Source organism: Streptomyces doebereineriae, from assembly GCF_031845645.1.
GTDB classification, from domain to species: Bacteria; Actinomycetota; Actinomycetes; order Streptomycetales; family Streptomycetaceae; genus Streptomyces; species Streptomyces canus.
This window is the reverse complement of the sequence record NZ_JAVREZ010000021.1, coordinates 1-115343: the sequence shown is the minus strand read 5'-3', so window position 1 is coordinate 115343 and position 115343 is coordinate 1. Positions and strand designations below refer to the sequence as shown.

At 70.5% G+C, this 115343-nt stretch carries 90 protein-coding genes and 1 pseudogene (1 of these 91 running past the window's edge); 57 read left to right on the top strand and 34 right to left on the bottom strand.

The genetic code is table 11. The annotated features are described in order from the left end of the window. Positions 1-828, top strand: partial view of a tRNA pseudouridine(38-40) synthase TruA gene (gene truA, locus RNB18_RS41280; RefSeq protein WP_311719265.1) — the 3' portion only. Its footprint begins 30 nt before the window's first position; only the last 828 of its 858 coding nucleotides appear in the window; the start codon falls outside the window, past its left edge; its stop codon occupies positions 826-828. Between the two features lie 30 nt (positions 829-858). Here truA and RNB18_RS41275 read toward each other — a convergent pair whose 3' ends face one another. After that, entirely contained in the window at positions 859-2067 is a 1209-nt protein-coding gene (locus tag RNB18_RS41275; protein WP_311719264.1) for a right-handed parallel beta-helix repeat-containing protein, read from the bottom strand. A 172-nt stretch (positions 2068-2239) separates the two neighbouring features. Beyond that, positions 2240-3130, bottom strand: coding sequence for a hypothetical protein (locus RNB18_RS41270; RefSeq protein ID WP_311719263.1), 891 nt, complete (start codon positions 3128-3130; stop codon positions 2240-2242). Between the two features lie 339 nt (positions 3131-3469). Here RNB18_RS41270 and rplM point away from each other — a divergent pair, with 339 nt between their 5' ends. From rplM to glmM, 3 genes are all read left to right on the top strand, one after another. Then, positions 3470-3913 carry a 50S ribosomal protein L13 gene (rplM, locus tag RNB18_RS41265; protein ID WP_057607896.1) on the top strand — a complete coding sequence of 148 codons (444 nt, stop codon included), beginning with the start codon at positions 3470-3472 and terminating at the stop codon, positions 3911-3913. A 42-nt stretch (positions 3914-3955) separates the two neighbouring features. Next, positions 3956-4483: a 30S ribosomal protein S9 gene (gene rpsI / locus RNB18_RS41260; RefSeq protein WP_311719261.1), complete on the top strand. Its 528-nt coding sequence runs from the start codon at positions 3956-3958 to the stop codon at positions 4481-4483. A 193-nt stretch (positions 4484-4676) separates the two neighbouring features. Next, positions 4677-6035, top strand: coding sequence for a phosphoglucosamine mutase (gene glmM / locus RNB18_RS41255; protein WP_311719260.1), 1359 nt, complete (start codon positions 4677-4679; stop codon positions 6033-6035). Between the two features lie 21 nt (positions 6036-6056). Here glmM and RNB18_RS41250 read toward each other — a convergent pair whose 3' ends face one another. The 5 genes from RNB18_RS41250 to RNB18_RS41230 all read right to left on the bottom strand — a co-directional run bounded on the left by RNB18_RS41250 (position 6057) and on the right by RNB18_RS41230 (position 14351). Beyond that, positions 6057-6977, bottom strand: coding sequence for a DUF389 domain-containing protein (locus tag RNB18_RS41250; protein ID WP_311719259.1), 921 nt, complete (start codon positions 6975-6977; stop codon positions 6057-6059). Between the two features lie 41 nt (positions 6978-7018). Further along, complete coding sequence (gene coaA / locus RNB18_RS41245; protein WP_167368201.1) at positions 7019-7987, bottom strand: type I pantothenate kinase; 969 nt, start codon at positions 7985-7987, stop codon at positions 7019-7021. Between the two features lie 100 nt (positions 7988-8087). Then, positions 8088-9035 (bottom strand): CbrC family protein, encoded by a 948-nt coding sequence (locus tag RNB18_RS41240; protein WP_311719258.1) that lies wholly within the window; start codon positions 9033-9035, stop codon positions 8088-8090. A gap of 115 nt (positions 9036-9150) precedes the next feature. Beyond that, positions 9151-9546 carry a CPCC family cysteine-rich protein gene (locus RNB18_RS41235; RefSeq protein WP_311719257.1) on the bottom strand — a complete coding sequence of 132 codons (396 nt, stop codon included), beginning with the start codon at positions 9544-9546 and terminating at the stop codon, positions 9151-9153. Continuing rightward, entirely contained in the window at positions 9540-14351 is a 4812-nt protein-coding gene (locus tag RNB18_RS41230; protein ID WP_311719256.1) for a ricin-type beta-trefoil lectin domain protein, read from the bottom strand. The genes RNB18_RS41235 and RNB18_RS41230 overlap by 7 nt, the downstream gene beginning before the upstream one ends. Before the next feature lie 435 nt (positions 14352-14786). Here RNB18_RS41230 and glmS point away from each other — a divergent pair, with 435 nt between their 5' ends. After that, positions 14787-16634 (top strand): glutamine--fructose-6-phosphate transaminase (isomerizing), encoded by a 1848-nt coding sequence (gene glmS / locus RNB18_RS41225; protein ID WP_311719255.1) that lies wholly within the window; start codon positions 14787-14789, stop codon positions 16632-16634. On the opposite strand, the gene RNB18_RS41220 is transcribed toward glmS, so the two are convergent. The 4 genes from RNB18_RS41220 to RNB18_RS41205 form a co-directional block, all read right to left on the bottom strand. After that, positions 16621-18399: a M16 family metallopeptidase gene (locus tag RNB18_RS41220; protein WP_311719253.1), complete on the bottom strand. Its 1779-nt coding sequence runs from the start codon at positions 18397-18399 to the stop codon at positions 16621-16623. The two genes, glmS and RNB18_RS41220, sit on opposite strands and share 14 nt — an antisense overlap. 14 nt (positions 18400-18413) lie before the next feature. Next, positions 18414-19367, bottom strand: a complete 954-nt coding sequence (locus RNB18_RS41215) for a hypothetical protein (protein ID WP_311719252.1) — start codon at positions 19365-19367, stop codon at positions 18414-18416. Positions 19368-19433: 66 nt separating this feature from the next. Beyond that, on the bottom strand, positions 19434-19622 hold the full coding sequence (locus RNB18_RS41210) for a DUF397 domain-containing protein (RefSeq protein ID WP_311719250.1): 189 nt from the start codon (positions 19620-19622) through the stop codon (positions 19434-19436). Positions 19623-19630: 8 nt separating this feature from the next. Further along, positions 19631-20467 (bottom strand): helix-turn-helix domain-containing protein, encoded by an 837-nt coding sequence (locus RNB18_RS41205; RefSeq protein ID WP_311719249.1) that lies wholly within the window; start codon positions 20465-20467, stop codon positions 19631-19633. Positions 20468-20642: 175 nt separating this feature from the next. Here RNB18_RS41205 and RNB18_RS41200 point away from each other — a divergent pair, with 175 nt between their 5' ends. Continuing rightward, positions 20643-21044 carry an ATP-binding protein gene (locus RNB18_RS41200; RefSeq protein ID WP_311719248.1) on the top strand — a complete coding sequence of 134 codons (402 nt, stop codon included), beginning with the start codon at positions 20643-20645 and terminating at the stop codon, positions 21042-21044. A gap of 9 nt (positions 21045-21053) precedes the next feature. Here the strand turns inward: RNB18_RS41200 and RNB18_RS41195 are convergent, their stop codons facing one another. The 3 genes from RNB18_RS41195 to RNB18_RS41185 all read right to left on the bottom strand — a co-directional run bounded on the left by RNB18_RS41195 (position 21054) and on the right by RNB18_RS41185 (position 33058). Next, complete coding sequence (locus tag RNB18_RS41195; RefSeq protein ID WP_311719247.1) at positions 21054-21677, bottom strand: histidine phosphatase family protein; 624 nt, start codon at positions 21675-21677, stop codon at positions 21054-21056. Positions 21678-21790: 113 nt separating this feature from the next. After that, the gene (locus RNB18_RS41190) at positions 21791-22336 is read right to left on the bottom strand and encodes an SMI1/KNR4 family protein (protein WP_311719246.1); all 546 of its coding nucleotides are present in this window, start codon (positions 22334-22336) and stop codon (positions 21791-21793) included. 84 nt (positions 22337-22420) lie between these two features. Further along, positions 22421-33058: a LamG-like jellyroll fold domain-containing protein gene (locus RNB18_RS41185; RefSeq protein WP_394817760.1), complete on the bottom strand. Its 10638-nt coding sequence runs from the start codon at positions 33056-33058 to the stop codon at positions 22421-22423. A gap of 322 nt (positions 33059-33380) precedes the next feature. Between RNB18_RS41185 and RNB18_RS41180 the strand changes: the two genes are divergently transcribed. The 11 genes from RNB18_RS41180 to RNB18_RS41130 all read left to right on the top strand — a co-directional run bounded on the left by RNB18_RS41180 (position 33381) and on the right by RNB18_RS41130 (position 41608). Continuing rightward, complete coding sequence (locus tag RNB18_RS41180) at positions 33381-33752, top strand: holo-ACP synthase (RefSeq protein ID WP_311719244.1); 372 nt, start codon at positions 33381-33383, stop codon at positions 33750-33752. Positions 33753-33863: 111 nt separating this feature from the next. Then, a complete protein-coding gene (locus tag RNB18_RS41175; RefSeq protein ID WP_311719243.1) occupies positions 33864-35000 on the top strand; it encodes an RHS repeat-associated core domain-containing protein in 1137 nt (378 codons plus the stop codon). Between the two features lie 16 nt (positions 35001-35016). Further along, on the top strand, positions 35017-35235 hold the full coding sequence (locus RNB18_RS41170; RefSeq protein ID WP_311719242.1) for a hypothetical protein: 219 nt from the start codon (positions 35017-35019) through the stop codon (positions 35233-35235). A 361-nt stretch (positions 35236-35596) separates the two neighbouring features. Continuing rightward, positions 35597-35731, top strand: coding sequence for a hypothetical protein (locus RNB18_RS41165; RefSeq protein WP_311719241.1), 135 nt, complete (start codon positions 35597-35599; stop codon positions 35729-35731). A gap of 40 nt (positions 35732-35771) precedes the next feature. Next, entirely contained in the window at positions 35772-35921 is a 150-nt protein-coding gene (locus tag RNB18_RS41160) for a hypothetical protein (protein WP_311719240.1), read from the top strand. A 129-nt stretch (positions 35922-36050) separates the two neighbouring features. Continuing rightward, a complete protein-coding gene (locus tag RNB18_RS41155; RefSeq protein ID WP_311719239.1) occupies positions 36051-37484 on the top strand; it encodes an NAD(P)H-hydrate dehydratase in 1434 nt (477 codons plus the stop codon). A 130-nt stretch (positions 37485-37614) separates the two neighbouring features. Next, the gene (locus RNB18_RS41150) at positions 37615-38235 is read left to right on the top strand and encodes a M23 family metallopeptidase (protein WP_311719238.1); all 621 of its coding nucleotides are present in this window, start codon (positions 37615-37617) and stop codon (positions 38233-38235) included. A gap of 76 nt (positions 38236-38311) precedes the next feature. Beyond that, positions 38312-39481 (top strand): alanine racemase, encoded by a 1170-nt coding sequence (gene alr, locus RNB18_RS41145; protein ID WP_311719237.1) that lies wholly within the window; start codon positions 38312-38314, stop codon positions 39479-39481. A 72-nt stretch (positions 39482-39553) separates the two neighbouring features. Then, a complete protein-coding gene (locus tag RNB18_RS41140; RefSeq protein ID WP_311719236.1) occupies positions 39554-40804 on the top strand; it encodes an alpha/beta fold hydrolase in 1251 nt (416 codons plus the stop codon). After that, complete coding sequence (tsaE, locus tag RNB18_RS41135) at positions 40779-41282, top strand: tRNA (adenosine(37)-N6)-threonylcarbamoyltransferase complex ATPase subunit type 1 TsaE (protein WP_311719235.1); 504 nt, start codon at positions 40779-40781, stop codon at positions 41280-41282. Before RNB18_RS41140 ends, tsaE begins: the two co-directional genes overlap by 26 nt. Positions 41283-41437: 155 nt before the next feature. Next, positions 41438-41608, top strand: a complete 171-nt coding sequence (locus RNB18_RS41130; protein WP_311719234.1) for a hypothetical protein — start codon at positions 41438-41440, stop codon at positions 41606-41608. Between the two features lie 6 nt (positions 41609-41614). Here the strand turns inward: RNB18_RS41130 and RNB18_RS41125 are convergent, their stop codons facing one another. Then, entirely contained in the window at positions 41615-42178 is a 564-nt protein-coding gene (locus RNB18_RS41125) for a hypothetical protein (RefSeq protein WP_311719233.1), read from the bottom strand. A gap of 179 nt (positions 42179-42357) precedes the next feature. On the opposite strand from RNB18_RS41125, the gene tsaB reads away from it, so the two are divergent. Genes tsaB through RNB18_RS41105 form a run of 4 tightly spaced genes read left to right on the top strand, consistent with a single transcriptional unit; the run spans position 42358 to position 44897 of the window. Beyond that, complete coding sequence (gene tsaB, locus RNB18_RS41120; protein WP_311719232.1) at positions 42358-43014, top strand: tRNA (adenosine(37)-N6)-threonylcarbamoyltransferase complex dimerization subunit type 1 TsaB; 657 nt, start codon at positions 42358-42360, stop codon at positions 43012-43014. Beyond that, positions 43011-43565: a ribosomal protein S18-alanine N-acetyltransferase gene (rimI, locus tag RNB18_RS41115; RefSeq protein WP_311719231.1), complete on the top strand. Its 555-nt coding sequence runs from the start codon at positions 43011-43013 to the stop codon at positions 43563-43565. The genes tsaB and rimI overlap by 4 nt, the downstream gene beginning before the upstream one ends. Then, complete coding sequence (tsaD, locus tag RNB18_RS41110; RefSeq protein ID WP_311719230.1) at positions 43558-44643, top strand: tRNA (adenosine(37)-N6)-threonylcarbamoyltransferase complex transferase subunit TsaD; 1086 nt, start codon at positions 43558-43560, stop codon at positions 44641-44643. Before rimI ends, tsaD begins: the two co-directional genes overlap by 8 nt. Next, on the top strand, positions 44640-44897 hold the full coding sequence (locus RNB18_RS41105) for a hypothetical protein (protein WP_311719229.1): 258 nt from the start codon (positions 44640-44642) through the stop codon (positions 44895-44897). The genes tsaD and RNB18_RS41105 overlap by 4 nt, the downstream gene beginning before the upstream one ends. Before the next feature lie 2 nt (positions 44898-44899). Here the strand turns inward: RNB18_RS41105 and RNB18_RS41100 are convergent, their stop codons facing one another. Next, complete coding sequence (locus RNB18_RS41100; RefSeq protein ID WP_311719227.1) at positions 44900-47212, bottom strand: beta-xylosidase/alpha-l-arabinosidase; 2313 nt, start codon at positions 47210-47212, stop codon at positions 44900-44902. Between the two features lie 120 nt (positions 47213-47332). On the opposite strand from RNB18_RS41100, the gene RNB18_RS41095 reads away from it, so the two are divergent. The 5 genes from RNB18_RS41095 to RNB18_RS41075 all read left to right on the top strand — a co-directional run bounded on the left by RNB18_RS41095 (position 47333) and on the right by RNB18_RS41075 (position 52761). Beyond that, positions 47333-48403, top strand: a complete 1071-nt coding sequence (locus tag RNB18_RS41095) for a LacI family DNA-binding transcriptional regulator (protein ID WP_266521199.1) — start codon at positions 47333-47335, stop codon at positions 48401-48403. Positions 48404-48485: 82 nt separating this feature from the next. Further along, positions 48486-49829, top strand: coding sequence for an endo-1,4-beta-xylanase (locus tag RNB18_RS41090; protein ID WP_311719226.1), 1344 nt, complete (start codon positions 48486-48488; stop codon positions 49827-49829). A 73-nt stretch (positions 49830-49902) separates the two neighbouring features. Next, the gene (locus RNB18_RS41085; protein ID WP_311719225.1) at positions 49903-50937 is read left to right on the top strand and encodes an LCP family protein; all 1035 of its coding nucleotides are present in this window, start codon (positions 49903-49905) and stop codon (positions 50935-50937) included. Positions 50938-51092: 155 nt separating this feature from the next. After that, positions 51093-51449 (top strand): YciI family protein, encoded by a 357-nt coding sequence (locus RNB18_RS41080; protein WP_057607866.1) that lies wholly within the window; start codon positions 51093-51095, stop codon positions 51447-51449. Positions 51450-51552: 103 nt separating this feature from the next. Continuing rightward, positions 51553-52761: an RNA polymerase sigma factor gene (locus tag RNB18_RS41075; RefSeq protein ID WP_311719303.1), complete on the top strand. Its 1209-nt coding sequence runs from the start codon at positions 51553-51555 to the stop codon at positions 52759-52761. Positions 52762-52782: 21 nt separating this feature from the next. Here RNB18_RS41075 and RNB18_RS41070 read toward each other — a convergent pair whose 3' ends face one another. Beyond that, complete coding sequence (locus RNB18_RS41070) at positions 52783-53958, bottom strand: class I SAM-dependent methyltransferase (RefSeq protein WP_311719224.1); 1176 nt, start codon at positions 53956-53958, stop codon at positions 52783-52785. A gap of 129 nt (positions 53959-54087) precedes the next feature. On the opposite strand from RNB18_RS41070, the gene RNB18_RS41065 reads away from it, so the two are divergent. The 4 genes from RNB18_RS41065 (at position 54088) to groL (ending at position 58061) form a co-directional block, all read left to right on the top strand. After that, on the top strand, positions 54088-54990 hold the full coding sequence (locus RNB18_RS41065; protein ID WP_311719223.1) for a polysaccharide deacetylase family protein: 903 nt from the start codon (positions 54088-54090) through the stop codon (positions 54988-54990). Then, a complete protein-coding gene (locus RNB18_RS41060) occupies positions 54987-55814 on the top strand; it encodes a polysaccharide deacetylase family protein (RefSeq protein WP_311719222.1) in 828 nt (275 codons plus the stop codon). Before RNB18_RS41065 ends, RNB18_RS41060 begins: the two co-directional genes overlap by 4 nt. Positions 55815-56014: 200 nt before the next feature. Next, complete coding sequence (groES, locus tag RNB18_RS41055; protein WP_003998759.1) at positions 56015-56323, top strand: co-chaperone GroES; 309 nt, start codon at positions 56015-56017, stop codon at positions 56321-56323. Between the two features lie 112 nt (positions 56324-56435). Further along, positions 56436-58061, top strand: a complete 1626-nt coding sequence (gene groL / locus RNB18_RS41050; RefSeq protein WP_311719221.1) for a chaperonin GroEL — start codon at positions 56436-56438, stop codon at positions 58059-58061. A gap of 80 nt (positions 58062-58141) precedes the next feature. Here the strand turns inward: groL and RNB18_RS41045 are convergent, their stop codons facing one another. The 3 genes from RNB18_RS41045 to RNB18_RS41035 all read right to left on the bottom strand — a co-directional run bounded on the left by RNB18_RS41045 (position 58142) and on the right by RNB18_RS41035 (position 60390). Next, positions 58142-58831, bottom strand: a complete 690-nt coding sequence (locus RNB18_RS41045; protein ID WP_311719220.1) for an ester cyclase — start codon at positions 58829-58831, stop codon at positions 58142-58144. 65 nt (positions 58832-58896) lie between these two features. Beyond that, positions 58897-59670, bottom strand: coding sequence for an SDR family NAD(P)-dependent oxidoreductase (locus tag RNB18_RS41040; RefSeq protein WP_311719219.1), 774 nt, complete (start codon positions 59668-59670; stop codon positions 58897-58899). Positions 59671-59721: 51 nt separating this feature from the next. After that, a complete protein-coding gene (locus RNB18_RS41035) occupies positions 59722-60390 on the bottom strand; it encodes an MOSC domain-containing protein (protein WP_311719218.1) in 669 nt (222 codons plus the stop codon). An 80-nt stretch (positions 60391-60470) separates the two neighbouring features. Here RNB18_RS41035 and RNB18_RS41030 point away from each other — a divergent pair, with 80 nt between their 5' ends. Continuing rightward, positions 60471-61367: a LysR family transcriptional regulator gene (locus RNB18_RS41030; RefSeq protein WP_311719217.1), complete on the top strand. Its 897-nt coding sequence runs from the start codon at positions 60471-60473 to the stop codon at positions 61365-61367. A gap of 52 nt (positions 61368-61419) precedes the next feature. On the opposite strand, the gene RNB18_RS41025 is transcribed toward RNB18_RS41030, so the two are convergent. After that, positions 61420-61746 carry a WhiB family transcriptional regulator gene (locus RNB18_RS41025; RefSeq protein ID WP_311719216.1) on the bottom strand — a complete coding sequence of 109 codons (327 nt, stop codon included), beginning with the start codon at positions 61744-61746 and terminating at the stop codon, positions 61420-61422. A 381-nt stretch (positions 61747-62127) separates the two neighbouring features. On the opposite strand from RNB18_RS41025, the gene RNB18_RS41020 reads away from it, so the two are divergent. From RNB18_RS41020 to RNB18_RS41005, 4 genes are all read left to right on the top strand, one after another. After that, positions 62128-62739, top strand: a complete 612-nt coding sequence (locus RNB18_RS41020) for a response regulator transcription factor (RefSeq protein ID WP_003948568.1) — start codon at positions 62128-62130, stop codon at positions 62737-62739. 311 nt (positions 62740-63050) lie between these two features. Further along, positions 63051-63638 carry a sigma-70 family RNA polymerase sigma factor gene (locus tag RNB18_RS41015; RefSeq protein WP_007384137.1) on the top strand — a complete coding sequence of 196 codons (588 nt, stop codon included), beginning with the start codon at positions 63051-63053 and terminating at the stop codon, positions 63636-63638. 149 nt (positions 63639-63787) lie between these two features. Beyond that, entirely contained in the window at positions 63788-65290 is a 1503-nt protein-coding gene (gene guaB, locus RNB18_RS41010) for an IMP dehydrogenase (RefSeq protein ID WP_266521223.1), read from the top strand. Positions 65291-65396: 106 nt separating this feature from the next. Beyond that, complete coding sequence (locus tag RNB18_RS41005; RefSeq protein ID WP_057607856.1) at positions 65397-66521, top strand: GuaB3 family IMP dehydrogenase-related protein; 1125 nt, start codon at positions 65397-65399, stop codon at positions 66519-66521. Between the two features lie 639 nt (positions 66522-67160). Here RNB18_RS41005 and RNB18_RS41000 read toward each other — a convergent pair. Then, positions 67161-68378 (bottom strand): nucleotide sugar dehydrogenase, encoded by a 1218-nt coding sequence (locus tag RNB18_RS41000; protein ID WP_311719215.1) that lies wholly within the window; start codon positions 68376-68378, stop codon positions 67161-67163. A gap of 285 nt (positions 68379-68663) precedes the next feature. Here RNB18_RS41000 and RNB18_RS40995 point away from each other — a divergent pair, with 285 nt between their 5' ends. Beyond that, on the top strand, positions 68664-70370 hold the full coding sequence (locus tag RNB18_RS40995) for a glycerol-3-phosphate dehydrogenase/oxidase (RefSeq protein ID WP_311719214.1): 1707 nt from the start codon (positions 68664-68666) through the stop codon (positions 70368-70370). Positions 70371-70502: 132 nt separating this feature from the next. Here the strand turns inward: RNB18_RS40995 and RNB18_RS40990 are convergent, their stop codons facing one another. Next, a complete protein-coding gene (locus RNB18_RS40990; protein WP_311719213.1) occupies positions 70503-71546 on the bottom strand; it encodes a serine hydrolase domain-containing protein in 1044 nt (347 codons plus the stop codon). A 352-nt stretch (positions 71547-71898) separates the two neighbouring features. Between RNB18_RS40990 and RNB18_RS40985 the strand changes: the two genes are divergently transcribed. The 10 genes and pseudogenes from RNB18_RS40985 to RNB18_RS40940 all read left to right on the top strand — a co-directional run bounded on the left by RNB18_RS40985 (position 71899) and on the right by RNB18_RS40940 (position 90406). Further along, positions 71899-73998: a serine/threonine-protein kinase gene (locus tag RNB18_RS40985; RefSeq protein WP_311719302.1), complete on the top strand. Its 2100-nt coding sequence runs from the start codon at positions 71899-71901 to the stop codon at positions 73996-73998. A gap of 174 nt (positions 73999-74172) precedes the next feature. Then, a complete protein-coding gene (locus RNB18_RS40980; protein WP_311719212.1) occupies positions 74173-76962 on the top strand; it encodes a protein kinase in 2790 nt (929 codons plus the stop codon). Between the two features lie 162 nt (positions 76963-77124). After that, on the top strand, positions 77125-78852 hold the full coding sequence (locus RNB18_RS40975; protein WP_311719301.1) for a serine/threonine-protein kinase: 1728 nt from the start codon (positions 77125-77127) through the stop codon (positions 78850-78852). Positions 78853-78910: 58 nt separating this feature from the next. Continuing rightward, the gene (locus RNB18_RS40970; protein WP_311719211.1) at positions 78911-80494 is read left to right on the top strand and encodes a serine/threonine-protein kinase; all 1584 of its coding nucleotides are present in this window, start codon (positions 78911-78913) and stop codon (positions 80492-80494) included. A gap of 75 nt (positions 80495-80569) precedes the next feature. Then, positions 80570-82141 carry a serine/threonine-protein kinase gene (locus tag RNB18_RS40965; RefSeq protein ID WP_311719210.1) on the top strand — a complete coding sequence of 524 codons (1572 nt, stop codon included), beginning with the start codon at positions 80570-80572 and terminating at the stop codon, positions 82139-82141. Positions 82142-82236: 95 nt separating this feature from the next. Further along, positions 82237-83922, top strand: a complete 1686-nt coding sequence (locus tag RNB18_RS40960) for a LamG domain-containing protein (RefSeq protein WP_311719208.1) — start codon at positions 82237-82239, stop codon at positions 83920-83922. A gap of 295 nt (positions 83923-84217) precedes the next feature. After that, positions 84218-85849 (top strand): annotated as a pseudogene (locus RNB18_RS40955) (IS200/IS605 family accessory protein TnpB-related protein). A 57-nt stretch (positions 85850-85906) separates the two neighbouring features. After that, entirely contained in the window at positions 85907-86857 is a 951-nt protein-coding gene (locus RNB18_RS40950; protein WP_311719207.1) for a serine/threonine-protein kinase, read from the top strand. Positions 86858-86985: 128 nt separating this feature from the next. Next, the gene (locus RNB18_RS40945; RefSeq protein ID WP_311719206.1) at positions 86986-88599 is read left to right on the top strand and encodes a succinic semialdehyde dehydrogenase; all 1614 of its coding nucleotides are present in this window, start codon (positions 86986-86988) and stop codon (positions 88597-88599) included. Positions 88600-88627: 28 nt separating this feature from the next. After that, positions 88628-90406: a GMC family oxidoreductase gene (locus RNB18_RS40940; RefSeq protein WP_311719205.1), complete on the top strand. Its 1779-nt coding sequence runs from the start codon at positions 88628-88630 to the stop codon at positions 90404-90406. 104 nt (positions 90407-90510) lie between these two features. On the opposite strand, the gene RNB18_RS40935 is transcribed toward RNB18_RS40940, so the two are convergent. Continuing rightward, positions 90511-91536, bottom strand: coding sequence for an LPXTG cell wall anchor domain-containing protein (locus RNB18_RS40935; protein ID WP_311719203.1), 1026 nt, complete (start codon positions 91534-91536; stop codon positions 90511-90513). Positions 91537-91714: 178 nt separating this feature from the next. On the opposite strand from RNB18_RS40935, the gene RNB18_RS40930 reads away from it, so the two are divergent. Then, entirely contained in the window at positions 91715-92857 is a 1143-nt protein-coding gene (locus RNB18_RS40930; protein WP_311719202.1) for a hypothetical protein, read from the top strand. Positions 92858-93434: 577 nt separating this feature from the next. Here RNB18_RS40930 and RNB18_RS40925 read toward each other — a convergent pair. Next, positions 93435-93689, bottom strand: coding sequence for a chorismate mutase (locus RNB18_RS40925; protein WP_311719201.1), 255 nt, complete (start codon positions 93687-93689; stop codon positions 93435-93437). Positions 93690-94005: 316 nt separating this feature from the next. Between RNB18_RS40925 and guaA the strand changes: the two genes are divergently transcribed. Beyond that, positions 94006-95583, top strand: a complete 1578-nt coding sequence (gene guaA / locus RNB18_RS40920; protein ID WP_311719200.1) for a glutamine-hydrolyzing GMP synthase — start codon at positions 94006-94008, stop codon at positions 95581-95583. Between the two features lie 3 nt (positions 95584-95586). Here guaA and RNB18_RS40915 read toward each other — a convergent pair whose 3' ends face one another. Next, positions 95587-96054, bottom strand: a complete 468-nt coding sequence (locus RNB18_RS40915) for a pyridoxamine 5'-phosphate oxidase family protein (RefSeq protein ID WP_311719199.1) — start codon at positions 96052-96054, stop codon at positions 95587-95589. Between the two features lie 140 nt (positions 96055-96194). On the opposite strand from RNB18_RS40915, the gene RNB18_RS40910 reads away from it, so the two are divergent. Continuing rightward, positions 96195-97001, top strand: coding sequence for a class II aldolase/adducin family protein (locus RNB18_RS40910; protein WP_311719198.1), 807 nt, complete (start codon positions 96195-96197; stop codon positions 96999-97001). On the opposite strand, the gene RNB18_RS40905 is transcribed toward RNB18_RS40910, so the two are convergent. Beyond that, entirely contained in the window at positions 96998-97897 is a 900-nt protein-coding gene (locus RNB18_RS40905; protein WP_311719197.1) for a DUF4429 domain-containing protein, read from the bottom strand. The genes RNB18_RS40910 and RNB18_RS40905 overlap by 4 nt on opposite strands. 218 nt (positions 97898-98115) lie before the next feature. Here RNB18_RS40905 and RNB18_RS40900 point away from each other — a divergent pair, with 218 nt between their 5' ends. Both RNB18_RS40900 and RNB18_RS40895 read left to right on the top strand, forming a co-directional pair. Beyond that, the gene (locus RNB18_RS40900) at positions 98116-99405 is read left to right on the top strand and encodes a hypothetical protein (RefSeq protein ID WP_311719196.1); all 1290 of its coding nucleotides are present in this window, start codon (positions 98116-98118) and stop codon (positions 99403-99405) included. 122 nt (positions 99406-99527) lie between these two features. Continuing rightward, the gene (locus tag RNB18_RS40895) at positions 99528-100058 is read left to right on the top strand and encodes a DoxX family protein (protein ID WP_311719195.1); all 531 of its coding nucleotides are present in this window, start codon (positions 99528-99530) and stop codon (positions 100056-100058) included. 50 nt (positions 100059-100108) lie between these two features. Here RNB18_RS40895 and RNB18_RS40890 read toward each other — a convergent pair whose 3' ends face one another. Continuing rightward, positions 100109-100366 carry a hypothetical protein gene (locus RNB18_RS40890; protein ID WP_311719194.1) on the bottom strand — a complete coding sequence of 86 codons (258 nt, stop codon included), beginning with the start codon at positions 100364-100366 and terminating at the stop codon, positions 100109-100111. After that, on the bottom strand, positions 100353-101831 hold the full coding sequence (locus RNB18_RS40885; RefSeq protein WP_311719193.1) for a PspC domain-containing protein: 1479 nt from the start codon (positions 101829-101831) through the stop codon (positions 100353-100355). The genes RNB18_RS40890 and RNB18_RS40885 overlap by 14 nt, the downstream gene beginning before the upstream one ends. Positions 101832-101974: 143 nt before the next feature. Here RNB18_RS40885 and RNB18_RS40880 point away from each other — a divergent pair, with 143 nt between their 5' ends. Together RNB18_RS40880 and RNB18_RS40875 are read left to right on the top strand one after the other, a co-directional pair. Beyond that, the gene (locus RNB18_RS40880) at positions 101975-103303 is read left to right on the top strand and encodes an ATP-binding protein (RefSeq protein WP_176742484.1); all 1329 of its coding nucleotides are present in this window, start codon (positions 101975-101977) and stop codon (positions 103301-103303) included. Further along, complete coding sequence (locus RNB18_RS40875; protein ID WP_311719192.1) at positions 103300-104022, top strand: response regulator transcription factor; 723 nt, start codon at positions 103300-103302, stop codon at positions 104020-104022. Before RNB18_RS40880 ends, RNB18_RS40875 begins: the two co-directional genes overlap by 4 nt. A 3-nt stretch (positions 104023-104025) precedes the next feature. Here the strand turns inward: RNB18_RS40875 and RNB18_RS40870 are convergent, their stop codons facing one another. Then, entirely contained in the window at positions 104026-105087 is a 1062-nt protein-coding gene (locus tag RNB18_RS40870) for a C40 family peptidase (RefSeq protein ID WP_311719191.1), read from the bottom strand. 458 nt (positions 105088-105545) lie between these two features. Between RNB18_RS40870 and RNB18_RS40865 the strand changes: the two genes are divergently transcribed. Then, positions 105546-105899, top strand: a complete 354-nt coding sequence (locus RNB18_RS40865; RefSeq protein ID WP_266521274.1) for a hypothetical protein — start codon at positions 105546-105548, stop codon at positions 105897-105899. On the opposite strand, the gene RNB18_RS40860 is transcribed toward RNB18_RS40865, so the two are convergent. Together RNB18_RS40860 and RNB18_RS40855 are read right to left on the bottom strand one after the other, a co-directional pair. Further along, positions 105877-106860, bottom strand: a complete 984-nt coding sequence (locus tag RNB18_RS40860) for a tellurite resistance/C4-dicarboxylate transporter family protein (RefSeq protein WP_311719190.1) — start codon at positions 106858-106860, stop codon at positions 105877-105879. The genes RNB18_RS40865 and RNB18_RS40860 overlap by 23 nt on opposite strands. A 101-nt stretch (positions 106861-106961) precedes the next feature. After that, positions 106962-108095 carry a C40 family peptidase gene (locus RNB18_RS40855; protein WP_311719189.1) on the bottom strand — a complete coding sequence of 378 codons (1134 nt, stop codon included), beginning with the start codon at positions 108093-108095 and terminating at the stop codon, positions 106962-106964. 390 nt (positions 108096-108485) lie between these two features. Between RNB18_RS40855 and RNB18_RS40850 the strand changes: the two genes are divergently transcribed. Then, on the top strand, positions 108486-108851 hold the full coding sequence (locus RNB18_RS40850) for a hypothetical protein (protein WP_311719188.1): 366 nt from the start codon (positions 108486-108488) through the stop codon (positions 108849-108851). Positions 108852-108914: 63 nt separating this feature from the next. Then, a complete protein-coding gene (pcrA, locus tag RNB18_RS40845; RefSeq protein WP_311719187.1) occupies positions 108915-111419 on the top strand; it encodes a DNA helicase PcrA in 2505 nt (834 codons plus the stop codon). Between the two features lie 23 nt (positions 111420-111442). On the opposite strand, the gene RNB18_RS40840 is transcribed toward pcrA, so the two are convergent. Beyond that, a complete protein-coding gene (locus tag RNB18_RS40840) occupies positions 111443-112978 on the bottom strand; it encodes a M23 family metallopeptidase (RefSeq protein WP_311719300.1) in 1536 nt (511 codons plus the stop codon). 269 nt (positions 112979-113247) lie between these two features. Continuing rightward, positions 113248-114117 carry a lipase family alpha/beta hydrolase gene (locus tag RNB18_RS40835; protein WP_311719186.1) on the bottom strand — a complete coding sequence of 290 codons (870 nt, stop codon included), beginning with the start codon at positions 114115-114117 and terminating at the stop codon, positions 113248-113250. Positions 114118-114668: 551 nt separating this feature from the next. On the opposite strand from RNB18_RS40835, the gene RNB18_RS40830 reads away from it, so the two are divergent. Next, entirely contained in the window at positions 114669-115085 is a 417-nt protein-coding gene (locus RNB18_RS40830) for a cobalamin B12-binding domain-containing protein (protein WP_311719185.1), read from the top strand. Positions 115086-115343: the final 258 nt, after the last annotated feature.

Sequence of the window (115343 nt, the reverse complement as noted above, 5' to 3'; positions counted from 1 at the left end):
CGTGTCCGCCTCGACCTCTCCTACGACGGAACCGAGTTCTCCGGATGGGCCAAGCAGGCCGGTGGACGGCGGACCGTGCAGGGTGAGATCGAGGACGCGCTGCGGACGGTGACACGGTCGAAGGACGTGACGTACGAACTGACCGTGGCCGGGCGGACCGATGCCGGGGTGCATGCGCGGGGGCAGGTGGCGCATGTGGATCTGCCCGAGGGGCTGTGGGGGGAACATCGGGAGAAGCTGCTGAAGCGGCTGGCGGGGCGGTTGGCGAAGGATGTGCGGGTGTGGTCGGTGGAGGAGGCTCCGACCGGGTTCAACGCGCGCTTCTCGGCGATCTGGCGGCGGTACGCGTATCGCGTCACCGACAACCCCGGTGGTGTCGACCCGCTGCTGCGGAGCCACGTCCTGTGGCACGACTGGCCCCTTGACGTAGAGGCCATGAACGAGGCGGCTGCCCGGCTGCTCGGGGAGCACGACTTCGCCGCCTACTGCAAGCGGCGTGAGGGCGCGACAACCATCCGCACGCTCCAGGAGCTGAGTCTGGTGCGGGATGAGGACGGGATCATCACCGCCACCGTGCGGGCCGACGCCTTCTGCCACAACATGGTGCGCTCGCTGATCGGGGCGCTGCTGTTCGTGGGGGACGGGCACCGGGGGCCGGACTGGCCGGGCAAGGTGCTGGCTGCCGGCGTACGGGACTCGGCCGTCCATGTCGTACGGCCACACGGGCTGACGCTGGAGGAGGTCGGGTATCCGGCGGACGAGTTGTTGGCGGCGCGGAACAAGGAGGCGCGGAACAGGCGGTCGTTGCCGGGGGCGGGCTGCTGCTGAACGGCTGCTCCCGGCGGGGGACCCGTACCGTCAGCCGGTACCCACGAGGGTCCCCTTCACGAACTTCGTGTTGCCGGTGCCGTCCCGCCAGGGGGACGAAACCCCTTGGAGATGGCCTGAGTTGACCACCACGTAGGCCGAGTTGTCGGCCCGTACGCCGTACTGAGGACTCGCCACTCCCGTTCCGTTGTCGTCCTTGCCCGTGAGGACGACCAGGCCGTCGGCCATGACCTTGCACTGGGAACCGGCGACGCCCAGTCCGGCGTACCCGCCGCCACCGGCGCCGTTGTTCTTGCCGTCCCGGGTGAGGTTCGTGGCGGACAGCAGGAGGACTCCGGTCGTGTCCGTCGCGTGGACGTACATGCCGTGCCAGCCGTTCCGGTCGGTGGAGCACGCGACCATCTTGATCACTCCGGGCACGGACTCGATGTCGAATCCGTGCAGCGAGGACCACTCCGCGCGGCAACTGGTGAAGGAGGAGTTGCCCGCCCCCGACATCCACCAGCCGCAGCCTCCGACCCCCAGGACGTACACGTCGTGGAAGACGGAGTCGGTGGAGTTGTTCAGCACAATGCCGTGGGAGCCGGTCCACAGGACGGAGACGCGGTCGTAGTGCAGGCAGAACGGCGCCTGGGGGCCGCCGGTGGCGTTGAAGTTGTACCAGGTGTTGATCCCGATGCCCGTGACGGCGCGGACGTGCACGTCCCGAAGCTGGAGGTGCTGGATCTGCCCGGTCGCGCGGATGCCGTCGATCTCGGCTCCGTCGCGAGGCAGGTCGGAGCCGTCGATGGACAGGGAGAAGATGCGCTGCGCGTTGGCCTGGACGGAATAGCCCCCCAGCTGCTGGTCCAGGATCTCGACGACGGCGTCTCCCGTGAACGACGGGAGGGGGCGGATGCCGACCACCGGGTTCTGGGCGCCCGGTTGAGCCTCGCCGCCGGCGTGTGAGCCCTGCAGGGTCACGTACGGGCCTATGCGCAGGGGAGCGCTCGTGCGGTACACCCCGGCCGGGAGGACGGTGACGTTCCCCGGCTGACAGGCGTCCAGCGCCGCCTGGAGCGCCGCGGTGTCGTCGGTGGTGCCGTCTCCCTTGGCGCCGTGGTCCTTGACGTTCACCCATCCCACGTCCGCGGCCACGGCGGCGGCGTCTCCGGCGGAGACCGCTGTGGCGGACAGCGCGATACCGCCCACCGCGACGGCCGATCTGAGGACGGAACGTCGGGAGTTCGAACCGGTCATGTTGTGCCCCCCTGGGCTGCTCGAAGATCGGCAGCCAGTATCCGTGCGGCCGGGAGCAGGGAGACGGCCGGCAGCCTGCCGGAAGCCGTCGTGCCGTATCCCGAGCCCGTCCTGAGCGGCTCCTGGCAGCGGACCTGAACGAACCGGAACCGGCGCGCCCAGGCGCGCCGGGTCACTCGCTCGCGGCCGTGGACGCCTGAGCCTCGCCGCGCCGGTGGATCTGGCGGAAGGTGAACTCGGCCAGGTTGTCGCCGATGCTGAAGACCGCGGTGTCCTTCTCCGTGACGTTCTTGCCGCTGGCGAAGCCGGCGATGGTGAAGTAGGCGTAGCGGCCGTAGGAGTTCGAGGTCGTGCGGCAGATCGCGGAGTTGCAGAAGGCCTTGACCGCGCCGCCGGACAGCGACTTGACGATGTCCTTCTTGGTGTTGACCTGGCTCTTCGCCTTCGCCGCCTGGGCCTGGGTGTCGAAGACGGCCACGCCGACCGTCACCGAGACACCGTCCTTGGTGTAGCTGACCCGCATGAACTGGGTGCAGCTGTTGGCCTTCAGGATCTTTCCGAGGCTGGGCTGGACCGTGTCGCCGGCGGCGCAGTTCTTCGTGTCGGCCGTCGTCCCCTTCTTGTACACGGTCGAACCCATGGTCAGCTGGGTGCCCGGGAAGAGGATCTGCGCGCCGAGCGGGGCCGTGTCCTTGGCCTTGCTGGCGATGAAGTCCCTCGGGTCCAGCGGCGGCGGGGCGCTGGTCGGCGCGAACGACGGCGTGGTCCCGGTCGCGCTCGGGATGTCGGCGGTCGCCGGCAGTGACGAGGTCGGCTTGTTCGCCTCGTCGTCGCCGTTCGCCGATACGACGGCCATCGCCACGGCGGTGCCTATCGCGACCGTGGCGACCGCGCCGCCCACGATGAAGAACAGCCGACGGCGCCTGTTGCGGATCTCGGACGCCTCGGCGAGCGCGGCCCAGTCCGGAGTCTGCTCGCCCCCGTCGCTGCCCCACGGCTGCTGCGACTGCGGTTTCCAGGGATCCCACTGGGACGGGGGTCCCCCCTGCTGCCCAAAGCTCATGGGGCGCATCTTAGACGGGGGACGGGAGGTGCTGTGGGGCCTGTGGACACTGGCCCGGGGACCTTTCCGGCAGGGGTGTACATCTCGGTCCGCGAGGTGCTGTGACGCTTGCCGCGGCGGACTCGTTTTGACCCGTCCGGGGCAGCGCGGGTAACCTTGCGGTTTGTTATGCGTATCGGCTTGGTCGTTCTCACGCGAGAGGCCCTTACGTAGGTTCCCTGGAGCAGTTACCAGTGGGCGGCATACGGGCAGCGTCCCCGGCATTGTCGTCCCCAGCTGCACGATCGCTTCAGTGATGCCATGTGTCAGCACCCATCCACTGAAGAAGAAGGCTGCGAAGTGCGTACGTACAGCCCCAAGCCCGGCGATGTGACTCGCCAGTGGCACGTCATTGACGCTCAGGACATCGTCCTGGGCCGTCTGGCTACCACCGCTGCGAACCTCCTCCGTGGCAAGCACAAGCCGACCTATGCCCCGCACATGGACATGGGCGACTTCGTCATCATCATCAACGCCGACAAGGTTCACCTGTCCGGCAACAAGAAGACCCAGAAGCTGGCGTACCGCCACTCCGGCTACCCGGGTGGTCTGCGCTCCGTCCGCTACGACGAGCTGCTGGCGAAGAACCCCGAGAAGGCCGTCGAGAAGGCCATCAAGGGCATGATCCCCAAGAACTCCCTGGGCCGTCAGATGATCAGCAAGCTGAAGGTCTACTCGGGCGACCAGCACCCGCACGCTGCCCAGCAGCCGGTGCCGTTCGAGATCACCCAGGTCGCGCAGTAGTTCCGGCCACCCCCTAAGACAGAAAAGAATCTGAGGAGCATCGTGGCCGAGACCACTGTTGAGCAGCCGGTCGAAGAGACCGAGACCGAGCTCGTCGACATCGACAGCTACACCACCGAGTCCGAGGTCCCCGTCGAGGGCGAGTACACCTCGGAGTCCATGGCGTCCCGCTTCGGCGACCCGCAGCCGGCCGCCGGCCTGGGCCGTCGCAAGAACGCCATCGCCCGCGTCCGGATCGTCCCGGGCTCCGGCAAGTGGAAGATCAACGGTCGCACCCTTGAGGACTACTTCCCCAACAAGGTGCACCAGCAGGAAGTCAACGAGCCCTTCAAGGTGCTCGAGCTCGAGGGCCGCTACGACATCATCGCCCGCATCGCGGGTGGCGGCGTCTCCGGCCAGGCCGGTGCGCTCCGTCTCGGTGTCGCCCGCGCGCTGAACGAGGCCGACGTGGACAACAACCGCGGCGCCCTCAAGAAGGCCGGCTTCCTCCGTCGCGACGACCGTGCGGTCGAGCGCAAGAAGGCCGGTCTCAAGAAGGCCCGCAAGGCTCCGCAGTACAGCAAGCGTTAATCTTCGCTGCCTGTTCTGCTTCGTACCTGCTCGTTCCTGCGAGTCAGCAGTACGTACGTTTCGCCCCGGCGGCACGCCACAGTGCCGCCGGGGCGTTCGTTTATCACAGCCGTAGGCGTATAAACGGCACAAGGCGCTCAAAGGCTCATGTGATCGGATGATCTCCGTAACTGACGCTTCCTCAGGAGGACAAGTGGGACGACTCTTCGGCACGGACGGGGTGCGCGGTGTCGCCAACGCGGATCTGACGGCCGAGATGGCGCTCGGTCTGTCGGTCGCGGCGGCGCACGTGCTGGCCGAGGCGGGTACGTTCCAGGGCCACCGGCCGACGGCGGTGGTCGGACGGGATCCGCGCGCGTCCGGGGAGTTCCTGGAGGCCGCCGTGGTCGCGGGCCTCGCGAGCGCCGGCGTGGACGTGCTGAAGGTCGGTGTGCTGCCCACGCCCGCGGTGGCGTATCTCACGGGTGTGCTCGGCGCCGACCTCGGCGTCATGCTCTCCGCCAGCCACAACGCCATGCCCGACAACGGCATCAAGTTCCTCGCGCGCGGCGGGCACAAGCTCGACGACGAGCTGGAGGAGCGCATCGAGGCCGTCTACGAGGAGCACAAGGGTGGTGAGCCCTGGGAGCGGCCGACCGGCGGCGGTGTCGGCCGGGTCCGCGAGTACACCGAGGGCTTCGACAAGTACGTGGCCCATCTGATCGCCGTACTGCCGAACCGGCTCGACGGGCTGAAGATCGTCCTCGACGAGGCGCACGGCGCTGCCGCCTGGGTGTCGCCGGAGGCGTTCTCGCGGGCCGGCGCCGAGGTGATCACCATCGGTGCCCAGCCGGACGGGCTCAACATCAACGACGGGTGCGGCTCCACGCATCTCGGACCGCTGAAGGCCGCCGTCGTCGAGCACGGGGCGAACTTCGGCATCGCGCACGACGGGGACGCGGACCGGTGCCTTGCCGTCGACCACACCGGTGAGGAAGTGGACGGCGACCAGATCATGGCCGTGCTCGCGCTCGCGATGAGGGATCGGTCGGCGCTGCGGTCCGACACCGTCGTCGCGACGGTCATGTCGAACCTGGGGTTCAAACTGGCGCTGGAGCGGGAGGGGCTCCGGCTCGTCCAGACCGCCGTGGGGGACCGGTATGTGCTCGAGGAGATGAAGGAGCACGGGTACGCACTCGGGGGTGAGCAGTCCGGGCACGTCATCATTCTGGATCACGCCACGACCGGGGACGGGACGCTGACCGGGCTGATGCTGGCGGCTCGCGTCGCGGAGAGCGGGCGGTCGCTGAAGGAGCTGGCTTCCGTGATGGAGCGGCTGCCGCAGGTGCTGATCAACGTGCCTGACGTGGACCGGTCGAAGGTGTCGACGTCCGGGGAGCTGGCGGCGGCGGTGACCGAGGCCGAGCGTGAACTCGGGGCCACCGGGCGGGTGTTGTTGCGGCCGTCGGGGACCGAGCCGCTGGTGCGGGTGATGGTAGAGGCGGCGGACATCGATCAGGCTCGGTCGGTGGCGGGGCGGTTGGCCGATGCGGTGAAGTCGGCGTTGGGGTGAGTTGTTGGTCCTCGCGCCCCTTCATGGGCGCTTTCGCCAGAGCCACTTCTGGAAGAGCAGGGTGAGGGTGCCCGCCAGGACGATGCCCAGGAGGTTCAGCAGAAGCTGTTCTGTTGAACCCCAGGCCTGCTTGTACTCGTTGTAGCTGAAGGCGACCGCGGCGTTGGCGGCTGCCGGGACTGTGGTCACCGAGATGGCCACGCCCACCAGGGCACCTGACTTGGCCGAGGTCAGGGACAGGGTGCCCGCGCAGCCGGCGAGGACGGCCACGACGAAGGAGAACCAGTCGGGGCGGTAGATGAAGTTGGTGTTGGGGCGCAGGGCGTCCAACTGCTCGGCGCTGAACAGGCTCACGGCGTCCATGAAGTAACTGAAGCCCACCGTGACGAGCATCGCCACCGCGAAGCCCACGAGGAGAGCGTTCATCGAGCGCAGTGCCAGGCGGGGATGACGCTGGACGATTGCCGTACTGAAGGCCGCCAAGGGGCCGAACTCCGGGCCCACCGCCATCGCGCCCACGATCAGGATCGCGTTGTCCAGCACCACACCGCAGGCCGCGATCATCGTGGCCAGCGTGAGGAAGGCGAGATAGGTGATGGAGAGCGTCGACTCCTCGTGCGTCGCGTCGGTCAGGTGCTCCCAGATGACCGCGTCCACGCCTTCGCCGGGTGCGTCGTCCTCGGCCTTGTCCGCGCGCTCGGAGAGTGACAGGTCGATGTTCTCGACGGCGATGGAGCCGGACTTGTCGAGGTCCAACTCCCGCAGGGCGCCGATGAGTTCGTCACCCGCCTCGCGGGCCACGTCGCACATCACGACGTCGCCGGCGGGGTTGCGGGCGGCGCCCGGCATCACGACGAGGTGCGTGGCGCCGACCGTGTTCTCGATCAGGCGGACCACGTCGTCGGTTTTCTCGGCCGGGGCGATCAGGCGCAGATGCAGCATGACGCCTTTCTAACAGGCGTACGTCAACAGGCCTACGGCCCTCAGAGCTTACGGAGGCTGAGCCTGCGCACCTTGTGGTCCTGGCCCTTGCGGATGACGAGGGTGGCGCGGCCGCGGGTGGGGGCGATGTTCTCCACCAGGTTGGGCTTGTTGATGGTGCGCCAGAGGGTGCGGGCGTAGTCGACCGCCTCCTCCTCCGAGACCTGGGTGTACTTCCTGAAGTACGAGTCGGGGTTCTGGAAGGCGGTCCGGCGGAGCTTCTTGAACCGGCTGAGGTACCAGCGCTCGATGTCCTCGGCGCTCGCGTCGACGTACACGCTGAAGTCGAAGTAGTCGGCGAGACCGACGCGGGTGCGGCCGTCCGTGCCGGGGAGGGCGGGCTGCAGGACGTTGAGGCCCTCGACGATCAGGATGTCGGGGCGGCGGACGGTGAGCCGCTGGTCCGGGACGATGTCGTATATCAGGTGGGAGTAGACGGGGGCGGTGACCTCGTCCTTGCCCGCCTTGATGTCGGCGACGAAACGGGTCAGCGCGCGGCGGTCGTACGACTCCGGGAAACCCTTGCGCGACATGAGCCCGCGGGCCTCCAACTCGCGGGTGGGGAGCAGGAAGCCGTCGGTCGTGACCAGCTCCACACGCGGGTGCTCGGGCCAGCGGGAGAGCAGGGCCTGGAGGAGGCGGGCGACGGTCGACTTGCCCACGGCGACCGATCCCGCGACCCCTATGACGAACGGGGTGCCCGACTGGGAGCCCTGTTCGCCCAGGAAGGTGTTCAGGGCGCCTCGGAGGCCGTCCGTGGCGCCGACATAGAGGTTGAGAAGCCGGGACAGCGGGAGGTAGATGTCCCGCACCTCGTCGAGGTCGATGACGTCACCGAGACCGCGCAGCTTCTCGACCTCTTCGGCGTTCAGCGGGAGCGGCGTCTTTTCGCGCAGCGCGCTCCACTCGGCGCGGGTGAGGTCGACGTAAGGAGTCGCCTCCGGCTTGTGCCGGTGGGCGCTCCGGGGCATCGGGGAGACCGGAGAGATCACAGTCCATTGTTAACGGAGTTTGAACGGGGTGGGGGGTGGGGTGGGTCACGTCAGGTCTCGGCCGCGCTTGGCGGGATGGTCATGTGAAGTCCGCGTAGGCGAGGTGGGTCGCGCAGGCCCGGCAGCGGAAGAGGTACGCGGTGGGCTGGTCGTCCTTGTCGAGCGAGCCGAGGAAGTCCTCGACCTCGTCCGGCGGCCAGGTCCACTCGGCGCATCGCCGGCGGAGGTCGTCGACGGCGTCCGGGTACCTTTCGAGTTCCTTCGCCCCGGCGAGACCGAGGAACTCGGCGCCGTCGCCGCAGTGCGTGAGCCAGGTCGGGGACTGCCACGCGACGAACCCGGGGGTGTGCCTGAGGATGGCCGTCACGACGTCTTTCGGTACGTCCCCCTCGATGGCGTCGGTGAAGGTGGCGTCGTAGCGCTCGGCGGCCTTGCCGAAGGCGATGCAGTACGGGCAGATGCCGCTGTTCGGGGCGCCGGCTGCGTGGACGGGACCGGTGTACACCCAGCCGCGTTCCTGTCCGCAGCACACGCAGGGGGCGTCGGAGGGGGTGACGGAGCCGGTGGCCACGGGGCTCGGGTGGTACGGGAACCGGGGGAGGGCCGGGCGTCGGCGGGGCTCCGGCTGCGGGGAGATCAGCAGCTGGATCGCCTGGCCGGTCAGGGCCTCGGGTGCTACGACGATCACTTCCGCGCGGAGGCTCCCCGGGAGGTGCCTCCGGTCGGCCGCTCTCGTGAGGATCACCGGGCACTCGAGCGGCAGGACGGCGGCACCGGTGCGGCGGGCGAGTTCGGCCACGTGATCGAGGATCCGGCCAGGGGAGAAGCGGTTGAACGTGAGGCCGAGGGTGCTGCCGTAGACCTCGGATTCGCCGCCGTCCTCGGCTTCGAGGTCCCAGGAGTCCGGGAGACGGGTGGTCGGCATTCCGCCTACGGTGACGGGGCCGAGGACGTCGCGTATCGCGGACTCGTCCATGGGGGTGGGGTGTCCGTCGGCGAAACGGCAGAGGTACAGGCTGTAGCTCACGTAGCTCCTTGAATGCTGCCGGCCCCGCCGAAGCCGGTGACAGCTTGGATCCGATTCTGCGACCTCGAATCCAGCGAAGGGCGGCTCCCCTGCCGGGGAGTCGCCCTCGCCGTGATCAGGCCGGGTGCCGGTCGTCGGACGCCCGCCAGTACCTCGGCCGCCACCAGTACAGAGTGGTTCTGTCCGGTGGCCAGTATCCGGATTCCGTCCGCTGGTCCGGACCGCCGTCCAGCTCCACGTCGAACGGCCTCCAGCCCGGGTCCCGCTCGTCGGACGCCAGCGGGGCGGTGGCCCGCGGGCGCCGACGCGGATCACTCACGCCGATCTCCGCGAACGAGCGCTGCGCTTCCATGAGCGAAGGCCGGTTCGGCCCGTCCGGAAGCCAGGGCGAGCGGAGCTGCCCCGGATCGTCCTCCCAGTGGCAGATGCGGCAGATCTCGTATCCGCCGGGCCCGTCGTCGAGGACGAGGTACCCGCAGCACGGACAGGGATACACGGTGCTCGCTACCACGGGATCGGGGTACCCGTCGGGACGATCGCGCCCGGCACGCGGGTCGGGTCGTTGAAGTAGTCCACGCCCCGGTCCGGCTTGAAGTAGGTGACGAGGCCCTTCTTGCTCTTCATTGCGATCTCCCCGGTCTGGGTGTCGAAATAGGTCGCCGTCTTGGTGATGGAATCGAACCTGCGCAGGATGCTGGGATCGGCCGGGTCGCAGTCGCAGGCGAGGACGGCCGCCCCTGCTTCGTACTCCCGCTCCGATTGTGCGCCGACTTCCGCGCCGTGCCAGCCGAAGTGGTCCCGAAGGCTCCCGTGGCTGGTCCAGCGTTCCCCGCAATTGTGGACCAGGACCGGTGTGGCGCCGGCTTTCACATAGAAGGTGTGGAGGTCGGCGACGGTCAGGTCCCAGACCCGCTGCGGTGCGGTCACCGCGCGGACACCGACCACGGCGTCCGCGGCACCGGTCGCCGTCCGGAGCCGGTCCTTCAGGTGCAGGTCGGAAGCCTCGACCCAGCCGCGTCCGGTCACATACAGCCGGTGTCCCGGCGTCGTGAGGATCTGTCCGCCGTCGGCGAGAGTGATCTCCAGCAGCCGGTCCGCGGGGTGCGAGTAGGTCGCGGTGACCCGGGCCGGCCGGGTGACGCCCGCGTCGGGGTCGGTGGCGAGCAGTTCGTCGCCGTAGGCGATCCGGTCGATCGGCTTGGTTGTGCCGTCGGCCAGCAGGACCGGTGTACCGGCGGGGAAGCTGTCCGTCAGGCAGTCTCTCCCCAGCTTCCTGAGCGTGGACTCGCTGATCCCGGCGACCGCGTCCGCCTCCAGACGGGCGGCCCGCAGTCCGCGCCAGGCGTTGAGGACTCCGATCCGGGTCTTCAGGGCGGCGTCGAGCGCCTTGACCGCGTCGGCGGCCACCTTGAGGATCTTGCCGTCGAACATGGAGGCGATGTCGACGGCGGCCCAGGCGCAGTCGCCCCAGCTGCCTCCGTTGCCGGTCAGCTTCTCGCCGCACCCGATGAAATCGGCCAGGAGGATGTCGACGGGGTCGATGTTCGAGTTGAAATCGACCATCGAGATGGTGTGCGTGACCGTGTCCCACTGGTCCTCGATGAGCTGGGACTTCAGGTACACCGTCTCCGAGGACGGGCATCCGGTGATGGGCAGCTCCGCCAGGGTGCACAGGTAGAAGTCCAGCCGCACGTTGAAGTGGATCTTCGCCGTGATGACGCAGTCCCCGAAGTGAACGACCGGATTGCAGTTCTTCTTCTCGAGGACCTCCGGGTCCCCGATGGGCTCGATCTTCTCGTCCCAGAACACGCTGCCGATGCCGCTGGCGGCGCCGTCCGAGATCCGCTGCGCGTTCTGCGCGCTCTCGGTCCGGTCGGCCGCCTCCTGGGCCTCCGTCGCGTACTTGTCGGCGTCCTTCGCCGCCTCCTCCGCCTCCGTCGCCGCCGCGTCCGCGCGGTCGGCCGCCGCTCGGGCGTCCTTCGCCGCCTGTTCGGCTTCCGACGCCGCGGCGCGGGCCGCTTCCGCGTCGAGGGCGGCCTGGTCGGCCGCCGCGCGGGCGGAGGTGGCGTAGCCCTCGGCGCGGCCGGCTGCCGCGTCGGCGGCTGCCGCGTCCTCGGTGGCCTGGCGGTCGTACTCGACCGTGCGGGCCAGCGACTGGCTGGCCTTGGCGGCTGCCTCCGCCGCGTCGGCCGCGTAGCCCAGGGCCTCCTTGGCGTAGCCGCGGGCGTCCCTCGCGTAGCCGGCGGCCTTGGCCGCGTGCTGGAGGGCCTCCTTGGCGTTGGCCGTCGCCTGGTCGGCGATGACCTGGGCGGCCGCTGCCTCCTCCTGCGCGTTCTTCGCGTGGGCCTCGGCCACCGCCTGCTGCTGCTCGGCGATCGTCTTGGACGCCTGCCCGCTCAGCACGACGAGCGAGGCCGCCGAGTCGGTGGTGAGGTAGGGCGAGCCCAGCTGGATCGCGTCGTTCGCCGGGGCCGCCACCTGTTCCGCGGACTTCGCCGCGTCCATGGCCGCCTGGGCGGTGACGTGGGCGAAGCCGACGGCCTTGGCAGCCGCGAGACGGGCGTTCGCGGCCTCCTTGAGGGCCTCGTTCGCGTGACCTCTGGCTTCCTTGGCGTGCGCCTCGGCCTCGTCGGCCAGCTTGACCGCCGTCTTCGCTTCCTCGGCGGCGTGCGCGGCGGCCTTGACGGCGTCGGCGACGGCCGCGGTGGCGGTGCGTACGGCGGCATCGGCCTTCAGCTTGGCGGCCTGGGCGGCGTCCGAGTCGGCGCGCGCCCGCTTGGCGGCGGCCTCGGCACGGGTGGCGGCGGCGTCCGCCTCGGCGGCGGCCTGCGTGGCGGCGTCAGCCGCCGCTCGCGCGTTCCCCGCGGCCGTCTCGGCGGCGTCCGCCTGCCTGTCCGCCTCGTCGGCGGCGGACCGGGCGGCGGTCGCCGCGTCGCCTGCGTCCAGCGAGTCGGCGTAGGCGCCCTTGGCGTCGGCCTTGGCACGGGCCGCATCGGCCTTCTGCTCGGCGTCCCACGCGTCGTCCCGCTTGGCCTTGGCGTTGTCGCGGGCCGCGACCGCGTCGTCCCGCCTGCTGTTGGCGGTCTTCTCGGCGGACTCGGCCTTGTCCTTGGCCTCGTTCGCCTTCGACGCCTCGGCCTGGGCGGTCTGCTTGTACTGGTTCGCCTCCGCCTGCTTGGCCTCGGCGGTCTCCTTCTCCTTCTTCGCCGTCGCTTCCTCGGCCTCGGCCGCGAGCCGCCGGGAGTGCGCCTCGGCGGCGGCCGCCTTGGCGTCGCCCTCGGCCTTCAGGGCCTCCGCGAGCTTGGCCTCCGCGATCTCCTTGTCCTTCTTGGCGTTGTCGCGGTGGACCTTCGCCGCGTCGGCGGCGGCCTTCGCCTGGAGCTCGGCCTTCTCGGCGGCCTGCTTGCGGAACTCCGCCTTCACCTGCGCGGCCTGGGCCAGCGCCCGCTGGGTGATGGTCGCGCTGTCCGCGGCGGCGGCACGGGTGGCGGCCTCGGCGGTCTCGCCGGCCTTCACCATCGCCGTGAGGGCAGCCACGGCACCCTTGGTGACCTGCGCCTTCTGCTGGCCGACCAGGAGGCCGCGGCCTCGCGGGGCGCCGTTGCCGTCCGCGATGGTGTACGCGGCCTGCTCGGCGGTGTCGGAGGCGGTGGCCGCCTTCTGCGCGGCGGCGAGCTGGCTCTTGACGGCGGCGAGCTTGTTCGCCGCCGCTGCCCGGGCCTTGGCGATGTTGGCCGTGGCCTTGGTGAACTGGGCCGCCGGCGGCACCGTCCCGGTGTGCCCGGACGGCTTGACCGTGACCTTCTGCGGGGTGCCGCCGGAGCAGGTCCACAGCCGGGAGTCCTGGCCGCTGTCGTACGTCGGCAGGTCCAGGCACTTGCCGGTGCCGACGTTCTTCAGCGGCGTGGCGGCGCGGACGTTGTACTCCCAGGTCTGCGCCGGGGAGCTGCTGCACGTCAGCAGCTGGATCTTCGTGCCGTTGGCCGAGTTGTTGCCGGCCACGTCGAGGCACTTGAGGGACTTGACGTTCCGCAGGTGCAGGCCCTTGTCGTCGCCCTCGACCCGCCACTGCTGTCCGGCCGAGCCGTTGCAGGTATAGATCTGGACGACCGTGCCGTTGGCCGTGCCGCCGCCCGCCGCGTCGAGGCACAGACCCGACTTGCCGGTCACCCCGACCGTCGTCGGCGCGTCACCGATCCAGCCGACCCCGCCCTCGGACCAGTAGTCCTGCCAGCGGGTGAGGCGGTCGGCGGCCCAGGACTGGCCCAGCAGGTCACCGAGTGCCTTGGAACCGGCGGCCAGGGCCGCGACGGTGTCCTTGTTTGCGGTCAGGATCTGGTTGCGCTGGGTGGCCTGGGAGGCGATCTCCTGCTGCCACTCGGCGGCCGCGGTGGCGCCGACGTTGTTCAGCACGCCGTTGGGGTCGAGCGGGTCACGCCAGGCGCAGCCCGCGAAGCGGGACTTGAGGTTCTCGACCGCGATCCGGTACTCGGCGCTGTCGGGGTTCGGGGCGGTACGGGGGAAGCCGCCGGACTCCAGGAAGATCCGGGCGTCGTCGGCGCCCGCGTTCGTCCCCGGGCCGCCGTGCATCCAGTCGAACGCGCTCCGTTCGGCGAGCGCGCGGTTCCACTCGTCGGACGGCAGGGACGGGTCCGGGTCCGAGCCGTAGAGCGGAGTCCCCAGGGCGTCGACGGCCTTGAGGGTCTTCTCGTCGGTGGCGGGCGTCGAGTCCTTGTAGAAGTCGCCGTCGTTCTGCCAGAACCGGTCGGAGATCCACTTGGTCAGGCCGGTCTGGCCGTAGAAGCTCTGCTGCCCGTCGTTGTTGGTGCCGGGTGGCCAGTGGAAGCCGGTCTCGGTGAAGCCGGCCGGGGTGGTGAGTCCCTCGACGGGCACCTTCCAGGCGTCCCGGAGGGCGTTGATGGAGTCGAGTTCCCGGGCCGAGAGATCGCGGTCCTTCTGATACGCCGTCGCCAGCGGCGTCTGCTCCCAGTGGGCCCGGTCGGCGAGCGTGTGCAGCTTGTCCTGCGGCTGGTTGAGCGCGTCCTGCGCGGTGGTGGCCATGGACGTGCCGCCCAGGCGCAGGACGTCGGTCATCAGGCACTGGTCCTGCCGGAGCTGTTCGGCGGCGGTGTCCTGGTACCAGGGATAGCTGTCACTCGCGGGGACGGCGTCCTGTCCGATGTTCTGGACGACGGGGCCCGAACCGACGGCTATGCCGGCCAGGAGCGCGGTGGCGAGGACGGGCGGGAGGAGCCGGGCGGTCGCCTTGACGACGAATCGTCCCGGCCTTGTGGATGGTCTGGGTCTCAGGCGCACGTGTGTACCCCCTGTCGGGGGGAATACCGCGGATCCGCCCGGAGGTCCGGCGTGTGCAGGCTCTGCGGCATGCCGGCGTGACCCCCGTTGCGCGGCGACGCTGTTCCCCCGGTCGCTGGCGTGAACTGAGCGCCGACGGTCTGGTCATGATCCGGTCAAGCGCGCGTCACCTTAGGCAGCTGTCGGGTGGTTTGGGCAAGGGCTTTTGGCCAGCGAACCCGCCGTGGCGCGAAGTCACCGGTGGGCTTCGAGTGGAGGTACGGAAGATGTGATTCCTCTGTTTTCAAGGGAGTTCTGTGGTGTTCCTGTGGTCAATCGGTGAGGTTGGTGGGGGTGAGGTGTGCAAAGTTGGCGCGATTCCGCCCCCGCCCCAATATCCGGAATCGGGCACGAAGTGCCGTGTTCCGACGGTCTCCGGCGCCTAGGCTGCCGCGCATGTGCGGAATCGTGGGATACGTGGGGTCGCAGCCGGCGCTCGATGTCGTGATGGCCGGACTGAAGCGACTGGAGTACCGGGGGTACGACTCGGCAGGCGTTGCCGTGCTGGCGGACGGGGGGCTGGCCGCGGCGAAGAAGGCCGGGAAGCTGATCAATCTGGAGAAGGAGCTGGTGGACCGCCCGTTGCCGACGGGGCTCACCGGTATCGGGCACACGCGGTGGGCCACGCACGGCGGGCCGACGGATGCCAACGCGCATCCTCATCTGGACAACGCGGGCCGGGTCTCCGTCGTCCACAACGGCATCATCGAGAACTTCGCCCTGCTGCGGGCCGAGTTGGAGGACCGGGGACACGAGCTGGCCTCCGAGACGGACACGGAGGTGGTCGCGCATCTGCTCGCCGAGGAGTTCTCGGTGACGGCCGACCTCGCGGAGGCGATGCGGCTGGTGTGCCGGCGGCTGGAGGGGGCGTTCACCCTGGTGGCCGTACACGCCGATGAACCGGACGTCGTCGTGGGCGCCCGCCGGAACTCGCCGCTGGTCGTCGGCGTCGGTGAGGGCGAGGCGTTTCTGGCGTCCGATGTGGCGGCCTTCATCTCCCACACCCGCTCCGCGATCGAGCTCGGCCAGGACCAGGTCGTCGAACTGCGGCGCGACGGCGTGACGGTGACGGGCTTCGACGGCCGCCCCGCCGACGTCCAGCCGTACCACATCGACTGGGACGCCTCCGCCGCGGAGAAGGGCGGCTACGACTACTTCATGCTCAAGGAGATCGCCGAGCAGCCGAAGGCGGTCGCCGACACTCTGCTCGGTCGTATCGACGCGGCCGGGTCCCTGACGCTGGACGAGGTCCGGATCTCCGCCGCCGAGCTGCGGGAGGTGGACAAGGTCGTCATCGTGGCCTGCGGTACGGCCTTCCACGCGGGGCTCATCGCCAAGTACGCCATCGAGCACTGGACCCGTATCCCCTGCGAGGTGGAGCTGGCGAGCGAGTTCCGCTACCGGGACCCGATCCTGGGCCCGCGCTCCCTCGTGATCGCGATCTCCCAGTCCGGGGAGACCATGGACACGCTCATGGCGCTACGGCACGCCCGTGAGCAGGGTTCCAAGGTGCTGGCGATCTGCAACACCAACGGGTCGACGATCCCCCGGGAGTCGGACGCGGTGCTGTACACGCACGCGGGGCCCGAGGTCGCCGTGGCGTCGACGAAGGCGTTCCTGACGCAGCTCGTGGCGTGTTACCTGGTGGCGCTGTACCTGGGGCAGGTGCGGGGGACCAAGTGGGGCGACGAGATCTCCGCCGTCGTCCGGGACCTGTCGCACATCTCCGGTGAGGTCGAGCGCGTGCTGGAGACGATGGAGCCGGTGCGGGCGCTGGCGCGGTCACTGGCCGACAAGAAGACCGTGCTGTTCCTCGGGCGGCACGTCGGGTATCCGGTCGCGCTGGAGGGCGCGCTGAAGCTCAAGGAACTCGCCTACATGCACGCCGAGGGCTTCGCGGCCGGGGAGTTGAAGCACGGGCCCATCGCGCTCATCGAGGAGGACCTGCCCGTCGTGGTCGTCGTGCCCTCGCCCCGGGGGCGGTCGGTGATCCACGACAAGATCGTGTCCAACATCCAGGAGATCCGGGCCCGGGGTGCGCGGACGATCGTGATCGCGGAGGAGGGGGACGAGGCGGTGGTGCCGTACGCCGATCACCTGATCCGGATTCCGGCCACGCCGACCCTGCTGCAGCCGCTGGTGGCGACCGTGCCGCTGCAGGTGTTCGCCTGTGAGCTGGCCACCGCCCGGGGCAACGAGGTGGACCAGCCGAGGAACCTGGCGAAGTCGGTCACTGTGGAGTAGTCGGCTGCCCGGTCCGGTACAGGTTGCGGGCGGCGCGGATCAGCCAGAACTCCAGCACGCATCCGGCGATCACGGGCAATCTGATCGAGGGTTCCTGGATTCCGTTGACCAGGAAGGTGACGAGGAGCACGGGCCACACCGTGGCCAGCGCGGCCACGAGGACGAAGCGGCCCGACACCCGCCCGGCCGCCCTCGCCCTCCGGCCTTCGGTCTGCCGGGACTCGTCCGCCGGAGTCCGCGGGGCGGGGGCCGTCCGTTCGGGCGGCTGCGGGATCTCCTCTGCCGGGCGAGCCGGAAGGGGCACGACCGCGGCGGCGGGAACAGCCTTGTCCAGTACGGCGATCCGCTCGGCCGTGACATCCCCGAACAGAGTCGGCTCCACGGCCACACGGAAGCCGTCGAGGCCGGTCAGGCCCCGGGCCCCGTCGGGGCGGGTGGTCATCGCGGCACAGCCGTCGTACCGCACGGTGACCAGGCCGCCCGGCGTCGACAGCGTCACGCCCGCCTCCCCGATGATCAGCGTGACGTCGTCGTCCTCCAGGGACGGGTGCAGGGTGCCGGAGACCCCGGACGGCGAGAATTGCGGGGCCGGGGTGAGGCCCGCCCAGTCGGCGCCCCGGGTCGGCACCTGGAGCAGCCCGCCCTCCCACGCCTCACCGGCGACCTCGCGCAGGTCGGCGACGCCGACCGCCTCGAGTTCGGCCCTGTGCTGGTCAGGAGACAGGATCGGATGGCCGATCAGCAGGCTGAGCGCGTACGACGGCAGCAGGGCCGCGCCGAGATCGGGGGCGTCGTAGCGCTTGAGCAACTTCCCGCGCGCGGAGTCCAGTTCGGCCTTTTCGATACGGCCCGCGCGCAGCCGGGCGAAGACGTCGACGAAGCCGCCGACCGCGGCGTCCTGCTTCTGCGGCAGCGCGTCGGCGTACGCGGTCAGGGTGGCGAAGCCGGCGTCGCGCGGGGAGTAGTCGGCCTCCGCCGAGTACGAGTAGCCGCCCTTCTGGCGCAGGTCCTGGAAGAGGGCGCGGCCCAGCACCTCGGCGAACACGGAGGCCGCGGTGGAGCGGCGCAGGACGGAGGTGAAGACGAGGTGGCCGTCTTCGCCGCGGAGGTAGGCGGGGGTGACGGGGAGCGCGCTGGACGGGGCCGGGGTGGGGAAACGGCGGCCCGCGGGCAGGCTGAGGTCCAGGCCGTCGGGTACGCGGTCCGCGGTGAGGAACAGTACGGCGTTGTCCCGGGTGAAGCGGGTCTCGGCCCAGTGGCGCACCTGGTCGGGCGTCAGGGTGCGGGTGCCGTGTTCCTCGTAGCTGGACAGGCCGTAGCCCTGGGCGCCGTACCGCCAGAGCGGCATCTGGGACAGGGCACCCTGCCCGCGGCTGCCCGCCTCCGTGCGCAGAATCTCCTTCTCCGTCTCCAGACGGTCCATCGGGAGGTCGCGCAGCGCCTCGCAGACGCTGTTGAGGTATGTGACGACCTCGTCCTCGTCGCCGGTGACGTGGAAGAGGGTGTACGTGCTCGCCGTGGCGCCGTTGTAGTGCAGGTCGGACAGGCCCAGGCGGTACAGGGCGAGGTGCTCCACGAGATGCGTGATGCCGGAGGTGGGCAGGGTCTCGTCGGCGTGGCCCACGCGGAAGACGAGCCCGGCGGTGATCTCGCCGGGGCGTGGGGCGAAGAGGGTGGGGATGCCGTGGACGGTGGTGTGGCGGATGATGCCGTCGAGAACGCCGAGGGCGTCGAGGGCGGTCGCGGTAGTGTCGTGCGTAGTCATGGGCGTGTCCTCCCTCAGAGCGTCGCCAGCGCGGCGGTGCGCAGCTGTGTGAACCGGGTCTTCCAGTTGGGCAGATACCGCCAGAAGGACTCGGAAGCGGTGTCGCCCAGGGCGGTGAAGTGCCGGGCGGCGTCCTCGAGATGGCCGCCGAGGGAGAAGGCCAGGGCGAAGGTGCTGTGGCTGCCGGTCCAGTACCAGTCGCGACGGTGATCGGGGTGCAGGACGGACGCGTGGGCGGCGCGGCGCAGCTCGTCGCGGACCGATAGGTTCCGCAGGTACTCCGTGGCCTCGGCGTCTCCCAGATCGGAGAAGTGCTCGATGTGGGCCTCGGCGACCAGCACGCCGGCGAGCGAGCCGTCCGGTGCGGCGTTCGCGCACTCCTGGGCGAAGCCGTGCGCGGCCTCCCACGAACCGCCCCACTGGGGGCACAGCTGCTGCAGCAGGTGCGACTGCGCGCGGAAGTGGTGCGGGTGGTGCTCCGCGAGCCGGTCGTAGCGCCGCCGGGCCTCGGACTGCCCCAGCGCCAGCCCACGGGCGGTCGCCAGCCGGGCCGTCCACGCCGGGACGTACTCCGGATGCTCCGCACACACCTCGATCAGCAGCAGCTCCGCCTTGCGCAGCCAGTCGTGGCACTGCTCGGCCCGGTCCCACGGGACGTCCTCACCGCGGGCGTGGCCCCGGGCGCGCCAGCCGAGGTGGATGTACCGCTCGGCGAGGAGCGTGCGGGGGAGCGGGTCGGTGGGCTGTGCCTTCGCGGCTTTCTCCAGAAACCACTCGGTCCGCTCGACACCGGCGAGGAGCGCTGCCGCGAAGGAGACGTCGACGGTGGAGGGGATCTTCTTGAAGAAGGCCTGCGTGGCTTCCCAGTCGCCGTCCCAGGCGGCGGTGTGAAGCGGGGCGAGCTCGGGCACCGCGTCGAAGGGATCGGTCACCGGTGGTCTGGTCCCGCCGACAGTACTTTCGCCCATACGACGGTCCCCCTGGCCTGGTCGATACGCGGTGCTGCGCAGGCTAGCAGGAGGGGTTACGTGGGGTTACTGAGATAGGGGGGTGGTCTTGAGGGCGTCGATGAAGGCCGTGAAGGTGGGGCTGGGGAGGGTGAGGGGGGCTCGGGTGGGGGCTTTGGAGTCGCGGATGGACACGTGGGTGGGGGAGTTGGCTATCTCGACGCATTCGTTACCGTCGCCGCCGCCGGAGTAGGACGACTTCCGCCAGTTGTCCATGGGGTCCCTCACAACTCCTCTGCCAGCCGGTGGATGAAGTCACGGGTCTGGTCCGGTTCGAGTGATACGGCCTCCACCATATGGAAGCGCGTTCGATAACTGCGGAGCTGGGCCTCGGCGTCGACAAAGATTGAGCCATGGGGCGTGTCCCGTACCACCGTGTCCAGCTTGGGCAGAGGGCCGCCCACGTACGTCATCGTGCTTGAGGCTCTGGCGAAGCCGTCCAGGTCGAATGGGATGGCACGCAAGGTGATGTGGTCCGCCTCGGACAGCTCAAGGAGCCGGGCGAGTTGGGCCTTTGAGGCGGTGCGGTCGCTGACTCTGATCCGAAGCGCGGCCTCATGGATCACCGCTTTGTACGGGATGGTGATCTGCTGGCGTGCTTTCCGGTGCTGGATGCGCAACTCCATCTCGTCATAGGTGAGTTCGGGCAGCCTGTCCGAGAAGACGGCACGGGCGTAGTCCTCCGTCTGCAGCAGGCCCGGCACGTACAGGACGGCAACGTGGTGCTGGAACCGGGCATGGTGCTCCAGCTCGGACAGGTCCAGGAAAGACGTGGGCAACAGGCCTCGATACTCCTCCCACCAGCCACGGGTCCGGTCGGTGGCCATCGCGGCCAACGCTTCGATGAACTCCTTGTCCGTACAGGCGTAGTGGGACGCGAGGCGACGTAGACGTTCCTCGCTCACGCCTGCGAGCCCGGATTCGATGTGGCTCATCTGGGCGCGATTCGCCCCGAGTAGCGCTGCGGCCTCGATGGCGGTGAGTCCTGCCGCCTCGCGGAGTCTGCGCAGTTCGGTCCCCAGCCGTACCTGGCGTGCGGTGGGTTCGCGCCTCAGGACCATGGGTTGCTCCTCGTTCGGGGGCGGATCAAGTGATCCGCTTGCTCCGGTCCACATGTTAGCCCTACCGTCTGTGACGCAACGCATACTCTGCGGAAGGGCACCGCTCCGTCCTGCCATGACGAACGCGGCACCGCCACCGCGACCAACCAGCCCTCACCTGAACGGAGTTCTTCGCATGCCCGAAAACGAACCCTGGGAGTACACCCTGTACATCCCGAACGACGTCCGAGCCGTCACCGTCGCCCGCCGTACCCTCCGCCTGATCCTCACGATGCACGGTCTGATCCGCTTGACGGACACCGCGGAGCTGCTCGCGGCGGAGTTGGTCTCGAACGCCGTACGGCATACGAAAGGGCCGGCCGCGCTGCGCGTGCGCTGGTCGGCGGGGGTGCTGCGTCTCGGGGCGTGGGACGCGGACCCCGAACCTCCTGAGCCGCCGGGTGAGTTGGGGGTGCTGGGGGAGGAGGGGAGGGGGCTGGCGTTGGTGCGGGCCTGTGCGGATCTGTGGGGGTGGCAGCCGTTGGCCAGACACGGCAACCGGGGGAAGTACGTGTGGTGCGAGCTGGCGGCGGCCTGACCGGCGCGGTCAGATGTGCGACTCGGGAGGGAAGCCGGTCCAGCGCAGTTCGGCGGGCAGGTGCCGCATGTCGTTGGAGACGAGGACGGAGGCCGCTCGGCCGGGCGCGTAACGGATGACGGTGAGCGCCGCGTTGGCGTGGTTGAGGCCGAGCCAGCGCCACTTCGGGGCGTGCATGGCGTCCCGGACGAGCCAGGCGACGAGGAAGTTGTGGGTGACGACCAGTTCGTGCCGGTCCGCTTCGCCGTCCACCGGTCCGGTGAACAGGTCGAGTGCCTGGCGGGCCAGCGCAGCCCCCTGCTCCCGCTCGTCGTCGGTGGTGTCGGCGAGGAAGCGGAGGTAGAAGTTTGCTGATTCTGGCGGGAGTTCGTCCCCCTGGGGCATGTAGGGCACGTAATCGCCCGCGACTTCCGAGACGAGCAGGGGGACGTTCCTCAGTTGGTCGTGGATCAGGCGGGCCGTCTGTGCTGCCCGCGGCAGCGGACCGTGGTGAACAGCCGTGAAGGGGATGTCCTGGAGCCGTCGGCCGAGCAGTGTGGCCTGCTGTCGGCCGGCCTGGGTCAACCCGCTCTCGTCCGGCAACGCCTCGCCGTGCCGGACGAGGTAGAGATAACGGGTGGCTGTGCCGGTCATCGCAGGCTCCTCTGTGAGTGATCTCCTCGACATGTATATCTGTCGTGAACATGGTCACTTTGATGTGGAACTGGATTCCAAGGATCGCCATCCGCGAGCTGAAGAGTTGTCGATCACTCGCCGAACATGCCTGCATATGGATCAGGCTCACCGGTCCATGGGGAGACTCCGGCCTTCCGCAGTCGTTGCTCCTCGTTCTTGTGCAGGAAGATCGGGGAACCGGCTCCCCAGAGTGAGACGGCGCCCAGAGGGCATTCGTCAAATTCTGCGCGGAATAGACGGCACAGGAACTCCACCATTCCGGACGCGTATTCGGTCCATCGGGCATCGTCCTGGTTCCATACCATCACGGGCCATTTGTCGGGGTCTTTATCGGTGGCCAGCCAGCACAGGACATCCGCGCTTGAATCCACTCCCCAGGAGATGAGTCGCGGAATCTCGGCCTCGCCCGGGTTGGTCTCCCGCCACATGTCTTCTGCGTTCCATGATTCCTGTTGCATGCCTTCGTAAGCAGTCTCGACACCAGGTTCACCGTGGGTCTCGGGCGCCATCACTGCCAGGTAGTCGTCGATCGCGCCTTCGCCATAGGCGGCCACGAACTCCTTGTAGTCGCCGGGGAATCGTGTTCCCCAACTGACTTCGATGGTGCCCCAGTCCACGGTGTCACCAGCTCCTGGATGAGGTGGCATGATGCGTCTCAACTCCACAAACCACGACATGAATCCATCACCTCTCGCATGGTGTTACGGCATGGAACCAGTCGGCGCGGGAACGCCGGTGCGACTGTCTCTGACCGTACCCAGATTCTTCATCCCCTGTCGCGGACTGTAGACCGAGTTCGGGACGGGTTGGCTGAAGGAAAGACCTGGAGATCCATCTGGCATGGTACCCCGGGCCGTGATCTCGAAGGACGCTGGAACAGTCCTTGAGCCCACGTATTGCGGCGTCACCGTATAGTGAACCACTTGTCCGGAATCGACAGCGGCCTTTACCTGGCTCTCGTACGAGAACATGTGGTCATCTATACGGCCGTCACCCCTGACGGCGGCGTTTGCCTGACGTGAGCACGTCGCCAGGTTCCTCAGGTCCGTTCCCGATCCGCTGAGGTCCTTGCCGAGTAGATGGCAGGCGTTGATCGACTTACTGGCGTTGAGACCGAGGTATCCCGCGTATGCCTTGCCCCACTGATAGCCGGGAGGGGTGACCTTGCTTGGATCGGTCTTGCTTCCCTTGTTCTCGGCGAGGTAGTCGCTGTCCAGGCATGCCTCCACACCAGTGGCTCGATTGCCGTTCATGCTGTCGAGGTCGCCGAGGTCGACCCATCCCTCGCCTCCGCGACGGCAGTCTCCGCGAGTCTGATTGCCAGTGCCGTTGCCGTTGGCATCCCCGAGCAGTGCGTTCGGAGCCAGCGCCTCGATGGGAATGAACGCCGCGATTCCGGCCAGGTCGAGCATGGCCTGCGCCGAGACGGTCGCGTTGACGCCCTGCCCGGCATCCCAACCCGCGTCCTCATAGTCCGCCTTGACCGTCCCGCGGTCGGGCGCGGGGACTGGGGTCTTTCCGTTGTTGGGGTTCTGGTCGATGGGCGGCTTGGGCGGGATGATGACGCAGTGGTACTGGCAGCCGGCCGAGGATGTTGACGAGCCGTATCCGTAGCCAGTTCCTGTGTAGACGAGGGCAGACGTTCCGGCACCCGGGCCCGAGAACAGCAGTGCCTGCAGTGCCAGCGCGTTGGCCAGGCTGCTGCCGTAGTCGATTCCCAGCCCACCGTAGCTGCCGCCGTAGCCGGGAGCGTTCGGGTACGGTCCCGGGCTCGGCGAGGGGCGTAGCCCATTGTCGGGGCCGAGATCCCGGTGCCCGAGGTACTCACTGGCAAGGATTCCGATGCCGATCACCGTGCCTGCGGCGGCCCCGGCAGCCGCACCAGGCGGGCCCCCGACGGCTCCGCCGATGCCGGCACCGAGGCAGGCGGGAGCTACTGCGGGCACTGCACAGGGCACGAAGTGGCCGGTGGGGTCGGTGGCGTTCAGCGGAGTGGCGTTGCCGTAGGTGTAGCGGTTGGCCTGTACAGATGGCTGCGGTGCGAGCTGCCACGTGTCCCGCGAACCGAAGGACCCCGTGCCCGGCTGGTACCAGCGGGCGGCCATATTGACGTCGCCCGTGGCCGGGTCGGTGTAGCCGGACTGGTAACCCACGGCGGGTGTCGTGCCGTTGGTGGCGGACTCCTTGCCGAAGGGGTCGTAGGCCGTCGAGCCGCTGACCTGCTTGGCGTCGGGCGTCAGAGCGGCGACCAGGTCGGTGTGCTGGTCCGTCAGGGCCCACTGCTTGGTGGTGCCGTCGGACAGGGACAGCAGCGAGCCGTCCGGGGTGCGGTTGTAGCTCGTCGTGCCGTCGTGGGCGAGGTTGTTGGAGCCTCCGTCATAGGTGAGGGTCGTCGACCCGCGCGTCTGGACGCGGTCCAGGGAGTCGTAGGTGTACGACACTCCGCCGTCGGTGGCCTTGCGTTCGAACGCGTCGAAGGTCAGGGACCGCACCGTGCCCGTATCGACCGAGGACAGCGTTCCGCGGGCCGTGTAGGTGTACTTCGTCGTGCCGTCGGTCAGTTGGCGGTTGCGGGCGTCGAAGGTGGCAGTCGTGGAGCCTGCCCTGGTGCGGTTGCCCGAGCCGTCCCATCCGTACGACACCGTCGTGCCGTCCTTTGCCCACGACGTCAGCCGGCCCGCGTAGTCGTAGCCGTAGGTGTTCTCGCCCGCCCCGGCCGTGCCCGTCGTCTTCTTCGACGTCAGGTTGTCGTCCAGGTCGAAGCCGTACGTGGTGGAGGCGATCGTGGTCGTCCCGTCGGGGGTCGTGACGGTGTCGGCATTCGAGCGGCCGAGGCTGTCGTAGGCATGGACGCGCTTGGCCGTGACCGTGTAGGAGGTGGCTCCTTCGGGCTTGCTCGCGTACTGCTCCAGGCGCGCACGTCCGGCGGCGTCGAAGTCGTACCAGATCTGGTTGCCCGTGATCGAGTCCTGGACCCAGTCGATGCGGCCGGCACTGTCGTAGCCGTAGTAGGCGGTGCCTGCCTTGGTCGTGTGGGCCGTCATGTTGCCGTCGGCGTTGTAGCTGTAGCCGGCGCCGCCGCCGGGGCCGGCCGCGGTCAGGAGCTGGCCGCGGTCGTTGTAGGTGTACGTGTTCTCGGTGACCCCGTCGCCAGTGCCGACCGCGGTCAGGCGGCCTGCGAGGTCGTACGAGAGGGAGCGGTCCACCGTGGTCGCCTCGGCACCGCTGCCGGTCTCGGCCACCAGGCGGCCCAGGCCGTCGTACGTGCTCTCGCGCTTGACCCCGCCCGGGAGCAACTCGGTGACCACCTGACCGGCCTTGTCGTAGACCGTCGTCCAGGTGCGGTCCGCCGCGTTCGGATGGGCCGTCGTGGACGGTTCGATCGTCGACTCGGGCAGGCCCCAGCTGTTGAAGGTGTAGACGGTCTTGTTGCCGCGGCCGTCTGTGAGGCGGGTCTTGTTGCCTGCCGTGTCGTAGCCGAAGGACGTCGTGATCGACTCGGTCGACGAGACCGGCTCGACCTGTGCGGTCATCCGGCCCAGCGCGTCGTACGCGTACGTCGCGCGGGCCTTGGTCTGCGGGGAGACGACGGCCGTCCGGTTGCCGTCCGCGTCGAACTCGGCGGTCGTGGTGCGCAAGGCCGTGGTGCCGGTGCCGTAGTCCGTGGTCGCGGTGACGTCGCCGAGAGCGTCGTACCCAACCGTCGTACGACGGTTCGTCGCGTCGGTCGTCTCCGTCTGCCGGCCGAGGCCGTCGTAGTCGAACTTGGTGGTTCCCGCCGGGTCGATCGTCGTCCTGGCTTCGCCCGCCGGGTTGTAGGTGGCGGACGTCGTGATGCCGGACGGCGTCTTCGACGCGGTCTGGTTGCCGGCGTCGTCCCAGGTGTAGTGGGAGACCAGGTTGGTCGTGCTCGGGTAGCGCTCGACCGTCGTCGCGGTGAGCCGGCGTCCCAGCTCGTCGTACGTCGCCTCGGTGCGAGCGCCGACCGGGTCGGTCGCTGAGAGCTGGAGACCGGTGGGCGTCCAGGTGTAGGCGGTGACTCCGCCGCCGCCCGTGCTCGCGAAGGACTCCGTGGTCAGGTCGGTGTCGGGGGCCAGAGCCGCCGCGAGGGCGTCCGCCACCGGGTCCGTTTTGCTGATGACCTGGCCGAACTGGTCGTAGCCGTAGCTGGTGGCCCGACCCAGCGGGTCGGTGACCGTCTGCGGGAGACCCAGCGGCGTGTAGGTGGTGCGGGTGGTGGCCGTCAGGGCGGTTGCGGCACCCGACGGGGTGTAGTCGGGCAGGGTCACCGCGGTGGTACGGCCGAGGCGGTCGACCTCGGTGCGGGCCACCTTGCCGCGGGCGTCCTTGGCGTCGGTGGCCTCGCCGAAGGTGTTGTAGCCGGTGAGGGTGGTCGGCTTGGCCGTGATGGCCGCGGCACCGTTCTCCTCCACCTGGACCGACGGAGCGGTCTGCTGGGCCAGGCGGCCCAGGGCGTCGTACCGGTACACCGTGGTGTACGCCGACGCATCGGCGCCGGAGACGTTGCCGCGGGGGCTGACGGTGGTCAGCGGCAGGCCGCGGTCGTCGTAGGTGCTGGTCGTGGTGTGCGTACTGGTGCCGTCGGTGACCGTCTGCTTGGTGACGTTGCCGGCTGGGTCGTACTCGGCCGACGTGGTGAGCTTCTTGTCTCCGGCGATGGACTGCGTCTGCTGTTTCACGCGGTCGTCGGCGTCGTAGGTGAAGGTGCTGGTGCGGTTGAGGCCGCCCGGGTCCAGGACGCTCGTCGTGGTGCGGCCCAGCGCGTCGACCGTGAACGTCTGCGTGGTCTTGCCGCCGCCGGTGATCTGCTTGGTCAGGTTGCCCGCCGGGTCGTACGTGCTGGCGTCCAGGACGATGTCGTGCCGGGTGCCGTCGGACTGGGTGACCTGCTTGGCCGTGGTGGCGGCCGCGAGGCCGTCGTCGTAATAGGTGTACGAGGTGGTGGCGCCCATGGCATCGGTCGTGGTCGCGAGGCGGCCGGCCGGGTCGTAGGCGTTGGAGACGACTGTCAGGTCCCGGACCGTGCCCGAGGGGTCGCCGGTCCAGTCGTCGAGGACCGTCGTGGCGTGCCGGCCGAGGGCCGTGTAGGTGTACGTGAAGTGCGTGCCCGCCGGGTCGGTCATGCCACGGACACGGCCGGACTCGTCGTGCTCGAACGTGGTCGTGTTCTGCTCGGCGTCCGTGACGGTGTCGTTGAGGCCGTTCGCGTTGTAGTGGTAGGCCGTCGTGCGTGCGGTGTCGCCGCCGGTGGTGTCCGCGGTCGAATCGGACAGGAGGTTGCCGTCCTCGTCGTAGGCGCGGGTGATCTTTGCGGTGTGGGTGGTTCCCGTGATCTCGTTCTTCACCCCGGCGCCGGTCTCGGTGACGACGTGGGACGCCTTGTCGTAGCCGTAGGCGGTGGTCACACCGCTCGGGAAGGAGTCCGAGACCTGCTTCTCGGAGACCTTCCGGCCCAGGCCGTCATAGGTGTACGAGGTGACCAGGCCGGACGGTGAAGTCACCTCGGCCAGGTCGCCGTTCGCGTAGTAGCGGTACGACGTCTTCGAGCCGCTCGGTGTGGTCTGGGTCAGTACCAGGCCGGCCGGGACCGTGCCGCTGACGACCGCTGCTTCCGTGCCCGTCGTGTAGGTGGTCGAAGAGGTGCTGTTGTCCGGGCGAACCGTGGTCAGGGGAAGCCCCGACGAGTTGTAGGTGTACGCGGTCCGATAGCGGTCGTCCCGGAAGTCGCTCGACCGCTGATCCCGGTACGTCAGTGGCTTGTCGTTGCGCAGGTCCAGCGGATCGCTCGTATTCAGGTAGTACGAGGCGAAGCTCGTCCAGCACGAGTCGGCGTCCCGGCACGTCGTCGTCGACACGACGTTGCCGCGCGTGTCGTGGCCGGTGACGGCGGCATGGCCGTTGGGGTCGGTGACCGTGTGCAGGTTGCCGGCCGTGTCGTAGGCGTACGAGGTGACGGCACCGGTGGTGTCCTTGCGTGCAAGGACACGCTGGCCGCGCAGGGCGTCATAGCTGGTGGTACCGGTCCGCTGCTGGGGGTCGGTGACCGTCACGGTCGAGGTCAGGCCCGAGTCGACAGCCTCGGTCTGCGCCCGGTAGTGGGCGGAGACCTGGTCCGCGCTCAACGCGTCGCGATACAGGGCGACTTCGTCGATCTGTCCGTCGAGGTAGTAGGTGCCCGCGTCGACGCCCATCCAGCCGGCGCTGCCGTAGCCGCCGCCGACGTACGCGTACGACCGGGACTGGTCGACCATTGTCCCCGCCAGTTCGCCCACGCTGACGCCGTCGAGGTAAAGGGTCTGCTTGGACTCGGTGGCCGTCAGGACGACGTGGTGCCACTCGTCGTCGGTCACCGTCTGGGTGGAGACGATGGGGGTCGCGCCCGAGACGCCGGTGAGGTAGAACTCGCCGCGCAGTTTGCCCGACCCGTCGATGTTCAGCACCGGACGCCAGGACGTCGGGGTCTGTCCGACGGGCGCGTCCTGGAAGCCCATCAGGACGGCCTTCGGCGTCGAGGTGCGGAACCACATCTCGGCCGACAGTTCGAGGGCCGAGGCGGGGATCGAGCCGGGAATCTCGACGGTGCCGCCGCCGCCGACCTTGACGGCGCGGTCGTCGCCGGGGCCGAAGACGCCGGTCTGGTCCATGACCGAGGTGCCGCCCGAGTCGGGGCGGAAGGTGGCGTTCTTCGCGGATCCGCCGACCTCGCTGCTGAGGGTGGTGCCCTCGGCTTCGCCGAGCCGCCAGTATGCGGCTGGACCGTCGGCGACGGAGACACCGTCGTACTGGTCGCCGCGGCCGGTGATGAGGGTACGGCGGGCCTGGACACGCTGGTTGGGAACGTCGGTCTGACCGGCGCCGAAGCGGATGTACTTCCATGCGGAGCCGGTGTACACGAACGTCACCAGCGCCTTGTCATAGAAGGCGACCTCGTCGATCTGACCGGTGAAGTTGCGGTAGCCGGCGTCCTTGGCGTCCCAACCGGTGGAGGAGTAGCCGCCGCCGACGAAGACCTGGCTGTAGCGGCTCGCGCTGACTCCAGTGTTGGTGCTGCCCTGGAAGTCACCGTCGATGAACAGGGCCTGGATGCCCTCGTTGCCGCTGAGCAGCACATGGTGCCACTTGTCGTCGGTGACGGTCGTCCTGGAGACGATGCTCGACGCGCCGCCCGTGAACCTGCCGCGGACCTTGCCGTCGGAGTCGATCAGCAGCATGGGCCGCCAGCCGGTCGGAGTGTCGCCGAAGTCCGCGTCCTGGTTGGTGACCAGCACGCCCGGATCGCTGGTCTTGAACCACAGCTCCACGGACATGGCCGTGTCGGTGCCCAGCGACTCGGCGGGCATCTCGACCGCGCTGTCGCCGGTGAAGCTCACCGCTGTGTCGTCGCCGTCGGCGAAGATGCCCGGACTGCCCAAGCGCGCACCGTCCAGGTAGACGCCCGCGTGGTCGTCGCCCAGCGGGCTGACAGCCTCGCCGCCGCCGCGTTCGCCCAGTCGCCAGTAGCCGGTCGGACCACTGCGCTGGATGGTGTCCGCGTAGGAGGACGAGGACGTCGAGTAGGTGGGCGCGGACACCTTCCACGTCCCGCCGTTGTTGTCGGTGTGCTCGGTCAGCCGGCCGCTGACTCCGTCGTAGGCGGCGGTGGCGTGTACCCGGCCCGAGGGCAGGGTGACCTTCGTCAGCCGGCCGATGGAAGCGCGCGCGGCGTAGTGCTCGGTGACGGTTGCGGGGTCGAGGGTGTGATCGTAGAAGGCGACCTCGTCCATCTGCCCCTTGAAGCGGTACTCGCCTGAGTCCAGACCCATCCAGCCGGCGCTGCCGTAGCCCGCGCCGAGGTAGGCGTAGTCGCGGGACTGCTCGGTCAGCGCGCCGGCCAGCGTGCCGACCTTGGCGCCGTCCAGATAGAGGGTCTGTGTGTTGACGGCGGCCGTCAGCACCGCGTGGTGCCACTTGCCGTCGGTCACCGCCTGCGACGACACGATCGGCGTGGCGCCAGGGCTGCCGGTGAGGTAGAACTCGCCGCGCAGTTTGCCCGAGCCGTCGATGTTCAGCACCGGGCGCCAGGAGCTGGGCTTCTCACCGAGTTCGGTGTTCTGGAAGCCGACGAGCACTCCGGAGGCCGTGGTGGTCTTGAACCACAGCTCGATGGTCGGGAAGGCGGCGGTCTTCAGCGTGTCCGTGGGCAGCTCGACCATCGAGTCCACGCCGTCGAAGCCGACCGAGGTGTCCGCGGTGCCGGCGATCGCCGAGTCGGTGCCCAGCTGGGTGTCGCGGTGGACGGCGTCGTTGAGACCGGTGCGCGAGGCGGCTTCGCTGGCTGCTGCCGAACCCTCCGACTCACCGAGGCGCCAGTAGGAGATGGGCGCGGTGTCCAGGACGCCGCTGCGGTAGACCGAGCCCGAACCGTATTCGTACACCGTGCACTTGGTGGCGGACGTCGGTGGACACACCTTCGTCAGCTGGTCTCCGGAGTAGGTGTACGACCACGTCAGGCCAGGCGTGGCCGCGTCGATCGTGGAGGTGGTGACCGCGGTGACGTGGGTTCCGGTCCAGCCGAACGACAGTGACCGGCCTGACAGATCGTCGGTCACCTTCTTCACGGGGCCGCCGGTCGCGGTCTCGTGCGTGATGGTCTGGTTGCGGCCCGCCGCGTCCGTGACCTTGGTGAGGACACCACCGGCCAGGAAGCGGTACGTGGCGCCGGAACGTTCCCGCAGTACCCAGTCGGTGGACTGCCTGGCCAGGGTGAGCGAACCACCCGACGGGCCGGTGTAGGTGCCGTCGGCGTTCTTGCCGAACCGCACCTGCGAGCCGTCGGACAGGGTCACGAGAACCGACGAGGTCGCGGTCTCCTCACGCAGCTGCATGTCCCAGCGCGTGGACCAGCCGGTGCCGAACGCGCCGCCGGTGCGCGGGTCCAGGGAGTTGTACGTACGTGTGAGAGACAGCTCCGGTCCTACGGTGGTCAGCGCTGCGTCGGTAGCCGCGGTGACGTAGTTGCCGTCCCGGGTACCGATCTCCTTGCCCTGGTCCGCCCCGCCGAGGTGGCTGGTCACGGTCGGCTGCGGCACCTGTGTGGTCAGCAGCGCCGCGCCAGGGCGGCTGGAGGCCGCAGATCCGTCGTAGGCGTACCCGTACCAGGCGTATGTCTTGTCCCACGACAGCCAGCCGGACGGGACCGCCCACTGCTGCTCGCCGGTCTTGGAGCCGGTCTTGCAGTTCTTGCGCAGATTGCTGCCGGAGACCTCGCAGACCTCGAAGTAGTACTGGAGGGCAGCCTTCGGGTAGCGGTCGGCGTCCGTGCCCTTCGCCCACAGAGTCGGCGTGAGCGTGTTGACGGTGACGCCGCTGCCGGGGGACTCGGCAGTGAGCTGCGGCGGGATGTTGACGGCGGAGAGTTTGACGGAGGGACCGGGCACTCCGGCGGTGGTGAAGCGGCTGACACCGACGTCGTCCATCGTCCACTGCACGGTGTACGTGCCGGGGGTGAGCGGTGCGATCTTCGCGTCCAGGGTCACGCTCTCACCGGGCGAGATCGCCTGCGGCATCTTCGTCCAACGGATCTTCGAGCTGTCGGTGATCTCGTCGCCGCCCGCGTCGAACAGGTTGTACCGCAGCTGGTAGTCGCCGCCGGCGGGCCAGGTCTCCTGGCCCTGATTGGTGACGGTGACCTCCTCCACACCCTCGGTCGTGGCCGTCACCGGGGCGGTGAAGTCACCGAGCTTGTAGGCGGCGCCGTACTTGGTCCAGGTGACGTCCAGGCTCGGCTTGCCGTTCGGGTAGTCGTCGGAGCCGAACTGCTTCCACCCCTTGGAGTCGGTGGAGGACGCCTTCACTGCCAGGCCGTAGTTCTTCTTCCGGCTGTGCGTCCAGTCGTCGACCAGCTTGCGTCCGGCCGAGCCCAGCTTGATGGTCGACCAGGCCGGGCCGCAGGACCATGTCTCCGTTCCGGACGGTCGCCAGCCGTGCGCGAAACTCTTCGAGGCGAGCGACGAACCGGTGGACGGTCCGGGCCACTTCGAGGTTGTCGTCTCCGACCAGTTGGAAGTGATCGGGTGCACCGTGACGGGACGTGCCGTGCACGACTGCGACCAGGTGTTGTACAGGGCGAGGTTGGCGCCCAGCACCCAGGCGTTCTTGAGGCTGGTCTCCACCCCGGTGAAGCGCAGGAAGGCCGCTGCCTTGTGGCTTCCGCCGTCGTATGTGCCGACCTTCAGAACGGTGTCCGAGGCGAAGTTCTGGCTGTACGGGTACTCGACGTAGGTGCCGGAGGTCGCGTCGACGGACTTCACGGAGGGGTCGACCCGTACGGGGAAGACCCGCTCGGGCGCGCTGAGCCACTCCTTGTCGAGCTTGACCACGAGGATCTGCTGGCCGGCCTCCTCGGCCAGGCTGTAGGTGACACCGGAGGAGATGTCACCCTCGTTGGAATCGGGCGCGAAGTTGGAGTCCTGCATCCAGCCGGCGGGGGTCCAGGCACGGACGGTGCCGTCGGCGTCGACGAAGATGACGTTGCCGTGTTCGTCGATCTGCGCCTTGAGCCCGGCCAGTTCCAGTGGGAACCGCCATTCGGTGGGCGCGTCGGCGTCCTTGAGGACCAGGGTCTCCTTGACGGAGTCACTGCCCGCGACGAACTCCACGTCGGAGTACGGGCGTACGTCTTCATAGGTCAGCGTGCTGCCCTCGGCCTGGCCCGGGGCGGCAGTCGCCTCGTCCACGCCGTAGCCGACCGACACGTCCTCGTCGACCGCCATGCGTACGACGGGGTCGGCATCTGCGGTCCCGGCGAACTCGATCTGCGACTCGGTCGATTCGGTCTGCCAGCCGTCTTCCCCGGCACTCATCGTGCTCGGACCCGAGTCGTCCCGAGGAACCAGGGTGTTGTCGATCGGCTCCCAGGAGCCGTCCCTGGTTTGGAAGTTGACAGGCTCGTTGTAGAAGCGGGTGGTGTAGGTGCCGTCCGGGTTGAGGTAGGTGCGCTCCTGTGCGGTGCGCTCACCCTTGAGCTCCTTGCTGCGCTTGGAGTCGAAGCCCTGCGGTGCGGTGACCCCTGGAGAAGAGACCTTCTGGAGTGCACCCGGCTTGGGGGCCTTCGCCGTACTGGGCAGTCTGGTGACGCTGTCGGTCTGCTCGGCGGGCAGCTCCCCGCGACCCGTCAGCGCGCCGTCACGGCCGCCCTTGGCGGTGGCGTCCGTCGCGTCCGCGGATGCGGTGTGGCTTCGGCCGGCGGCGGAACCCCAGCGCTGGTCCGGGGCAGTTCCGGAGCTGGCGGCTGCCGAAAGCTCCAGAGCCGAGACGCCCTGCTCGGTCCCGGCCAACACGGCCAGCACGAAGGCGAGAGCAACACCAAGTGGACGTGCCGGACGCACGGGACCCCCCACGCTTGTAGAGCAAGAATGGGGAGATTTTTAAGTGATCTTTATATGGGTGCACAAGTGCCTCACATGATTTCCTCGTTGTGAAGTGACAATGATCACGGGGTATTTGCTGGCAAACGGCTGCCTTCCGGGCGGGGTTCGCCTGCCTGATCCGTCGCCGTCCCACGGGCTCGACGGTGCGCCGAGTTGGGCGTACTCCCAGCCGGAGGGAAATGCCGCCAAGCCGATCTCGTGACCGGCGCCGGGCGGATCGTAAAGTGCCCGGATGAGCATCATCGGTGTCGGTATCGACGTGGCGGAGATCGACCGGTTCGCGGCGTCCCTGGAGCGGACGCCCGGCCTGGCCCAACGGCTCTTCCGGGACGACGAGTTGCTGCTGCCCGGCGGGGAGCGGCGGGGTGTCGCCTCGCTGGCGGCGCGGTTCGCCGCCAAGGAGGCCCTGGCGAAGGCGCTCGGGGCCCCCGCGGGCCTGTACTGGACTGACGCCGAGGTCTACGTCGAGGACAGCGGCCGGCCGCGGCTGCGGGTGACCGGGACGGTCGCGGCGCGGGCGGCGGAACTCGGGGTGCGGTCCTGGCACGTGTCGCTCAGTCATGACGCGGGGGTGGCGTCGGCGGTGGTGATCGCCGAGGGGTGACGAACGGGCGCGGGGCGGCGGGCGTTTGCTCAGGCCGCGCTGTCGTGTCGGGCGCGAGTGCCGGTGTTCAGGCGGCCTGGTCCCACTCCGCGTGGACCTCCTCGTCGGTCTGTGGCTCGTCGTCACCGCGGCTCAAGACGTACTGACAACGACAAGCGCACCAAGACCATCTACCCCGGCGGCACCACGCAGTCCTTCACCATCGACAAGAACGGCCGCCCCTCGGCCGTCAAGACCACCTCCGGCACGACGACCCGGTTCGACCTCACCTACAGCTACGCCAGCGCTGGCAAGGACACCACCAAGATCCGCACCCGCACCGACAACGCCGCCGGCCGCAAGACGACGTACACGTACGACAGCCAGGAGCGGCTGTCCTACGCGCTGGAGGCCGACTCCGCGGGCACCCGTACGGCGTCGTGGCTGTACTGCTGGGACAAGGCCGGCAACCTCACCGCCCAGGACGGCAGCGAGGCCACCTGCCCCACCACACCCACCTGGACCTACAACGACGCGAGCGAGCTGACCGCGCAGAACGGCTCCACCACCGGCTGGTCCTACGACAAGGCCGGCAACGAGACCGCGGGCGGGCGCACGGCAGCGACCGCGCGCACGAACGAGACGTGGACGGACTACAGCCAGCTGTCCGGCATCACGGTCGGCGGCACGAACCGCGACCTGGTGCACGCCGGAACGGACAACTCCGAGCGTACGAAGCTGGGTTCGACCTGGTTCCACCACACGGCGCTGGGGCTCGCGTCCACGACGACCAACGGCGTCGACACCGGATTCATCCGTGAACCGGCGGGCACGTTGAATTCCATGACGACTGGGGGGAAGTCCTACTACTACCTCACCGACGCCACCAGGAACGTGCTCGGCCTGGTCGACGACGCGGGCAAGCGCACGCACACGTACGCCTACGGCCCCACCGGCCTGCCGCGCACGACACCGACCGAGGCGGTGCCCCAGCCGTTCCGCTACACCGGCGCCTACCTGGACCCCACGGGCCTGTACAAGATGGGCGCCCGCTACTACGACCCCCAACTCGGCCGCTTCACCCAGCCCGACCCCTCCGGGCAGGAGAAGAACCCGTACCTGTACGCGGGCGGCGACTTCATCAACAACAGCGACCCCGCCGGGCTGCTCTCGCTGGACACGCTGGGCAACATCGCATCGTCTATGAAGGGCTCACCGGAGGTTCCGACGCTGCGGCAGCCAAGCCGTACCCGGAAACACTGGCTGTGAAAGGAGTCAAGTCCACATGAGAGTCCAGGAACGAGCAGGCGCGAATCGCCGGACGGTGGCGATTCTACTTACCGCCAGCCTCCTTGAGGTGATGTGCGGAACGCTCATGGGCTTCCTGTCCTTTTCGTCATGGGGGCTGGTGGATAACTCCTTCACGTTGGGAAAGGTGCTGTCTGTGATTTTCTTTGCAGGCGCTCTGGTCTGCCTTGTGGCTGCTCAAGCGAGGCGCAAGTGATCAGCGTGACGGCAATGCTGGCGGCTGGTGGAAAGTACTCTCCGGTCGAGAATGGCCAGGATGCGCTGATATTCATCGCTGTTTTCGCTGTGATCGTCGGTGTGCTGTACGTCGTTTTTCGTCGACGGAGGTAGCGGACCCGAGAGGTGCGCATCTTTTCATGCGCGTGCAGCGCAGGGACGGTAACCTGACTGCCGAAAGACCCGTTCCTGACACAGTCGGAGCCGGCGCCCGCACAGCTGAACTTCTTGCGTGGAGTTGAGATGAAAGCTACCGGGCTTTTGCGCCGTACTCCTGGCTTACTGGAGTCACAAGCGAGACAGGTGTCTTGAGGGTTCCCCATTCGTTAAGGGAGGACTCCATGGAGGCGGAAACAGGTGGCAGCATCTTGGCCTACAAAGGCTTGGGGGGAGTTCCTACGGGGGTGGTAGTCGCGATCATCGTGCTCGTCGTGCTGTGGATGATCGTGAGCGTGGCCCGCCGCAACCGCTCGTAGTCCTGCAATGTCAGGCCACCCCATGCCTTTCAGCCCGAGAGTGAGCGACGACAAGGCGAGGTTCTCGATGGTCGAGTTGATGGCTCGCGGTGCGTCCGGTCCGCCGTTGCCCGGCTGGTTGTGGATCGTCCTCGTGGTGGCCTTCGTGGGGCTCGCCGCCTACGGCATCTCCCGGAAGAGACGGGGCTGAGACTCGAGAACGGGCAGGACGCACTCGTATTCGTCGCCGCAGTGATGGGGTGACCACGGTGAGACGCCAATGGACGCACCGTTTTCGACCCTTCGCGTTTCACGGCAGCTCTGCGGCAGACTCGATCACATGCGTACTGCGTACAGCGTGGAGACGGTGAGGGCGGCCGAGCGGGAGTTGATGGCCCGGCTTCCGGACGGGGCGTTGATGCAGCGGGCGGCAGCCGGGCTGGCCGCCGCCTGCGCGGACTTGCTGGGGCGGGTGTACGGCCGTCGGGTCGTGCTGCTCGTCGGCAGCGGGGACAACGGCGGCGACGCCCTCTACGCGGGCGCGCGGCTCGCGAGGCGCGGGGCCGGTGTCACCGCCGTGCTGCTCGCACCCGAACGGGCCCATGGCGGGGGGCTCGCGGCGCTGCGGCGCGCGGGAGGCCGGACCGTGGCTCCGGGCGGCGCCGAGGAACTCGTCGAGCGGGCCGACCTTCTCCTCGACGGCATCGTCGGGATCGGCGGCAAGGGCGGGCTGCGGCCCGACGCGGCCCGGCTGGCCGAGGTCGCCGACCGGTCCCGTGCCGCCGTCGTCGCCGTGGATCTGCCTAGCGGCGTCGACGCCGACACCGGTGAGGTGCGCGGCGCGGCCGTGCGGGCCGACCTCACCGTCACGTTCGGGACGCACAAGCCGGGCCTGCTGATCGATCCCGCGCGGGAGTACGCCGGGTCGGTGCGGCTCGTCGACATCGGGCTCGCCCTTCCCGAGGAGGCCGAACTGGAGGCGCTCCAGCACGCCGACGTACGGCTGCTGCTGCCCGTGCCGACCGGAGAGAGCGACAAGTACCGGCGAGGGGTCGTCGGGATCGCCGCCGGGTCCGCGCGGTACCCGGGTGCCGCCGTGCTCGCCGTGTACGGGGCGCTGCGGGGCGGCGCCGGGGCCGTGCGGTACGTCGGGCCCGCCGGGGACGCCGTGATCGCCCGCTTCCCCGAGACGCTCGTCTCCGACCGGGGGCCGAAGCACGCCGGACGCGTGCAGGCGTGGGTGGTCGGGCCGGGGGCCGGGGACGACGCCTCGGCCGTCGGAGAGGTGCTGGCGTCCGACGTGCCGGTCCTCATCGACGCCGACGGACTGCGGCTCGCCGACCGGGACGCCGTACGCGCGCGTACCGCGCCGACCCTCATGACCCCGCACGCCGGAGAGGCCGCCGCGCTCCTCGGGGTGCCGCGGGAGGAGGTCGAGGGGGCCCGGCTGGCCTCGGCGCGGGAACTGGCCGGGCGCTACGGCGCGACCGTGCTGCTCAAGGGCTCGACCACGCTCGTCGCCGACGCCGGCGGCGGGGCCGTACGCGTCAACCCGACCGGGACGGCATGGCTGGCCACCGCCGGCAGCGGGGACGTCCTGTCCGGTCTCGCCGGGTCTTTGCTCGCGTCCGGGCTGAGCGCTCTGGACGCCGGCAGCGTGGGCGCGTATCTGCACGGGCTGGCCGGGCGGTTCGCGGCGGACGGGGCGCCGGTGGGGGCGCACGACGTGGCCGAGGCCGTACCGGCGGCCTGGCGGGACGTGAGGGACGCGTGACCGCGGATCACCGGGCGGACGGGTGACGGCGAGCCGGTATACCGACGCGTAACCGCGAAGTACTACCTGATGGGACCAATACCGGTCGGCCGAATATGCGGAGCTGAAAGGGCGATGTTTCGCTGGCCGCATGGATGAGCCAAATATACGAGGCACCACCCGGCGCGAGTTGCTGGGAGGTGCGGCAGTCGTTCTGGGGAGTCCCGTTCTCGGTTTCCGCGAGGACACCCCGGAACCGTTAGAGGAAGAGCCCGGCGGGAACTGCGGCAGCGACTACGACGCGGAATACGAGGAGCTGTTCGAGGCCGCCGAGGACCTCGAGGTCGACGACCGCTCCCTCACCGCCAAGTGGACCCGCCCCATCCGGAAGCGGGCCAGGGTGACGATGCGTTACCGGGTGCGGGGAAACTGGCTGGCCGGCTACCACACCGGAGTGGATCTTGCCGTGCCGAAGGGAACCCCGGTCTACGCGGTGGGCACCGGCGTCGTGGTCCTGGCCAGCTGGTCGGGGTCGTACGGAAAGGCCGTGACGATCAAGATGAGCGATTCCCGATATGTGCTCTACGCACATCTCTCGCGCATCTCGGTCGCGCGCGGCGCCAAGGTCAAGGCCGGCACCCGCATCGGCAGCAGCGGCGCCACCGGGCGCGCCACCGGCCCGCATCTGCACTTCGAGGTCCGCTCCCGCCGTCCGTACGGCTCGGACATCGACCCGGTGAAATACCTGGCCCGGCACGGTCTGAGCCTCTGACACACGTGCGCGTGTGCGTCCCGAGGGGGACGTGCTCATCGGCGGTGTCAGTCGCCTCTGAGACACTGGGGGCGCCATGAACGAGACAGCAACTGCCCCGACCGCACCACTGCGCGCCCGCGCCGAGATCGACCTGGCCGCGCTGCGGGCCAACGTGCGGGCCCTGCGCGCCCGCGCGTCGGGAGCCGCCGTCATGGCCGTGGTCAAGTCCGACGCGTACGGCCACGGCGCGGTGCCATGTGCCCGCGCCGCGGTCGAGGCGGGCGCGAGCTGGCTCGGCACCGCCACGCCGGAGGAGGCTCTCGCGCTGCGGAAGGCGGGACTGCCGGGGCGGATCATGTGCTGGCTGTGGACGCCCGGCGGGCCCTGGCGGGAGGCGATCGAGGCCGACCTCGACGTGTCCGTCGGCGGGATGTGGGCGCTGCGGGAGCTCGTCGCCGCGGCTCGCGAAGCCGGCCTCCCCGCCCGCGTGCAGCTCAAGGCCGACACCGGACTCGGGCGCGGCGGCTGCCAGCCGGGCGGGGACTGGGCCGAGCTGGTCGCCGAGGCCCTGCGCGCACAGTCCGAAGGCCTCCTGCGCGTCACCGGCCTCTGGTCGCACTTCGCCTGCGCCGACGAGCCGGGACACCCCTCCATCGCCGCCCAGCTCACCCTCTTCCGGGAGATGCTGGCGTACGCCGAAGGGCAGGGCGTGCGCCCCGAGGTCCGGCACATCGCCAACTCGCCCGCCACGCTCACGCTTCCGGAGAGCCACTTCGACCTCGTTCGAACCGGGATCGCGGTCTACGGCATCTCGCCCAGCCCCGAGCTCGGCGGCCCCGCCGACTTCGGACTGCGTCCAGTGATGACGCTGTCGGCGTCGATCGCGCTGGTCAAGCACGTTCCGGGCGGCCATGGCGTCAGTTACGGCCATCGCTACGTCACCCCGGGCGCCACGACCCTCGGTCTGGTGCCCGTCGGATACGCGGACGGGATCCCGCGGCACGCCTCCGGCGCCGGGCCGGTACTGGTCGACGGCAAGTGGCGGACGGTCGCCGGGCGGATCGCCATGGACCAGTTCGTCGTGGACCTCGGCGGCGACGAGCCCGCCACCGGCACCCGGGCCGTGCTCTTCGGTCCCGGCGACCGGGGCGAGCCCACCGCCGAGGACTGGGCGCAGGCCGCGGGCACCATCGCGTACGAAATCGTGACCCGCATCGGAACGCGCGTTCCCCGCGTCTATGTGAATGAGGAACAAGCGGGGTAACCGCACAGTGCGCGCAAGAACAGCGAGTCCCGCCACACCGGTATCACCCGACCCAGCGAACAGGAGCGGTACGTGAGCGAGAGCAGTGCGGAGGCCGTCGTCGACGCCGCCGCTTCGGTGGCCCTCGCCTCCGCGACGGGGGCGGGTGCCGGCTGGCGCCGGGCGACCGGGGTCGCCGGCGCCGCGATAGGCGTGATCGCCGCGGGTGCCGCGGCCGGTGTGGCCCTCGAGCGGCTCACCGTCGGGCGCGGGATGCGGCAGAAGGCGCGGCTCGCCCTCGACTCGACCGGGCCGTACGGCTCGCTGCGCGGCACCCCCGGCAAGGCGCAGGCCGACGACGGCACCGAGCTGTACTACGAGGTCGACGACGTCGACCCGGAAGCCGTGCCCGCGCTGTCGCCGCGCCGGCGCCGGTTGTTCGGGCGCAAGGCCCCCGCCCCCGTCACCGTCGTCTTCAGCCACGGCTACTGCCTCAGCCAGGACTCCTGGCACTTCCAGCGCGCGGCGCTCCGGGGCGTCGTACGGACCGTGCACTGGGACCAGCGCAGCCACGGACGGTCCGGGCGGGGCATGCGGCAGGTGCAGGACGGGGTGCCGGTCGACATCGAGCAGCTCGGGCGCGACCTGAAAGCCGTCATCGACGCGACCGTCCCCGAGGGACCGATCGTGCTCGTCGGACACTCCATGGGCGGGATGACCGTCATGGCGCTGGCCGACCAGTACCCCGAGCTGATCCGCGACCGGGTCGTGGCGGTGGCCCTGGTCGGCACGTCGTCCGGACGGCTCGGGGAGGTCAACTTCGGGTTGCCCGTCGCCGGCGTCAACGCCGTACGGCGGGTGCTGCCGGGCGTCCTCAAGGCGCTGGGGCAGCGGGCCGACCTGGTGGAGAAGGGGCGGCGGGCCACCGCCGACCTGTTCGCCGGGATCATCAAGCGCTATTCCTTCGCGTCCCGGGACGTCGACCCGGCCGTCGTCCGGTTCGCCGAGCGGATGATCGAGGGCACCCCGATCGACGTGGTCGCCGAGTACTACCCGGCGTTCGACAACCACGACAAGACCGCCGCCCTCGCCCACTTCGCGGACAAGCCGGTGCTCGTGCTGGCCGGGGTGGGGGACATGGTCACGCCCAGCGAGCACAGCGAGGCGATCGCCTCCCTGCTGCCCGAGGCGGAGCTGGTGCTGGTCCCGGACGCCGGGCACCTGGTCATGCTGGAGCACCCGGAAGTGGTCACCGACCGCCTCGCCGACCTGCTCACCCGCGCGGGGGCGGTGCCCTCAGGGGCTACCGTTGGCGGTTATGGAAGCACCGCGCAACCCGGTTGAGACCGAGCTGACCGTCACCTCCCCCGAGCAGATGCGCGAGCTGGGCCTGAAGCTCGCCAAGCTGCTGCGCGCCGGGGACCTGGTGATGCTCAGCGGAGAGCTCGGCGCGGGCAAGACGACGCTGACCCGGGGTCTGGGCGAGGGACTCGGGGTGCGGGGGGCCGTGACCTCGCCGACCTTCGTGATCGCCCGGGTGCATCCGTCCCTGGGGGCCGGGCCGCCGCTCGTCCACGTCGACGCGTACCGCCTGGGCGGCGGGCTCGACGAGATGGAGGACCTCGATCTCGACGTGTCGCTGCCGGAGTCGGTGATCGTCGTGGAGTGGGGCGAGGGCAAGGTCGAGGAACTGACCGACGACCGGCTCCAGGTGCGGATCCACCGCGCGGTCGGTGACACGACCGACGAGGTGCGGCACGTGACGCTGACGCCGGTCGGGGAGCGGTGGACCGCGGCCGACCTCGGCGTGCTCACGGCCTGAGAGCCCGCCGCACCCTTCCGGGGACGTTTTCTGTGAACGTTCCGACAAACCGTCGGCAAGATATTGCGCTTGCCGTCACGTGCGTGGTCACATGGTACCCAGCTCGTAGTTAGGTGTACCTAACTACGCCCGCCCCCGAACTTCAGGAGGCGTCCATGTCGGCCACCGAGAACCGGCCCCGTCCGCAGCCGTACGTGCTCGTCGGCGGTGTGTCCATGCGTGATCTGCTGGCGTCCTGTGCGGCGGCGGAGGCCGTCTCGACACCGCCGCGGATGCCCGATCCGGAGACCGTGCGGGCGGCCGCGGAGCGTCCGAAAGCGGCCTGAGCGGCCTCAGGGGATCACCGCGACCGTCGCGCCGATCGTCGCGAAGGTCCACATCACGTCGCCGTCCGCACGGGACTCCCGGATGCCGCCCGTGCGCACGGTGGTCGTGGTGGAGTCGACGGGAGCCGCCGCATCCCGCACGGCCGCGCTGAAGCCGATCGCCACGCCGTCGACGTCGGTGAAGCGGACCACGTGTTCGATGGGAGTGCCGTCGGTGCCGGTCACGGCGTTGGAGCGGGAGGTGACCGCGTAGACGCCGGGGGCGGGGGCGATGTTTCCCGGGGTGACCTCGAAGGTGCGGATCACCTTGTCGTCGAGGCCGACCAGCCAGACGCGGTGGCCCCTCAGGGAGTACACGACGCGGGCGCCCGTGCCGGAGCCCGGCGGCAGGAGGGCGGCGTTCTCCTTGCCCCCCGGGGTCTTCGGGGTGGTGATCGCCGGTGTGCCGTTCGTGCGGGCCTTGGTGAGGTGGGCGGGAGACGTCGCGTAGGCCTGGTAGCCGAGGAAGCCGACCGTTGCGAGGGCCGCTGTGGTGAGGGCGGTTACGAAGCCTGCGCTGCTGGGTGCCACCGGTTACCTCTTGAGTATTTAGTCCTAATTTGTGGTGACGGTAGCAGGTCGTCGGACGGGTGCGGCGCCGCTGCGGCCGGTCGCGCCCGCGCGCCGGAGCCGCATGTCGATACCGCCCCGCGCCCGTCCCTGTGCGGCCTGCGGCCGCCTGGGGCTCCCCGGAGCCGTAGGCTGTTTGCGTGCTCTTGCTCGCTCTGGATACCGCCACCCCCGCCGTGACCGTCGCCCTGCATGACGGGCGTGACGTCGTCGCCTCGTTCAGCCAGGTGGACGCGCGTCGGCACGGGGAGCTGTTGTTGCCGGCCGTCGACCGGGTGCTCGCGGACGCGGGGGTGAAGCTGGACGCGGTCACCGGGATCGTCGTGGGGACCGGGCCCGGGCCCTACACCGGGCTGCGCGTCGGGCTCATGACCGCCGACACCTTCGGGCTCGCCCTCGGGATCCCCGTGCACGGGATGTGCACCCTGGACGGACTCGCGTACGCAGCCGACCCCGGCGAGGGGCCTTTCGTCGTGGCGACCGACGCGCGGCGCAAGGAGGTCTACTGGGCGCGGTACGAGAACTCCCGTACGCGGACCGGTGAACCCGCCGTCGACCGGCCCGCCGACATCGCCGAGCAGGTCAAGGGGCTGCCCGCCGTCGGCGCCGGGGCGCTGCTCTACCCCGACACCTTCCCCGACGCCCGCGAGCCCGAGTACGTCTCCGCCGCCGCCCTCGCCTCCCTGGCCGCCGAGCGGATCGAGGCCGGGGAGGAACTGCTCGCGCCGCGGCCGCTGTATCTGCGGCGGCCCGACGCCCAGGTTCCCAAGAACTACAAGGTGGTCACCCCCAAGTGACCACACCTGTGACTCCTGTGCTGCGCGAGATGCGGTGGTGGGACATCGATTCCGTCCTGGAGCTGGAGAAGGACCTCTTCCCGGAGGACGCCTGGTCCCGGGGCATGTTCTGGTCCGAACTCGCCCACTCCCGGGGCCCCGAGGCCACCCGGCGGTACGTGGTGGCCGAGGAGGGGGAACGGCTCGTCGGATACGCCGGACTCGCCTCCGCCGGCACTGCATCCGATAGCGGCTCCGCCGTGGGGGCCGACGTCCAGACGATCGCCGTCGCCCGCGACCACTGGGGCACCGGACTCGGCTCGGTGCTGCTGACCGAGCTGCTGCGGGCCGCGACCGCCTTCGAGTGCGCCGAAGTGATGCTGGAGTGCCGGATCGACAACATCCGCGCCCAGAAGCTCTACGAGCGCTTCGGCTTCGAGGCCATCGGGTTCCGCCGCGGCTACTACCAGCCGGGCAATGTGGACGCCCTGGTCATGCGACTGACCACAGCACCCGACAGCGGCTCCGCCGCGGTGTCGACATCCGAACGAGGAACCGAGATCAATGGCTGACGAACCGCTTGTTCTGGGCATCGAGACCTCCTGTGACGAGACCGGCGTCGGCATCGTCCGGGGGACCACCCTGCTTGCCGACGCCATCGCGTCCAGCGTCGACGAGCACGCCCGGTTCGGCGGCGTGGTCCCGGAGGTGGCCAGCAGGGCGCACCTCGAGGCGATGGTGCCGACCATCGAGCGCGCCCTGAAGGACGCCGGGGTGAGCGCGCGTGACCTCGACGGGATCGCCGTCACCGCCGGTCCCGGACTCGCCGGCGCGCTGCTCGTCGGGGTCTCCGCGGCGAAGGCGTACGCCTACGCCCTCGGCAAGCCCCTCTACGGCGTCAACCACCTCGCCTCCCACATCTGCGTGGACCAGCTGGAGCACGGCGCGCTGCCCGAGCCGACGATGGCGCTGCTCGTCTCCGGCGGGCACTCCTCGCTGCTGCTGTCGAGCGACATCACCTCCGACGTACGGCCGATGGGCGCGACCATTGACGACGCGGCCGGAGAGGCCTTCGACAAGATCGCCCGGGTGCTGAACCTCGGCTTTCCCGGCGGCCCGGTCATCGACCGGTACGCGCGCGAGGGCGACCCGTCGGCGATCACGTTCCCGCGCGGTCTGACCGGGCCACGCGACCCGGCGTACGACTTCTCCTTCTCCGGCCTCAAGACGGCGGTCGCCCGCTGGATCGAGGCGAAGCGGGCCGCGGGGGAGGAGGTGCCGGTGCGTGACGTGGCGGCCTCCTTCCAGGAGGCGGTCGTGGACGTACTGACCCGCAAGGCCGTGCGGGCCTGCAAGGACGAGGGCGTCGACCACCTGATGATCGGCGGCGGTGTGGCCGCCAACTCGCGGCTGCGGGCCCTGGCCCAGGAGCGCTGCGAGGCCGCCGGGATCCGGCTGCGGGTACCGCGGCCCAAGCTGTGCACGGACAACGGCGCGATGGTCGCCGCGCTCGGCGCCGAGATGGTCGCCCGTAACCGCCCCGCCTCCAGCTGGGACCTCTCCGCCGACTCCTCCCTTCCGGTGACCGAACCCCACGTGCCGGGCCACGACCATGTGCACGAGGTCAGCAAGGAGAACCTCTACTCGTGACGGTCACGCTGATGTGGGAGGCCCGGGCGGCCGAGGGGCGGGGCGAGGAACTGCTTGCCTGGGCCCGCCGACAGGAGCTTCCCCTACGGCCGTTGCGGCGCGAGACCTTCCGGGCGCCGCAGGACCGCGTCCTGGTCGTCACGTGGTGGGACGTGGCCCACGACGCCCAGCTCCCCGAACTCCCCGAGCCCGACGGCGGGTTGGTCGCCCGGCCGGTGCATCGGTGGCGGTTCGAGTCGCTGGGCGCGGACTGAGCTCACTCCGTCCGCGACACCTCCGTGTCGCAGCGCAGCCGACGGTTCGGGCCCAACTCCCGCACCGGGCCCGTGAGATGCAGCAGTGCCGTGTGCCGGACCTCCGCGCTCGACGCGGCAAGTCGCAGCTCCAGGTCGCCCGGTTCGACGACGCGGCGGCCCCTGCGGTCGGTGAAAGCCGACAGTTCGGCGTGGAAGCGGAAGGTCACACGACGGGACTCGCCCGGCTCCAGCTCCAGCCGCTGATAGCCGATCAGGCGGACGTCCGGGCGGGTCACCGAGGCGACCGGGTCGTGCAGATACAGCTGGACGACCTCGGCGCCCGCCCGGCCACCCGCGTTGCGCACGGTCAGCGACACGTCGTGGGTGCCGTCCGTGCCGATCTCCTCCCGCGCCCCGCCGCCCGTGAAGTCCTCCCACACGAACTCCGTGTAGGAGCGCCCGTGTCCGAAGGCGTACAGCGGGGTCGGGTCCAGGTTGCTGACCTCGCCCGCGAGGCCGAGCGGCGGCTGGAGGTAGGTCCACGGCTGGCCGCCGGGCACCTGCGGGACGCTCACCGGGAGGCGGCCCGAGGGGTTGACCCGGCCCGACAGCACTCCGGCGACGGCCGGGCCACCCTCCTCACCGGGGAAGAACGCCTGGACGACCGCGCCGAGCCGGCCGTGCCAGCGGCCGAGCGCGTAGGGGCGGCCGGTCAGCAGGACCAGCACCACCGGGACGCCGGTCGCGACCAGTGAGTCCAGCAACTCTCCCTGGACGCCCGGCAGTCGCAGGTCCGTCACATCGCAGCCCTCGCCGGACGTGCCCCGGCCGAAGAGGCCCGCCCGGTCGCCGAGCACCGCCACGCAGACGTCCGCCTCCGCCGTCCGGGCCACCGCCTCCTCGAAGCCCGCGGTGTCCGGCTCGTCGACCCCGCAACCCTCGGTGAACGTCACCTTGGCGTCCGGGAGTTCGGCGCGCAGGGCCTCCAGGACCGTGGGGATCTCGATGCCCATCGGGATGTCGGGGTGGTGGGTGAGGACGTGGGAGGGGAAGGAGTAGCAGCCCAGCATGGCGAGGGCGTCGGCGGCGCGGGGGCCGACGACCGCGATCCGGGTGTCGGGGGCCAGCGGGAGCAGGCCGTCCGGGTTGTCCAGGAGCACCACCGACTCCTCGGCGAGGCGGCGGGCCAGGGCGCGGTTCGCCGTCGAGTCCAGGTCGATCCGCTCGGTGGGTTCCGGGCTCCAGTCCTCGTCCAGGAGGCCCAGCTCGCACTTCTGGAGCAGGACCCGGCGGGCCGCCCGGTCGATCAGGGACTCGGGGATCTCGCCCGCGCGGACGGCCTCGATCAGGGGGGTGCCGTAGCACTTGAGGGTGGGCAGTTCGACGTCGAGGCCCGCGGCGAGGGCCGCGTGGGCCGCGCCCGCTTCGGTGCCGGCGATCCGATGCTGGGTCTGGAGGAAGCCGACGCCGAAGTAGTCGGCGACCACCGTGCCGGTGAACCCCCAGTCCTCGCGCAGGAGTTCGGTCAGCAGTCCGGGGTCGGCGGAGGCCGGGACGCCGTCCGTGTCGGTGTACGCGGCCATCACCGAGCGGGCCCCGCCCTCGCGCAGGGCGAACTCGAAGGGCGGCAAGGTGATGTCGGCGAACTCCCGCACGCCCGCGCGTACGGGCGCGAGGTTGCGGGCGCCGGCCGAGGAGGCGTACCCGGCGAAGTGCTTGAGCGTGGCGACGATCCCCGCCGACTCCAGACCCCGCACATACGCGGCGCCGATCGTGCCCACCAGATACGGGTCCTCGCCGATCGTCTCCTCGACCCGTCCCCAGCGCGGGTCGCGGACGACGTCCAGAACGGGGGCCAGACCCTGGTGGACGCCGACCGCGCGCAGGTCGCGGCCGATGGCACCGGCCATCTCCTCGACCAGCTCGGCGTCCCAGCTCGCGCCCCAGGCGAGCGGGACCGGATAGGCGGTGGCCCGCCAGGTGGTGAAGCCGGCCAGGCACTCCTCGTGGGCCAGCGCCGGGATGCCGAAACGGCCCGCTTCGGCGATACGGCGCTGGGCGCGGGCCAGTGCCTGCGCGCCCAGCGCCGGGTCCACGGGGGCGGTGCCGAAGGGGCGGGTGAGCTGGCCCAGGCCCCGGGTGATCAGCTCGTCCCAGTCGTAGTCGGAGGTCATCTCGCGCTGGAGGGGGGCGACTCCGTCCCCGTCCGTGCTGGCGCCCACCCACACGCCGTAGAGCTGGGCGGTCTTCTCCTGAAGGGTCATCCGGGAGAGGAGGTCGTCGACGCGGGCGGAGGCGGTCAGGGCGGGGTCACGCCAAGGCGCGGTGGTCATGTAACTCCTGTCGGGCTCGACGACCTTCGCGAATGTTTCGATGTGTTATCCGAATGTTTTGGGAACCTAGGGCCGCCAGGAGGGTTCGTCAAGAGGGCGCGCAGGGATACGATCGCCGCCATGACACCCCCGGAGCCCGCTGAAACCCGGACGACTTCCCCGACATCCTCGACGGCCGGCCGCTCGCCGCAGACCGCCACGCTCGCCGAGATCGCCCGGGAGGCCGGCGTTTCGGCGCCGACAGTTTCGAAGGTCCTCAATGGCCGGGCCGACGTCGCTCCCGCGACCCGCGCCCGCGTCGAAGGCCTGCTGCGCGCGCACGGCTACCGGCGCCGGCGCGCCGAGGCGAGCCGTTCGCCCCTGATCGACCTGGTCTTCCACGAGCTGGAGAGCGCGTGGGCGATGGAGGTCATCCGGGGCGTGGAGAACGTGGCCAGGGACGCCGGGCTCAGCGTCGTGCTGAGCGAGAGCGCGGGGCGGCTCACCCCCGGGCGCACCTGGGCCGACCAGGTGGCCGCCCGCCGCCCCTACGGCGTGATCCTCGTGCTCTCCGGGCTCGACGAGTCCCAGCGCGCACTGCTGAGCAGCAGGTCGATCCCGTTCGTGGTGATGGACCCGGCGGGCGATCCCGGCGCCGACGTGCCCTCCATCGGCGCGACCAACTGGCAGGGCGGGCTCGCCGCGACCCGGCACCTCGTCGAGCTCGGGCACCGCAGGATCGGGGCGATCACCGGCCCCTCCCGCATGATGTGCAGCCGCGCCCGCATCGACGGCTACCGGGCCGCCCTGGAGACCGCGGGGCTGCCCGTCGACCCCGGGCTGATCATGGCCGGCGACTTCCACCACGAGACCGGCTACCGCCAGGGCCTGGCACTCCTGCGCCGCCCCGACCGGCCCACCGCGGTGTTCGCCGGCAACGACCTCCAGGCGCTCGGTCTGTACGAGGCGGCCCGCGAGCTGGGGCTGCGCATCCCGGAGGACCTCAGCGTGGTCGGGTTCGACGACCTTCCGGTGGCGCCCTGGGTGGGGCCGCCGCTGACGACCGTACGGCAGCCGCTGACCGAGATGGCCGAGGCCGCGGCCAAGCTGGTGCTGGACCTGGGACGGGACGGCGGGAGCCCGGCGGCGACCCGGGTGGAGCTGGCGACGAGCCTGGTGGTGCGCAGCAGTACCGCTGAGGCCGAGGGGTGAACTATTGACGGGTGGGGTGCGCGCGCCCACACTCCTCCGAAGCCAATCGGTTGCACGACCGAAACTTTCGGAGGCACCCGCAATGAGATCTCTGAGAACCGGCTTGTCCCTTGTGTCCCTCTTGAGCGGCCTCGCGCTGCTCGTCCCGGCCGCCACGGCGAGCGCCGTCGACGTACCCCTGCGCGACCTCGCCGCCGCCAAGGGCAAGGTCATGGGCACGGCCGTCACCGGCTCCAAGCTCACCGGCACCTACGGCGACCTCGCCGGGGCGCAGTTCAACTCGCTGACCCCCGGCAACGCCATGAAGTGGGGCTCGGTCGAGCCGACCAGGGGCAGCTACAACTGGGCCGAGGCCGACCAGATCGTGAACTTCGCCGAGGCCCACGGCCAGCAGGTGCGCGGCCACACCCTGGTCTGGCACAGCCAGAACCCGAGCTGGCTGACGAACGGCACCTGGACCGCGGCCCAGCTCGGCCAGCTGATGAACGACCACATCGCACTGGAGGTCGGCCGCTACAAGGGCCGGCTGGCCGCCTGGGACGTCGTCAACGAGCCCTTCAACGAGGACGGCACCTACCGCCAGACCCTCTGGTACAACGGCCTCGGCACCGGCTACATCGCCCAGGCCCTCACCGCCGCCCGCGCCGCCGACCCGGCCGCCAGGCTGTACATCAACGACTACAACGTCGAGGGTGTCAACGCGAAGTCCACGGCCCTCTACAACCTGGTCAAGTCGCTGAAGGAGCAGGGCGTCCCGATCGACGGGGTCGGGCTCCAGGCCCATCTGATCGTCGGCCAGGTCCCCTCCACCCTCCAGCAGAACATCCAGCGCTTCGCCGACCTCGGAGTCGACGTGGCGATCACCGAGCTGGACATCCGGATGACGCTGCCCTCGGACAGCACGAAGCTCGCGCAGCAGGCCGCCGACTACAAGGCCGTCATGAACGCGTGCGTGGCGGTCGCGCGCTGCGCCGGCGTCACCGTCTGGGGCTTCACCGACTCCGACTCCTGGATCCCGAGCACCTTCCCGGGGCAGGGCGCGGCGACGCCGTACGACGAGAACTACGCGCCGAAACCGGCGTACTACGCGATCGCCGAGGCGCTCGGCGGCACGACCACGCCTCCGCCGACCGGCGCGTGCACCGCGGCCTACAGCGTGACCAGTCAGTGGGACACCGGCTTCACGGGACAGGTGAAGATCTCCTGCTCGGGTGCCGCGCTGTCGTCGTGGAAGGCCGGCTGGACGTACGGCGCCGGGCAGCGGATCACCCAGGCCTGGAACGCGACCTGCACCCAGTCGGGGACCGCGGTCAGTTGCTCGAACGCCGCCTACAACGGGACCGTGCCGGACGGCGGTTCGGTGACCTTCGGATTCAACGCCTCGTGGAGCGGCAGCAATCCGGTACCGGCCGTGACGCTGGAATGAGAAGTCTGAGATTTTCCGAAGAAAGCCGCCCAGGAGGCCTTCCTCGTAATAATTCGGACGTACGTTCCTCCCTGTGACGGGAGACGACGAGGACAGACGAGCGGGTCGGCGGCCGAGAGTACTGAAGGCCGTCGGCCTCACGCTCGCGGGCACGCTGGTCCTGGGATGCGCCGCGGCGGGCTGGGCGTACTGGCACCTCAACAGCAACATCAAGAGCGTCGACATCAACAGCGCGCTCGGCGACGACCGCCCCGCGAAGGTGACACCGACCCCTTCGGCCTCGCAGGAGGCGCCGCTGCCCTCGGAGGCGGTGAACATCCTGGTCCTGGGCTCCGACTCGCGCAGCGGCAAGGAGAACCAGGCGCTCGGGGGCGGCAGCAGCACCGGCGCCCGGTCCGACACCGCGATGGTCGTGCACATCGACGCGGGCCGCACCACGGCGACGGTCGTCAGCATCCCGCGCGACACCCTCGTCACCCGCCCGTCGTGCCCCCTGGAGAGCGGCGGCTCCACGTCGCCGGCGTACGGCGCGATGTTCAACAGCGCCTACTCGGTGGGCGGTCCGGTGTGCGCGGTCAAGACGGTCGAGTCGATCACGAACGTCCGCATGGACCACTACATCGAGATCGACTTCTCGGGCTTCGCGAAGCTGGTCGACGCGCTCGGCGGGGTCACGGTGACCACGGACGAGGACATCGACGACGACGACAGCCATCTCACCCTGAAGGCGGGCACCCACCACCTGAACGGCAAGCAGGCCCTCGCGTTCGCCCGCACCCGGCACGGCATAGGCGACGGCAGCGACCTGGGCCGCATAGGCCTCCAGCAGAAGCTGGTGAAGTCCCTGCTGGAGCAGATCTCCTCGACGAACCTGCTGACCAGCCCCACCAAGCTGTACTCCGTCGCCGACGCGATCACCGGCAGTCTCACCACCGACACCGGCCTCGACTCCCTGACCGAGCTGATGAGCCTCGGCGAGAGCCTGAAGGGCCTGTCGAGCGACGAGGTGAAGACGGTGACCATGCCGGTCGTGACCGCGCCCTCGAACCCCAACCGGGTGGTGGCGAAGGAACCGGCGGCGAGTGAGCTGTGGGAGTCGCTGCGCTGACAGGCGTGGTGCGGCGGGTCGCTGTCGTATCAGGTCAGGGCCCCGGGAAAAAATCTCCGAAGAAATCCGCGGAGTCTGTCGATCCCGGCCTCTCCCGATCGACGCACTGGTGAGAGGCCGGGAAGGACCGGCCCCGTAGCGACCGAGGAGTCACCATGCCGCGTTACCTGTCGATGGTCCAGATCGACGAGAAGACCGCCCCCGCCGAGGGCCCCAGCGACGCGCTGATGCAGCGGATGGGCGAGCTGATCGAGGAGATGACGAAGGCCGGGGTGCTGCTGGACACCGCCGGGCTGACGCCGACCGCGCAGGGGGCGCGGGTGCGGTGGGAGAAGGGGGAGCTGTCGGTGACCGACGGGCCCTTCACCGAGGCGAAGGAGGTCGTCGGGGGGTACGCCATCGTCCAGGCCAAGGACATGGCCGAGGCGATCGAGTGGACCAAGCGCTTCCTGAAGGTGCACGAGGAGCACTGGACGGTCACCTGCGAGGTGCGGGAGATCGCGGAGGGCTGAGCCGCTTCCTTGGCTGCGGGGCCGTACGGGTGTCGAATGGGGGGTTGTGACCTCACAGCCCCCCGAAGCCGACGCCCGCGCCTCCGTCGAGATCGTCTTCCGCATGGAGTCGCCGCGCATCATCGCCGGTGTCACCCGTGTCGTCAGGGACGTCGGCATCGCCGAGGAGCTCGCCCAGGACGCCCTGGTCGCCGCGCTGGAGCAGTGGCCGCGCGACGGCGTCCCCGACAACCCGGGCGCCTGGCTCATGGCCATCGCGCGCAGACGGGCCGTGGACCTGGTCCGGCGCCGGGAGAACTACGCCCGCAAGCTGGCCGAGATCGGCCGGGACCTGTCGGAGACCGCCCCGCCGGAGGAGCCGTCCGACCCCGAGGACATCGACGACGACCTGCTCAGGCTCGTCTTCACCACCTGTCACCCGGTGCTGTCCGCCGAGGCCCGCACCGCCCTCACCCTGCGGCTGCTCGGCGGCCTGACCACCCCCGAGATCGCCCGCGCCTTCCTCGTCCCGGAGGCGACGGTCGCCCAGCGCATCGTGCGCGCCAAGCGGACCCTCGCCACGAAGAACATCGCCTTCGAGGTGCCCTACGGCCCCGACCGCGAGGCCCGCCTCGGTTCCGTCCTGGACGTCATCTACCTGATCTTCAACGAGGGATACGCGGCCACGGCGGGCGACGACTGGCTGCGCCCCTCCCTGTGCGAGGACGCCCTGCGGCTGGCCCGCCTGCTGTCCGCCCTCATGCCCAAGGAACCCGAGGTGCACGGCCTCGCGGCCCTGCTGGAGTTCCAGGCCTCGCGCACGGCCGCCCGCACCGGACCGCGGGGCGAACCGGTCCTCCTCAAGGACCAGCACCGCAGCCGCTGGAACCGCATGCTCATCGCCCGCGGCATCAAGGCCCTGGGCCGCGCGGACGCCACGGCCGCGGGCGCCCCCGGCCCCTACGTCCTCCAGGCCGCCATCGCCGCCTGCCACGCGCACGCGTACTCCTACGACGAGACCGACTGGCCGGCCATCGCCACCCTCTACGCCCTGCTCGCCGCCCGCGCCCCCTCCCCGGTCGTCGAACTCAACCGCGCGGTCGCCGTCTCGATGGCCGAGGGACCGGGCCCGGCCCTGGAGATCGTCGACGCCCTCACCGACGAACCCGCCCTGGCCGACTACCACCTGCTGCCGAGCGTGCGCGGCGATCTCCTGGCCCGCCTCGGACGTACGACGCAGGCACGGGCCGAGTTCGAGCGGGCGGCCGCGCTGACCCGCAACGAACGCGAGCGGGAACTGCTGCTGGACAGGGCGCGGGAGTGCGGTCAGTGATCCGTTGTCACCTGGAGCCGCTCACGTAAGCCCCGCCGGCCGTCCCAGCAGCATGGTCGGCGCTCCCGCGACCCGGGTCAGGAACACGGTCACGGAGTGCGGCCCCTGCGGCTTCGGAAGCGCCTTGCGCCGCAGCTCCTCCGGCTCGACGGCCGACCCCCGCTTCTTCACGGTCAGGATCCCGACCTCCCGCTCCCGCAGCAGCGCCTTCAACTTCTTCACGTTGAAGGGAAGTCGGTCGGTGATCTCGTACGCCGTGGCGTACGGGGTCGCGTGCAGCGCGTCCGCGGTGACGTAGGCGATGGTGGGGTCGATCAGCCCGCCGTCGAGCTCCTCGGCCGCCTCGGCCACCAGATGGGCCCGGATGACGGCGCCGTCGGGCTCGTACAAGTACCGCCCCACGGAACGGACTTCGGGGTCGGGGAGCCCCCGGCCGAGCAGGGTCCGCGGTCCCGGCAGCAGCGTGGCCCGGACGGCCCCCGGCGCGGTGCCGAACCACAGCACCGCCTCCTTCACGTCCCCGCCGTCGGAGATCCACTCCGCCTCGGCCTCCGCCGGAACCGCCTCGTGCGGAATGCCGGGCGCGACCTTCAGCGCGGCGTGCGGGGCCTTGAGAGCCGCCCGGACCGCCCACGACAGGGGCGGCGAGTAGGCCTCCGGATCGAAGATGCGGCCACGCCCGCCCCGCCTCGCCGGATCCACGAACACGGCGTCGTACGAGGCCGTGTCCACCTCCGTGACGTCCGCCTCCCGTACGTCGATCAGGCCGGCGAGTCCCAGTGCGTCCGCGTTCGCCCGCGCGGCCGCCGCCGTCAGCGGATCCCGGTCCACCGCGAGGACCCGGATGCCGGCCCGGGCCAGCGCGATCGCGTCCCCGCCGATCCCGCAGCACAGGTCGGCGACGGAGGTGACGCCCAGTGCCCGCAGGCGCTCCGCGCGGTATGCCGCCACGCTGGCCCTTGTCGACTGCTCGACCCCGTTCGGCGTGAAGAACATCCGCTCCGCGTCCTCGGCCCCGAACTTGGCCGCCGCCCGCTGCCGCAACCGGGCCTGGCCGAGCGCCGCGGAGACGAGTCCGGCGGAATGCCCGCGGCGCAGCCGGGTGGCGACGGCGAGTTCGTCGGCGGGGGCGGTGCCGCGCACTTCGTCGAGGAGGGCACGGCCCTCGGGGGTGAGGAGGGGGGCGAGGTCGTTCACCGGGTCATTGTGGGCCAGTCGGTGGACGGTCCGCTTCCGGCGGCGGTGTCGGCCCGGGTGCGATGCCGTGACCTGCAAGGATCCGGCCTCATGGGAACGGTAGGACAAAAGTATAAAAATGGTGCGTTGATGGTGTCGGTGTCGATCCGTGGCGGCCTCGTCCTCCTGGCAGTGGCCGCCCTGGTCTCCGGCTGCGCCGGCCCGGCCGGGACCGGCGTACGGCCGCAGCAGCCCCTCAACGCGCCCCCGGCCCCCGCCGCCGACCTCCAGGCCGACAAGACCCGTATCCGGGCCGCCCGGCTCCGCGCCGAGCAGACCCGGATCTCCGCCGCCAGGCGCTGGGGCCTGAAGAAGGTCCCGCTGACGGCCCCGCCGGCGCCCGCGGTCAAGCCCCGCATCACCACCCGCCACGGCTTCGAGGTCGACGGCCACCGGGAGAAGGGGCTGCCACCGGTCTTCACCACGGTCCCCACCGAACAGAAGATCGTCTTCCTCACCATCGACGACGGCGCCGAGAAGGACCCCGCGTTCCTGCGGATGATGAGCGAACTGAAGATCCCGTACACCGCCTTCCTCAGCGACTACCTGGTCAAGGACGACTACGGCTACTTCGCGAGGATGCGGGACAGGGGGGTCGTACTGAACAACCACACGCTCCACCACCCCTACCTGCCCGCGCTGTCGTACGCCCGCCAGCAGCGCGAGATCTGCGGGATGCAGGACGTCATCGAGAAGCGGTTCGGCGCGCGGCCCACGCTCTTCCGCCCGCCCTACGGCAACTACAACGAGGACACCCTGCGCGCGGCCAGGTCCTGCGGCATCAAGTACGCGCCCCTCTGGAACGAAGAGGTCTTCGTCGACCACTGGGAGTACCGCGAGTGGGACCAGGACATCCACCCGGGCGACATCGTGCTCAGCCACTTCCGGGGCCGCAAGGACTGGAAGGGCACGATGCCCGACATGGTCCGCCGCTTCCTGAACAGGATCACGGCCGAGGGGTACGCGGTGGCCCGTCTCGAGGACTACCTGTGAGAGCGCGGGCACTGGTCGCCGGGGGGCTGGCGGCCGTCCTGCTCACCGGCTGTGCCCAGTCCGTCGATCCCATCGAACGGCTGGGCAAGAAGGCGGCGCAGCGGGTGGGGTCGTACGGACCGGACGGACCGGACGGACCGGACGGACCGGGCGGGGCGAGCAGGGCGGACGGACGGCCGTACCGCCATTGGGGTCTCCTGGCCCCGCTGCAGGCGCCCCCGCGGGCGGCGGCGCGCGCGGCGGTGCGCCGGGGCGGCCTGCCGCCGGTCGTGAGACGTGTCGGGACGTCCGACAAGGTCGTCTTCCTCACCTACGACGACGGTGCCGAAAGGGATCCGCGGTTCGTCGACATGGTCCGTGAACTGCGGCTGCCCGTCAGCATGTTCCTCACGGACAGCGTCGTCGGCCCCGGGTACGGCCACTTCGCGCGCCTCCAGTCGGTCGGCGCGAGCATCCAGAACCACACCCTCGACCACCCCGCCCTGCGCGGGCTGCCGTACACCGGCCAGCGCGCCGAGATCTGCGGCCAGCAGGAGAAGGTGCGGTCCCGCTTCGGGATCCGGCCGCGGCTGTTCCGGCCGCCCTACGGCACGTACGACCGCACGACCCTGCGCGCGGCGGCCGACTGCGGGCTCTCCGCGGTCGTGCTGTGGAGCGTGTCGGGGGAGGGCGGCGCGCCGCAGCGGCCGCTGCGGGCGGGAGACATCGTCTCGGTGGCATCGGGGGAGGCGACGGGGCCGACGCTGACGGAACGGACGACGAGGGTGCTGCGGGAGATCGAGCGGCGCGGGCTGACGGTGGGGCGGCTGGAGGACTATCTGTAGGCGCTCCGGCGGCGCCGCCGGAGACGCGATTGGCACTCCGCTTGACCGAGTGCTAATCACGGTCATAGTCTCGGGTCTGGCACTCCCCCCTGGAGAGTGCCAACACAGCGACGGGCAGGTCCGGCACCCGCGACGACGGATCCACCTGGTCGCCACCTCAGACAGTCAACCCCGTGATCTCCGAAGGGGGAGGTCGGATCGTGACGACCACCAGCTCCAAGGTTGCCATCAAGCCGCTCGAGGACCGCATTGTGGTCCAGCCGCTCGACGCCGAGCAGACCACCGCCTCTGGCCTGGTCATCCCGGACACCGCCAAGGAGAAGCCCCAGGAGGGCGTCGTCCTGGCCGTGGGCCCGGGCCGCTTCGAGAACGGCGAGCGCCTGCCGCTCGACGTCAAGACCGGCGACATCGTGCTGTACAGCAAGTACGGCGGCACCGAGGTGAAGTACAACGGCGAGGAGTACCTCGTCCTCTCGGCTCGCGACGTGCTCGCGATCATCGAGAAGTAATTCACCCAAGCATTTCTTTGAGCTGCGCCCCTGGCCCCCGCGACCACTAACAAGCCGGGCGCCCGGGGCGCAGTCTCTTTTCACCTAGATTTCCGAGAGGGCTCACGCTCCCATGGCGAAGATCCTGAAGTTCGACGAGGACGCCCGTCGCGCCCTCGAGCGCGGCGTCAACAAGCTTGCCGACACGGTCAAGGTGACGATCGGCCCCAAGGGCCGCAACGTCGTCATCGACAAGAAGTTCGGCGCTCCCACCATCACCAACGACGGTGTCACGATCGCCCGTGAGGTCGAGATCGATGACCCGTACGAGAACCTCGGCGCCCAGCTGGTGAAGGAGGTGGCGACCAAGACCAACGACATCGCGGGTGACGGCACCACCACCGCCACCGTGCTGGCCCAGGCGCTGGTCCGCGAGGGCCTGAAGAACGTCGCCGCGGGTGCCTCCCCGGCCGCCCTGAAGAAGGGCATCGACGCCGCGGTCAAGGCCGTGTCCGAGGAGCTCCTCGCGACCGCCCGCCCGATCGACGAGAAGTCCGACATCGCCGCCGTCGCCGGTCTGTCCGCCCAGGACAGCCAGGTCGGCGAGCTCATCGCCGAGGCGATGGACAAGGTCGGCAAGGACGGTGTCATCACCGTCGAGGAGTCCAACACCTTCGGTCTGGAGCTGGACTTCACCGAGGGCATGGCCTTCGACAAGGGCTACCTGTCGCCCTACATGGTCTCCGACCAGGAGCGTATGGAGGCCGTCCTCGACGACCCGTACATCCTGATCAACCAGGGCAAGATCTCCTCGATCCAGGACCTGCTGCCGCTGCTCGAGAAGGTCATCCAGTCGGGTGCCTCCAAGCCGCTGCTGATCATCGCCGAGGACGTCGACGGCGAGGCCCTGTCGACCCTGGTCGTCAACAAGATCCGCGGCACCTTCAACGCGGTCGCCGTCAAGGCCCCCGGCTTCGGTGACCGCCGCAAGGCGATGCTCCAGGACCTGGCGGTCCTCACCGGCGCCACGGTCATCTCCGAGGAGGTCGGCCTCAAGCTCGACCAGGTCGGCCTGGACGTGCTCGGCACCGCCCGCCGCGTCACCGTCACCAAGGACGACACCACGGTCGTCGACGGTGCCGGCGACTCCTCCGAGGTCACGGGCCGCGTCGCCCAGATCAAGGCCGAGATCGAGAACACCGACTCCGACTGGGACCGCGAGAAGCTCCAGGAGCGCCTCGCGAAGCTGGCCGGCGGCGTGTGCGTGATCAAGGTCGGCGCCGCCACCGAGGTGGAGCTGAAGGAGAAGAAGCACCGTCTGGAGGACGCCATCTCCGCGACCCGCGCCGCGGTCGAGGAGGGCATCGTCTCCGGTGGTGGCTCCGCTCTGGTCCACGCCGCCAAGGTGCTCGAGGGCGGCCTCGGCAAGACCGGCGACGAGGCCACCGGTGTCGCCGTCGTCCGCAAGGCCGTCGTCGAGCCGCTGCGCTGGATCGCCGAGAACGCCGGCCTCGAGGGCTACGTCATCACCGCCAAGGTCGCCGAGCTCGACAAGGGCCAGGGCTTCAACGCCGCGACCGGCGAGTACGGCGACCTGGTCAAGGCCGGCGTCATCGACCCGGTCAAGGTCACCCGCTCCGCCCTGGAGAACGCCGCCTCCATCGCCTCCCTCCTCCTGACGACCGAGACCCTGGTCGTCGAGAAGAAGGAAGAGGAGGAGCCGGCCGCCGGTGGTCACGGCCACGGCCACTCCCACTGAGCCCAGCGCTCGCAAGGAGGCCCCCGTTCCCTCAGAGGGAACGGGGGCTTTCCCCTTCGCGGGTCACAGGGACCGGGCCGTCATTCTCCGAGCACCCCCAGCTGTTCCATCAGCCCCGCACGGTCGTACTGCCACCAGCCCTCGCAGATCCGCCCGTCCCGGAACCGGTGCCAGGTGGTCCCGGTCATCGTCACGTTCTGCCCGCTCGCCGGGATCCCCACGAACTCGCCGGTGTGCTTGCCGGCCCAGGTCCAGCGGGTGCACACCCGGTCGTCCTGGGCGATCTGATCGTCCACCCGGAAGGTGAAGGCGAAGGCCCGCCGCCACCCTTCGTACTCCTCGCGCGCGCCCGCAAGCCCCAGATCGTCCGGATTGGCCGGATCGTGGTCCATGTAGTCGTCGGTGAACCGCTCGAACAGCTCCGCCGTCCCGGCCCGCCCGGCGTGCTCGAAGAACTCCCGCGCGACGGCCGGGTTGAGCTGCTCGTCCCGCACCACGTCCAGATCGGTGAAGGTCGGCGTCTCGTCACACAGCGCGAGCATCCCCTGGAAGATCCGCTCCGTCTCCGGCAGCCCCGAATTCCGCATCGCCTCCTCGTACGACGGAAACTCCACGATCTCGACGAAGTGCGACGCGTCGGACCGGTCCTTGCCGACCACCGCATGCGTCGCGGTCCGCTTCCCCTTGGTCTGCTCGACCCATGTGTCCATCAGCCGGTCCATCTCGTCGAAACGGCTGGTCCTGCAGTCGATGAGCTGTACGAACGTCATCTCGACCTCGCCTCCGGCCCCCCTGGGTCCGGTTCCAACAGCACCATTGTCCGCCTTTTCGGGCCCTACTGCGGCCCGTACTTCCGCCCCGTCCTGGACGTGATCCCGCCCAACAACCCCCGCGGCGCCACCTTCACCAACCCCATGAGCGCCTTGTAACGCGGGTCCGGGATCGACAGGGTCTTGCCGCGGGACAGGTCGGTGAGGGCCGCTGCGACCAGCTTGTCCGCGTCGAGCCACATCCAGCCGGGGATGTTGTCCGTGCCCATCCCGGCCCGCTGGTGGAACTCGGTCCGCACGAACCCCGGGCACAGGGCCATCAGCCGGACCCCGCTCCCCGCCAGATCCCTCGCGGCACCCTGCGTGAACTGCACGACCCACGCCTTCGAGGCGCCGTACGTCCCACGAGGCACGAACGCGGCCACCGACGCGACGTTCACGACACCCCCGCGCCCCCGCTCCCGCATCGCCTCCGTCGCCGCCGACGTCAGTCGCAGCACCGCCTCGCAGTGCACCTTGAGCATCTTCAGCTCGTCGGCCATGGAGACGTCGAGATAGCGGCCCTTGTTGCCGAAGCCGGCGTTGTTGACGAGGAGGTCGACGGGGGCCTTACGGTCGGACAGGCGGGCGGCGACCGCCTCGATGCCGGGGTCCGTGGCGAGGTCGGCGGTGAGGACCTCGGCCTCGATGCCGTGGCGGTCGTGGAGTTCGGTCGCCTGTTCCTGGAGCCGCTTGGTGTCGCGGGCCACCAGCACCAGGTTGTGCCCGTCAGCCGCCAGCCGTCGTGCGAACGCGGCACCGATGCCCGCGGTCGATCCCGTAATCAATGCCGTTGTCATGGCGCAAGGTTAATGACCGGGACCGACAGCGTCCGCTTGCGGAGGACGCCGTCAGGCGCCGTGCTTCTCCACATACTCCAGCGCCCACTTCCGCAGCTCCGGATGGAGTGCCTCACCCGCCGCCAGCAGCCGTGGCTGGAGCGGCCGTTCGGTGGTCATCGCCCGGAACGCCAGGGCGACCGTCACGTCGTGGTCCGGCCGGTGCACGATCTCGACCGGGTCCCCGGTCCGGATCTCGCCCGGCTGGATCACCCGCAGATACGCCCCGGGCGCGCCCCTCTGCGTGAACCGCTTCACCCACTGCTTCTCGTCCATGTGGCCCTGGAAGGTGCCGCACGGGATGCGCGCGCTCGTGACCTCGAGCACCACCTCGGGCCCGAGGCGCCAGCGCTCGCCGATCAGCGCGCCGGAGACGTCGATGCCCCGCGTCGTGAGGTTCTCGCCGAAGGCGCCGTTGGCCAGCGAGCGGCCCAGCTCGCCCTCCCACTCGTCCAGGTCCTCGCGCGCCATCGCGTACACGGCCTGGTCGTCTCCGCCGTGGTGCTGCTTCTTGCACACCGCGTCCCCGGCGAGCGCGCTCCCGCCGATGCCCTTGGGCCCGGGCGCGGCCACCCGCACGGGTCCGTCGACCGGCCGCTTGTCGATACCGGTGACACCCTCCGGGTTGTCCGTGTACGCGACGGCCTTGGCGCGGCCCAGATTCACCGACAGAAGCTCCATGGCGGCACGGTAGGGGACCGGGACCCAAAGGTGCCATGCATTATTCGTCGCCGTATCAAAGCAGGGCTTATCCTCGAAAGGTGATCGAGGCCCGACATCTCCGTGTTCTGCGTGCCGTCGCCGCGACCGGCTCCTTCTCTGCCGCGGGGCGTGAACTGGGCTGCACCCAGCCCGCCGTCAGCCAGCAGATGAAGGCCCTGGAGGCGTCCGTGGGCACGCCGTTGCTCATCCGCAGCGGACGCGAGATGCGGCTGACGCAGGCGGGCCAGGCGCTGGTGCGGCACGCCGCCGGGATCCTGGCGGGACTGACGGCGGCGGAGGAGGAGGTCGCCGCCATCGCCGGCCTGCGGGCCGGGCGGGTCCGGCTCGTCTCCTTCCCCAGCGGCAGTTCCACCCTCGTCCCCACCGCCCTCGCCGCCCTGCGCGCCGCCCACCCCGGCACCCGCGTCTTTCTGGAGGAGGCCGAACCCCCGCAGTCCGTCGGCCTGTTGCGGGAGGGCGACTGCGACATCGCGCTCGCCTTCCGGTACGAGGGGGCCGGGGGCGGGGACGAGTGGGACGACCTGGTCGTACGGCCCCTGCTGACCGACCGGCTCGTCGCCCTCGTACCGGAGCGGCACCGGCTCGCGCGCGCGGAGTCCGTGTCCATCGGGGAGCTCGCCGGAGAGTCGTGGATCGCCGGATGCCCGCGTTGCCGCGGCCAGTTGGTCGAGGTGTGCGAGGGCGCCGGCTTCACGCCCCGCATCGACTTCGCGACCGACGACTACCCGGCGGTCGTCGGCCTGGTGGGCGCGGGCCTCGGCGTCGCCGTCCTGCCCCAGCTCGCGGTCGAGTCCGTACGGCCACGGGGCGCGCGCACGGTGACGCTGGAACCGGCGGTCCGGCGGGAGATCGTCGCGCTCACGCTGCCCGACCTGGCCCAGGTGCCGGCGGTGGCGGCGACGCTGGAGCAACTGGCGCGCGCGGCCGACCGGTAGGCCGAAAAGAATGAAGGGCACGCGCGCGTGCCCTTCTAGGAGAAACGTTCCTTCAGTTGTTCGATGCGCCGCTTCCCACGGACGACGTGGACACCAGCCGGTGCCGCGCCCGCCCCATGAGCTCCTCGCGCTCGTCCTCGGTCAGCCCGCCCCATACGCCGTACGGTTCTCTCACCGCGAGCGCGTGCGCCGCGCACTGCGCGCGTACCGGGCACCTCATGCAGACCTCCTTGGCCGAGTTCTCGCGAGCGCTCCGGGCCGCACCGCGCTCGCCCTCCGGATGGAAGAAGAGCGAGCTGTCCACCCCGCGACAGGCGGCCAGGAGCTGCCAGTCCCACAGGTCCGCGTTCGGTCCGGGAAGGCGGGAGAAATCTGCCATTGCGTGACCCCTTGTAGCCGTTCTGGGCGGATACGGTGTCCACGACCGTACATCTACGATCTAAGGAGATGAAAATATGACTCATTGCGAATCTAGCCTCAGACACCAGGAAATGGGAAGAAAAGGGTCTGAATGGGGCATGGGTTGTGATGAAACGTTGTGGGTCCGCCGTGCATGTCTGCACCGTGTCCGGGCCCTCACGTAGAGTGCCGAAGACAGTGCACAGCCCCGTAACTCTTTCGGGTGACCGTCGTTGAGAGTGCGGAGGCGGTTGAAAACACAAGCGCTCGGACAGGCGTCCGAGTCGGTCGACCGCACAGGTGACGATTTCGTACCAGCCTGGAGGCTCAAGGTGACGTGCATCAGCTGCGGAGGACGGCCATGACATCCGTCCTCGTCTGCGACGACTCCCCGCTTGCCCGAGAGGCGCTCCGCCGCGCGGTCGCGACCGTGCCCGGCGTCGAGCGCGTGACGACCGCGGCCAACGGCGAGGAAGTCCTCCGCCGCTGGGGCGCGGACCGTTCGGACCTGATTCTGATGGACGTACGCATGCCCGGTCTGGGCGGCGTCGAGACCGTGCGGCGGCTGCTGTCCGCGGACCCCGGTGCGCGCATCATCATGCTCACGGTCGCGGAGGACCTCGACGGGGTCGCTCTCGCGGTGGCCGCGGGTGCCCGGGGCTACCTCCACAAGGACGCCTCCCGCGCGGAGTTGCGTGCCACGGTGACGCAGGCGCTCGCCGACCCGACCTGGCGGCTCGCCCCGCGTCGGCTGCGGTCGGCGGAGATGGGCGCGGCGCCCACTCTCACCGCGCGTGAGATCCAGGTGCTCGAAGGCATGAGTCACGGTCGCTCCAACGCGGAGATCGGGCGTGAGCTTTTTCTCTCCGAGGACACCGTCAAGACGCATGCTCGGCGGCTGTTCAAAAAGCTCGGTGCTTCGGACCGGGCGCACGCCGTCGCGCTCGGGTTCCGCTGGGGCCTGGTGCGTTGAGCGCCTCGCCGTAGTGAAGCCGCAGGTCGTTGGTGGCTGGTCGCGCCCGCGCGGCGGAGCCGTACATCGATGCAGCCCCGCGCCCCTGAAGGGGCGCGGTCGCGGGGTCGGCCGGGCAGTCCCGTCGGCGCCCGCTGCCTGTTTCGGCGCGGATGCCGCATCCTTGAGATGTGGAGTCTCTCGGGGACGAGTCGGTCGAGCGGAAGGGGAGGGCGCAGGGTATGAGTTCCGGCGCACCTGCTCATAACGCTTCGGTGCACAACAACCAGCGCGATGCCACGGATCCAACGACGCCAAGGCACCATGGACCGATGCGCGACGACGAGGCGGCTCATCCCCATGGGGCGATCGGTGCGCTCGTCCACAGTGCCGTGGAGGGAGACGAGCAGGCCACGCACGACCTGCTCGCCCATGTCCACCCGTTGGCCCTGCGCTACTGCCGCACCCGGTTGTCCCGTCTCCCGGGTGATGCCCGGCACTTCGTGGAGGACCTCGCGCAGGAGGTCTGCGTAGCCGTCCTCCTCGCCCTGCCGCGCTATCGCGACACCGGGCGCCCCTTCGAGGCGTTCGTCTTCGCCATCGCCGCGCACAAGGTCGCCGACCTGCAGCGCGCCGCCATGCGCCACCCCGGCTCGACGGCGGTCCCGTCCGACGAGATGCCGGAGCGGCCCGACGACTCGCTCGGCCCCGAGGAGCGGGCGCTGCTCAGCAGCGACGCCGAATGGGCCAAGAAACTGCTGGCCAACCTCCCCGAGAACCAGCGCGAGCTGTTGCTGCTGCGGATCGCCGTGGGGTTGACGGCGGAGGAGACGGGCCAGATGTTGGGAATGTCACCCGGTGCGGTCCGTGTGGCGCAGCACCGGGCGCTGAGCAGGTTGCGAGCGCTGGCCGAGCAGTAGGGCGCGCTCCTGAACGGGCGGCACGCCGCTTCCGTACGAACATACGAAGCCCGGAGCGGGGCCGAACCGTGGAATCCGTGGAATTTGCCACCCTTGCTTCCCGTTAGCATGGACATCCGCACCGATCAAGGCCATTTGGGGAAGGTGTCATGACTGCAAACGTCGACGGAGTGCCCGACAAATTCGCGACGCTCGGGCTGACCTACGACGACGTGCTGCTGCTGCCGGGAGCGTCCGCGGTGCTCCCGAACGCGGTCGACACCTCGTCCCGCATCTCCCGCAACGTCCGGGTCAACATCCCGCTGCTCTCGGCGGCCATGGACAAGGTGACCGAGTCCCGCATGGCCATCGCGATGGCCCGCCTCGGTGGCGTCGGTGTGCTGCACCGCAACCTCTCCGTCGAGGACCAGGTCAACCAGGTCGACCTGGTGAAGCGGTCCGAGTCGGGCATGGTCACCGACCCGATCACCGTGCACCCGGAGGCGACCCTCGCCGAGGCCGACGCCCTGTGCGCCAAGTTCCGCATCAGCGGTGTCCCGGTCACCGATCCGGCCGGCAAGCTCCTCGGCATCGTCACCAACCGTGACATGGCCTTCGAGTCGGACCGCAGCCGCCAGGTGCGCGAGGTCATGACGCCGATGCCGCTGGTCACCGGCCAGGTCGGCATCTCCGGCACCGACGCCATGGACCTGCTGCGCAAGCACAAGATCGAGAAGCTGCCGCTCGTCGACGACTCAGGTGTCCTCAAGGGCCTGATCACCGTCAAGGACTTCGTCAAGGCGGAGAAGTACCCCAACGCCGCCAAGGACTCCGAAGGCCGCCTCCTCGTCGGTGCCGCCGTCGGCGCCAGCCCCGAGGCCCTGGAGCGCGCCCAAGCGCTCGCCGAGGCCGGTGTGGACTTCCTGGTCGTGGACACCTCGCACGGCCACAACAGCAACGCCCTCAGCTGGATGGCGAAGATCAAGTCGAGCGTCGGCGTCGACGTGATCGGCGGCAACGTCGCCACGCGTGACGGCGCCCAGGCGCTGATCGACGCCGGTGTCGACGGCATCAAGGTCGGTGTCGGACCGGGCTCCATCTGCACCACGCGCGTGGTCGCCGGCATCGGCGTCCCGCAGGTCACCGCCATCTACGAGGCCTCCCTCGCCGCCCGTCCCGCGGGCATCCCGCTCATCGGCGACGGCGGCCTGCAGTACTCCGGCGACATCGGCAAGGCGCTCGCCGCCGGCGCCGACACCGTGATGCTGGGCTCGCTGCTCGCGGGTTGCGAGGAGTCGCCCGGCGAACTGCAGTTCATCAACGGCAAGCAGTTCAAGTCGTACCGCGGCATGGGCTCGCTCGGTGCCATGCAGTCCCGGGGCCAGGGCAAGTCGTACTCGAAGGACCGCTACTTCCAGGCCGAGGTCGCCGCCGACGACAAGCTCGTGCCCGAGGGCATCGAGGGCCAGGTGCCCTACCGCGGCCCGCTGTCCAGCGTCCTCCACCAGCTCGTCGGCGGGCTGCGTCAGACCATGGGCTACGTGGGCGCGGCCACCATCGACGAGATGGAGTCCAAGGGCCGCTTCGTGCGGATCACCTCGGCGGGCCTCAAGGAGAGCCACCCGCACGACATCCAGATGACGGTCGAGGCGCCGAACTACAGCCGTAAGTAGTCGCCACGCGCGCGTGAGGGCGGTCCCGGACCATCCGGGGCCGCCCTTGTCGTACCCGTCGGCGATACTGGAAGACGCTGAACGCATCAGGGAAAGGCCACACATCGTGACTGAGATCGAGATCGGGCGCGGCAAGCGCGGCCGCCGGGCGTACGCCTTCGACGACATCGCCGTCGTCCCCAGCCGTCGTACGCGCGACCCGAAGGAGGTCTCGATCGCCTGGCAGATCGACGCCTACCGCTTCGAGCTGCCCTTCCTGGCCGCCCCCATGGACTCGGTCGTCTCCCCGGCCACCGCGATCCGCATAGGAGAACTCGGCGGCCTCGGCGTCCTGAACCTCGAAGGCCTCTGGACCCGGTACGAGGACCCGCAGCCGCTGCTCGACGAGATCGCCGAGCTGGACGTGGAGGCCGCGACCCGGCGCCTGCAGGAGATCTACTCCGCCCCCATCAAGGAGGAGCTGATCGGCGCGCGCATCAAGGAGGTGCGCGACTCGGGTGTGGTCACCGCGGCCGCGCTCTCCCCGCAGCGCACGGCGCAGTTCTCCAAGGCAGTGGTGGACGCGGGCGTGGACATCTTCGTCATCCGCGGCACGACGGTCTCGGCGGAGCACGTCTCCGGTTCGCACGAGCCGCTGAACCTGAAGCAGTTCATCTACGAGCTCGACGTCCCGGTGATCGTCGGCGGCTGCGCCACGTACACCGCCGCCCTGCACCTGATGCGCACCGGCGCGGCGGGCGTCCTGGTCGGCTTCGGCGGCGGCGCGGCGCACACGACGCGGAACGTACTGGGCATCCAGGTCCCGATGGCGACGGCCGTGGCCGACGTGGCCGCCGCCCGCCGGGACTACATGGACGAGTCCGGCGGCCGGTACGTGCACGTCATCGCTGACGGTGGCGTGGGCTGGTCCGGCGACCTGCCCAAGGCGATCGCCTGTGGCGCGGACGCCGTGATGATGGGCTCCCCGCTGGCCCGTGCCACGGACGCGCCCGGTCGCGGCCACCACTGGGGCATGGAGGCCGTCAACGAGGAGCTGCCGCGCGGCAAGAAGGTCGACCTCGGCACGGTCGGCACCATCGAGGAGGTCCTGGCGGGTCCGTCGCACATCCCGGACGGCTCCATGAACTTCTTCGGGGCGCTGCGGCGGGCGATGGCCACGACCGGGTACAGCGAGCTGAAGGAGTTCCAGCGGGTCGAGGTCACGGTGGCCGACTCGCAGCACAAGCGGTAGGTCGTACAGCGGGAGGGGCCGGTCGCCTGGGCGATCGGCCCCTTTCGTGTGCCCGGGGGCTTGTGCGGGGCGCGTGGGGTGGTGCGGGGGCGCCCGGTTGCGTTCGGGGCGGAAACGGGCTGGTCAGCCGGACCGAGGGCGATAACGTCCGTGTCGGCGCCTCAGGTTCCTGGAGCGCCCCCTTCCAAGGATTTGGTTCCGGACCCCGCTCCTCGGGGCCCGGCCCGATTTCCGACGGACCGTCCACCAGGCTACTGGGCGGTGTCGTGGAAGGGGGCGTCCATGGGACGTCACCGCAAGCCCACTCGCTGGGATCAGATCCGTCTTCGGATGGTGAAGTGCCGGAGGAGGTGGATCTTGCGGATTTTCGGATGGTGAGCGGCCGCCCCCACGGAAACCAGGGGCGGACACTCCGTGAACCATCAGGAGCCTGCCGCAGTACCCGCTGCGGTGGGCTCCACCTTGTTGGTGGGCTGGTGAGCGGCCGTCCCTACGAAACCTAGGGGCGGACACTCCGTGAACCATCCACGAGTCTGCCGCAGTGACCGCTACGGCCGACCCCACCTGTCTCCGTAAGGTACCCGCGCCGCGTCCCGCATGCCACCGGCTCCGGAGCCGGGTCCATCCGCGCGCCCCCCTTCACAACCTGTGCGCCGCCCCCGTAGGCGTGGCACCCCGTGTGTCCAGCAGCAGCTGGGCCTTCACCGACAGGCCTTGCAGGTCGTACGTCCGGTGCTGCTGGAGCAGGATCGTCAGGTCCGCGTCGGCCGCCGCCTCGTAGAGGGAGTCCGCGCGCGGGACCGGGCGGTCCAGGACGCTCCAGGACGGGATGTGGGGGTCGTGGTAGCTGACGGCGGCGCCGAGTTCCATCAGGCGTACGGCGACCTCCTGGGCGGGGGTGCCCTGCTGGTCGGCGAGGTCGGGTTTGTAGGTGACGCCCAGCAGGAGGACGCGGGCACCCCGCGCGGACTTGCCGTGCTCGTTGAGGAGAGCGGCGCCGCGCTGGACGACGTAACGGGGCATCTGGTCGTTGACCTGCCGGGCGAGCTCGACCATGCGCAGGGTGCGGCCGCCGCCGAGGCTGCCGCCGGTCAGGTCGCGGGGGACCGCGTGACCGCCGACGCCCGGGCCGGGGCGGAAGGCCTGGAAGCCGAACGGCTTGGTCTCCGCGCAGCGGATGACGTCCCAGAGGTCGACGCCGAGGTCGTGGCAGAGGACGGCCATCTCGTTGACGAGGGCGATGTTGACGTGCCGGAAGTTGGTCTCCAGGAGCTGGACCGTCTCCGCCTCTCGCGGGCCACGCGCGCGCACCACCTTGTCGGTGAGGCGCGAGTAGAAGGCGGCGGCCGACTCCGTGCACGCGGGCGTGAGGCCGCCGATCACCTTGGGGGTGTTGGCGGGCGTGAAGTCGCGGTTGCCGGGATCGACGCGGCTGGGGGAGTAGGCGAGGTGGAAGTCGCGGCCCGCGCGCAGACCCGAGCCCTTCTCCAGGAGCGGGCGCAGGAACTCCTCGGTGGTGCCCGGGGGCACGGGGGACTCCAGGATGACGGTGGTGTGCGGGCGCAGGTGTGTGCTCAGCGTGCGGGCGGCCCCCTCGACCTGGTTCAGGTCCAGGCCGCCGTCCGGGGCCGGCGGGGTCGGTGCGCAGATGACCGCCGTACGGACGCGGCCGAGTTCTGCCGGCCCCGCGGCCGTCCGGAAGCCCCCCGAGAGCATCCGGCGCAGTTCTGCGGGGCTGAGGGAGCCGGCCTCGGGGCCGGTGCGGTAGCCGAGGGTGGAGATGCCGGCGGCGACAGCGGCCTGGGCCAGGGGCAGTCCGTAGGGGCCGAGTCCGATCACGGCGAGATCTGCGGGCATGGCGTGGGCCGTCCTTCCCAGTAACCGAAGCGGGACAGGTGCGCAAGCCCTGTGGACTGGACGAGCGAGCGCAATGTCAGACTAGGAGTAAATATGACCGAGATACGGCATTGGTTCCGTGTGTCTTCCTGCAGGGTTGTGAGCCCGAGTGGCCTTCGGGGTACGCGGTGGTGAAAGTTATCCACAGGCTGAGGGCGACTAGTGGCCGAAGTCGGGCAAGCCGGTCAGACTTTGGACACGGGCCGGTACGTGTGAGACCAGCGCGATCGACAGCGGGAGGCAGTGGTGAGGACAGCGACACTGGGGCCGGCACAGCGTGCCGAGTCACTCGCATCAATGGCCGAGCGCGAACTGGACATCCTGGTGGTGGGAGCCGGCGTGGTCGGTGCGGGTACCGCGCTCGACGCGGTGACCCGGGGCCTGTCCGTGGGGCTGGTCGAGGCGCGTGACTGGGCCTCGGGCACCTCCAGCCGCTCCAGCAAGCTGATCCACGGCGGTCTGCGCTATCTGGAGATGCTCGACTTCGCCCTCGTGCGCGAGGCGTTGAAGGAGCGCGGACTGCTCCTCGAGCGGCTCGCCCCGCATCTCGTGAAGCCCGTGGCCTTCCTGTACCCCTTGCAGCACAAGGGCTGGGAGCGCCTGTACGCCGGCTCGGGCGTCGCGCTCTACGACGCCATGTCGATGGCCCGCGGGCACGGCCGGGGTCTGCCCACGCACCGGCACCTGAGCCACCGTCACGCCCTGCGCGTGGCGCCCGCCTTGCGGAAGGACGCGCTGGTCGGGGCCCTTCAGTACTACGACGCACAGATGGACGACGCACGCTTCGTGGCCACCCTGGTGCGCACGGCGACGGCCTACGGCGCCAAGACCGCCAACCGCGCCCGGGTGACCGGGTTCCTGCGCGAGGGCGAACGCGTGGTCGGGGCCCGGGTGCAGGACGTCGAGGCGGGCGGGGAGTACGAGATCCGCGCCAAGCAGGTGGTCAACGCGACCGGGGTGTGGACCGACGACACCCAGGCGATGGTCGGCGAGCGGGGACAGTTCCACGTCCGCGCCTCCAAGGGCATCCACCTCGTCGTGCCCAAGGACCGCATCCACTCCTCGACCGGGCTGATCCTGCGCACCGAGAAGTCCGTGCTGTTCGTCATCCCCTGGGGCCGGCACTGGATCATCGGCACCACCGACACCGACTGGGACCTCGACAAAGCCCACCCGGCCGCCTCCAGCGCGGACATCGACTACCTGCTGGAGCACGTGAACTCGGTCCTCGCGGTGCCGCTGACCCGGGACGACGTCCAGGGCGTGTACGCGGGCCTCAGGCCCCTGCTCGCCGGGGAGTCGGACGCCACCAGCAAGCTCTCGCGCGAGCACACGGTGGCGCATCCGGTGCCGGGACTCGTCGTGGTGGCGGGCGGCAAGTACACGACCTACCGGGTGATGGCCAAGGACGCCGTCGACGAGGCGGTGCACGGACTCGACACCCGGGTCGCCGAATGCGTCACGGAGGATGTGCCGCTGCTGGGCGCCGAGGGCTACCGGGCGCTGTGGAACGCGCGGGCGCGGATCGCGGCGCGCACCGGGCTTCATGTCGTCCGCGTGGAGCATCTGCTGAATCGGTACGGCGCCCTTGCCGAGGAGGTCCTCGACCTCATCGCCTCGGACGCCACGCTGGGCGAGCCGCTTCAGACCGCCGACGACTATCTGCGCGCCGAGGTCGTCTACGCCGCCTCGCACGAGGGGGCGCGGCATCTGGACGACGTGCTGACCCGGCGCACCCGTATCTCCATCGAGACCTTCGACCGGGGTGTGCGCTCCGCCCGCGAGGCCGCCGAGCTGATGGCGCCGGTGCTCGGCTGGGACAAGGACCAGATCGAGCGCGAGGTCGAGCACTACGAGAAGCGGGTGGAGGCGGAGCGCGAGTCGCAGCGGCAGCCCGACGACCTGACCGCGGACGCGGCGCGGTTGGGGGCGCCGGACATCGCGCCGCTCTGAAACTCCGGGTGAGTTCGGCTGCGGCTCGACCGAGCATCACTGGACGGAGCATCACTGGATCGAGCGCCACTGGACCGAGCATCACTCGAATGAGTGTCGTGAGACGGGATCTTCGTTCGGAACCCGGTCGTTCTACGAGGTGCGGGGGCAGAACTCGGCGGCGAGCAGGGCCGGTTCGAGGTCGGGGTCTGCGATCGACGTCGTGTTCACGCGGAAGGTGAGGACGCGACGGCCGCCGACCGTGGCTGCGGTGCGCACGTAGCTGCCGGTGATGCGGCCGTTGTGCCCCCACACCGTCGTGCCGCACGGCAGCTTCACCGGGAACAGCCCCATGCCGTACAGGCCGTGTGCGGTGCGGGTGTCCGTCATCTCGTGCAGCCAGTACGGGGACAGCAGCCGTCCGCCGAGCAGTGCCGCGTAGAAGCGGTCCAGATCGGCAAGGGTGCTCACCAGCTCGCCCGCGGCCCCGGCCACCCGCGGGTCGAGCGTGGTGATGTCGGACCCGTCGGCGGTGTAGGCACGGCCGTGTGGAGAGGGGAGAGAGGTGCGCGAACCAGGAAAGGAGGTGCCGGTCAGGCGCAGCGGGGCGATGATCCGCCGCTCGGCCTCCACCGCGTAGGAGTCACCGGTGACCTGACGGATCACCATGCCGAGCAGGACGTAGTTGGTGTTCGAGTAGAAGTAGCGGCCGGGGTCGGCCGGAGGGTGGGTGAGGGCGATACGGACGGCTTGAGCAGGAGTGAGGGGAATCAGGCCCCGGGTGTCCGCGGTGAAGTCGTTCAGGCCGCTGGTGTGGGTGAGCAGGGCGCGCAGGGTCAGCGCGCGGCCGTCGTTGCCCGCTCCGCGCACCAGGCCGGGCAGGTGACGCTCCACGGTGTCGGACAGCTTCAGCCGGTGTTCCTCGGCCAGTTGGAGGACGACCGTCGCGATGAAGGTCTTGGTGATGCTGCCGGCGCGGAAGCGGTCGGAGCGGGCGATTCCCGGTCCCGCCTCGGCGTAACGGGTCCCGCTCTGTTCCCGGGCCAGGAACGCCGCGGCGGGAGCGCCGCCCCGTGCGACCAGCAGCGGGAGCGTCGCGTCCGTGGGCGGCGCCGAGGGTGCCGAGGAGGCTGCCGGGGCCAGGGCGAGCAGCGCCAGGGACACAGGAACGACCAGCAGTCTCCGAAGCGGCGGCATGGCGGGTCCTTCCTTGTCGGAGCCATCATGCAGCGTCGCGGAACAGGGGCTTCACCCGGTCCGGGCAGGTGTGGCGGCCGGGGCGCCGGAGCGCAGACGAGGTGCGCGCGCCGCCTGCTGGGTAGTGGCTGAGCGCCGACGGGTGCGACGGTGCGCGGGGCCGGTGTGGCGAAGGAGGCCTTGGGCGGGCGGGAGCTGTGGGCCGAGGGGTGTCGCGGGCCGGCAGGGCATCTGTGCCGACATCGCCGGGCCGTGCCGCGGGCGAGGCGGAGCCAGGGGCACCCTGGGCGTCGGGCACTTGTCGGGTGAGGGACAATGGAGGCTCTGTCAGGGCGGGTTCATGAGGGGACGCATGTCGGACGCGGAGCGGGCGGGAGCATCCCGGCAGGACGAGAACGGCCGTCTCCTCGCCGGGCGGTACCGGCTGGGAGGAGTTCTCGGCCGCGGAGGCATGGGCACGGTGTGGCGTGCCGAGGACGAGACCCTGGGCAGGACGGTGGCCGTCAAGGAACTGCGGTTCCCGTCCAGCATCGACGAGGACGAGAAGCGCCGGCTGATCACGCGCACGCTGCGTGAGGCCAAGGCGATCGCGCGGATCCGCAACACCAGCGCGGTGACCGTGTACGACGTGGTCGACGAGGACGACCGGCCCTGGATCGTGATGGAGCTCGTCGAGGGCAAGTCGCTCGCCGAGGTCATCCGGGAGGACGGTCTGCTGGAGCCGAAGCGTGCGGCGGAGGTGGGCCTCGCGGTACTCGACGTGCTCAGGTCCGCGCACCGCGAGGGCATCCTGCACCGGGACGTGAAGCCGTCCAACGTGCTGATCTCCGAGGACGGCCGGGTCGTGCTCACCGACTTCGGCATCGCCCAGGTCGAGGGCGACCCGTCCATCACCTCCACCGGCATGCTCGTCGGCGCCCCCTCCTACATCTCCCCGGAGCGGGCCCGGGGGCACAAGCCGGGACCCGCGGCCGACCTGTGGTCGCTCGGCGGGCTGCTGTACGCGGCGGTCGAGGGCGCCCCGCCGTACGACAAGGGATCCGCGATCGCGACGCTCACGGCGGTGATGACCGAGCCGCTGGAGGAGCCGAAGAACGCGGGACCGCTCAAGGACGTCATCTACGGACTGCTCACCAAGGACCCCGCCCAGCGGATCGACGACGGCCGTGCCCGGGCCATGCTCACCGCGGTGATCCACGCGCCCGAGCCGAAGCCGGCCGAGCCGGAGCCCGCGGCGGACGTGACCCGGGTGGTGCCGTTGCCGGCGCAGCCGCAGGAGCGTGCGGGCGGTGAGGGGCTGCGCGGGGCGCTGCGTTCCGTGCGCAAGGCCGCCGGGGCTGCGGCGACGTCCGCTGCCGCGGCTCGGACCAAGTCCGGGAGCGGTACTGCGGGTTCGGGTGGCGGAAAGGTACCGACCCAGGCTTCCGAGGCTGCGGCGGCGGCTCCGGCCGCTCCGGCTTCCTCATCCTCTCCCGCTGCCTCGACCTCTCCGGCCACCTCGGCTCCTTCCGCGTCTCAGGGGAAGGGCGCGGCGAGTGCGCCGTCCGGGTCGGCGTCGACGTCGGCTTCGAGCGGGGTGGCCGGGGCCCGGGACGGGAAGACTCAGCAGGCCAACGCGGTCTCGGACGGGCGGAGTTCGGGATGGCCCGTGATGACGCCACCGCCGGACGTGGCGCCGAGGCCGGTGCCCAGGGCGCCGCTGACCGATGTGGTGCCGCGGCGGACTCTGGTGATCATCGCGGTGGTCGTGGCACTCGCGGTCCTCGGTACCGTGCTGGCCCTCACGCTCGGCGGGGACGACAACGACGGGGCGAAGGGCGGCGGCTCCAAGGTGACGGCGGGCGCGAGCGCCAGTGCCGACACCAAGGAGGACGAGAGCGGGGGCACCCGGAGCGACGGGGCCACCACCGGGTCCGGCTCGCCGGAGGCGGGTGCGGGGGCCGGGAACACGCCGAGTACCGAGGAGAGCGGCCAGAGTTCGGAGGGGTCCTCCGGTTCGGGGGGTTCCGCCGACGACGGTGCGGTGACCTCGACGCACAAGGGGAGCCAGGGGTACTCGATCGGGCTGCCGGAGGGGTGGAAGTTCCAGACCAGCGGTTCCGCGGGCGACCGGTTCACCGGGCCCGACGGTCAGAAGCTGCTCGTCGCCTGGACCACCACGCCCAAGGGCGACCCGGTGGCGGACTGGGAGAGCCAGGAGCAGAGCATGCGCCGCTCGCAGTACACCAAGATCCGCATAGAGAAGGTGGGCTACCGGGGCTGGAACGCGGCCGACTGGGAGTTCACCTATGTGGAGAGCGGGACGAAGTACCGGACGATAGACCGTGGATTCGTCGTGAACGGCCATCTCGGATATGCGCTGATGTACACCGCGAAAGCCGCGAACTGGGGCACTGAGCTGCGCAAGGACACATGGCACACGCTCGCTCGTACCTTCGAACCGAAGTCGTGACGCGCTCTGCGGTAAACGGTCATGTGTTTGGACCCTGAGATCTGGAATCCCCTCTTTGCGGGTTGCCTCCGGCACGTATCGTGAGTGTTTGCGGACCGTCCGCATCCAGGTATGGGTACGGAACGGGCCGCAAGGCGAACGGAATTGACCAACCGGGCGGCCGGGGGAGGCAACGTGGACGACTATGCGGGTCGGGTGCTCGCCGACCGCTACCGCCTGCCGCTCCCCCCGTCCGACGAGTACGAACTCACCGAGACGCGCGCCTTCGACACCTACAGTGGGCAGGAAGTCCTGGTCAGGCAGGTGCCGTTGCCCGAGGTCGTCGAGGCGGAGGTGCTCGACGCGGAGGGGCTGCCCGACGGGTTCACAGCCCGTGATCCCCGGGGTGCGCGGCGGCCTTCGGGGCGGGGCGGTACCCGCCGGCCCACGGAGCCTGCCGTGCGGCGGGCCGTCGAGGCGGCGCAGGCCGCCGCCCGGATCCCCGACCATCCACGGCTCGACCAGGTCTTCGACGTGTTCGCCGAGGGCGGTTCGCTGTGGATCGTCAGCGAGTTGGTGCCCGCGCGGCCGCTCGCGGCGCTGCTCGCCGAGAAGCCGCTGACGCCGTACCGGGCGGCCGAGGTCGCCTCGGACGTGCTCATGGCGCTGCGGGTGCTGCACGCGCACGGCTGGGTGCACCGCAACATCACCGCCCGCACGGTGCTCGTCTGCGACGACGGTCGGGTCATGCTGACCGGCCTCGCGGTCGGCGCGGCCGAGGAGGCACTGTGCGGGTACGACCCGGTGCCGGTCGAGTCGGGCGATTGGGGCGCCGGAGGCGGGGAGTCCCGGGCCGGGGCGGACGACGGTCCCGGCGGTGGACGTGCGGGTGCGGGAGCTCGTGAGTCTGCCGCGGGCCCGGGTGGGCTCGGTGGCGTCGACGGGCGTGGGGGACCTGGTGGATACGGGGTTCCCGGGCAGGCGACGGGTCCGGCCGGTGGGTTCGGCGCTGCGGGCAGGAGTGGTGGTGCCGGGGTGCCCGGCGGGGCTGGTGGCGCTCGTACGGCTCTCGGAAACGGTGGCACCGGTGCGGCCTTCGGGCTGGACGCCCGAAGTGCCGGGCCGGGCCCGGGTGGCGCGGTCACCTTCGGTGGGGGTGATCCCGAGGCCGCCCGGCGGGCCGCGATCGAGGCGCGGGAGGCCCGTGGGCTGCCCACTGCCGGCGTGGAGGCGACGAACGGAACCGGGGCTTCGGCCGAGCTCGTCCGCAGGGAGCCCGACGGCGGTACGGACATCCGCGCGGCGCGGGCCGGCGCGATCGCCGCGTATCGCGCGGGGGCACGGGCCGCGGCCCGGGTCCAGGAGGCGCAGAACAGCAGGGCCGCCCTGCCCGGAGCCCGCCCGGCGCCGGAGGCCGACCCCGCCGCACGAACACCCGGCGCCGACCCCGCCGTACAGACCGAAGGGGTGGCGCAGCCGCCGTATCCCTCGGTCAACGGCGGTGCGCAGTCCCCGTATCCGATGGCGAATGGCATCGAGCAGGCGCCCGGGGCCGGGGCGCCGGGGCAGATGGCCGATCCCTACGGAGCGCGCCCGGCTCCCTGGCGCGGTGCCGTGCCGCGCGGCGGGGGTGCGGCGCCGGTGGATGACGTTCCCGCTCTTGACGCTGTGCCCGCCGTTGATCAGGCGTCCGCGCCCACCCGCTGGGAGGACCTCCCCCCTGCCGATGCCCCCGCCCGCCGTGGCCCCGCCACCGCGCTCGCCGCCGAGCGGGCGCGGCAGGCCCGGATGGCCGTGGTGGGGCCCGTCACCGAGCGGTGGGCGCCGGAGCAGGCCGGGCCGGTGCATGAGAACTGGCAGCTCGCCGCGCCCATCGGACCCGCGACCGATCTGTGGGCTCTCGGGGCGTTGCTGTTCCGGGCCGTCCAGGGGCATGCGCCGTATCCCGAGGAATCGACGGCCGAGCTGGTGCAGTTGGTGTGCGCCGAGCCGCCCGCCTTCGCGGAGGAGTGCGGGCCGCTCAGGCCGGTCGTGGAGTCGCTGCTGCGGCAGGACCCGACCGAACGGCTGGACTTCGAGGAACTGCGCGGCTGGTTGCGGTCGTTGGTGCGGTCCGCGCCCGAGCCGGAGGCCGGCGCCCATGTCGTCGCCGCGCCCCCGGTGGACACGAGCCGGCTGCCGATCGTGCGGCGCCGGGGCGAGTTGGTGCGCAGGCGGCGCGCCGGGCTGCCCGCGACGCACGGACGGCACAAGCGGGCCCGGGAGGAGGCCGCTCCGTCGCCGCGCCGCCTGGGCCGCAACCTGCTGCTGCTCATCCTGCTGGTGATGGCCGCGGCGATCGTGTACGCCATGTACTTCATGCCGAAGGCGGACCCCGACGACGAGGGCGCCGCTCAGGAGACCGGTTCCACCAGTCAGGCCGGTCCGGCGCAGTCCCCCTCGACCAGCAGTGAACCGAGGCCCGAGCAGACGACTCCGGAGCCGTCACGGTCCAGCGGTGCCGCCGAGACCCAGACCGCCGGGCCCGAGGTCGCCGACGGCTTCACCCTGCGCACGGACCCCGAGGGCTTCAAGGTCGCGGTGGCGGGCGGCTGGGACCGCACCCCGAGGAACGGCCGCGGTCAGGTGGTCTATTCGCAGGGCAACTTCGAGCTGATCGTCGTCCCCGGGCGGGACACCGCGGCCGCGAACGGCAGCGATCCCATGGCCTACCAGCGGGAGAAGGAGCCCGAGCTCCAGCCGTACCGCGACTCCAGCTGGGCCACCGCCACCGGGCTGAAGTCGATCCAGGTGGGCACGCGGAGCATGGCCGAGGGGCAGTTCACCTGGACCGGCGACGACGGGCGCGAGCTGTACGTGCGCAATGTCGCGATCCTGATCGGCGGGAAGTACCACATCGTGCAGGTACGCGGGCCCGAGGCGGAGCGGGACGAGGTGACCCGGCTGTACGAACAGGCGTCGGCCACGTACCAGGTGACCGGCTGAACGGCGCTGACGGACGCCGTACCGGCGGCGCGGGTTCACTCGTACTTCGCGGAAGCGACAACCGTCACAGTGAGGTCTCCTTGACGCCCCCCTGGTTCCCCTCGGCGCGGGCCGGTCCTTAGTCTGACTGCGTCAAGAGCATTGCGGGGAAACGTGAATCAGATGCAGGGCCTGCTCCTCGCGGGGCGTTACCGGCTCGCCGACCCGATAGGCACGGGCGGCATGGGCCGTGTCTGGCGTGCCCATGACGAGGTGCTGCACCGGGCCGTGGCGATCAAGGAGTTGACCGCCGCGCTCTACGTTTCCGAGAGCGACCGGGCCGTGCTGCTCGCCCGGACCCGCGCCGAGGCGCGCGCGGCCGCCCGGATCAACCACTCGGCCGTCGTCACCGTGCACGACGTGCTCGACCACGACGGCCGGCCCTGGATCGTGATGGAGCTGGTCGAGGGCCGTTCGCTGGCGGACGCCGTCAAGGAGGACGGCCGTATCGAGGCGCGCGAGGCGGCCCGGATCGGGCTGTGGGTGCTGCGGGCCCTGCGTGCCGCGCACTCCGCCGGGGTGCTGCACCGGGACATCAAGCCCGGCAACGTCCTTCTGGCGCAGGACGGCCGCGTCCTGCTCACCGATTTCGGCATCGCCCAGATCGAGGGCGACACCACCATCACCCGCACCGGAGAGGTCGTCGGCTCGGTCGACTACCTCGCCCCCGAGCGGGTGCGCGGCGCCGACCCCGGCCCGTCCGCCGACCTGTGGGCGCTGGGCGCCACGCTGTACACGGCGGTCGAGGGGCGCTCGCCGTTCCGCCGTACGACCCCGCTGACCACCATGCAGGCCGTAGTCGACGAGGAACCCGCCGAACCGCGCCACGCCGGCCCGCTCGGGCCCGTCATCGCCGCCCTGCTGCACAAGGATCCCGCCGTGCGGCCCGAAGCGGCCGAGGCCGAGCAGATGCTCGCCGAGGCGGCGGAGGGACGGCGGCCGAGCGCGGCACAGGCGTATGTGCCGACGCAACATGTGCGTTCCCGCCATGAGCCGGGGGCGAACAGCGGGTCCCACAGTGGGCCCGGCACACCGACGACGGGCACACCGGTCAGCGGTACGTCGTATGTCTCGGCCACGGGACCGTCGTACTCCTCGGGCTCGGGCCCGACGTACCACTCGGGCACCGGTGCGCCGTATCCCCAGGCGACCGGACCCACGACCATCGGTCCCCCGCCCCACACCGGCCCCATGACCCCCGCCGCTCCGTCCAGGCGCCGCCGCCTGCGGTCCTTCGTGCTCGTCGTCGCACTCGCGGCGATCGTGAGCGCCGGAACCGCGATCGGCCTGCAGAAGTGGGACGAGGGGCGGAACTCGGGCGGTACATCGAGCGCGCCGCCCAGTCCCACACCGAGCCCGCAGACCGGGGATGGTGCCGCGGACGGCTGGAAGCGGTACAACGATCCCGTGGGCTTCAGCGTGTATCTGCCCCGGGGCTGGGATCGGTCGGTCTTCGGGACCCCCGCCAACGGTCTGACCCAGATCGACTACTCGCCGGACGAGGGCAAGCACTTCGTCCGGATCGCCATCGATACCTCGCCGGACTTCCTGGATCCCCTTGCTCACCAGCGCAACCTTGAACTGCAGATCGACGGGCTCAAGGACTACCACCGCGTGGGCATGGTCAGGAACGACTACCGGGACCGGCCGGGCGCCCGGTGGGAGTACACCTGGACCGCGCTTTCGAAGGACATCGCCTTCCCCGGGCCGCGCCGGGCCGTGGAGGAGACGTACATGTCCCGGGACGGCGTCGAGTACGTGATCTACATGTCGTCGCCCGCGGAGAGCTGGCCGACCACCAGCAAGCAGTTCACGAGGGTGCTCCAGGGCTGGAACGAGCCGAACAGCTGACGGAGTTGGCCGGTCACCCTCCCGGAGGGCATCCGTCCGCTGCGGCATGATGGGGCGCATGGGGACCGAGGGGGACACCTTCCGTGTGATCGCGGGCCGTTATCGCCTGGAGGCGAGGATCGGGCGCGGCGGCATGGGCGTGGTGTGGCGGGCGACCGACCAACTGCTCGGCCGGCAGGTGGCCGTCAAGGAGATCCCCCTCGACGAGACGCTCTCCGCCGAGGACGCCCGGCTCCAGCGCGACCGGACCCTGCGCGAGGCCGGCGCGGTGGCCCGGCTGTCCCACCCGCACATCATCGTGGTCCACGACGTCGTCGAGCAGGACGAACGGCCGTACATCGTCATGGAGTTGATCGACGGCGGCTCCCTCGCCGACCGGATCTCCGCGCACGGCCCGGTCGACGCCGCCGAGGCCGCCCGGATCGGTGCCGACCTGTTGAGCGCGTTGCGCGCAGCGCACACGGCCGGCGTGCTGCACCGGGACATCAAGCCCGCCAACGTGCTCGTCGAGTCCGGCACCGGCCGGGTCGTGCTCACCGACTTCGGCATCGCCCAGGTCGCGGGCGCCACCACCCTCACCGAGACCGGCTCCTTCGTCGGCTCGCCCGAGTACACCGCGCCCGAGCGGATGTCCGGGGTCAGAACCGGCCCGGAGGCCGACCTGTGGTCCCTCGGCGCGCTGCTGTGCACGGCCCTGAGCGGTGAATCGCCGTTCAGGCGGGACTCGTTGGGCGGCATCCTGCACGCCGTCGTCATCGACGAGATCCGGCCGCCCGCGCAGGCCGCGCCGCTCCTTCCCGTCGTACGGGGACTGCTGGAGCGGGATCCCGAGCGGCGGCTGGACGCGGTGGAGGCGGAGCGGATGCTGCGGGCCTTCGGGGAGACGGGCCGCACACCGCCGCGCCGGGCACCCGAGCGTGCGTACACGCCGACCCAGCGGGATCTTCCGCTACGGCGGTCCCCGGCGCCGGAGCGGGCTGGGCGCGGTGGGCTCATGGCGCCGGTGCGGTGGCGGCGGGGCGTGCTCGCGGCGGCGCTGCTGGTCGCCGTGACGGCGGGAGCGGGGGTGTCGGCGGCGGTGCTGCTGATGGACCGGGGCGGGGGTGACGGCCGTACGACCGCCGGTAGTCCGGTGCCCGGAACTCCCACCAGCAGCCCGACCGGAACGGCTGAGCCCGCGCCCACCGTGACCCTCCCTTCCGCCCCCTCCGGTTACCGCGTCGCCGAGGACCCCGCCGGGTTCGCGCTCGCCGTGCCCGACGGGTTCACCCGTGAGCCGCAGGGGGAGCGGGTCTTCTACCTGTCGTCCGGGGAGACCTTCCGGCTCGGCATCAAGGTGACCGACCCCCAACCCGGTGGCCCGGTGGGTGTGATGCGGCGCGCGGCCGCCAAGGGCCCGGAGACCAACCCCGGTTACCGTGACGGCCGGGTCACCTCGGTCACGCACCGTGGACGGCCCGCCGCGTTCTGGGAGTTCACCTGGGACGGCTTCAGCGCGGCCGAGGGCGCCAGGCACACCTACGACGTGTGCTGGGAGGAGGACGGCCGGCTGTACGACGTGTGGGTGTCGGCGCCGATGGGGAAGGCGCGGGAGGCCAAGGAGTACTTCGACGTGGCGGTCGACACGTTCACCGTGCCGTAGAGATACGTCACGGGTGTGTGACCGGAACGCGTCACCTCTGGATGCCTGCGGGTCTGGCGCGATATGGATGAACCCATGAGCAGCAGCGGGGGAGTCGGCCACGAGTCCGACGAGACGACGAGTTATGTACTGCAACCTCCCAGGCCACCTCAGCCGGAGCCGGGCGTCGGCCGGCTCGTCGTGGGCCGGTACCGGCTGCTCGCCAAGCTCGGGCACGGTGGCATGGGCACGGTGTGGCGGGCCAAGGATGAGACGGTGGACCGCGAGGTGGCCGTCAAGGAGCCCCGCGTCCCGGATCACCTTCCCGAACGTGAACAAGGCAACGCCTTCGAGCGAATGCGTCGTGAGGCACGCGCCGCAGCTCGGCTGGACCATCCCTCCGTCGTGAACGTGCATGATGTGGCGGTCGTGGACGGCCGGCCGTGGATCGTGATGGAGCTGGTCCAGGGCCGTTCGCTGGGCGACGCGCTGCAGGAGGGCACCCTCGGGGCGCGGGAAGCGGCGAGAATCGGCCTCGAGGTGCTCGGCGCGCTGGAGGCCGCGCACGCGGCGGGCATCCTGCACAGGGATGTGAAACCGGACAACGTCCTGCTCGGCCGGTACGACCGGGTCGTCCTCACCGACTTCGGCATCGCCCAGATCGAGGGCGAGACCAACCTGACCGACACCGGCGGCTTCGTCGGCTCGCCCGAGTTCATCGCCCCCGAGCGGGTGCTGGGCCAGAGGCCTGGCCCCGCCTCCGATCTCTGGTCCCTCGGCGTGGTCCTGTACGCGGCCACGGAAGGCGTCTCGCCGTTCCGCCGCAGCAACACCCCCGCGACCCTCCAGTCGGTCCTCAACGCCACGCCCGCGCCGCCCGCCGCCGCGCACGGCCCGCTCGCCGACGCCATCAACGGCCTCCTCCAGAAGGACCCGGCGCGGCGGCCGAACGCCGCACAGGTCCGGGCACTCCTGGAGGCCACCGCCCACCCGCCCGTCCCCGAGCCCACGCAGATCGTGCGGACCGTGGAGGTCCCGGCGGGCGGCGGCCTCCGGCTGGGCCGCAAGGCGTGGCTCGGGCTCGGCGGGGCGGTCGTCGCGGCCGCGGTGGCGGCGTATCTGGTGATCGCGGACCCGTTCGCGGGGCCGCTGCCGGACGGCTGGACCAAGAAGCACACCAAGGACGTCGCCGCGACGCTGGCGGTGCCCGCGGACTACCAGCCCTCCACGCCCGACCGGAAGACGGACAAGACCCACTGGATCACGTACGCCGACTACAGCGGCAGCATCTGGATCGGACTGACCCTGGACCGCAAGGCCGAGGACACCGCCCGCAGCATCGCGGGTTCCGCGGCCGCCGAGATGTACGACGACGACAGTCGGTTCAAGGAGAGCGGCGAGTACGACCTCAGCATGCCGGACACCGCGAAGACCCGGCCGGAGGACGAGACGTACCAGGGCCGGAAGGCCGCCAAGAACACCGTCACGTACACGACGACGGACACGCAGAACCCCCGCCCCCGCGAACTCCAGATCTTCTACTACCGGACCTCCACCGGCGACTTGTACAAACTCACCGTCAGCTATCCCGGCAAGGGGGACTTCACCGGGCGGGGGCGGGAGGTGGCGCGGACGGCGATCGCGAATCTGGGGGTGGACAAGCTCTGAGGGCGGTGCGGTCGCGCGGCAATTGCGTTGTCAGTGACGGCAGTTAAGGTCATCCTCCTCTGGGACCACTGGGGCCCGATCTTGGGGGAGGGACCGTGAAACAGTACGTGTGGACGCGTGCCGCGACGATGGGCGCCGCCGCGTTGCTCGCCGTCGGCGGGGCAGGGGGTGTGGCGGCCGCCGTGGACGACGAGGCGCCCGAGGCTCCCGTCGTCACGTCGACGGAGTATCCGGACGACGACAACTGGCATGACGGCGTGGGAAGTTACGGCACCTTCGTGATCGATTCGGCGTCCGAGGACGTCGTGTCGTACCGGTACGCGTGGCTCGGCGGCCCGACCCGGACGCTCACGTCCGCCGAGCCCGGCGCCCCCGTGTCGCTGCGCTGGATGCCGGAGAAGGAGGGGCCCACCTACCTCCAGGTCCAGGCGGTCGACTCCGCCGGCCACATCAGCGCCCGGATCACCCACTACGTCCGGGTCCGGGACGGCCGCGCTGCCGTCACCCACTGGGACCCCGACAGCCAGTCCGGCGCGGTCACCGGCTCCGGCGTCGGCCTCGGCGCCCCCGGACCCTCCGGCACCGGCGTGGCCTCGGCCGCCGCCTTCGACGGCACGGACGAGGGGTACGCGAGCCTGGACACGTCGGCGGACCTCACGCGGACCTTCTCCGTCGACGCCTGGGTGCGGCCGGACGATCTCGACGGCTCCTCGTCCGCCGTCAGCCATGCCGGCTTCTCGCTGGGGGCCGTGGCCGGCTCGGCCTACTTCTTCGAACTCCCCAACCCGGACGGCGGCGACACGATCCGCGTGGCCGGCGGCGCCCCGGAGGAGGGCGAGTGGGCGCACCTCACCGGCGTGTACGACGCCGAGCAGAAGACCGCGAGCCTGTATGTCGACGGAGCGTCCGTGGGCACGGTCGTGGGCGCCGTCGCCCCGGGCGGCACCGGCTCGCTGCGGCTGGGAGCGGACGGCGACGGCGGCCACTGGAGCGGACTGCTCACCGATGTGAACGTCTGGGACCGCGTGTTCGTGCCGAGAGAGATCACCGCAGCGGCGACGCGCAAGGCCCAGCGCCTCGGCTACTGGGACCTGGAGTCGGCGACCGACGGGAAGAGCCCGGCGTACGCGGGCGGCGCGCCGCTGACCCTGGCGGGGGACGCGTCGATCTACGCGGCCACGGACGACTGCCCCTGGAACCCCGACTGCACACCGGTGACCTACCCGATGGTGGGCAACGGCGACCTGCTGCTCGACGGCGACGGTGACCACGCCACCACGCCGACCGCGCTGACCCCGACCGACGCGGGCTTCTCGGCGGCCGTGCATGTCCGTCTGCCCGAGGACATCCCAGCCCGTGACATGACCGTGCTGTCCCAGCCGGGCGAGAACACCGACCTGTTCACCCTGCGCTATGTCGCCGTGTCCCGGACCTGGCAGGCCGTGGTGGCGCACGAGGACCGGGCCGACGCGCCGACCACGACGGTCAGCGCGCCGCTCGAGCTCTATCCGCCGGGCGGCGACCACTTCCTCGCGGTGGTCTACGACGAGTCGACCGACCAACTGCGGCTGTACGTGGGCGACGACTACGCCGCCGACACCGCGCGTGTGGCGGGCGTCGACGCCTGGGCGCCGACGGGTGATCTCCAGATAGGCCGCACGCTCACCGGCGACGACGGCACGGACCATCTGGCGGGCGAGATCGACGAGATCCACACGTACGCCGGCGTGGTCAGCCGTACTCAACTCGCGTTTCTGGCAGCCGGCGGCACCGACTCCTGACACCGACCGGTCGGCGCCCGCATCTGTCTCGTGGTACTCGGCGCCGTGCGCGCCGCGCACTCCGTCGTGATCGGCCGGAGTCGGGGGTTTGGAGCTGCTGCCGCTGGAGTGCGGGCAAGAGCGTTTTGGTGAGCGGGAGTGAGTGTTGCTGGTCTGTGGTGTGTCACGCGCCTCGGTGGTGGTGTCTGTTTCAGCGGGGAACTGGCGTTCCCTCATCGAATGCGTGACCTTCACGGGTGGTGCTCGTTTCCCATGGCGACGGGATCGTCGGGTGGGGCCGGGCGGGGGTGACAGAGTGGGTGAGCTGAGGAGTCTCGCCGAGCCGTTTGTCGCGTCCGGTCCCGGTGGTGTGGCCGTCCGGACCCGCCTCAAGCAGCTGACGCCGGACGATGAGAAGGTGCTGCGCCTGGTCGGCGGGCATCTGGGGTCGCTGGCCTCGAAGGATCTCAAGGCGCGCTGCCGGGGCGGTCTGGAGCATTCCGGTGCGGCGTGGGCGGTGCGTAAGCGGGAGTTGACGCCCCTGTCGTCGTCGCGGTGGGCGGGCAGTATCACCAAGGCCTCGCACGACCAGTGGGCGCTGGCCCGGCGTGGTCAGTCGGCGCACATCCAGAACCTGGAAGCGGGCATCCGCACGATCGAGGACCGGCTGTCCCAGCCGGTCGGGCGGAAGGGGCCCAATGGGGCGCCGGGGGGTTATCGGTCGCGGCGGGAGTGGCATGCGAAGTCCCGGCGGCTGCGGGTGCTTCAGGACCGGCTGGCTGCCGCGCGGGCCGACCGCGAGGCCGGCATCGTGCACGTCGTGCGGGGTGGCAAGCGTCTGGCCCGCGCCCGGCACCACCTGGAGGCGGCCGGGCTGACCGAGGGCGCATGGCGCCGGTGTTGGGAGGCGGAGCGCTGGTTCTGCCAGGCGGACGGTGAGTCGGGCAAGCGGTATGGCAACGAGACGATCCGCGTCAGCCCCGATGGTGAGGTGAGTATCAAGCTGCCCGCGCCGCTCACCCATCTGGCGAACGCCCCGCACGGACGCTACGTCCTGGCCTGCCGGGTCGCGTTCGCGCACCGGGGCGCCGAGTGGGCCGACCGCGTCGCGGCCGACCGGGCACTCGCCTACCGCGTTCACTACGACGTCGGCCGGTTCCGCTGGTACCTGACCGCCTCCTGGCAGTTCCCGCCCACCCCCGCTCTCTCGATCGAGGCCGCGCTCGCGCACGGTGTGATCGGCGTCGACATGAATGCGGATCATCTGGCCGCCTGGCGCCTCGACGTCCACGGCAACCCGACCGGCGCCCCGCGCCGCTTCTTCTACGATCTGACCGGCAGCGCGCCCCATCGGGACGCCCAGGTCCGCCACGCCCTGACCGGCTTGCTTTACTGGGCCCGCGCTTGTGGTGTGCAGGCGATCGCGGTGGAGGACCTGGACTTCGCCGCCGAGAAGACCCGGGAGAAGCACGGCCGCAAGAGGCGGTTCCGTCAGCTGATCTCTGGCTTGCCCACCGGTAAGCTCCGCGCCCGGCTGGCGTCGATGGCCGACCAGACGGGCATCGTGGTCATCGCCGTTGACCCGGCCTACACCAGCCGTTGGGGTGCCCAGCACTGGCAGAAGCCTCTCACCACGAAGAACCGTAAGACCACTCGCCATGATGCTGCTGCCGTGGCGATCGGAAGGCGCGCCCAGGGACACCCGGTCCGGCGACGGACGGCACCGCCCCCTGCTCACCGGAGTGATGAGCAGGGGCATCGGACCGTCCAGGCCGGACCAGGTGTTCCCGGGCGTGAGGGAACCCGCCCCCGCATCCCCGGACCACGGACACGATCCGTCGGCGCCGGATGCGGAGCGAACGCGGGCAACCAGAACGCCCAACACCGTCCGGGGCGTTCGGCTGAGCACGAGACCTGGCAACAGGACTCACTCCCGCTCAGTCGCTAGGAACGGTCTGAGCCTGCCGCTTCGACAACGGCGTGGTGCGCACGGTAGTCATGTGCCATGAGCGAAGGCGGCGAACACTCGCCCGACGGACGTCTGATTGACGGGCGTTACCGGCTTGCCGGGCGGATCGGGTCCGGACCCAACGGCACCGTGTGGCGGGCTCTCGACGAGCGGGAGGGGCGGCACGTCGCCGTCAAGGAGCTCCGGCTGAGCGAGGACGCCGAGGACGAGGAACGGCGGCGGGTGGTGCATCGACTCGCGCACGAGGCCCGTGCCGCCGCGCGGGTCGACCATCCGGCCGCCGTCACCCTTCACGGCGTACTGCTCGACGACGAACTTCCGTGGGTCGTGATGGAGTTGGTGGCGGGGGAGCCGCTGGACGTGGTGCTCGCCAGGCGGGGACCGTTGCCGGCCGCCGAGACCGCCCGGATCGGCCTCGCCGTCCTCGGCGCCCTCCACGCCGCCCATGGCGTCGGCATCGTCCACCGCCACCTCAAGCCGACCAACGTGCTTCTCGAAACGGGGAGCGGACGGGTGGTGGTGACCGACTTCGGGATCGGCGGCGCCGGGCACACCGGCGGCCGGGAGAGCTCCGCCGGGTTCGTCGCTCCGGAGTCTGCGTCGGGGCCCGGTGCGGGGCCCGCTTCCGATCTGTGGTCGCTGGGGGCGGTGCTCCGGGCGGCGGTGTCGGTCGCACAGGCCGGCCCTCTGGGGCCGTTGCTGCAGCGGCTCCTCGTCCCCGACCCGGAGGAGCGGCCGTCGGCGGAGGAGGCCGCACGCGTGCTGGCCGAGGTCGCCGGGACGAGCTCGCCGGAGTGGGCCCTGCTCGCGGACGCACCGGGGGCGGGGCAGGGCTCCGGGAGTGAGGCCGCGGCCGCGCAGGCCGGGCCTCCCGCGGCCGACCTCCAAGACCCGTCCGCCGGTCCGTCGACCGTCCCCGAGCCCCGTCGTCTCACGGCCCTGTCCGCCCTCGGCCTCCTGCTCCAGAAAAAACCCGAACGCGGCTGATCGTCCCGTCGCCCAACCCCCTGATCAGCACATTCACCGCCAGTCATCACTGGCAAGGTGTGTGTACGTCGTGAACGCCCGTTACCGACGGGTACCCAAAGCCCCCGCTCCCGAATACCCTGCGGCTCATGACGGACGCGCAGGCCACGGCCAAGACCGGCACGAACCCCCTCGCCCCCGCCCCGGAGGGCGCCCGTACCGCGGCCGACGTGGTCACCCCGGAGCTGGTCGCCCAGCTCACCAAGGGCGTGACCGGGTCCGGTCGTACCGCCAACCACACGCCGTTCACCGGCGAGAAGCTGGCCGACCTGCCCGAGTCGACGCCGGAGGACGTGGAGAAGGCCTTCGAGGCGGCCCGCAGGGCGCAGGCCGTGTGGGAGCAGACCCCGGTACGGCAGCGTGCCGCCGTCCTGCTGCGCTTCCACGATCTGATCCTCGAACGCCAGGCCGAGGTCCTCGACCTCATCCAGCTGGAGACCGGCAAGGCCCGTCTGCACGCCCACGAGGAGGTGCAGGCGGTCGCCGTGGCGGCACGGCACTACGGCCGTAAGGCGCCCGCCTATCTCAAGCCGAAGCGGCACACCGGTGCCGTGCCGACCCTCACCAAGGTCACCGAGCTGCGCCACCCACGCGGGGTCGTCGGCCAGATCGCCCCCTGGAACTACCCGCTGGAGCTGTCCGTCGGCGACGCGCTCCCCGCCTTCGTCGCGGGCAACGCCGTCGTCATGAAGCCGGACACCGAGACCTGCCTGACCGCCCTGTGGGCCCGCGACCTGCTCGTCGAGGCCGGCCTGCCCGCCGAGGTCTTCCAGGTCGTCCTGGGCGACGGGCCCGTCGTCGGCCCCGAGGTCGTCCGGCACGCCGACTACGTCTCCTTCACCGGCTCCACCCGCACCGGGCGCGAGGTCGCCCAGGGCGCCGCCGCCCGCCTGGTCGGTGTCTCCCTCGAACTCGGCGGCAAGAACGCCATGCTGGTCCTGGAGGACGCCGACATCGAGAAGGCCGCCGCCGGTGCCGTCCGCGCCTGCTTCTCCTCGGCCGGCCAACTCTGCATCTCCATCGAGCGGTTGTACGTCCACGAGTCGATCGCGGACGCTTTCCTGGAGCGCTTCGCCGCCCGCACCAAGGCCATGCGGCTCGGCACGTCCCTGGCCTACGGCGCCGACATGGGCTCGCTGGTGGGGGAGCGGCAGCTGGAGACGGTCACCCGGCATGTCGAGGAGGCCGTGTCCAAGGGGGCCAAGGTCGTCGCCGGCGGCGTCGCCCGCCCGGACGTCGGCCCCTACTTCTTCGAGCCGACCATCCTCGACGGCGTCACCGAGCCGATGGCCGTGTGCACCGAGGAGACCTTCGGCCCGGTCGTCTCCCTCTACCGGTTCAAGACCGAGGACGAGGCGGTCGAGCTCGCCAACTCCACGCCGTACGGCCTGAATTCCTCGGTGTGGACGAAGGACGGCAAGCGCGGCCGCGAGATCGCCTCCCGGGTGCGGGCCGGCACGGTCAACGTCAACGAGGGATACGCCTCCGCCTACGGCAGCGTCCAGTCCCCGATGGGCGGCATGAAGGACTCCGGCCTCGGCCGGCGCCACGGCTCCGAGGGCATCCTCAAGTACACGGAGGCCCAGACGATCGCCCAGCAGAGGCTGCTGCCGATGGCGCCCTCGCTGGGGATGGACGACGAGAAGTACGCGCAGTTCATGAGCCGGAGCCTGAAGGTGATGAAGGCCTTCCGCTTCAAGTAGAAACGCCCGTTCTCAACGAGGAGAGCACGTGCCACAGGACACCTACGACTACGACGTCATCGTCGTCGGATCAGGCTTCGGCGGCAGCGTCACCGCCCTTCGCCTCACCGAGAAGGGCTACCGCGTAGGTGTCCTGGAAGCCGGCCGCCGTTTCACCCGCGAGACGCTCCCCAGGAACTCCTGGGACCTGAAGAACTACCTCTGGGCGCCGAAACTCGGCATGTTCGGCATCCAGCGCATCCACCTCCTGGGCAACGTCATGGTCCTCGCGGGGGCCGGCGTCGGTGGCGGCTCCCTCAACTACGCCAACACCCTCTACGTCCCCCCGAAGCCCTTCTTCGAGGACCCCCAGTGGCGTGACATCACGGACTGGCAGGAGGAGTTGAAGCCGTACTACGACCAGGCCCGCCGCATGCTCGGCGTACGGCTCAACCCGACGATGACCCCCTCCGACGTCCACCTCAAGGCGGCCGCCGAGCGGATGGGCGTCGGCGACACCTTCCACATGGCTCCGGTCGGCGTGTTCTTCGGGGACGGCGAGGACGCGGACGGTGCCTCCAAGGCCGACCCCGGTGAGCAGGTGGACGACCCCTACTTCGGCGGCGCCGGCCCCGCCCGCAAGGCCTGCACCGAGTGCGGCGAGTGCATGACCGGCTGCCGGCACGGCGCCAAGAACACCCTGAACGAGAACTACCTCCACCTCGCCGAGAAGGCGGGCGCGGTCGTGCACCCCCTCACCTCCGTCGTGTCGGTCACCGACGACTCCCAGGGCGGCTACGCGGTCGCGACCCTCCCCACCGACGCGCGCCGCAAGGCGAAGGGCCGCACCTTCAAGGCCCGCCAGGTCGTCATCGCCGCCGGCACCTACGGCACCCAGACCCTCCTGCACCGCATGAAGGCGGGCCGCCAACTGCCGTACATCTCGGACCGGTTGGGCGAGCTCACCCGCACCAACTCCGAGGCCCTGGTCGGCGCCCAGACCGACAACCGCCGCTACCGCAGGGCGACCGGCGTGCCGAAGGTCGACTTCACCCAGGGCGTCGCCATCACCTCGTCCATCCACCCGGACGAGAACACCCACATCGAGCCGGTCCGCTACGGCAAGGGCTCCAACTCGATGGGCGGCCTGTCGATCCTCCAGGTGCCGTACGCCGAGGGCTCGTCGAGGGCCATGGCCTGGCTGGCGAACGCCGCGAAGCACCCGCTTCTCGTACTGCGCTCCCTCTCCAACCGCCGCTGGTCGGAGAAGACCATCATCGGCCTGGTCATGCAGTCACTGGACAACTCCCTGACGACGTACCTCAAACCGGACGGCGTCGGCAAGGGCCTGCTCACCGCCCGACAGGGCCACGGCGCCCCCAACCCCAAGCAGATCAGGGCCGCTTCCGAAGCCGCTTCCGCGATCGCCGCCGACATCAACGGCTTCGCCGGCTCCAACGTCGGCGAGCTGATGGGCGCCCCGCTCACCGCCCACTTCCTCGGCGGCTGCCCCATCGGCTCCTCCCGCGACACCGGCGTCATCGACCCGTACCACCGGCTCTACGGGCACCCCGGGATCTCGGTCGTGGACGGCTCCGCGGTCTCCGCCAACCTCGGCGTGAACCCCTCGCTGACGATCACCGCGCAGGCGGAGCGGGCGATGTCGTACTGGCCCAACAACGGCGAGCAGGACCCGCGTCCGGCACAGGGCGAGGCGTACGAGCGTCTGAACCCCGTCGAGCCCAAGTCACCGGCCGTCCCGGCGGAGGCTTTCGGCGCGCTGAAGCTGCCGTTCCTGGGGATGCCGGCGGTGCCGAAGAAGTCGTAGAGCCCGAAAACGCCAAAGAGAAGGACCTGCACCCCCCTCCGAGCACAGGTCCTTCTCTTTTTCTTGCGGTCAAGCTGTGTCTACGGCCTTTACGGCCCTACGACTCAGGCGTGGGCGCCGGTCGCACCCTTGCGCCGCTTCACCGCGAAGACCACACCGGTACCGGCGACGACGGCGAAGCCGCCGACGAGGCCGAGGACCGGCAGGGCCGAGCTGGAACCGGTCTCGGCGAGCTGACCGTCCACGTCGACGTTGTTGACGTCGGAGATGGGGTTCTTGCCGCCGGTCTGCGGCTTGGCGTCGTTCGGCTTGCCGGGGTTGGAGCCCGCCGGCAGGACCTCGAAGAAGTAGACGCCGGCGTTCTCGTCGCTGGAGACCCAGCAGCCCTTCTCGTCGGAGTACTCGGCGAGACCGATGGCGATGCCGATCGCGCTCGGGACCTCGCGGTCGACCTTCACCCGCAGCTGGTAGCTCAGGGAGTCACCGCCGTCGAGGGCGAAGGCGTTGAACGAGCCGCCCTCGCCGAACTCCGTGGCCACGTCGACCCAGGCGCCGCCCTGCTTCACCTGCAAGGTGACCAGGTCGCTGTAGTCCGTCTCGAAGTCCCAGTCGACCGCCCCGACGCCGACGATGGGCTGAATGTCCTTGATCGTGTCGTCGCCGGAGTTGCTGACGTTGAACTTGAAGTTCGTCCAGCCGCTGCCTGCCACGATGCTCTCGGGCAGGCCGGTCAGCGAGCTGTGCAGCGCGTCGCTGTCGTTGAGGACCGGGGCGCCGTCCTCGTCGACCTCGCACTCGTCGACGGGCTCGTCGCTCGCGCTCGGCGAGGGGCTGGTGCTGGCCGAGCCGGACGGGCTCGTGGACGGACTGGTGCTCGCGGTGGCCGAGCCGGAGGCGGTCGTGGTGGGGGTGCCGCTGGCGGGCGTGCTCGCCGGGGCCTCCGGGGTCGTCGCCGGGTCCGTCGGGGTGCTCTCGGGGGCCGTCGTGGTGGTGTCGGCGGGCGTGCTCTCCGTCGTGGTCGGAGCGGGGGACTCGGACTCGTCCGCGAACGCGGTCGGCGCGGCGAACAGGGCCAGCGGTGCTATCGCGGCAGTCGCGGCCGCGGCGGCCAGTGCACGGCGAAGCTTCATGAAGACCTCGGAAGTCAGGTGTGCCGCGGTTCGCGCAGCACGCGTCAGGGAGAGGCCTCCGCGTGTGGGGCGCGGGTGGGGCCCGTGGTTCGTGAGGTTTGATCCGCGACACCTGTGAATGGTTGTGCGGGCATTCACAGAAAACTTATGTGGGCTGAGTCACACATGGGTTCTCCTTGTGAAAGGGCTTTCCCAGGCTCTAGAACTGACCGACGTGTCAGAAGACCCCAAGATCCCCGACGACGTCTGGGAACGGTTCGCCCGTGACTCGGAGCGGGACATCCGAGACTCCGCCCCCAAGGAACCGTCCGCGCGGGCCCGTGAGGTGACGGAGCGACTGCGGCGACAGGAAGCGCGCGGCGAACTGCCGGAGGGCTGGCGTACCGGACCTGCCTGGCAGCAGAGGAAGAGCCGGCGTGGTCTGTGGGGCGTCCTCGGTGTCGCCGTCGCGGTCGTGGTGGCCGTCGTGGCGGTGAAGCCCTCGCTGGTGCCGGGCGATCCCTTCGGCAGGGGAACCTCCTCCGAGGCCGCGTCCTCCCCGCTGCCCGAGGAGACGGCGGCGCCGACCGCCGCGCCCTCCGCCGAGGCCCCCGAGATCCCCACCCTGGACGACCCGTTCGCCGGCTCGCCCGCCAAGCGCTGGGCCGACGGCGCCGCCGGGATCGCCGTACCGGAGGCGAAGGCCGTCGGCGGCCTGTCCAAGGCGAAGGCCGAGCAGGCCCTGGAGCTGACCAGGAAGCTCCTGGTCGAGTCCAACCTCGACCCGGGCACCCTGCGCGGCGAACGCCCGACGGCGGCGCTCGACGTCCTGGACCCGGTGCAGAAGGACGTCCGTGGGCTCATGGAGACCGCTCTGAGCAAGCCGGACAAGAAACACGACCCGCTGTGGATGTTCAGCCGCTTCGACCCCAAGCAGGTCCGGCTGGTCGGCGACGTCGTCAAGACGCGCGGCCGGATGACGTTCAAGGCCGGTGATCACGCCTCGGTCGCCGTGCACGCCGACTACACCTTCGTCTATCCGGTCGTCCAGACCAACGGTTCCACGGAGGTCACCCGCACGATCATCCGCCGGGTCCTCGACGTCGAGATCTCCGACCCGGCCAAGTACCAGGTGACCCCGGGCAAGCTCACGGTCGTGAACTGGGACCAGGACATCAACAACTCTGCCTGCGATGTCTACGACGGCTATCTGCACCCGGACTTCGCGTCGTCCGAGCCGACCGGGCCGGCCCCCTCGGGGCCGACGAAGGACCCGTACGACCGCAGCCAACCCCTCGGCCCGAACCGCGACAAAGGCTGCGGAACGGTGTCCCGAGTCTGAGTCCACCCAGGCGAAGGGCCCCACGGGACGGAGCCGTGGGGCCCTTCTTTCGTCAGCACCGACGTCAGGGCTGCGTCGGTGCCTGGGAGCGGCGCCGGGGGGTTGCGCCGCTTGCTCTCCGTGCTGGTGTGCACTGCGACCTTGCCGCCTGCCGTGTCCTCCGGTCGGCGCCCCGGCGCACAAGGGGCGCACGAATGGTCTGGACCTCTGGCAGTACGTGGACGCAATGCGAATGCAGTTGTCTGCGGAGGGACTTGGGGGCTTTCTAGGCATCGTGCTGGATGGACGCGGCCTCCGCAACCGTTTGACCCAGCCTTGTGCCGGTACTTGTCCCGCCGGTCGGCCCCGGGCGTCCCCGGAGCCGGCCGTTCTCTTGGTGAACCGGGCTGCTGTCCCCTGCCGTCCGGTCACTTCCTGGAGCGAGGTCCCACGACGTACGGCAAGATCCGTATGTCTCATCGCTCCAGCGAGCCACGCGTGGTTCTGGCGGGCCCGCCCCTGGCTGGCACGGACACCACCTCCAACGAAGCGCCTCGGGGCGCGGTCACGCGCCGTACGGGTGAGACCGGGCCCGAACTCAGATGCGACCCCTGCACAGTTCGAGCAGCGTCATGGCGAGGGAGGTGCCCGGCTTTCCGAGCGCCTCCCGGTAGCGGCTGAGGATCTCCATCTCGCGGGCGAGGTGGACCCGTCGGCCGCCGGAGGCGATACGGGTCTGCTGGACGACGGACGAGACGGCCATCCGTTCCTGGATCAGACCGATGATCCGGTCGTCGAGCGAGTCGATGCGCTCACGCGCGTCCGCGATGGTCACTTCCGGTGTGGTGGTCACGTGGGGCTCCTGGGTGGGCTGGGTGCCCCGGAGCGGCAAGGTCCGGAAAACACCAGGCGCCCCGGACCTTGTCGGCCCGGGGCGCCTGGGAAGTCGCTTGTCAGTTGCTCAAGCAGCACGACCATGGCAGCCGGCGGGCCGGGTGCCATAGGTAAACAGGAAGGTCGTCTGCGGGAGCATGGAACCAGTATGCCGCGCCCTCCGGGAGGGTCCAAGCCGGTTCGCATCCTGAGACGGAGCTCGGCCCCGGTCCGGCCCCGCGACTCCCGGTAGACTCGGCCCCACACACACCTCGCTCACCGCCGGAAGGCAACCCGTGTCATCAGCGAACCCCGCCGCCGCCCCCGACACCGTCCTGGTCGTCGACTTCGGTGCGCAGTACGCCCAGCTCATCGCCCGTCGTGTCCGCGAGGCCCGGGTCTACAGCGAGATCGTGCCGAGCACCATGCCGGTCGCGGAGATGCTCGCCAAGAACCCGGCGGCGATCATCCTCTCCGGCGGCCCCTCGTCGGTGTACGCGGAGGGTGCCCCGCGCCTGGACCGCGAGCTGTTCGAGGCAGGCGTCCCGCTCTTCGGAATGTGCTACGGCTTCCAGCTGATGGCCACCGCCCTCGGCGGCACCGTCGACAACACCGGCGCCCGCGAGTACGGCCGTACGCCGCTGCACGTCTCGAAGTCCGGCTCCACCCTCTTCGAGGGCACCCCGGACGAGCAGTCGGTGTGGATGTCCCACGGCGACGCCTGCTCCGCCGCCCCCGAGGGCTTCACCGTGACCGCGTCCACGGACGTCGTCCCGGTCGCCGCCTTCGAGAACGACGAGAAGAAGCTTTACGGCGTCCAGTACCACCCCGAGGTCATGCACTCCACGCACGGCCAGCAGGTCCTTGAGCACTTCCTGTACCGGGGCGCGGGCCTGAAGCCGGACTGGACCACCGGCAATGTCATCGAGGAGCAGGTCGCCGCGATCCGTGAGCAGGTCGGCGACAAGCGCGCGATCTGCGGTCTGTCCGGCGGTGTGGACTCCGCGGTGGCCGCGGCCCTGGTCGCACGCGCCATCGGCGACCAGCTGACCTGTGTGTACGTCGACCACGGTCTGATGCGCAAGGGCGAGACCGAGCAGGTCGAGAAGGACTTCGTGGCCGCGACCGGCGTGAAGCTGGTCGTCGTCGACGCGGAGGAGCGCTTCCTGACCGCGCTCAAGGGGGTCTCCGACCCCGAGGAGAAGCGGAAGATCATCGGCCGGGAGTTCATCCGGGTCTTCGAGCAGGCCCAGGCCGAGATCATCGCGGACGAGGGTCCGGCGGTGGAGTTCCTCGTCCAGGGCACGCTCTACCCGGACGTGGTCGAGTCCGGAGGCGGCACCGGCACCGCCAACATCAAGTCCCACCACAACGTGGGCGGACTCCCCGAGGACCTCGAGTTCCAGCTCGTCGAGCCGCTGCGCAAGCTGTTCAAGGACGAGGTGCGGATGGTCGGCCAGGAGCTCGGGCTCCCCGACGAGATCGTCCAGCGCCAGCCGTTCCCGGGTCCCGGCCTCGGCATCCGGATCGTCGGCGAGGTCACCAAGGAGCGCCTGGACCTGCTGCGCGACGCCGACGCCATCGCCCGCGAGGAGCTGACCGCGGCCGGCCTCGACCGCGACATCTGGCAGTGCCCGGTGGTCCTGCTCGCCGACGTCCGCTCGGTCGGCGTCCAGGGCGACGGCCGGACCTACGGCCACCCGATCGTCCTTCGCCCGGTGTCGAGCGAGGACGCCATGACCGCCGACTGGTCGAGGCTGCCGTACGACGTCCTCGCGAAGATCTCGACGCGGATCACCAACGAGGTGGCCGACGTCAACCGCGTGGTGCTCGACGTGACGTCGAAGCCGCCGGGGACGATCGAGTGGGAGTAAGCCCTAGGTGCGCTTGATCGTGCGCAAGGGCTGACCGGGCTTCCAGACCTGGAGGACCAGGTACTTCTCGTCCTCGACGGAGGTCCGCACGACCTCCGTCAGCTCGGTGCGGAAGAGGTGGAACGGCTCCGGCGGTTTCACCTCTTCGCCGTATGCGGCCTTGGTCCCGGAGTCGGTGACCTCTCTCGCGTGACCGCTGATCCGGACGTCCCCGCCGCCCATGCTCTGGCCCTCGCCGGGGTTCGCCTGGAGACAGAAGCGGGGGTCGCGGTGCAGGTCCCGCGCTTTCAGCGAGTCCGGCATCATGCCGAGCCAGAGTTCGCCGTGCAGGAAGCGGACCTCCAGCCCTGTGGTGCGGGGGGATCCGTCCTTGCGGAGAGTGGCGAGGACATGGTGGGTGAACGCACCGAAGCGTTCCTCGACGGCCTTGGCCAGATCGGGTTCCGCGGAAGTGAAAGCAGCCCAGTTCATACCGGTCAGTGTTCCGCCGATACCCGACATCTGCTGTCAGGTATCCGCTGTGTGCGCCATCTTTACAAACCACCCCTGTTCTCTTGCGCTGACCGACGGTAACTTCCGCCCCGTAAAGCAACCCAGTGCTGGAGGAGCACATGCACGAGACGCCCCTCGGGCCCACTCCGCCGATGCCGCTGCCCACCGACAAGCTGCAGTTCGCGATGCCGCCGATGCACGACTCCGTCGAGGAGGAACGCCGGCACCGCAAAGAGCGGCTCGCCGGCGCGCTGCGGATCTTCGGCCGGCTCGGCTTCGAGGACGGCGTCTCCGGGCACATCACCGCACGCGACCCGGAGTTCACCGACTGCTTCTGGGTCAACCCGTTCGGCATGCCGTTCAAGCACGTCACCGTGAGCGACCTCGTGCTCGCCAACTCCGACGGGCAGGTCCTCGACGGCCGCTACCACGTCAACCAGGCGGCCTTCACCGTGCACTCCCAGGTGCACGCCGCCCGCCCCGACGTCGTCGCCGTCGCCCACTGCCACTCCGTGCACGGGCGCGCGCTGTCCACGCTCGGCGAGCTCCTGGACCCCATCACCCAGGAGAGCTGCGCCTTCTACGAGGACCACGCGCTGTACGAGGCCTACACCGGGGTCGCCGTCGACGCCGACGAGGGCCGCCGGATCGCCGCCGCGCTCGGGTCCCGGAAGGCGCTGGTGCTGCGCAACCACGGGCTGCTGACCGTCGGGGACTCGGTGGACGCGGCGGCCTGGTGGTTCCTGTCGATGGAACGGTCCAGCCAGGTGCAGCTGCTGGCCGGGGCGGCGGGACGGCCGGTGCTCATCGACCACCGGGCGGCAGTGGCGACCCGGGAGCAACTGGGCGGAGATCTGGTGGCGTGGATCAACTACCAGCCGATGTGGCAGGACATCAGTCGCAGCGAGCCGGACCTGCTGAGCTAGAAGCCGCGCAGCACCGCCGCCTTCGTCATCGCGAACTCCTCGTCCGTGAGCACCCCGTCCCGGTGCAGCTCACCCAACTCCCGCAGTCTGCGCAGGAGTACGTCGTGATGGTCGGCGGGCGGGGGAACGGCGGCCGCGGCGAGCCGGGGACGAGGGCCGCGTTCCTCGTCGTACGCGAGGCCGCCGCGGGTGGACGGGTGCGGCAGCCGGGCCGTGACCGCCGTCGCGACGAGGGCGGTGAGCAGATCGCGGCGGGTGCTGCCCCACAGGTCGAGGGCGTACGGATCCTTCTCCGGCGGCAGTTTCGAGAAGGACGTCTCACGGGTCACGAACCGCATGAAACCGTCCTCGTAACCGGAGTTGGGCAGCCACTCGACCTGGACGAGGTCCCCCACGCCGATGATCCGCGGACCGGTCGCGCGCTTGACGCGGTCGGAGGTGTCGGCCCAGTCGATGCGGACCCGGGTGCCGTCGAAGGAGACCGTGCCGTCGGAGGACCGCACCGAGACCGGGACCGGTGGGCCGGGCAGCAGATACGTCTTCGTCGGTTCCTTGGGGATCTGGTCGAGGAGGAGGGCGCGGCGGATCTCCTCGGCCACGTACTCGGCGACCCCGGCGCGGTCGACGTCCACGATCAGCCGATAGGGATCCGCCGGGTCCGGCAGGCGTCCGCCGGTCGCGTGCAGAAGCGGATCCGCGCCCTCACGCAGCCGCATCCGCAACCGTCCGCGCTTGCGTTCCGGCTCGAACGCCACCCCCGAAATGGCCTCCAGGGGCACGGCGACCTCGCCGTACGTCTGCCGGAACAGCGGCACGGAGCGGTGGAGTCCCGGCGTGATCCTGACCGTTGTGCCGTCGAAGGCCCAGGTCCCGTCACGCTGGATGATCTCGGCCATACGGAAATTCTCGCAGCCGGGTCAACACGGCGGGCCCCCCTTCACCCCCGCTGACCAGACCTGCCGGACGGGGATGGTGTGCCGTAGGGCACAATTCGCTGTCGCCGGGGAGTTGTCCGGGGTTCTTCGTGAGGGTTTGTGGATCGTGCGGTCGGTCCGGCCGCGAGGTCATGTGGGGTCAGAGGGTCACGAGGGTCGTGGGAAGGCAGGCGTCGGACGTGGCGGTGCAGGAAGCGAGACACGGCGCGGACGGGGGCGAGCCCTGGGGTGCGCACGAGGGCGGCTGCACCTGCGGGGACTGTCCGCACGGGGCACGGGCCGGACACCGGCGCGCGGTAGCCGAATTCCTCGTGATGCGGGACGGCTTCGCGGCCGGGCAGGGGCTGCCCGCGGCCGTGGCGCACTCCGCGTCGGCCTCCCGGCAGTGGGTCTCGGAGGAACTGACCCAGTCCGCGGAGGCCGTGGCCGAACGGGGTCGGGCGGAGGGGGCCGCCTGGCTCGCGCGGCTGTGGCGGCGTACCGCGTATGCGGTGTGGGCCGCCGTCGTGGTGCTGCTCCTCGTCCAGGCGCTGACGGCCATCGGGGCGGGGTGGACCTCGGCGCGTACGGCCGGGCTGGTCGCGGCGCTCGTGGTGGCGGGGTCGCTGACCGCGGCGTCCTGGTTCCACCGGGCCCGGGGCGGGGTGCTCGCGCCGGTCATCGGTGAGGACAACCGGCTGTCCACCTCGCGGGCCGTCGCGGTGGCGTGGGTGCTGTTCGTCGCCTATGCGGTGCTGGTGCTGGTGGGACGGCTGGCCGCGGCCTCCGACGGCCGTGAGCGGGATGCGCTGCTCTCCGGGCTCGAACTGGCCCGGGGCGCGGGTGTCGTGACCGTGCTGGCCGTGGTCTGTGGGATCGCCGTGCTGGTGCGGCGGGTCGTCGGACTGCGGGTGCTCGGACAGCGGCTGCAGAAGGTACGGGCCGATCGGCCCCGCGCCGCCGACCTGTTGACGGACGACTCCGGGCGGGGGACCTTCGCCGACATTCAGTACGTCGTGATCGGCGCGGTCGCTCTGCTGTTCGCGGGTGTACGGCTGGCCCGGCGGCCGGATCAGTTGCCGGATCTGCCGTGGGGGCTGGCGGTGGTGGTGCTGGTGTCCGCGGCCACCTATGTGGCGGGGAAGTACGCGGAGGGCGGGCGGCCGGTGATCCTGTCCGTGGTGCGGTCGCGGGAGGCCGGGGACCTGGACGGACCGATCCGTACCGGCGACGACATCGAGATCCGGGGCGCCGGGTTCGTGCCGCCGGGGGCGCAGCGGGCCGATCGGCTGTCCCGGATGGTGGTACGGATCGGGCCGGTGAACGTGCATGTGCCGCTGGTGCCGGTGGCCGGCGGCTTCAGCAACCCCACGGACGAGGTGCTGACCGTGCCGGTGCCGGCGGATGTGGAGCCGGGACGGGTGGAGGTGCAGGTGGTGACGGCCGCGGGGGCGGAGACGAATCGGTACGCGATCGATGTGACGGACTGAGCGGCGGGGTTCGCGTCGTCCGGGGCGCGGAGAAACTCGGCATCGCATTGAGCACCTCGGCTCCTTCGTGCGTATCGTCTGGTGAGGGGTCTCGGCATGCTGGTGAGAGGCGGCTCGGAGCGATGACTCACAGTTTTCGTACGGACACGCACGCCCCCTACTACGGCGAAGAACGGTCCTGGCGGGACAGCATCAGCCAGTACGCCCTGGTGCCACTGCGCATTTTCCTCGGTGTCACCTTCATCTACGCGGGCCTGGACAAGCTGACCGACAGCGCCTTCATGAAGAGCTCCGGCTCGGGCTCCGTCGGCGACTTGATGCGCAGTGTCCGGGACTCCTCGGCCATCCCCGCCCTGGTCGATCTGTCCCTGAAGAACCCCGTCGGCTTCGGCTATGCCATCGCCTTCGGTGAGCTCGCCGTCGGTATCGGCACCCTGCTCGGCATCCTCGCCCGCCTGGCCGCTCTGGGCGGTGCGCTGATCTCGCTCAGCCTGTGGCTGACCGTGAGCTGGGCCTCCGACCCCTACTACTACGGCAACGACCTCGCCTACCTGATGGCCTGGCTGCCCCTCGTCCTCGCGGGCGCCTCCGTGTTCTCCGTGGACGCCGCCTTGCGGTCCCGACGACGGCAGCGGGCGGGAGGCTACCGGTAGCTCCGGTCGGCGGAGCTACCGGTGGCGGGGGATCAGCCGTCCCCTCGTGATCAGTGGGGTACGGGCGGCTGAGGCGCCTGGCCGACCTCCGGTGGAGTGTTCGTACGGCGGCTGTCGCGTCGGTTGCGGATGGCCCGGGTCAGCAGGCCCACCACGCCTGCCAGACACAGGCCGCCCACGACCATGGGGATCACCGCGAACCACGGGGTGTCCCAGGCGTCGCCCGCGTCACCGGCGTACGTGATGCCCGCGACGGTCACGAAGAACCCGGCGACCAGCTTTCCCGGTCGGAACTCATGACGCAGCACGGCTCACCTCCGCCTGGCCGATGCCGACCCGCAGATCGAGGTCGAGGGTGGCGCTGTTCTTGGCGCCCGAGACCGGTTTCAGGGTGACCTCCTTGCGCTTGCCCGGTGCCACGTCCACGTCCTCCTGGCCGTCGCCCGGCAACTGGATGTCGCCCACGCCCACGTCGATGACCGCCTGCACGGTCACGTCGGCCGGCACGATCACCACCAGCCGGCCCACTCCGACGTCGGCCTGGGTCGTCACTGTCCGGCCCTTCGTGAAATCGACGTGGGACAGGTCCAGGGTGCCCACGCCGGTGCCGAGTTCGTACTCCGGACGGATGTCCTGCACGGCTGCCGGTGTCCAGTTCGTGCGGACCCAGTGGGTGGTGATGTCCTTCGGGAGAGCGGCTGCGGTGGCGAGCAGGCCCGCCGTGACGATCGCCAGGAAGATCGAGCCCGCTCCTGTGCGGCCCAGGAACGAGCTGATCGCTATGCCCAGGCCCAGGACGATCAGTGCGCAGGACAGACCGGTCTGCAGGCTGGTGCCCAGGGCGTGGTGCTCCCAGGTCGCTCCGGTGCCGATGCCGCCCGCCAGCAGGGCGAGAAGGAAGACCCAGCCGCCGATCCAGCGGGGGCCGCGCGGCTTCGGCCCGCGGGTGTGGGCCGCGCGGATGTCCTCACGTCGGCTCCAGGGGGCGCCCAGGCCGATGTTGACGGCCGCCGCGATGTCGCGGTCGCGGGAGTCCTTCGGGCCCCACAGATAGCCCGTGCCGCCGACGTGTGTGCCGTCCTTGACGATGGGGTCGCGCCACCAGGACGGGTAGCCGGCGGGCACCGGGGGGGCCTGGGCCTCCGGCGGGGCGTCCGCTACGGCCTGCGCTGAGAGCGGGTCGGGGTCGGGGGTGCCGCGGTGGCGCGACCAGTACCCGGCGCCCGCGAGGAGCAGGGAGAGGACCACGGCGAAGGTCAGCACGCCGGTGTTGCTCAGCATGGTGAGGAACACCCCGCAGCCGACCAGGGCGAACAGCACGCCGGTCAGTGCCTGGCCGTCCACCCGGCCGGTGAGCAGCTTGCGCACCTCGTTCTCTTCCTCGTCGGCGTAGGGGACGAGGAGCCAGGCGAAGCCGTAGAAGATGAGGCCGATGCCGCCCGTCGCCGACAGCACGGTGAGCGTGATCCGGAAGATCACCGGATCCATGTCGCACTGCCGCCCCAGCCCGGCGCACACTCCGGCGAGCAACTTGTGCCGTCGGTCCCGCCGGAAGCGGAGGGGGGCGGGGGGCGCGTCCTCGGCGGTGACCGTGTCCTGGGCGGTGGTGGGCGGGGTAGGGGCGTCCGTCCTTGTCCGGCCCCCGAGGGTCTCGGTGTGCGCGTCGGCCGGTGTGCCTCCTTCTTTGTCCTTCCGCATGCCCGCGCCGGGGCCGGTGCCCGGGTCCGGACCGCCGCCGGATCCGGCGCCCGCGGCGTGCTGGTGATCTGTCATGTGTCCATGGTGACGGTCGTGGGGGCGTGGCGGGAGTCGGAACGACCCTGGCCGGACCCTGATATCGGCCCTGAGACCGGGGGAGGGAAGCGTTCGGGCGGCACGCCGATCGAAGATCAGGGGAGTCTCGGGGGGCAACCCTGATGCCCCCGCACCCCGGCCGTGTGACCATCGATGGCATGCCGGAAGCCGCCACAGCGCCACTCGTCGAACCGCGGCCGCCGCGCAAGCTCTACCGCAGCAGTGACGGACGCTGGCTGGGTGGTGTGGCGCGGGGGCTCGCCGGGCATCTCGGGCTGCCCGTGATCTGGGTGCGGCTCGTCTTCGTGGGCCTCTTCATGGCGGACGGGCTCGGTGCGTTGCTGTATGCCGCGTTCTGGTTCTTCGTGCCGCTCGGCGTGGGCGGGGTCGGCGGCCAGCGGCCCCCGTCCCTGGTGTCCACCGAGACCTCGCCCGACGGCCGCCGCAGACTCGTCGCCCGCCGCCCCGACAAGGGCCAGATCGTGGCCCTGCTCCTCATGGTCGTCGTGGCCATGGTCTTCGTCGGCAATGTCAATGTGGGCAATGGTGCCAAGGCCTACCTCTGGCCGATCGTCCTCGTCGGCGCGGGGGTGGCCCTCGTCTGGCGCCAGGCGGACAACGCCCGCCGGGCCCGCTGGATGGAGGTGGGCCGCCGTCGGCGCACCCTGACACTGCTGCGTGCCGCGGGCGGTGTCCTCCTCGTCACCGCCGGTGTCTCCGGGGTCTTCGTCCTGCAGGGCTCCGCCGCCCACCTCGGCTCCGTCCTGCAGGCGGCCCTCGCGGTCCTCGTGGGGATAACGCTCCTCGCGGGGCCGTATCTCGTCCGCATGACCCAGGACCTCTCCGAGGAGCGCCTGATGCGCATCCGCGCCCAGGAGCGCGCGGAGGTCGCCGCCCATGTGCACGACTCGGTGCTGCACACGCTGACCCTGATCCAGCGCAACGCGGAGAACGCGAACGAGGTGCGCCGCCTCGCCCGCGCCCAGGAGCGCGACCTGCGCACCTGGCTGTACAAACCCGAGGGCACCGGCAAGGACGAGGCCGACGAACCCACCGACCTCGCCGACGCCGTGCGGCGCAACGCCGCCGAGGTCGAGGACAAGCACGGCGTCCCCATAGAGGTCGTGGTCGTCGGTGACTGCCCGCTCGACGAGAGAACCGGCGCGCAGATGCAGGCCGCGCGCGAGGCGATGGTCAATGCCGCCAAGTACGGTGGCGAGGGCGGCGCCGTACAGGTCTACGCCGAAGTCGAGGGCCGGACGGTCTTCGTGTCCGTCCGGGACCGGGGCCCCGGCTTCGACCTCGACTCGATACCCGCCGACCGGATGGGTGTCAGAGAATCGATCATCGGCCGCATGGAGCGCCATGGCGGCACGGCCCGGCTGCGTGCGGTGCCGGGCGGCGGCACGGAGGTCGAGCTGGAGATGGAGAGGGCGGAGAAGACGTCATGAGTGACCCCACCGAGGCGAACAACCCCGTAGAGCCGACGCCGGCCGACGGCGCGGGGGAGCGGCACGTGCGCGTGGTCCTCGTCGACGACCACCGCATGTTCCGTACGGGCGTCCAGGCCGAGATCGGCCGGACCGAGGAGACCGGCGTCGAGGTGGTCGGCGAGGCCGCGGACGTCGACCAGGCCGTCACCGTCATCACCGCGACCCGCCCCGAGGTCGTCCTCCTGGACGTCCACCTCCCGGGCGGCGGCGGGGTCGAAGTGCTGCGCCGCTGTGCCCCGTTGATGGCCGACGCCGACCAGCCCGTCCGCTTCCTCGCCCTGTCCGTCTCGGACGCGGCAGAGGACGTGATCGGAGTGATCCGGGGCGGTGCGCGCGGCTATGTGACGAAGACGATCACCGGCACGGACCTCGTCGACTCCGTCTTCCGCGTCCAGGAGGGCGACGCCGTCTTCTCGCCGCGCCTGGCCGGGTTCGTCCTGGACGCCTTCGCCTCCACCGACGCCCCGCCGGTCGACGAGGACATGGACCGCCTCACCCAGCGCGAGCGGGAGGTGCTGAGGCTCATCGCACGCGGTTACGCCTACAAGGAGATCGCCAAGCAGCTGTTCATCTCGGTGAAGACGGTCGAGTCCCATGTCTCGGCGGTGCTGCGGAAACTGCAGCTGTCGAACCGGCACGAGCTGACGCGATGGGCGACGGCACGGCGGCTGGTCTGACGGTCACACCACCCGCGTCGCCCCCGCGAACGGCATCTGGTCGATCGGGGCCTCCCGTACCGGTGCCGACGGGTTCGGGGCGTGGATCATGCGACCGTTGCCGATGTAGAGGCCGACGTGGGTGATGCCGGAGTAGAAGAACACCAGGTCGCCCGGGAGGAGTTCGGAGCGGGAGACGCGCTGGCCGGCACCGATCTGGGCGTAGGTCGTGCGGGGCAGGGAGAGGCCCGCGGAGCGGTACGCGGCCTGGATGAGGCCCGAGCAGTCGAAGGCGTCCGGTCCGGTGGCGCCCCACACATAGGGGCTGCCCAGTTTGGAGTAGGCGTAGGAAACGGCCGCCGCGGCACGGGAGTTCGGGGCTTGCTCGGTGGCCGCGCCGAGGGCCGTCAGTTCCTCGCGCGCGTCCGTCGTGGCCCGGGAGGCGCGATCCCCGCCTGCTTGCGACCCCGCCCGTTCCTCGGCCGGCAGCTGGGACATCAGCCGGCGGGCCGCGCCCAGTTTGCCGGTGATCGTCTTCTTGTGGCGCTTCAGCTCCGCCTGACGTGACCTCAGCGAGGCCAGCTCGATGTGCGCGGCCCCGCGCAACTGCTCGATCTCCCGCAGCTGCCGGCGGACGTTCGCCACGGAGGTGGCCTGGCGGGTACCGGCCCGTTCGACGAACTCCGCGCTGTCCAGGTACCGGTCGGGGTCGTCGGTGAAGGCGAGCTGCATCGCGGGGTCGAGGCCGCCGCCGCGATACTGCGCCGCGGCGATCGTACCCAGCGCGTCCCGCGCCTCGTTGAGCTGCTCCGTCCTGCGGGCCGCCTCGTCCCGCAGAGTGCCCAGCCGGGTCTCGGCCGCCTCCGCCTTCTCCTTCGCGCCGTTGTACTTCTCGGTGGCGGCCTCGGCCTCCTGGTACAGCTGATCGACCTTCGCCTTGACCTGCGTCGGTGTGAGCTGCGGCTCGGCGTGTCCGGTCCCGTCGAAGCCCGTCGCCGTCGCCGCCCCCGCGAGGGCGATCGTCGCTGCCGTACGGACCGTGTGGCCGCCGACCGAGCTCCTACGGGACTTGCGATGCGCTGCCACGTGGACTTGCACGTCCTTTCCTCGACCGCCCGGCCGTCCCGGGCTTCACGGACATACGGACGCCAGGGGGAGCGGCCGTACGACCGCCCGGGGCGGTGTGCGCGTCCGGCGACGGCCCGCACAGGGGGAGCCGGCCGCCGCCGGACCTTCTCGGCGGTGGTGGCCGACTGCCGCCCCTGGCCCGGGCGGCGGTGGGGAGCCGGTCACCTGGTGGAGGACGCTAAACCTGACCGTGACGGGGAGGTAACGCGTTGTGCGGAACTGCCGCCAGGGGACCGCCGGGTGACCGAAGGTGACCGTGATCGCGGGCCGGCTCCGTCGACTTCGCGCGGTGCGCTGACCGAAGTGGGGGTTTCGGGACCCATGGCGGGTGTCGAGTGCTATGGGCCGCATATATGCAAGTTCTCTCAAGGGGTCGGTGCGGGTGCTCCTAACGGCCCGGAATAAGCTCCGGCCTCATGGACGTACTCATCCATCTCTTCGTCGGCCTGCACATCATCGGCATCGCCGCGCTGCTCGGCGGCTTCCTCACGCAGATGAAGGCGATGGGCCGCGGCACCGCCCGGTTCGTCCCCGCGATGCTGCACGGTGCCGCGACGATGCTGGTCACCGGGGTGATCCTGGTCGGCCTCAACCAGGCCGACGACCAGCACGTCAACAACATCAAGATCGGCGTGAAGCTCGCCCTGCTGATCGTGATCCTCGGCCTCGTCTATGTGAAGCGGGACGACGAGAAAGTGGACAAGAGCCTGTTCGGCCTGGTCGGCGCGCTGACCACGGCCAACATCTTCATCGCGGTGCTGTGGACCTGACGGCGGCACGGGCGGAGCCGACCGCACCCGCGGCGACGGCCGACCAGGCCGCCACCGAGATCCACATCAGCACCTCACCCGGAGTCTCGAGCCACGGGACATCCAAGGTGGCGGAGACCGACAGGGTCGCCACCGTGGTCATGCCCATGGGGAACACGGTGGCCCAACGGCGCACGTCGTAGCGGGGGCGCGGGCGTAGGAACTCGGCCACCAGCAGGACGGCGTACCAGGCCAGGTCGAGCACCAGCAGGGCGACGGTCACCGCCCGCAGGACGCCGTGGTCGTCGTCGTTCCACAGGTACAGGCGCGCGCTGTGGGCGGCGATCAGCTGCGACCCGGCGAGCGCCGAGATGGCGAGCGCGCCGCCCGCGATCCACTGGTCGCCCGGTCCCTCCAGCACCTGGCGCAGGTCGAAGTGGAAGAGCGCGAGGCCGTAGAGGACCAGGCCGAGCCAGAACAGTACGAGCGCCGCGTGCGCGAGCCATGCCGCCGACTCGGCCGCGGCCAGCGTGGCGCCGAGGACCGCGAGGCCCTGGGTGGCCACACAACCGAGGAACACCCCGCCGGGCATCCGCCGCTTCCCGTGCCCGACGACGCGCACGATCAGCACCGGCCACAGCACCGCGGACAGCGCCAGCAGCGCCTCGGCGAGAGTCTGACGCCCGAGCGCGGAGAAACGGGTGCCGAGGACGGTGGTCGCCGCCACGGCCGTCAGAGCGCCCGCTGTCCCGGCGTCCGCGAACCATCGCGCGCGCTCCCGCAGCAGTCGTACGGCGACATCGGCGGCCAGCCCCAGCCAGGCCGCACAACCGATCACCAGGGCGATCCGGGACAGCGTCTCGTGGCCGGCCAGATCCAGCCCGACCGACACGATGCCGGTCGCCATCACGGCGGCCCCGGCCGCGGGCGGGCGCTGCGTCCACCAGACGCGCAGGGGGGAGTGCGGGGAGGTACCGGACATGTGCCGATGCTAGGAAGCTCCGCCTGCCGTGCCGGCGGGACGCGCACGCGCGCGTGCGGAAAGAGCGGAAATACGCCCGCGCGCTGGTGACCGGCGGTGCCTCAGGCCGGGCGCACCACGCTGTGGATCGCCGACTCGCCGTCGTAGTAGATCGACTCCTCGCGGACGTACGCGCCCGGCTTGGGGGCGTGGATCATCATGCCGTTGCCGATGTAGAGGCCGACGTGGCTGATGTCGTCGTAGAAGAAGACCAGGTCACCGGGCTGGGCGTCGGCGAGGGAGATCGTGGTGCCGGCGTTGACCTGGTCGTAGGTGACGCGGGGGAGGTCGACGCCTGCGGCCTTCCAGGCGGCCTGGGTGAGGCCTGAGCAGTCGTAGGAGTCGGGCCCGGTGGCACCCCAGACGTACGGCTTGCCGATCTGCGCGCGGACGAAGGCGAGGGCCTTGGCGGCCTTGGTGGCGTACGAGGAGTCGGTCGCCGGCGACGTGCTCTCCTGCGGGGTGGTGGCCTCCTGCGCGGCCTTCTCCGCGGCCGCCTGTTGCTGCGCCAGCTCCGCCGCCTTGCGGGCCGCCGCCTCCTGCTTCTGCTTCTCGATCGCCGCGAGGCGCGCCTTTTCCTGGGCCGTCAGCTCCGACAGCATCTCGCGCGCGTCGGTGAGCTTCTTCTGGACGGTCGCCTTGGCCGTCTTCAGGTCGCTCTGCGTCTCGGTGAGTGTCTGAAGGCTCTGGGAGGCCTCCTGACGCTTCTTCATCGTCGCGGACTGCTCGGAGACGTAGTCGTCGACCGCGCCCTTCTGGCGGTTCGTCAGACGCCCCATCAACTGCGTCTGGTCGAAGTAGTCCTGCGGAGTGTCGGCGAGCAGGAAGGTCGCCGTGCCGGAGGCCCCGGCACCGGTGCGGTACTGGGCGGCGGCGAAGGAACCGAGCTCCTCCCGCGCCTCGTTGAGCTTCTCGGTGCGCTGCGCGACGTCGTCGAGGAGCGTGTCGACCTGCTTGCGCTGAGTGGCCGTCTTCTCCTTGGCCGCGTTGTAGTTGTCGGTCGCCGACTCGGCCTGGCGGTAGAGGTCGTCGACCTTCTTCTCCACCTCTTCGAGACTCGGCCTGTCATCGGCCGGCGCGGCGTTCGCCGACTGGGACAGCAGGGCCACGGAGGTGAGGGCGGCCGTCGCGAGGGCCGGGGTCCGTATGCCTGCTACGCGCGTACCGACGGGACGCGACTTGCGGTGCGACGCCAAGGGAGGCGACTCCTTCCGTGCTCCGCCTGCCGAGTTAGCGATGGGGGTCCCCCAGGCCGTTCAGGCCCTGGGGGAGGGTTCGGGCGAGATGCTTCGGAAGGTTTGCCCTACGGCGCTCCCTGCGCGGGAGTCGGCCGATTCACCCCAGGTATCGGTGGGTCCCCGGCTCCGGGCGCGCGGCGGCGCTGCGGACTCGGCGGAGGCCGTGCGGCCCGGCGACGTTCGCCGGTGGGGGTCGTACGGCCTGCCCGAACGGTAGCCAACGGGTGTGGCCCCTGTGAAGGTTGTTGTTCGATATGCCCGATACATTTTCGTGACCTTGGCCTCGGGTGTCGCTCCGCATGGTCAATCCGGAGTGATCTGCCATGACTTGGGCGTATTTTTGCCGGAGTGACGGCGTCCGCCCGCTTCGTGGGTCTAGCTTCCAGCCAGCCGCGGTGGGGTGCCGCGGCCGGTTGGAGGGGTACCTGGACCGGCAAGATCCTCGGCTGGAAGTCCGGCTTCGGCTCGATCACGGGCCTCGCCTTCGGCGACGACGGCGAGATGTACGTCAGCCAGCTCCTCGCCGGCGTCGTGACCAAGGTCTCGCACGGCAAGCGCACGAACGTGAAGGTGCCGTTCCCGGCGGGCGTCGCCGTCGACCCGTACGACGGCAAGGTGTACGTCTCGGCCTGGTCGATCGCGGACCGTGACGGGACGGTTCTGGAGGGCGGGAAGACGCCCGGCGGCCAGGTCTGGAAGATCATCGGGTTCTGATCCGAGTGGATGTTCTCGGGGCGGCGGCGGTGTGTCAGTGGGGCACCCTAGACTCGGAGAGCGATGAGCAGCCTCTTTGACGACAGCTTCCTGGCGGACCTCCAGGCCCCTCGGGCCCATGGGGAAGAACCGCCGCCGCCCGAGGACGAGCACGTACCGGAACCCGTTCCGGACGATCTGTTCGGTGGGAAGTTCGACGCGCCCCCGGAGCGGGACGCGTACTACCGCGACGGCGCCCCCCGCCCGGTGGTGGACCCGGCCGCGCTCCTGGACGGGCTGAACGAGAACCAGCGCGCGGCCGTGGTGCACTCCGGCACCCCGCTGCTGATCGTGGCCGGCGCCGGCTCAGGCAAGACCCGGGTGCTCACCCACCGCATCGCCCATCTCCTCGGCGAGCGACACGTCCACCCGGGCCAGATCCTCGCGATCACCTTCACCAACAAGGCCGCGGGCGAGATGAAGGAGCGCGTCGAGCAGCTCGTGGGCCCGCGCGCGAACGCGATGTGGGTGATGACCTTCCACAGCGCGTGCGTGCGGATCCTGCGGAGGGAGTCGAAGAAGCTCGGGTTCACCTCCTCCTTCTCGATCTACGACGCCGCCGACTCCAAGCGGCTCATGGCCCTGGTCTGCCGCGACCTGGACCTCGACCCCAAGCGGTTCCCGCCGAAGTCCTTCAGCGCCAAGATCAGCAACCTGAAGAACGAGCTGATCGACGAGGAGGACTTCGCCGCCCAGGCCACCGACGGCTTCGAGAAGACCCTCGCCCAGGCCTACGCCATGTACCAGTCGCGGCTGCGCGAGGCGAACGCCCTCGACTTCGACGACCTGATCATGACCACGGTCAACCTGCTCCGGGCGTTCCCCGATGTCGCCGAGCACTACCGCCGCCGCTTCCGGCACGTCCTCGTCGACGAGTACCAGGACACCAACCACGCGCAGTACGCGCTCGTGCGCGAGCTGGTCGGTACCGGCGAGTACCCCGTCGACGTACCGCCGGGCGAGGACGACCTGCCGCCCGCCGAGCTCTGCGTCGTGGGCGACGCCGACCAGTCGATCTACGCCTTCCGCGGCGCGACCATCCGCAACATCCTCCAGTTCGAGGAGGACTACCCGGACGCGACGACGATCCTCCTGGAGCAGAACTACCGCTCCACCCAGACGATCCTCACCGCCGCCAACGCCGTCATCGAGCGCAACGAGTCCCGCCGCCCCAAGAACCTGTGGACCAACGCGGGCGCGGGCGCGCGTATCACCGGCTATGTCGCCGACACCGAGCACGACGAGGCGCAGTTCGTCGCCGACGAGATAGACCGTCTCACCGACGCGGGTGACGCGAAGGCCGGTGACGTGGCCGTCTTCTACCGTACGAACGCCCAGTCCCGTGTCTTCGAAGAGGTCTTCATCCGCGTCGGCCTGCCCTACAAGGTCGTCGGCGGCGTCCGCTTCTACGAGCGCAAGGAGGTCCGGGACGTGCTGGCCTACCTGCGCGTCCTCGCCAACCCGGAGGACTCCGTGCCGCTGCGCCGGATCCTCAATGTCCCCAAACGCGGCATCGGCGACCGCGCCGAGGCGATGATCGACGCCCTGTCCCAGCGCGAGAAGATCAGCTTCCCGCAAGCCCTCAAGCGTGTCGACGAGGCGTACGGCATGGCCGCGCGCTCCACCAACGCCGTGAAGCGGTTCAACGTGCTGATGGAGGAGCTCCGGACCATCGTCGAGTCCGGCGCGGGCCCGGCGACCGTCCTGGAGGCGGTCCTCGAACGCACCGGCTATCTCGCCGAGTTGCAGGCCTCCACCGACCCCCAGGACGAGACCCGCATCGAGAACCTCCAGGAACTCGCCGCCGTGGCCCTGGAGTTCGAGCAGGAGTCCGGAGCGGCCGGGGAGCCCGCGGAGGGTGAGGCGCCGGCCCCGGTCGGGCTCGCGGCGTTCCTCGAGCGGGTCGCCCTGGTCGCCGACTCCGACCAGATCCCCGACGAGGACGAGGACGGCTCCGGCGTCATCACCCTGATGACCCTGCACACCGCCAAGGGCCTGGAGTTCCCGGTCGTCTTCCTCACCGGCATGGAGGACGGCGTCTTTCCGCACATGCGCGCTCTCGGCCAGACCAAGGAGCTGGAGGAGGAGCGCCGGCTGGCCTACGTCGGCATCACGCGAGCGCGTGAGCGGCTGTATCTGACCCGGTCCGTCCTGCGCAGCGCGTGGGGACAGCCGTCGTACAACCCGCCCTCCCGCTTCCTGGAGGAGATCCCGGCGCAACACGTGGACTGGAAGCGCACGGGTGCCGCCGCCGCTCCCGCGGGACCGGTGTCGGGGGTCGCCGCCTCGCTGTCGTCCTCACGTTCCCGCTCCTCGGCGTCGGGCGCGTCCGGCTTCGCGACGCGCAGGACCTCGGAGAAGCCGGTGGTGGCGCTTGCCGTCGGCGACCGTGTCACCCACGACCAGTTCGGGCTCGGCACGGTGGTCGGGGTGAAGGGCACGGGGGCGAACGCCGAGGCGACGATCGACTTCGGGGAAGCGAAGCCGAAGCGGTTGCTGCTGCGGTACGCGCCGGTCGAGAAGCTGTAACCGCGGGGGCTGGGCCCGAGGTTCTACGTCGGGTCCAGCCCGTGGCTGCGCAGCCACGGCAGCGGGTCTATGGCCGAACCGGCCGCCGGGTGCACCTCGAAGTGCAGGTGGGGGCCGGTCGAGTTGCCGGAGTTGCCGGAGTACGCGATCGGGTCGCCGGCCTTGACCGTCGTACCGGAGGCGACGCGGTAGCTGGAGAGGTGGCAGTACCACGTCTCGGTGCCGTCCTTCGCCGTCACGACCATCATGTTGCCGTACGCGCTGTTCCACTGCGTCCGGACGGTGCCGTCGGTCGCGGCCATCACCGTCGTGCCGTACGACACCGGGAAGTCGATGCCGGTGTGGACGGACATCCAGTTGATGCCGGCCTGGCCGAAGTAGGCACTGAGGCCCCGCTGTGCGACCGGAAGCGCGAACTTCGGACGCAGCCGCTCCTTGCGGGCCGCCTCCTCCGCCGCCTTCTTCTTCTCGGCCACCTGCTGGGCCTTGAGATCGATGCGTTCCTGCGTGCGGCTGGCCCGGTCGGCGAAGTCGTCGGCACCGGCCGAGAGGCTCCGCAGCTGGGTGTCCAGCTTGTTGTTCGCGACGGCCGGCTTGACGGCGGTCGGGTCCGCCAGGGTCGTCGAGGTCTCCTTGCCGTCGCCGGTCAGCGTGCCGACCGAGGCGGCGGCGATCCCGGCGACACCCATGACACACGCCGAGGGGACGGCGATGGTCAGCAGCGCGGAGCGCTTGGCGGGCATACGGCGGCGGGAGCGGTTGGCGTTGCGCGCGGCCACGCGGGAGCCCTGGGCGGGGATCGGCGCCGGACCGGCCTCCTCCTGGTCGTCGAGGAGCGGGGCGTCGGCGTCGTGGACGGCGGGCATCTCGCCGGTGGCGGTCGACTCGCCTTCGTGCGGGGCGTGTTCGGCGTAGGTGCCGCCGTGCGGATTCGCCTCGCCGTACGCGTGGTTCTCGTCGTACGCGTGATTCTCGTCGTAGGTGTGGGTCTCGCCGTACCCGACCTGCTCGAACGTGGCCGTCGCCTGCGGGTCGGCCGCCGTGCCGTCGGAGTTCCACTGCGTGGCGTCGTACGCCCCGGTGTCGAAGGCCTGCGTGCCCCATTCCCAGTGCTGGGTCTGGTCGTCCGGGCCCGCGGACTGGTCCGGCTGGCTCCAGTTGCTCGCGTCCCACTGTCCGCTGTGGTCGGTGCTGCCCGACTGCGGAGGGATCACGGAGAGCAGCTGGTGGTCCGTGCCGCCCCACTGCGTGGCGTCGTACGCGCCGGTGTCGTAGGCGGCGTGGTGCTGGGCCGCGTACATGTCGTAGTTCAGGGTCTGGTGACCGCCCGTGGTCCACGTCGAGGCGTCGTGCGAACCGGTGCCGTCGCCCGGCATGTTGCCGAAGAGCGGGTCGGTCTCAAAGGTGCCGGTGGCATGCGCGTCGGCGGTGCCTGTGGCGTCGAAACCAGTGGCGTCATAGGCGCCGTACGTGGTGAAGTCGCCGTACTGGGCTTCCTGGGTGCCGTACGACGCGTAGTGCGACGAGTCGGCATCGGAAGCCGGAGTCGGGGTGGTCATGGTCCCCGACGGGTGACGGTCGTTCACCAACTTCTCTTTCGCCTCGACAACAGGGGCTGCCAGAGCAGTGCGGCGACTGTACCCGGCGGTATGCGGGCGCGACAATCTTCAACTGGTTTCGGGCGCGCAGGAAACGGGCATTCGGCCGTGATTCGGGGGACTGTGGGCGTGACCTTGGCTTTGTGTTCGAAGGTTGTTCGATGCCGGTTGGCGGTCCGGCGGCTGTCGAGGAGCTGTTGGCGGCCTGTGTCCGGTGGTCGATACGACCGTTACGCCACGGTCAGTCCCCCGGCCCGGCCGACCGTCTCCTCCCCGGCCCGCGCGGTGTCGAGCACCTGCCGTATGCCGGTCGCGACGGCGGGGTGCACGGGCAGGGCGAGATGTCCGATCCCGCTCACCCTGACGTTCTGCGCCATCAGGTCCGCATGGTCGATGCAGGCGGTCTCCAGCGGGTCCATCAGGTGGTCGAGGTCGCTCCAGAAACTGACGAAGTGCGTACGGCAGCCCGGGGCCGGACGGGTGAGCTCCTCGAGCAACTCCGAGCCGGGGCGCATCTGGCGCACGATCGGGTGCGCGTTCGCCAGCGGCACCACCCGGGTGCCGGAATGCGGGGTGCCGAGCGTCACCAGCGTGCGGACCCGGGCGTCGCCGCCGAGGCGCTGCACGTAGTACCGCGCGATCAGGCCGCCGAGGCTGTGCCCGACGATGTCGACCCGCTCGCTGCCCGTGCGCTCGCAGATCCCCTCTATGTGCCGGCCGAGCAGCTCCGCGGCGGCACGGATGTCGCAGGTCAGCGGGGAGTAGTTGAGCGACTCGATCTGCTGCCTGCCGTGCTGGACGAGGCTGCGGCGCAGGAGCACGAAGACCGAGCGGTTGTCGATGAAGCCGTGCAGCAGCACGACCGGGGGCTTCGCCTCCGTCGGCAGCTGTGCCGCGCCGTCCTCGGGTGAGGGGAGCGGAGGGAGGGGGGAGCGGCGCTCCTGGGTGATGCCGGAGGGATAGAGCAGGAGATGTCCCGCGAGGATCGCCAACTCGAGCGCGGTCGCCTTCAGAAGGGCCAGGGAGAGTCCCGCCAGCCTGCCGGGAAGCAGACGCTGGCAGAGCGGGAGAAACGGCAGCGCCGCCTTGGTGACCTTCATGGCCGACCTCCTGTCGGCACACGGGAGGACAGCTCCGTCCCCCGTGTGCGCTCATGGGAAGTCGCGGCGGAGGTCGTCGTCGACGCGGCGCGAGTGGGGCGCGGGGGGTGGGTGCGGCGGGCGGCGCGGGGTTCCGGGGCGCCTGCGGTTGCGGATGCTGGCGAAGCCGACGGAACGGGTGGAACCGGTAGTGCTGTTGATGTCGCTGATGTGAGTGGTGCTGGTGCTGGTGCTGCGCCGGTGACGTGACGAGCCGCCCCGTCGGTGTGGCGACGAGGCTCCCCGCTGTCGTGCCTTACCTGTCCTACGTGCCCTTCGTGCCGTCGCCGGCGCGCCGCACCACCGTGGCGCGCGGCCTGCGGCGCGGCGGTGCGGCGACCTCGTTGCGGCTCCCGAACGTGTCCCACGTGTGATTTTCCCCCTCGGTGCCCGCCGCGAAACTGCACGGTGCGTGATGGTGGCGATAACGTTCGTTCACATTCCCGGTCTGTGCGGTACTAGTCGGTAGGAATGGGCAGAGGAAACGACGCAGTCGCTTCATGGAGGCAGTGATGGGTGTGACAGCCGGCCCGATCCGCGTGGTGGTGGCCAAGCCGGGGCTCGACGGTCACGATCGCGGAGCCAAGGTGATCGCGAGGGCGCTGCGCGACGCGGGCATGGAGGTCGTCTACACCGGCCTCCATCAGACCCCCGAGCAGATCGTCGACACCGCGATCCAGGAGGACGCCGACGCGATCGGCCTCTCCATCCTCTCCGGGGCCCACAACACGTTGTTCGCCGCGGTGATCGATCTGCTCAAGGAGCGGGAGGCCGAGGACATCCTGGTGTTCGGCGGCGGGATCATCCCGGAGGCGGACATCCCTCCGCTGAAGGAGAAGGGCGTCGCCGAGATCTTCACGCCGGGGGCGACGACCCGGTCGATCGTGGACTGGGTCCGGGAGAACGTCCGGCAGCCTGCGGGGGCGTAGCCGCTGCGCTCGGCCTCGGCGGGGCAAGCGGTTCGAGGTGCGTTGTCGGGTGCGGGTGCGTTGTGGCTGGTCGCGCCGCGCGGTGGAGCCGCTGATGTCACAGCCGCGCCCCTAGGTAGTCTCAGCCGCCTGCCGCCTGCCGCCTGCCGCCTGCCGCCTGCCGCCTGCCGCCTGCCGCCTGCCGCCTGCCGCCTGCCGCCTGCCGCCTGCCGCCTGCCGCCTGCCGCCTGCCGCCTGCCGCCTGCCGCCTGCCGCCTG

Excerpts from the sequence above, each read along its gene's own strand:
- RNB18_RS41015 (WP_007384137.1), top strand. The coding sequence starts at position 63,051 with ATGCGCGACGACGAGGCGGCTCATCCCCATGGGGCGATCGGTGCGCTC.
- RNB18_RS41275 (WP_311719264.1), bottom strand. The coding sequence starts at position 2,067 with ATGACCGGTTCGAACTCCCGACGTTCCGTCCTCAGATCGGCCGTCGCG.
- RNB18_RS41045 (WP_311719220.1), bottom strand. The coding sequence starts at position 58,831 with ATGACGTTCGTACAGCTCATCGACTGCAGGACCAGCCGTTTCGACGAG.
- groL (WP_311719221.1), top strand. The coding sequence starts at position 56,436 with ATGGCGAAGATCCTGAAGTTCGACGAGGACGCCCGTCGCGCCCTCGAG.
- RNB18_RS41180 (WP_311719244.1), top strand. The coding sequence starts at position 33,381 with ATGAGCATCATCGGTGTCGGTATCGACGTGGCGGAGATCGACCGGTTC.
- guaB (WP_266521223.1), top strand. The coding sequence starts at position 63,788 with ATGACTGCAAACGTCGACGGAGTGCCCGACAAATTCGCGACGCTCGGG.
- RNB18_RS40975 (WP_311719301.1), top strand. The coding sequence starts at position 77,125 with ATGCAGGGCCTGCTCCTCGCGGGGCGTTACCGGCTCGCCGACCCGATA.
- RNB18_RS40835 (WP_311719186.1), bottom strand. The coding sequence starts at position 114,117 with ATGAAGGTCACCAAGGCGGCGCTGCCGTTTCTCCCGCTCTGCCAGCGT.
- RNB18_RS40970 (WP_311719211.1), top strand. The coding sequence starts at position 78,911 with ATGGGGACCGAGGGGGACACCTTCCGTGTGATCGCGGGCCGTTATCGC.
- RNB18_RS40860 (WP_311719190.1), bottom strand. The coding sequence starts at position 106,860 with ATGTCCGGTACCTCCCCGCACTCCCCCCTGCGCGTCTGGTGGACGCAG.
- RNB18_RS41000 (WP_311719215.1), bottom strand. The coding sequence starts at position 68,378 with ATGCCCGCAGATCTCGCCGTGATCGGACTCGGCCCCTACGGACTGCCC.
- alr (WP_311719237.1), top strand. The coding sequence starts at position 38,312 with ATGAACGAGACAGCAACTGCCCCGACCGCACCACTGCGCGCCCGCGCC.
- RNB18_RS41270 (WP_311719263.1), bottom strand. The coding sequence starts at position 3,130 with ATGAGCTTTGGGCAGCAGGGGGGACCCCCGTCCCAGTGGGATCCCTGG.
- RNB18_RS41165 (WP_311719241.1), top strand. The coding sequence starts at position 35,597 with ATGGAGGCGGAAACAGGTGGCAGCATCTTGGCCTACAAAGGCTTGGGG.
- RNB18_RS41025 (WP_311719216.1), bottom strand. The coding sequence starts at position 61,746 with ATGGCAGATTTCTCCCGCCTTCCCGGACCGAACGCGGACCTGTGGGAC.
- RNB18_RS40915 (WP_311719199.1), bottom strand. The coding sequence starts at position 96,054 with ATGAACTGGGCTGCTTTCACTTCCGCGGAACCCGATCTGGCCAAGGCC.
- glmS (WP_311719255.1), top strand. The coding sequence starts at position 14,787 with ATGTGCGGAATCGTGGGATACGTGGGGTCGCAGCCGGCGCTCGATGTC.
- RNB18_RS41090 (WP_311719226.1), top strand. The coding sequence starts at position 48,486 with ATGAGATCTCTGAGAACCGGCTTGTCCCTTGTGTCCCTCTTGAGCGGC.
- RNB18_RS41210 (WP_311719250.1), bottom strand. The coding sequence starts at position 19,622 with ATGGACAACTGGCGGAAGTCGTCCTACTCCGGCGGCGGCGACGGTAAC.
- RNB18_RS41155 (WP_311719239.1), top strand. The coding sequence starts at position 36,051 with ATGCGTACTGCGTACAGCGTGGAGACGGTGAGGGCGGCCGAGCGGGAG.
- RNB18_RS41220 (WP_311719253.1), bottom strand. The coding sequence starts at position 18,399 with ATGACTACGCACGACACTACCGCGACCGCCCTCGACGCCCTCGGCGTT.
- RNB18_RS41080 (WP_057607866.1), top strand. The coding sequence starts at position 51,093 with ATGCCGCGTTACCTGTCGATGGTCCAGATCGACGAGAAGACCGCCCCC.
- RNB18_RS41195 (WP_311719247.1), bottom strand. The coding sequence starts at position 21,677 with ATGACCGGCACAGCCACCCGTTATCTCTACCTCGTCCGGCACGGCGAG.
- RNB18_RS40935 (WP_311719203.1), bottom strand. The coding sequence starts at position 91,536 with ATGAAGCTTCGCCGTGCACTGGCCGCCGCGGCCGCGACTGCCGCGATA.
- RNB18_RS40905 (WP_311719197.1), bottom strand. The coding sequence starts at position 97,897 with ATGGCCGAGATCATCCAGCGTGACGGGACCTGGGCCTTCGACGGCACA.
- RNB18_RS41075 (WP_311719303.1), top strand. The coding sequence starts at position 51,553 with ATGGAGTCGCCGCGCATCATCGCCGGTGTCACCCGTGTCGTCAGGGAC.
- RNB18_RS40895 (WP_311719195.1), top strand. The coding sequence starts at position 99,528 with ATGACTCACAGTTTTCGTACGGACACGCACGCCCCCTACTACGGCGAA.
- coaA (WP_167368201.1), bottom strand. The coding sequence starts at position 7,987 with ATGCCCCGGAGCGCCCACCGGCACAAGCCGGAGGCGACTCCTTACGTC.
- RNB18_RS40965 (WP_311719210.1), top strand. The coding sequence starts at position 80,570 with ATGAGCAGCAGCGGGGGAGTCGGCCACGAGTCCGACGAGACGACGAGT.
- RNB18_RS40880 (WP_176742484.1), top strand. The coding sequence starts at position 101,975 with ATGCCCCCGCACCCCGGCCGTGTGACCATCGATGGCATGCCGGAAGCC.
- RNB18_RS41150 (WP_311719238.1), top strand. The coding sequence starts at position 37,615 with ATGGATGAGCCAAATATACGAGGCACCACCCGGCGCGAGTTGCTGGGA.
- RNB18_RS40865 (WP_266521274.1), top strand. The coding sequence starts at position 105,546 with ATGGACGTACTCATCCATCTCTTCGTCGGCCTGCACATCATCGGCATC.
- RNB18_RS41095 (WP_266521199.1), top strand. The coding sequence starts at position 47,333 with ATGACACCCCCGGAGCCCGCTGAAACCCGGACGACTTCCCCGACATCC.
- pcrA (WP_311719187.1), top strand. The coding sequence starts at position 108,915 with ATGAGCAGCCTCTTTGACGACAGCTTCCTGGCGGACCTCCAGGCCCCT.
- RNB18_RS41040 (WP_311719219.1), bottom strand. The coding sequence starts at position 59,670 with ATGACAACGGCATTGATTACGGGATCGACCGCGGGCATCGGTGCCGCG.
- RNB18_RS41200 (WP_311719248.1), top strand. The coding sequence starts at position 20,643 with ATGCCCGAAAACGAACCCTGGGAGTACACCCTGTACATCCCGAACGAC.
- RNB18_RS40875 (WP_311719192.1), top strand. The coding sequence starts at position 103,300 with ATGAGTGACCCCACCGAGGCGAACAACCCCGTAGAGCCGACGCCGGCC.
- RNB18_RS40950 (WP_311719207.1), top strand. The coding sequence starts at position 85,907 with ATGAGCGAAGGCGGCGAACACTCGCCCGACGGACGTCTGATTGACGGG.
- RNB18_RS40985 (WP_311719302.1), top strand. The coding sequence starts at position 71,899 with ATGTCGGACGCGGAGCGGGCGGGAGCATCCCGGCAGGACGAGAACGGC.
- RNB18_RS40990 (WP_311719213.1), bottom strand. The coding sequence starts at position 71,546 with ATGCCGCCGCTTCGGAGACTGCTGGTCGTTCCTGTGTCCCTGGCGCTG.
- RNB18_RS40945 (WP_311719206.1), top strand. The coding sequence starts at position 86,986 with ATGACGGACGCGCAGGCCACGGCCAAGACCGGCACGAACCCCCTCGCC.
- RNB18_RS41250 (WP_311719259.1), bottom strand. The coding sequence starts at position 6,977 with ATGCTGCATCTGCGCCTGATCGCCCCGGCCGAGAAAACCGACGACGTG.
- tsaE (WP_311719235.1), top strand. The coding sequence starts at position 40,779 with ATGGAAGCACCGCGCAACCCGGTTGAGACCGAGCTGACCGTCACCTCC.
- RNB18_RS40830 (WP_311719185.1), top strand. The coding sequence starts at position 114,669 with ATGGGTGTGACAGCCGGCCCGATCCGCGTGGTGGTGGCCAAGCCGGGG.
- RNB18_RS41130 (WP_311719234.1), top strand. The coding sequence starts at position 41,438 with ATGTCGGCCACCGAGAACCGGCCCCGTCCGCAGCCGTACGTGCTCGTC.
- RNB18_RS41020 (WP_003948568.1), top strand. The coding sequence starts at position 62,128 with ATGACATCCGTCCTCGTCTGCGACGACTCCCCGCTTGCCCGAGAGGCG.
- RNB18_RS41215 (WP_311719252.1), bottom strand. The coding sequence starts at position 19,367 with ATGGGCGAAAGTACTGTCGGCGGGACCAGACCACCGGTGACCGATCCC.
- RNB18_RS40840 (WP_311719300.1), bottom strand. The coding sequence starts at position 112,978 with ATGACCACCCCGACTCCGGCTTCCGATGCCGACTCGTCGCACTACGCG.
- RNB18_RS41205 (WP_311719249.1), bottom strand. The coding sequence starts at position 20,467 with ATGGTCCTGAGGCGCGAACCCACCGCACGCCAGGTACGGCTGGGGACC.
- RNB18_RS41035 (WP_311719218.1), bottom strand. The coding sequence starts at position 60,390 with ATGGAGCTTCTGTCGGTGAATCTGGGCCGCGCCAAGGCCGTCGCGTAC.
- RNB18_RS40885 (WP_311719193.1), bottom strand. The coding sequence starts at position 101,831 with ATGACAGATCACCAGCACGCCGCGGGCGCCGGATCCGGCGGCGGTCCG.
- RNB18_RS41100 (WP_311719227.1), bottom strand. The coding sequence starts at position 47,212 with ATGACCACCGCGCCTTGGCGTGACCCCGCCCTGACCGCCTCCGCCCGC.
- RNB18_RS40910 (WP_311719198.1), top strand. The coding sequence starts at position 96,195 with ATGCACGAGACGCCCCTCGGGCCCACTCCGCCGATGCCGCTGCCCACC.
- RNB18_RS41065 (WP_311719223.1), top strand. The coding sequence starts at position 54,088 with ATGGTGTCGGTGTCGATCCGTGGCGGCCTCGTCCTCCTGGCAGTGGCC.
- tsaD (WP_311719230.1), top strand. The coding sequence starts at position 43,558 with ATGGCTGACGAACCGCTTGTTCTGGGCATCGAGACCTCCTGTGACGAG.
- RNB18_RS41170 (WP_311719242.1), top strand. The coding sequence starts at position 35,017 with ATGAGAGTCCAGGAACGAGCAGGCGCGAATCGCCGGACGGTGGCGATT.